The organism is Rhizobacter terrae (genome assembly GCF_003852895.1).
In the GTDB taxonomy this organism is placed as follows: domain Bacteria; phylum Pseudomonadota; class Gammaproteobacteria; order Burkholderiales; family Burkholderiaceae_C; genus Albitalea; species Albitalea terrae.
In genome coordinates this window covers 1-113,349 of sequence record NZ_QUSW01000005.1, presented here as the reverse complement: position 1 = coordinate 113,349, position 113,349 = coordinate 1, and the positions used below count along the sequence as shown (strand labels likewise).

The window sequence follows — 113,349 nt, the reverse complement described above, 5'->3', positions numbered from 1 at the left end:
ATGCTCGCCACGACAGCGGCGTTGTCCGGTCCGATGATGTCGATCTTGAACACGGTGCCCACCGGCGAGGCCGAGGTCCACTTCACGTCGTCATCGCCGACGGTGTAGGGAATGAACTCGCTGTTGTCCGTGTCCAGGAAGTCGTTGAGGTGCGTGCGCACGTACTCGAGCAGCGACACATCGGTGTGGCCGCTGGGCACGCTGGTGATGCGCACCTCGTAGCGGTCGAGGTTGAGCGCCCCCGCCGCATCGGCAATGCGCTGCACGCTCATGTCGCGTCCGGCGAGGTAGCCCGGGATCCAGTCGGGCACGCTCCAGTTGAAGAGGTCCGCCCATTGCGGCGCATAGCGTTGCGCCTGCTGCACATCCTCGGGGCCGATGATGAGTGCGCGTGCCTGCGTGGCCTTCGCCCGACCAGGCACGCGGGGCTGCGCCACGGCCAGCGCCTGCGAGCCCGGGCGGTTCAGGATCCACCCGATCTTGGCCTCCGTGAGCCGGCAGCCGGTGTTGAGTTCCTGCGTCGCCGCGATCTCGCCGCTGATGTGCACACCCACGACGTAGGCCTTCATCGTGCCGTCCTTGTCGCTCAGGTAGTACACCGGCGAGCCGCTGGCGCGGTGCAGCGTGAGGATGGGGTAGTCGAACACCTCGCCGCGCAGTTGCGCGATGTAGCCGGCATGCAAGTGCTGCATGCGGCCGTTCATGGCCTGCGTGAGCTCGGGCACGCGGTCGGACTTGCGCGAATAGCCGCACACCACCACGCCTTCGGGTCGCGACTGGTTGAGCTCTTCCAGTTCGTCGAACCAGCGGCCGCCCGGCGCGGCGGTTGGCACGTTGTCAATGACCGCGAGGTCGTAGTCGCCGCCGCCGTCGTAGCTGGCCGGGCTGCGCCAGCTCGACGAGGTGACGTTGAAGCGGCCATAGGGTTCGCTGGTGTCGTTGCAGGCGGGGATCACGTCCACGCTGGCCGCGCCGCTCAGGTTGTGCCCGCAGGTGAGGATGCGGTTGGCGCCGATGTAGAAGCCCGTGCCGTAGCCCGACACCGCGCCGGAGCTGTCCTTCATCTCCAGCAGGCAGATGGCCGAGTGCGGGAAGATGCGCGTGTTGGGCACGCCGGCAAACCATCCCTCGCGCGATCCGCTGAAGGCATTGGCCTGGCAGGTCAATGCAGAGCTGGGGTCCGCCGGGTCGTAGAAGGGCTGGATGATTTCCTGTGCACGTGAATAGGCCGAGCGGCCGAGGCTTTGCGCGGCCGCGGCCGGGGCGGATGTGGCCGGTGCAGGCTTGGGTGCCGACGCAGCGGGTTCGGGTTGGTGTGCCGGAAAGTCGCCGAAGCCGTCGTCATACGGCGTGTTCGCAGCCGGTGCGGCTGGCTTGCCGTTGGCCGCCACCGGGCTGCCTTTGCCGTTCACGGTCCGCGCGGCGACACCCGCCTTGGCCACGGGCGCTGCGTCCTGCACAGGCTGTGCTGATGGAGGCTGTGCATCGCCACCCCAATCCAGGCTGGGGTCATGGCCATTGGCAGCGCCATAGGCCCCACTGCCGCCAGGGCGGCCGGCCACGCGCCGCAGGCCACGCTCGGTGAGCCCGCTCAGGTCCACGTACATGTGGCCGTCGGTGGGCGACTGCACCCAGTCGGGCACGCCGCCGCTGTTCTCGCGGTAGGTGGCCATGCCGAAATAAAGCCGCTGCTGGCCCACGAAGTTGGCCAGCACGTCCGGCGGCACGAGGTAGACGGCTTCGCCGCGGCGAGCGCGCAAGGCGCCGGTGCTGCGGCTGGAGTAGAAGTTGCCGCGCGTGCGGCGTGCGCGGTTCTCGCTGCGGAACAGCGCCGGATCGGTCGCGATGCCCACTTCGAACAGCGGGCTTTCGGTGCGCACGGTGAAGCCCAGCACGCTGAAGCGGTCATCGACGGATTCGCGGTTCACTCGGATGAGGGGCATGGCCTTCTCCTGCACTCGTGGTTCAGCGCTTGCGTCTGCCGTTCCGCGCGGCCGGGGCCGGCACGGGCTCGGCGGCACGCGGCGGCGCGGCGTCGTCGGCCGCATCGAACAGCTCGGGCGTCATGAGGTCCCAGAAGCGCAGCGGCGCTTCAATGCCCAGTTGTTCGAGATGCGGTTTCATGAAACTGGCGATCGCACTCAGGTCCCTGAAGAATGACCGTCGGCCGGATTGCACGTGCTCGATGGAGCCTCGCCACTCCTGCGACACCGCCTGACCTTCGCCCCGCTCGCGCCAGATCCGCACGATGAACGAAGCGCTGTGGTCTTCCAGCAGTGACATGGAGCGCAACCCCCTGACGACGGTGGATGCAGGCCAGTCTGCGCGCGAGGCGTCACCCCGGCATCACGCATGCATCACATGGGCATCACACGAGCGCCTGGCCGTGTGATGCCCATGTGATGGGCGTGATGAAGCCGCGGTCATGCGGCAGCCGCCCGGCATGCGTTGCGCAAGGCCTTTGGGGGAACCGAGTGCTCAGAGCGGAGTGCTCAGAGCGGGGTGCTTAGAGAAATGGCAGGCTCAGCTGCAACTGCGCATCGGCACGCGCCAGATGCTGGCGCGCCGACTCGATGAGCTCGCGCGCCGACATGGCCGTGCGCGGCGCGGCAGGCTCCAGCAGCGCGGACAACGTCGGCACCATGCCCGCCCCCGGCAGCATGGGCAGGCCGGACTCCAGGCTGACGGCATCGTTGGCGATGCTCTGGTACAGCGCGAGCGTCTCCGCCATCGGCTGGATGGCCAGCTCCTGGCGCAGCGCTGCACGGCAGCGCTCGAATTGCCGCAGCGCCAGCGCACGCTGCCCGCTGCGCAGGAACAGGCGCATCAGCTCGCGGTGCACGTCCTCGCGCAAGACATCGCGGTCGAGGATGGCCTGCGCGTAGCGGATGGCCGAGCCGAAGTCGCCGGCCAGCGTGCAGACCTGCATCATCCGGCCCAGCGCATTGAGGTAGTGGCGGCGGTGCTTCTCGCGCTCGCGCAAGGCCCACTCGTCGCCCAGGTCGGTGAGGATGTCCGCGGTGTAGAGGTCGATGCCCTGGCGCAGCGCCTCCACGTCGGATTCACCCATCCGCTCCAGGGGTTTGGCCAGCACCGGCAGCACGCTCTGCGCGAAGGCATCCACGTCCAGCTGGATGGGCGCCTGCGGATGCAGACCCACCGCACCGCGCCGGTCGCAGGCGATGAGCGAGCCCGACGGCATGGGCGGGCGCTCGATCAGCTTGCGCAGCCGCCACAGCACGGTGTTGAAGGTGCCCATGCCCACGGTTTCGGCAGGGTCGGACCACAGCACCGACATCAGGTCGCTGCGGCTGAAATACCGGCCGCGGGCCAGCGCCAGGTAGGCCAGCAGGCACCCCGGACGCCCGCTCACGTGCGTGGGCAGGTCCGCGGTGCCGGTGTCGCCAGCATCCAGGCTGAACGACACCGCGCCGAACAAGTGCAGTCGCAGCATGGCGAACAGTGCGGCGAGAGGATGGACCGAAGCAGCGGCGATGCGCCGAAGGCTCCGGATCAGTGCGGCAGCTGGCGAAGGTGGTGGGTCATGGCCGTCTCCCTGGGTGTGTTTTCGACAATGAAGCACGGGAACTGCTGCCGCGAAGGTATCGCACAACGAGGGGGCATCGCAACGGCTGGCAGGTTGTATCTAGGGGATTGCACGCTGCCAGCAGGGTCTCCGTGATGTGGCCTGAAGGCCCTAGCGCTTCAGGCTCGCCAGCCGCAGGCGTGAGGACCCGTCCTCGATGAATTCCGTGACGCCCTGGTCCACCGACTTCTGGAAGAACTCGCGCGCCCGTGCGGTGTCACCTTCGGCCAGGTAGCGCTCGCCGATGTAGAAGTAGGCTTCGCACAAGCGTTCGGCCGCTGAGCCGCCTGCCTTCGCGGACGCGATGACCGCGTCCACGCTCGCCTTGCCGCGCGCCCAGTCCACCAGCGGGCGCGGCCATTCGGAAGGCAGCTGTTCGTCGGGAATGGCCTCGCTGCCCTTGGGCATCTCGATGCCGCCGCTGCGCGAGGCCAGTGCCAGCCACACCAGCGGATAGCCACGGCGGACCTGCGCGCGGTCCTTCAGCAGTTCGTCGAAGTCGTTCATGGCGGCCGCGTAGTCGCGGTTGAAGTAGGCCGCCACCGCGCGGGTGTTGCGTGCCTCGGTGTCGCTCGGGTTGCGTGCCAGTACCTTGCCGGTGAGTGTCATCACCACGGCGTAGTCCTTGAGCTGAAGTGCATTCACCGCCGCACCGTTGAGCGTCTCGGGCACGTCGGGCGCGAGTTCGAGCGCGAGCTTGAAGTCCTGCGCCGCCTCTGCGTAGCGGCCCAGGTTGTCGTACTGGATGCCGCGCGCCGTCAGCGCCTGTGCCTTGAGGTTGGGGGCCAGGCGGCCGGCATCGAGCTGGGCGCTGAGCACCCGGGCCTTGACCATCGATTGGAACTGCGTCTGGGTCTTGGGCTTGAGCTTCTGGCTGCGCACCTGCTCGTCGATGTCGCGCAGCTCGCGGCGCAGGTCTTCGACGGCCGCCAGCGGCAGCGCGGGCGACGACACGCTCACGCCCACGCGCGGCCCCATCTTGCCCACCAGCGTGGTGTAGGCCGGCCAGTCGCGCGGGTCGACCTGGTCGGCCATCACGCGCAGCTCGCTCGTGTATTCGCTGCGGCGCGCGCCGATCTCGGCGGTGTTGCGCAGGTTGAAGTGGCTGTCGCCATCGTTCATGGTCTGCGTGCTGGGCGTGGCGTAGACGTCATCGCCGAACTCCACCGTGCTCACGTGGGTGAAGCGGCCGGGAAACGCAATGGAGAACGGGTCGCGGCGCTGCGTGTCGTTCGGGAAGCGCAAGGCTTCGATCACGCTCCAGTGCACGATGTCGCCCACCAGCGCGCGCTGCTCCGGGAAGCGCCAGAACTCGGGGATGGCGAAGTGCAGCACGAAGGTCACGGCATCGTCGGTGTCCGAACGCAACACCTCCATGGGCGCCTCGGTGGCGAGCTTGGGGTAGGCCCGCGCGTAGGCCGTGCCCAGCTGCGTCTGGATCTCCGAGACGTTGCGCGTGGCCAGCGATTCGCGCATGGACTCGGCCAGGTCGCCGCGGTAGGTGATGCGTGCCTCCAGCGATGCGCCGTCGGCGAAGCGCTTCACGCGGAAGATGTCGTGCACCGACATGCGCTGCTGCTCCACCACGCTGGGCAGCGTGGTGATCGACTGCGTGCCGCTCGCAACGAGCAGGCCCTTCTCCAGGCCGGCCGACTGTCGCTTGTCCAGCGTGCCGCTCTGGTGGCCGCGCGTGGCGTCGAGGTAGTAGGTCCGGCCTTGCAGGTCCACGCGGGCGATGACGTGGTCGAAGGCCAGGGGGCTGGCGATCACCTCGTCCACGTGGCCGCGCATGAGGGTGGACACGAGCACGGGCTGGGCAGCGATGTCCAGCTTGCGCAGCAAGGCCACAAGCAGTGAGACCTTGTCCTTGCAGTCGCCGAAGCGCTGCTCGATGACCTTGTCGGGCAGCGCGGGCTTGTGGCTGTTCAGGCCGATCTCGGTGCCGAAGTAGCGCACGTCGGCCTGCACGAAGCGCAGCGCAGCCAGCAGCTGCTGCTGCGGGTCGCCGCTCGCGGCCTTGATCTCCGCGGCCTTGCGTTCGACCGCCGCGCCGCCTTCCAGCGAGGGCGTGAACAGCGCCAGGCCCCAGCGCGCCACGTCGGCCCAGTCGTCGAACTCGCTGAACTGGACTTCCTGTTTCAGCACCACGCCATAGGGCGAGCCGGGGTCGGCATGGAACTGCGGCACGGCCTCGCGGCGGAAAACCGTCTCGCGCATCCCGCGATCCACCTTGGACGAGACCTGGATCTCCGGCGACATCGTGCGGTGCTGGATCTTGCGCGACTCCGGCGCGAGCAGCCGGTACTGGTAGAGCGCGGCCGGCCCACGGTGCGAGATCATCCATTCCATGCTCACGAAGCGGCCACCGAACACCGGGTTCAGGCCGCGGATGGAATAGGCGAAGTCCACCTGGTCGCCCACGCGCACGTCGTCCAGCACCATCGAGGCGGTGACGCGGCCGTCGTAGATGCGGCGCTCCAGCTGTGTCTCGCGCTGCAGGAGCTGGATGCGCTTGCGGTCCAGCCGCGTGCTGCGCCTGCCCTCGCGCACGATGTCCACGTGGTGCAGCGCCAGCGTCTGGTAGCTGGGGTCGAACTCGATCTCGATCTGCGAGGCCTGGCTCAGGCCCGCGGTGTCGCCCACCACGCGCACGACGTGGCTGTACATGTGGGCAGTGCTGCCTTCGATGCGCGTCTGGTCGTCCACCACGCGGTAGCGCAGGGGCGCCGCGGTGACGGCCGCGTTGGGGTTCTCCTTGGCAGGCACCACCCATGCCGGCGCGGGCTCGACGCTGTAGCTGAAGGCGGTGGAGGTGGCCACGGAGCGGGCCGCTGGTTGGGCCGGCTTGGCCTTGTCCGCGGCGACCGTGGCGAAGCAGGTGGCGAGGCCAAGGACGGCAGCAAGAAGTCGGATGCGGCCGGCAGGAGAAACGTGGGTCATGGACAGCTCGACGAAGACCCCCGCGGCGACAGCGCGGCGGGCATGTCCCGACTATAGATGCGAGCGCCCCGCGGCAGCGCGCCGCCGCGTGAAGGATTCACCCTAGACGAGCCGCTCCAATCCCACGATCGCCGCATGCTGCAGCAGCATGATGGTCTTGCCGTCCTGGATCTCGCCGCTGGCGATCATCTGCAGCGCCTGCGCCAGCGGCACTTCCAGCACCTCGATGTCCTCGCCCTCGGCCACGTCCCCGCCACCTGCGCTCACGCGGTCGGCCTCGTCGTACTCGGCCACAAAGAAGTGCAGCTTCTCGGTGATGGAGCCGGGGCTCATGTACGCCTCGAACACCTTGCGTGGGGCGCGCACGGCGAAGCCCGTTTCCTCCTGGGCCTCGCGGCGGATGGCGGCGTGCGGGTCGTCATCGTCCAGAAGCCCGGCGCAGGCTTCCACCAGCATGCCGTCGGCGCAGCCGTTGGCGAAGGCCGGGAAGCGAAACTGGCGGATCAGCACCACCGTGCCGCGCGAGCGGTTGAACAGCAGCAGCGCGGCGCCGTTGCCGCGGTCGTAGGTCTCGCGATGCAGGAGCTGCCAGCGGCCGTCGTCGCGGCGGTAGTCGAAGCTCGTCTTCTTGAGCACGAACCAGTCGTCGGCCAGGGTGCGCTGCTCGACGATGCGCACGCGGTCGCTGGCGGGCAGTGGCTGTTCGCGGTGGTGAGGGCGTGGCATGGTGGTCAGGCGGTTTCGTTGAAAAACGTGCAGTTTCGTGCAATCATAAGATGCCGTCCGCCGATCACGCAAGACACCCTCCGCCCTTCATGCTCACCGCACAGCGCAAACAGCTGATCCTCAATCGCCTCGCCTCGCACGGCCAGATCGTGGCCAAGGACCTGGCCGACGAGCTCGGCACTTCGGAAGACACCATCCGCCGCGACCTGCGCGAGCTGGCCCAGCAGGGAAAGCTGCAGCGCGTGCATGGCGGCGCGCTGCCGGCCTCGGCGGCGGTGGGTGACCTGCAGGTGCGCGAGCAGGTGTCGTCGCAGGAAAAGCAGGCGCTCGGGCGCTTCGGCGCGGGGCTCATCCAGCCGGGGCAGGTGGTGATCCTCGACGGCGGCACGACGGCCTTGCAGGTCGCGCATCACCTGCCGGCCGACCTGCGCGCGACCGTGGTGACGCACAGCCCGAACGTGGCGGTGGCGCTGGCGGCGCACCGGCACATCGACATCCTCGTGCTGGGCGGCCGGCTGTTCCGGCATTCGATGGTGAACGTCGGCGCCTCGGTGATCGAGGCGGCCTCGCGCGTGCGGGCCGACCTGTTCTTCATGGGCGCCACCGGCGTGCATCCCAAGGCGGGCTTGAGCACGGGCGATGCGGAAGAGGCCGACGTGAAGCGTGCGCTGCACGAGCGCGCGGCCGAGACGGTGGTGCTGGCGTCCAGCGAGAAGCTGCTCAGTGCCTCGGCCTTCGTGATCGCGCCGATGAAGGCGGCATCGCTGGTGGTGGTACCGGCCGGTACACCGGCAAAGACCGTGACCGCCTTGCGCAGCGGCGGCGTGAAGGTTCAGAAGGCGGCTTGAATCAGGCGCCGAACAGGCGCTGTTCGTCCCAGCCCAGCGCCTGCATGTCTGCCGCGCGCAGATGCGCCTCGCTGGGCAGGAGGAACTCGTCGAGCTGCGGCGGGGGGATGGACGTGCCCGCCAGCATGGCATGCGCCTGCCCGCGGTGGTGAACCTGGTGGTTGACGAGGTGCGCGATGACGTGGCCGCGGCGCTCGCGCTGCACGTGCGAGCCGCGGTCCAGGTCGATGATTTCGTCCAGGTGTTCGGGCACGAGGCGGTCCAGCAGCGCGATGAACCGCTCATCCGCGCGCGCCTGCGCCGCTGCGAGCTGATCCACCGTGTCGCAAGGCAAGAAGGCCGCCCACTGCGCCTCCATGTCGGCCTCGCCGTGGAGTGCGGCGATGTAGTAGATGTCCACCGCCAGGATGTGGTTGAGCGTCGCGGCCAGGCTCGGGAAGAAGCTGGTGCGCGGCGCGTGGAATTCCTCGTGCGACAGCGGCGCCATGGCCGTGTGCAGCCGATGGTTGGCCAGGCGGTTCGCACGCACCTGCGTGCGCAGGAAGGGCAGCAGCTCCATGGGTCAGCCCGCGTCCGCCTTGGGCTTCTTCGCCGCCTTCTCCGCCACCGGTGCGCCGGACTCTTTCCAGGCGGTGAAGCCGCCTTCGATGTCGGCCACGCGCGGCACGCCCATGTCCTGCAGGGTCTTGGCCGCGAGCGCCGAGCGCCAGCCCAGGGCGCAGAAGAGCACGTATTCCTTGTCCTGCCCGAACTCGGGGCGGAAGTACGGCGACTCGGGGTCGAACCAGAACTCGATCATCCCGCGCGGCGCGTGGATGGCGCCGGGGATGACGCCCTCGCGCTCCAGTTCGCGCACGTCGCGCACATCGACGAACTGCACATCGGCGCGGCCGTGCAACTCACGCGCCCTGGCCACCGGGTGCGTGGTGATCTGCGCCTGCGCTTCCTCGACCAGTTGCCTGGCGGACTTCTTCATCAGAACGGTCCTTTCTCCAGCCAGCGCTCGATCTGCGCGCGGCGGTCGTTGCCCCAGAAGGGCTCGTTGTCGATCATGAAGAACGGCGCGCCGAACACGCCGGCGGCAATGGCAGCGTCGTTCGCGGCCTTCAGCCTCGCCTTCCATTCGGCGTCGCTCCACACGGCTTCGGCCTGCAGCGGGTCGAGGCCGAACTCGGCTGCCAATTCCTTCAGGCGATCAGGGTCGCTCAGGTCCACGCCGCGCGCGAAGTAGGCACGCAGGCAGTGGCGCGCCCAGTGGCTGGCGGTGGCATCGCGCTTGTCATGCAGCCACCAGAACACGCGCGCTGCGTTCTGCGTGGGAATGGGAAACTTCTCGGGGTTCTTCAGCGGCACGCCGGCAAAACGGGCCGAGCGCTCGAAGTCATGCAGCGAATACTCGCGCTTGAGCGGGTAGCTGACCGGCGACTTCAACTCGGCCGCCTGGAAGGTCGCGCCCAGCAGGATGGCCTTCCAGTTCACCGTGCGGCCATGGCGCGCGGCCAGCGCTTCGATCCACTCGGAGGCGATGTAGGAGTACGGCGAGGAGAAGTCGAAGTAGAAGTCGATGGCGGCGTTCATGGCGCCTAGGGTAGTCGCGCCGGGGCCGCATGCCAAGCGGCTCAGCCGGCGCCGGGGCGACCCACGAAAGCCACGGTGCGGTATCGGACGTTCACTTGGGCCCGCTGCTGGAAACGCTCGAAGATGCCGTCAATGTCGCGCTCCGCGGCCTGGCCTGCGTCGCTGTCGGACTGCGGCATGTAAGAGCGTGAGAACGCCAGGGCACGCAGGCCGGCCTGGTCGAGCAGGTGCTCGTGCGGCAGGTCGATCTCCCGCACCGCGGCGCCTGCGAAGAAGCGCGGCACATCGCTGCGGTCTTCATGCGCCAGCATGGCGCCGCGCTTGGCACCTCCGTAGGTGGCGAACACCTCGTCCATCGCAACGTGCAGCGGATCGGTGCGCACGCGGTCGTTCCACACCAGGGCCACCAGTCCGCCCGGTGTCAGCACCCGCAGGAATTCGCGGCGCGCGGCGTCCACGTCGAACCAGTGAAAGGCCTGCGCGGCCGTGATGAGGTCGACGCATCCGTCGGTCAGGCCGGTGTGTTCGGCGGTGCCGTTGAGGCTGCGGTAGCCGGCCTGCGCACGCAGGGCTTCATCGCAGGCGGCGCGCATCTCGTCGCTGGGCTCGATGGCGGTGACGGTCGCCGCGCGCAGCAGCAGGGCTTGCGTCAGCAGGCCCGTGCCCGCGCCGATGTCAGCAACGACGGTGGACCGGCCGAGCACGCCGAATGCTTCAAGCGCATCAAACAGCGCCGCCGGGTAGTCCGGGCGCGATGCCACGTAGGCGGCCACCTTCCGGGAGAAGACGGCGTGCGACCCGCCGTCGCCCACGTATTCGGCCCGCAGGCGGGCACCGGTGTCGTTGGTCATGGTGGTGTTCTCAGGACAAGGTGGACTGGAGATAGGCCGTGAGCATGTCGCGCAGCTCCTGCAGCGCGGCCTTGGCGGCCGCGGCGCTGTCGAAGGCCGGATCCGCATTCAGCGCCACGGCCGATTTCATCACCTGCTGCACCGCCGCCGCCACGGCCGCGAGCCGCGCCTTGCCCAGGCCCGGCGCATGCGGCGCGAGGATGCGCGCAAGCTGCAGGCGCATGGACTGCCGCACGCCGATGACCAGCTCGGCCGGCACGCCCGGCGTGTCGATCAGCCGCGCGAAGGACGGATGCCGGCCGCGGAACTCGATCAGCGCCTGCACCAGGCGCCGGCTCAGCTCGGGGACGTCCCAGCCCGGGCTGGCCTCGGCTATCGCATCGAGCTGCTGCGCGAGGTCCTGCGCCTGCTGCCCGATCACGGCCTGGGCGATCTTTTCCTTGGTCGGGAAGAACTGGTACAGCGAGCCGATGGACGACTGCGCTGCCGCCGCGATCTCGGTGGTGGTGGCAGCGTCGTAGCCCCTGTCGGCGAACACCTGGGCGGCGGCGGCGAGCAGCACCTCCACCCGTGCATGCCCGCGCTGGCGGCGCGGTGCCCGCTCGGCCGTCGGGGTTGATTCTGACTTTTGCGAGGGATTCCTCATAAAATGAGATTTGTGAGCCAATCCTCATGAAACCGGGAACATTGAATCGCCATGCTAAAGCCTGATCCCGCGCGCACTGCGCTTGTCCTCATCGATCTTCAACAAGGCATCCTCGGCTTCGGCCGGGCGCCGCATGATGCCTCGGCCGTGCTCGCCAATGCCGCCGCCCTGGCCGAACGCTTCCACGCGCTGAAGGCCTTGGTGGTGCGCGTCAAGGTCGGCTGGCATGGCGACTTCGCGGATGCGCTGAAGCAGAGCACCGACCAGGCAGCGCCGATGCCCCCTGCCCTGCCGCCGCACTGGTGGGACGATCCCGAAGGGCTGCCCACGCTCGACCAGGACTTGCGCATCACCAAGCGCCAGTGGAACGCCTTCTTCGGCACCGAGCTGGACCTGCAGCTGCGCCGTCGCGGCATCACCACGCTCGTCCTGGGCGGCATCGTCACGCACATCGGCGTGGAAGGCACGGCGCGCGCGGCATGGGAGCGGGGGTATCAGCTCTTCATTGCCGAGGACGTGTGCAGCGCGGCGATGGAAGAGCCGCACCGTGCATCGATGAGCCACGTGATGCCGCGGCTGGGACATGTGCGGTCGACGCAGGAGCTGCTGGCGCTGCTGCCGACCGCGTGATCACGCCAACGCGCGGCCGATCAGGATCTTCTGCACGTCGCTCGTGCCTTCATAGATCTGGCACACCCGCACATCGCGGTAGATGCGCTCGACCGGGAAGTCGGTGACGTAGCCATACCCGCCGTGGATCTGGATGGCCGCGCTGCACACCACCTCGGCCATCTCGCTGGCGAAGAGCTTGGCCATGGCGGCTTCCTTGAGGCACGGCAGGCCGGCATCCTTCAGGCTCGCCGCGTGGTGGATCAACTGCCGCGCCGCCTCGATCTTCATCGCCATCTCGCCCAGGCGGAACTGCACCGCCTGGTGCTCGAAGATGGGCTGGCCAAAGGCGACGCGTTCCTTGGCGTAGCGCAGCGCCGCCTCGAAGGCCGCGCGCGCCATGCCCACGCTCTGCGCGGCGATGCCGATGCGTCCACCCTCCAGGCCCGACAGCGCGATCTTCAGGCCCTGCCCTTCCTCGCCCAGCAGGTTGGCTGCGGGAATGCGGCAGTTCTCGAACAGGATCTGCGCCGTGTCGCTCGCATGCTGGCCCATCTTGTCTTCGAGTCGAGCCACGATGTAGCCGGGCGCCTTCGTCGGCACGATGAACGCGCTGATGCCCTTCTTGCCCGCGGCCTTGTCGGTCACCGCCATCACGATGGCCACGTCGCCGTTCTTGCCGCTGGTGATGAACTGCTTGACGCCATTGAGCACGTAGTGGTCGCCGTCCTTCACCGCGGTGGTCTTGAGGCCGTCGGCCTGCGAGCCCACGTGCGGCTCGGTGAGGCAGAAGGCGCCCAGCATCTCGCCGCGCGCCAGGGGCTTGAGCCACTGCTCCTTCTGCGCGTCGTTGGCCCAGGCCATGAGGATGCTGCACACCGGGCAGTTGTTGACGCTCACCACCGTGGACGTCGCGCCGTCGCCGGCCGCGATCTCTTCGAGGATGAGCGCGAGGCTCAGGTAGTCCAGCCCCGCACCGTCCCATTCGGTGGGCACGGCCACGCCGTAGCAGCCGAGCCCGGCGAGGCCGCTCAGCTCGTCCTTCGGGAAGTGGCAGTCGCGGTCCCATTGCGCCGCCTTCGGGGCGATGTTGTCCTGCACGTAGGCGCGGACGGCGTCCTGGACCGCGCGGTGGTCTTCGCTGAGCAGCATGGCTCGTCTCCTGTCTGTGGTGTCTCTACTTCTTCGCGGGCGGCTGGAAGCGCCGTTCGACCATGCCGTTCCAGGCATCGGCGTCGATGTCGATCGCGCGGGTGTCGCGCTGGATGGGGATCGCGAAGCTCGTCGGGTCGGCAAAGCGCAGCGGCGTGTGGCTCACGAGGTGCTGGTGCTTGTTGATGGTGGTGCTCAGCGCCACGGCATAGGGCAGCCGCAGTCGCTCCGGCTTCTTCGCGTCGCTCGGCCACTGCACCAGCAGGCGCTGGCGGCCGTCCACGTTCGCGGCCTGGACGCGCAATTCGTCGAGGGCGGGCTTGCCGAAGGCCGGGGTCACCGTGCCTTCGGGCGTGATGAGGATCTGCTTCACCTCCGACGCCAGCAGCACGCGGCCCCGGTCGTTGCTCTCGTCGATGCGCGCACCGCGGCCGGCACCGCGCGTCAGCGCATCGGCGCTCAGGATGCAATCGGCCGAGCCGTCATTGGGTTCGCCCCACCACCACAACTCGACGCGTGTGCCATCGGCCGCCTTGGCGCCTTCGATCTCGATCACCAGGCTGGTGAAGTCCACCCAGGCCATCCGCATCAGCAACGGCGAGCCGGCAGCGGTGGTGGAGGTGATCACCTCCGTGTGCCGCCGCGGACCGGGCGCGGCATCGGCGCGCACTTCGAGCCAGACAGGCATGGCCATGCGCTTCCAGTCGAAGCCTTTGGCCATGATGAGCGGTGCGTCGGCGAAGGACACATCGGTGGTGTCGGGCGATTCACCGTTCTCGCCCAGGGCCACCTGGAAGAGCTTCTTCCTGGGGTCGAGGCGGCAGGCGGTGTAGCTCGCGCCGCCGGTCACCACGTCGGTGGCCGCGGTCCATCCGTCGCTGCGGCCCCAGTTCAGGTTCAGCCGCCAGGCGGCACTGCTCTCATAGGCTTCCAGCGCGACCGCAGGCGCGAGGCGCCAGGTGTGGGCGTTGTCCCAGCGCCAGCTGCTGCCGCCGCTGATGGCGTGCTTGAGCAGCCCCGCCTTCGCATCGAGCTCGACCGATTCTTCTCCGCCACCCGCACCGTAACCGAGGATGCCGGCATTGCTGTCGGCCACGATGAAGCGCACGTCCTGCACCTTCGCGCCCTGGTGCTGCACGCGGAAGTAGCCGATGCCGCAGCCGCCGTCGGTGCGCATGTCTTCGTTCGCCGGCGGCAGGGGCTTGTCGTCAGCGTCCATCTCGCACAGCGGCCAGCTCACCACCGACACCTCGGGCTGCCCGGCGGCAGTGGGCACGCGGCCCACGTAGGCCAGCGCGCAGGCCCGGCGGCCGCAGATGGTCTTCTTGAGCGCCGCATCGTTGAGCGGAAACGGCGAGCCCGCGGCCAGCGCGGAAGTCGCCGCCAAGGCAGCAGGAATGGCCAGCCAGCGCATCACCAGGGAATGTCCGATCCGTCGTAGTTGAAGAAGCGACCGGTGTCGGCCGGCTTCAGGCCGGCGATGACGCGGCGCATGCCCGTCACGCTTTCGCCGACCTCGATGTCCGCACCGCTGCCGCCCATGTCGGTCTTCACCCAGCCGGGGTGGAAGCTGATGCAGGTGGCCTTGCCGTTCAAGGCGAGCGACGCGTCCTTGAGCACCGAGTTGACCGCTGCCTTCGAGGCGCGGTACAGCCAGCTCGCATTCGAGGTGCGCGCACCCATGGACCCCATGCGCGAGGACAGCACCGCCAGCTTCGCGCCCGGCGCGAGCGCATCCACCATCTGTGCAATGACGCGCATCGGGCCCAGCACGTTGGTGTGCATGACCTCGTTGAAATCCGCCTCGGTGGGTGGTTGCAGGCCGCTGGTGCGCGGGCCGGACACGCCGGCGTTCACGACCACCACGTCGAAGGCCGCACCTTCGATCTGCCAGCCCAGGCGCGAGGCGCTTTCCGTCTTCGCCACGTCCAGCGCGATGGCTGTCGCGCCCAGGGCCTTCAATGCAGCCAGGGCGTCGTCGCTGCGCGCCGTGGCCGTGACCGAATCACCCGCCGCGCGGTATTGCCGCACGAACTCCAGGCCGATGCCGCGCGATGCGCCGATGACCAGAACATTCATTCCACGATTTCCTTCACGAGGATGGTGCCGCGCCCCACGACCAGCGGCTTGTCTTCCACCACCGACACGCTGCCGTCCAGATGGGCCAGCACGCCTTGCAGCTTGCTGTTCCACTGCGAGCTCGCCACCTTCCAGCGCAGCGTCACCTCCTGGTCGGCGAACACCGGTCCCTTGAAGGCGAAGTTCATGTTCAGGCACAGCATCTCGCGCTTCACGCCATCGGTGTCACGCGAGTAGTGAGTGGCCAGCATGCCCATGAGGATGCCGGCCGACTGCTGGCCGCTGGCGATGATCTCGCCGAAACGCGCCCGCTGCGCGGCGCGCGTGTCGACGTGCAGCGGGTTGGTGTCGTGGCTCAGGCGCGCGAAGGCGAGGATGTCCTCGCGCGTGAAGCGCAACGTCTTTTCAATCGTCTCGCCGGGTGCGATCACCCGGTCGGTCGCTCGCGCATCCAAGTTCAGACCAGCTCCAACGACAGGGCTGTCGCTTCACCACCGCCGATGCACAGCGCCGCCACGCCCTTCTTCAGGCCGCGCTTCTTCAGCGCGCCCAGCAGCGTGACGACGATGCGCGCGCCGCTGGCGCCGATGGGGTGGCCCAGGGCGCAGGCGCCACCGTGCACGTTCACGATCTCGTGCGGCAGCTTGAACTCGGCCATGGCGGCCATGGTGACCGCGGCGAAGGCTTCATTGACTTCCCACAGGTCCACGTCCTTGGCGTTCCAGCCGGTCTTCTTGAGCACCTTGTCGATGGCGCCCACCGGCGCGGTGGTGAACCAGTTCGGGGCCTGCGCATGCACGGCGTGCGCGAGGATGCGCGCCACCGGCTTCACGCCCAGCTTCTTCGCGGTGGATTCGCGCATCAGCACCAGGGCCGCCGCGCCATCGGAGATGCTGGACGAGGTGGCGGCGGTGATGGCGCCGTCCTTCTTGAACGCGGGCTTGAGGCCGGGGATCTTGTCGAGCTTGGCCTTGAAGGGCTGCTCGTCGAACTTGACGACGGTGTCACCGCCCTTGCCGGCCAGCGTGACGGGTGCCATTTCCCAGTCGAAGCTGCCGTCTTCGTTGGCCTTCTTGGAGCGCTCGGTCGAGGCGATGGCGAACTGGTCCATGGCTTCGCGGGTGAAGCTGTACTTGGACACGCACTCTTCGGCGAACACGCCCATGGCCTTGCCGCCGCCGTTGGGCAGCTTCTCGTAGGCGTCCTCCAGGCCGTCCAGCGCCATGTGGTCGTACAGCGCGGTCATGCCGTACTTGATGCCCTTGCGCGCGAAGGTGAGGTGCGGCGCGTTGGTCATGCTCTCCATGCCGCCGGCGACGACGATGTCGGCGCTCTCGGCGCGCAGCATGTCGTGCCCGAACATCATGGCGCGCATGCCCGAGCCGCACATCTTGCTCATGGTGACGGCGCCGGCCGATTGCGGCAGGCCCGCGGCCAACGCGGCCTGGCGGGCAGGCGCCTGGCCCTGGCCGGCCATCAGGCAGTTGCCCAGCAGCACTTCGTTCACCGCGTCGCCGGTGATGCCGGCGCGCTCGACGGCGGCCTTCACCGCCACGGCGCCCAGCTGGTGCGCGGAAAGCGACGAGAAATCACCCAGCAGCCCGCCGATGGGCGTGCGGGCGGCGGAGACGATGACGATGGGATCGGATTGCGACATGGTGAACTCCTTCAGTGTGAGGGCGGTGTGTGTCAGTTGTTGGACGGCGCTTCTTGCGGCGCCTGGCGTTCTTGGACAAGCGAAGCTGCGGCAGCCTGCGCCTCGCGCAGCCGCCGCTGGTTCTTGAAGCGCTTGGACGCCTCATAGGGAAACACGTCATGCACGTGGCCGGCCAGGATGCGCTCCTTGTGGCCCTGCCAGAAGCCGGCGTCCAGCAGGTCGCCGTGGTGCTTCATGAACACTTCGCGCACGCTGGGGTTGCCCAGCAGGAAGGGGCCGAAGGTCTCGGGGAAGACGTCCTTCGGTCCCACGCGGTACCAGACCTCGCCGGACATTTCTTCTTCCTCGTTGCGGGCCTCGGGCACGCGGCGGAAGTTGCACTCGGTGAGGTATTCGATCTCGTCGTAGTCGTAGAACACGATCTTGCCGTTGCGTGTCACTCCGAAGTTCTTCCACAGCATGTCGCCGGGGAAGATGTTGGCGGCCACGAGGTCCTTGATCGCGTTGCCGTACTCGACCACCGCCCGCTCGATCTGCTCGCGCGTGGCGTCTTGCAGGTAGATGTTCAGTGGCACCATGCGCCGCTCGATGTACAGGTGCCTCAGCACGAAGCTGTCGCCGTCTTCCTCGATGAGGCTGGGGCAGAAGTGCTTGAGCTCTTCGATCAGCTCTTCCTCGAAGCGGGCGCGAGGAAAGGCCACGTTCGAATACTCCAGCGTGTCGGCCATGCGGCCCACGCGGTCGTGCTGCTTCACGAGCAGGTACTTGCTCTTGATCTGCTCGCGCGTGGTGTCCTTCTGCGGCGGGTAGAAGTCCTTGATGACCTTGAACACGAACGGGAAGGACGGCAGGTCGAACACCAGCATCACCATGCCCTTGATGCCGGGCGCGATGCGGAAGCGGTCGCTGCTGTGGCGCAGGTGGTAGAGGAAGTCGCGGTAGAAGAGGTTCTTGCCCTGCTTGTGCAGGCCGATGGCGCTGTAGATCTCCGAGCGCGGCTTGCGCGGCATCATCGAGCGCAGGAACTGCACGTAGGCCGAGGGCACCTCCATGTTGACCATGAAGTAGGCCCGCGCGAAGCTGAACAGCATCTGCAGCTCGTCTTCGCCGAAGAGCACGGCGTCGATGGTGAGCAGGCCCTGTGGCGTGTGCAGGATGGGCACGGCGAACGGCAGCTCGTAGAAGCCGTTGATCACCTTGCCGACGATGTACGCGCCCTTGTTGCGGTAGAACAGGCTGGACAGCACCTGCACCTGGAAGTTGGCGCGCGCCTTGAAATCGCCCAGCTGCGTGAGCACGGCCGACAGAAGATGGTCGACGTCGCGGTCCAGGTCCTCGAAGGGCCGTTGCAGCTGGAAGTTGTTGACGATGCGCACCCAGGTGTCGCGCAGCGAGTCGCGCACCGGGTAGTAGGCGCGGTAGGTGGGCAGCGAGGCGGGCTCGTCGTTCTCGATGTACTCGGTGGAGACCGCCGGCCGCACGAAGATGAAGTCGTTGTTGAAGTAGCTGCGGTGCAGGATCTTCGTCGTCACCGAGTTGAAGAAGGTCTCGGCGAGTTCGGGCTGGTGGTGGTTCACCAGCAGGCCGATGTAGTGCAGCTTGACCTGCTGCCAGGTGTCCATGGACAACTCGCCCGCGTTGAACTCGCGCTGCAGGCGCTCGGCGCCTTCATCCACCCGCATGTCGTAGAACTCGATGCGCTCGCGCTGCGCCCGCTGCTGCCCGTGCCAGTCGCCGGCCTCGAAGCGCGCCTTGGCGGCGGCGTTGGCTTCGGTGAAGAGCTGGTAGTGCCGGTTGAAGCCGTCGAGCATGGCCTGCGCGATGTCGAAGGCCCGGCTGTCGCTCAGGGCACGGGGGAACATCGTGGGGCGTTTCATGGCGGCGAATGGTGCAGTGCGGCGAAGGGGAAGTGTACGCAACACTCCCCGTTCGGGCTGAGCTTGTCGAAGCCTGGGCCTGCGCGACAAGGGCTTCGACAGGCTCAGCCCGAACGGGTGTCTCAGTGCCGGATCACATCGTCTCGGCGAACAACTCCCGGCCGATGAGCATGCGCCGGATCTCGCTCGTGCCTGCCCCAATCTCGTACAGCTTTGCATCACGCCAGAGACGGCCCAGCGGGTACTCGTTGATGTACCCATTCCCGCCGAACACCTGGATGCCTTCGCCCGCCATCCAAGTCGCCTTCTCCGCGCACCAGAGGATGACCGAGGCACAGTCCTTGCGCACCTGCCGCACATGCTCGGTGCCGAGCTGGTCCAGGTTCTTGCCCACGGTGTAGCAGAAGGCCCGCGCCGCCTGCAGCACGGTGTACATGTCGGCCACCTTGCCCTGGATGAGCTGGAACTCGCCGATGCTCTGGCCGAACTGCTTGCGGTCGTGGATGTAGGGCACCACGTTGTCCATCACCGCCTGCATGATGCCGATGGGGCCGGCGGCCAGCACCGCGCGCTCGTAGTCCAGTCCGCTCATCAGCACCTTGGCGCCACCGTTGAGCGTGCCCAGCACGTTCTCGGCCGGCACCTCCACGTTCTGGAACACCAGCTCGCCGGTGTGGCTGCCACGCATGCCCACCTTGTCCAGCTTCTGCGCAACGGAAAAGCCCTTCATGCCCTTCTCGATGAGGAAGGCGGTGACGCCGCGCGCACCCAGCTCCGGCTCGGTCTTGGCATAGACCACCAGCGTGTCGGCGTCGGGGCCGTTGGTGATCCACATCTTGCTGCCGTTGAGCACGTACACGCCGCCGCGCTCCTCGGCCTTGAGCTTCATGCTGATGACGTCCGAGCCTGCGCCCGGCTCGCTCATGGCCAGTGCGCCCACGTGCTCACCGCTGATCAGCTTGGGCAGGTACTTCTTCTTCTGTGCCTCGCTGCCGTTGCGCTTGATCTGGTTCACGCACAGGTTGCTGTGCGCGCCGTAGCTCAGGCCCACCGAGGCACTGGCACGGCTGATCTCTTCCATCGCGATCATGTGCGCCAGGTAGCCCATGTTCGCGCCGCCGTACTCCTCGGAGACGGTGACGCCCAGCACGCCGAGATCGCCCATCTTGCGCCACAGGTCCATCGGGAACTGGTCGCTGCGGTCGATCTCGGCCGCGCGTGGTGCGATCTCGGCCTGGGCGAACTCGCGCACCGCGTCGCGCAGGGAATTGATGTCGTCGCCGAGCTGGAAGTCGAGTCCGGGCAGGTTCATGGGCTTGAGTCTCCGTTGGATTCAATTCAATGGTGGACGCCGTCGCGGCCGGTCACCGTCATGACGGTGGCGGTCATGGTGGCAATGAGCTGTTCCTCGCCGCTGGCAGTGACCTGGCTCGCACGGCCGTCGACCACGCTGATGGTGCGGCCCGGCTTGGTCACGCGGCCATCGAAGCGGAATCGCGGCCCGCGCGCCGGGGCCAGCAGGTTGATCTTGAACTCGATGGTCAGCACGGCCGCATCGGCCGGCATCAGTGAAAACGCGGCATAGCCGCAGGCCGAATCCAGCGCCGCCGACAGCATGCCGGCATGGATGAAGCCATGTTGCTGGGTCAACTCCTCGCGGTGGCTCATGCGCAGCACGACCCGGCCGGGCTCCACCGACTCGACGGCGGCACCCAGGGTGCGCATGGCGGCTTGGCGCTCGAAGGACTGGCGAACACGCTGCTCGAAATCGGGATCGGCGGGATTCACGGACGGCCCCTCAAGTTGACGTTTACGTAAACGTCAATCATATCAAGAAGCACGAGCCCACCATGCCGTCCAATTCGACGGGACCAGCGACGCAAATGTGTGATGCCGGTCACGCGTTTGCGGGGAGGAGTCAAACAATCCCGTGTTCACGCCTGAGCCTCGGCCTGGAACAATCCCAGGCTCGCAAGGGGGGTTCCATCCATGATGACGTTTCGCTCGGCCGCCTTCGGCAGCCGCCGGCTTTTTGCGTGCCTTGTGGCACTTGGCCTGTCCGCCTGCGGCGGTGGTGGAGGCGGTGACAACGGGAGCGGCACACTGACCGTCAACGTTGCCAGCGTGTCCTTGCAGGTCGAGCAGGGCACGGAGATCGCCAACACGGAGATCAGCGGGTCCATCACCGGCGCCACGCAGCCCGTCTATCTATCCATTGTCTACACCAACAGCGGCATCAGCGTCGCCGACTTTCAACAGACCAGCAGCACGACTGGAAAGGTCATCATCTCGCCTCGCGATCCCCTGTCCGTGTCGCCTGGGGTCTACCACGACACCGTCACGGTGAGTGCCTGCTACGACCCCAGTTGCAATCGGCCGGTGGGCGGCAGCCCGAAGGTCGTGCCAGTCACCTACACCGTCAAGGCGCCCACACCGCCCGCGGCACTGGTGGCCTCCGATCGCGCAGTGGCCTTTTCCTCGACGCCCAGTGGCAACGTGCTGACCCGCACCTTGAGCGTGTCCGACAACACCGGCGCCACATCCACCTGGACATCGAGCAGCAGCGCCTCCTGGCTCAGCGCGACGTCAGGCGGTTCCAGCGGGGGTTCCCTGGTGCTGTCAGCCGATCCGTCGTCTCTGGACGAGGGCCTGCATCTGGCCACGGTCACGCTGACGTCGTCCAATCCGGCCATCAGCGGTGCGGAGACGGTTCGGGTCGGCCTGTACAAATCCTCGGCGGCCGCCTCGGCCATTGTGCTGTCGCCGCCGAGCGGTGTTGGCTCCCGCGCCGCGGCCGACCCGATCCGCCCTCTGCGCTATGCCGCCTCGGGCTCGACCATCGTGGCACACCACTTCTACACCGGAGAGCTCATAGGCACCATTGACATCGCAGGCGGATCAATCAGCTCGATCACCACCAGCGATGACGGCAGCAGGCTGTATGCATTGGACGCCGGCAACACCAAGCTCGTCACGGTGGACCTGGACAACTTCAGCGTCACGTCCAGCACCACTTTGCCAGACCTCACCCCTCCTGGCGGCAGTTTCTCGGGCACTCAGATCGTGCATGCCCGCGCATCGGGTCGCTCGGCCATTGTCCTGAGCGAGGCGACACGCCCATCGCCTGCCGGAGGGCTCGTCGCGGTGACCCCCGTGATCGACCCCACCGACGGTCGGTCGCTGGGACGTGTGTTCGGCTTCGATGCATTCATGATGTCGCACTTCTCGGGCACGCACGGCGCGGTCGCCTACACGGCGCCCACCTGCTGCACCGGTGGGCTCTCCGTACAACGCATCGAATTGAAAGCAACCTCCAATGGCGGCGTGTTCGGGCAAACCACCGCAGCGTCGATATTGGCATCCGCCTCATTGCAATCTGTGGCGGCCAGCCCCGACGGCGCCTCGGTACTCGTTGCCGAATACAGTCGGCCGACCTTGTACCAATTCCGCTACAACGGCACGACGTTGTCCGATGTCGGCGGCGCCCCCGGCGGCACCACCGGCTTCGCCAGTTGGTTCATGGCGTACTCACCCAACGGCCGGTTGGCCGTTTTGCGGCTGCTGGATCTGCTGGTCTACAACGCCGATGGCACGCTGGCTCACACCTACCCCAACCTGTTGGCCACCCTGAGCAGCACCAATGCCACCGGACAGGTCGTCGCGTCCAGCGACGGCCTTCGGCTGCTGATCAACGACAACCTGGTGGACCTCGGCCCATGACTCGAATGCGGTCTGCCGAGCACCATCAAGGAGCAACGATCTGGCAAAAGTCCAGGAACAGACCTTGCTCCTGTCACCACCCGTGACGCATGTCGCGCGAGTGGCGCACTGCGTCATGACCGTGCATCCAGTGCGCCACCTGGGCGACACAAACAGGTGCTATGGTTGTGGATCATCTTCGAAGGACGCCATGCCGAAAGCTTCTGCTCCCTTTGATGTCTACGTGCCGCCATCGCAGCGGTTCGCGGCGCTCCAGCTGGGGCGCCTGCGCGAGGAACTTCCCGCCACCGTCGCGCTGCTCAAGCAGCGCCGGGCCGATCTCATCGACGAACGCGTCATCGAACAGTACGTCGAACTGAACTGGCTCGAATGGCGTGGCGGCGGATTGAAACTGACGATCACCGGCGAGAACCTGTGCAAGCAGATGACGCCCCGCCCGGTGATCGAGGACGCTGACCAGGCGGCCTGAACCGCCCTCCCCCGGTCTGCCCTTCGTCAGAGCAGACCCCATGATGCTGTTCGATCCCGCCCGCCACGAAGCACTCACGCACCACGCCTGGGATGCCGGCCGGGCCGCCGAGGCGATCCAGGCCATCGTGCGCGATACCGAGCAGCACCGCATCAGCCAGGGACGCTGGCCGGTGCATCCGCTCGATGACGAAGGCGACACTCCCGCAACCGGCTTCAAAGGCATGTACCTCGGCAGTGCCGGCGTGCTGTGGGCCTTGTGGTACCTGCAGCGCGAAGGCGCGGCGGACCTGCTCAGCGATCCGGCCGATGCGATGCAGCAGGCCTGGGCCGACTACCAGGCGGACCCCGACGGCGGGACAGCCGTGCCGTCCTACTATCTCGGCGAAGTGGGCATCCTGCTTGTGCTGTGGTGCATGCACGAGTCACGCGAGGTCGCGGACCTGATCCACGCATCGGTCGCCTCGAACATCCGCAACCCCACGAACGAAGCGCTCTGGGCCGCACCCGGCACCATGGGCGCCGCCTGGCACCTGTGGCAGATGACTCAGGAAGAACGGTGGCGCAACCTCTTCCTGCGCAACGTCGACTACCTGTGGGAGACCTGGCACTTCGACGAACAGGCGCAATGCCATCTGTGGACGCAGGACCTGTACGGCAAGACGGTGCAGTACCTCGGGGCGGGGCATGGCTTCGCAGGCAACGTCTACCCGTTGCTCAAGGGGGCATCGCTGCTGGATGAAAGCCAGCGCGAGGCGCTCTACGACCGTTGCGTGACCACCCTGCGCGCGATGGCCAGGCGGGAAGACGACGCCGTCAACTGGCCACCCGGCACCTACACGCCGCGCCCGGGCAGCCCCAGCATGCTGATGCAGTGGTGCCATGGCGCGCCGGGCATCGTGACCGCACTGGCCGACTTCCCGGTGCATCGTTCCAGCGAGATGGACGCCATGCTGACCGCCGCGGGCCATGCCATCTGGCAGGCCGGCCCGCTGACGAAAGGCCCAGGCCTGTGCCACGGCACCGCGGGCAACGGCTACGCCTTCCTCAAGCTCCACCGCCGGACCGGCGATCCCCTGTGGCTCGAACGTGCACGCGCCTTCGCCGTCCATGCGATCGGCCAGTGTGAACGCATGCGGCAGCAGCATGGCCAGGGTCGTTACTCGCTGTGGACCGGCGACCCCGGCCTCGCGGTCTACCTGTGGCACTGCCTGCAGGAGGCTGCAGAGCTGCCGGCGCTGGACGTCCTGCGATGAGCCAACTGGCCTAGGCCAGTTCCCGGCGCCCGTCCAGCACCGCGTGCAGGCTGGCCGGATCCACCGGCTTGGTGAGATGGTGGTCGAAGCCCGCCTCCACCGCGCGGCGCTTGTCGTCTTCCTGGCCCCAGCCTGTCAGCGCCACGATGAAAGCGCGTCGCCCATGCTCGGTCTGGCGCAGCCGCTGCGCGACCTCGTAGCCGTTCATGCCGGGCATGCCGATGTCCAGCAGCACCACGTCGGGCAGGAAGCGCTCGGCCACGGCCAGCGCGGAGGGACCATCGTTGGCCGTGGCCACCTCGTGGCCGGTGAGCTCCAGCATCATCGCCAGGCTGTCGGCCGCATCGCGGTTGTCATCGACCACCAGCACCCGCATCGGAAGCACCTCGGACGGGGCGGCCCCGCCGTCGCTTGCCGGCGGGTGCACGAACACCGCCGTCGGCAGGCGCACGGTGAACACGCTGCCGCGGCCGGCCCCGGCGCTGCGCGCCTCGATGCGCCCGCCGTGCAGCTCGACCAGCCCGCGCGCCAGCGCAAGGCCGATGCCCAGGCCACCTTGCGAACGCTCCAGCGCCGGCGCCACCTGCGAGAACATCTCGAACACCGTCGGCAGGTGATCGGCCGGAATGCCGATGCCGTTGTCGCGCACCTCCACGACGGCATCGCTGCCCTCCAGCCGCGCCTCGATGGCGATGCGCCCGCCTCGCGGCGTGTACTTGGCGGCGTTGTTCAAGAGGTTCAGCAGCACCTGCGTGAGGCGCGTCGGGTCGGCATCGAGCCAGACCGGCTGTGCGGGCAGCTGCACATCGAGCTGGTGCCCGAACTGTTCGATGAGCGGCCGCGCCGCCTCGATCGCGCCTTGCACCACCGCGGCCAGCGCGATGCGTTCCATGCGCAGGTTGATCTTGCCGCGGGTGATGCGCGCCACGTCCAGCAGGTCGTCGACCAGCCGCGTCATCTGGCGCACCTGACGGTCGACGATGTCGCGGGCCCAGCGCGCGTCGCTGTCCACCGGATCGCGCAGCCGCATGATCTCGATGGCGTTGGTGATGGGCGCGAGCGGGTTGCGCAGTTCGTGCGCCAGGGTGGCGAGGAACTCGTCTTTGCGGCGGTGGGCGAGCGAGAGTTCCTCGTTCAGCCGGCGCAGTTCGTCCTCGATCTCCTTGCGCGCGCTGATGTCGATGCCCAGGCCGTAGAGCATGGTGGCCCGGCCATCCTCGTCGTACATGGCACGGCCGCGCCCCTCCATCCAGCGCCATTCGCCACTGGCATGGCGGAAGCGGAACTCGACCGAGTAGTCCTCGTGCTTGAGGATGGCGCGCGTCACCGCCGCCGAGAGCAGCGGCTCGTCGCGCGGATGCACCAGGTGGCGGAAGGTGTTGGTCTCGCCCGAGAAGCTGCCGGGCTCCAGCCCGAAGATCTCCTCCAGCTCGCGGCTCCACCACACATGGTCGGTGGCGATGTCGCGCGACCAGGCGCCCATCTTGCCGCTGCGCATCGCCAGCGAGAGCACGTCGCGGCTTTCTCGCAGGGCTGCTTCGGCAGCCACCGCGTCGACCGCGAACCAGGTGCGTTCGGCCACCTGTTCCAGCAGCGTGACCTCCTCGGCGGAGAAGGACCGAGGCGCGCGGTGGTTCAGCGCCACCATGGCGATGAGCCGGCCGTCGCGCACCAGCGGCACGCACAGCAGGGCGCGCGTCTCGAAGCGGTCCCAGGCGGCCATGGCCTGCGGCGTGTCCACGCGCGGGTCATGGTGCGAATCGACCATGACCACCGTCTCGCCGCGCTGCAGGGCAGCAACGATGTCGGGGCTGAAGTCCTTCAGGCGATGCAGTCCGGCGACGCTGTCCACGCCGTCCACGTAGTCGCGCGTCACCACCAGCGTTTCACTGGCGGGGTCGACCTCGGCATACATGCAGCGGCTCACGCCGAAGTAGCGCCCCACGCGGCAGACCACCTCCCATTGCACCTGCGCCGGATCACGCAGGCCGCGCGTGGCGTCGTTCAGGCGCACCAGCAGGCGCTGCGATTCCTCGGCGCGGCGCAGCTCGTCCAGCGCCTGCTGGCGCTCGGTGAGGTCCAGCGCAGCCTGCATCCCGGCCCGGCGCAAGGCACTGCCCACCGCGTCGGCCTCGGCCAGGCCGGTGGGCTCGATGTCGGGCACCTCGTCGCGTTCGAGCTGGCGGGCGGCGCGCTCCAGCGCCGCAATGGGCCGGCGGATGCCACGGGCTGCCCACACCGCCAGGCCCAGCGCGAACACCGCCAGCACGGCGGCGGCCGAACCGGCCTGCCAGGCGGCGCGGCGCGCACCACCGACGATGATGTCCTTGGGCACGGCGATCACGAAGGTCCAGCCGTGGCCGGGAGAGCGGCCGTAGAAGGCCAGCACCGGCACGCCGTCCAGCGAGGTGGACTCGACGAAGCCCTCGCCCGCGGCCTCGATGGCGCGCACGAGGTCGGGCTCGGCATGGCGGCCGATCCAGTGCTGCGGATCAGGCGTGCGCGCCACCACTGCGTGCTCGCGGTCCAGCACGGCGGAGATCCAGCCCCGCGGCATGCGCTGGTCGCTGAGGATGGCCTGCAGGGCGGCCGGCGTGAAGGCCACGCCCACGTTGTAGCGCGGCGGGTCCTGGGCGTGCTCGGCCACGAACACCGCCAGCACCGGCTGCTTCGACACCGGGCCGATGCGCAGGTTGCTCACCTCGACCTTGTCGCCACGGGCGATCTGCCGGTCGGGTGTCCAGGTGCGCCTGGGCAGGGGCGTCTCGAAGGGCACCGAGGTGTTGAGCAGCTGGTCATCGTGGTCCACCAGCACGATCCAGTTGCCCGTGCCTTCCACCGCGCCCTTGGCCTCCTCGTAGAAGGCCCGCAGGTCACCGCGGACGATGGCGGGCGACGCAGCCAGCGTGCGGCCGATGGCGGCGCGCTTGTCCAGCTCGCGGTCGACCACCAGCGACAGGGCCCGGGTGGTTTCGCGCAGGCGCTCATGGCCGGATTCGACTTCACGCAGGTACGTGGAGACGACGATCCAGACAAAGAGGCCCGCGGTCGGCAGGAGCACCGCGAGCACCATCCACAGGAGGCGGCCGCGAAGGGTCATGCGCGGGATGATGCCTGAGGGTGCGCTCTTGAGGCATCATGACTTTCGCGCTCTGGGGCTGTTGCCCCGAAAGGACCCACCCATGGACTTCCTGCCTCCCCTGCCCCTCTTGATCGCCTTCTGCGGCGCCAGTGTGCTGCTGGCCGTCACGCCGGGGCCCGCCGTCTTCTACATCATCACCCGCAGCCTGGCGCAGGGCCGCCGCGCGGGGCTGGCCTCGGTGGCCGGGGTGGCGCTCGGGAACCTGGGGAACGCCCTGGGAGCGGCGCTGGGGCTGGCCGCCTTGTTCGCCATCTCGTCGATCGCCTTCACGGTCGTGAAGTACGCGGGCGCCGCCTACCTGATCTACCTGGGGATCAAGGCATTGCGCCGGCCAGCCGAAGTGCGCGACGCCGCGCTGGGCACGGCCGACACCCGCCGCATCTTCCGCGACGGCTTCCTGGTGGCGCTGCTGAATCCGAAGACGGCCATCTTCTTCGCCGCCTTCCTGCCGCAGTTCATGAGCGCGCACGGCTCGGTGGTGGGCCAGAGCCTGCTGCTGGGCGCGACCTTCGTGGCCATCGCCGCGCTGACCGACACGATCTACGCAACGGCCGCCGGCACCATCGCGCCGCGCCTTCGCGGCAACAAGCGTGCGGGCGCCGCGGGCCGCTACGTGACGGCCTCGGCCTTCATCGGCCTGGGCCTGTTCACCGCCTTGTCGGGCTCGTCGCGGGCGAAGTAGTCAGGCCTTCTTCTTCGCGCTCTCGGCGAGCAGGCGGCGTGCTTCCTTCTCGTGGGCGCGCACCTCGTCGAGGTTGGCGTGCAGGTCGGCCAGTTGCTGCTCCAGCTGGGCCCGGTGCGCACCGAGCACCACCAGGAACTTGCGCAGCTGCGGCTGGGTGTCGCGTGGGGACTCGTACATGTCCACCAGTTCCTTCACCTCGGCCAGCGTCAAGCCCAGGCGCTTGCCGCGCAGGGTGAGCTTGAGCCGGGTCCGGTCGCGCGGGCTGTAGATGCGGTTGCGCCCGCTGCGCTGCGGCGACAGCAGGCCGCAGTCCTCGTAGAAGCGGATGGCTCGGGTGGTCAGGTCGAACTCGCGGGCGAGTTCGCTGATCGTGTAGGTCGCCGCCGGGGGCGGCGACGCCTGAGCGACAGCAGTGGCAGGCATGGGCGCGTAGACTGTTGCAATTGACGTATACGGAAAGTGTATCGGCTTCATGAACGCACTTGAACACCAGCTGAGCTACCCCCTGGGCGACACGATGCCCGAGACCGGCACGACGCTGGAGATCGCCCCGGGCGTGCGCTGGGTGCGCATGAAGCTGCCGTTCGCGCTGGACCACATCAACCTGTGGCTGCTGCGCGATGAGCTGGACGGGCGCGAGGGCTGGACCATCGTCGACTGCGGCATCACCAGCGACGAGACCCGCGCCGCCTGGGAGCGCATCTTCGACAGCGAGCTGGGCGGGCTGCCGGTGCTGCGGGTGATCGTGACGCACATGCACCCGGACCACATCGGGCTGGGCCACTGGCTCACCGAGCGCTGGAACTGCCGGCTCTGGATCAGCGCGACCGACTTCAACGCGGCGCGGCTCGCAAGCTCATCGACCACCGGCTTTGGCGGCGACAGCGCGGCGCGCTTCATGCAAAGCCACGGGCTGACGGACCCGTCCTCGCTGGACAAGATCCGCGCACGCAGCAACTACTACGCAAGCATGGTGCCCAAGGTGCCGGAGTCGTTCCGGCGCATCCTCGACGGCGACGTCATTCCCATCGGCCCCGCGGGCGCCAAGCACGACTGGACGTGCCACGTGGGCTACGGCCATGCACCCGAGCACATGTCGCTGCACAGCGCCGGCCTGGGCCTGCTGATCTCCGGCGACATGGTGCTGCCGCGCATCTCCACCAACGTCAGCGTGATCGACCTGGAACCCGAGGGCAACCCGCTGCCGCTGTACCTCGGCTCCATCGAGCGCATGCGCGCGCTGCCGGCCGACACGCTGGTGCTGCCGTCCCACGGCAAGCCCTTCCGCGGCCTGCACACCCGCATCGACCAGTTGAAGGCGCACCACGACGAGCGTTTCGCCGAGCTGATGCAGGCCTGCGCAGAACGGGCGCTGAGTTCCGCCGACGCGCTGAAGGTGCTGTTCAAGCGCGAGCTGGACCTGCACCAGACCACCTTCGCCATGGGCGAGTCCATCGCCCACATGAATGCGCTGTGGCATGCGGGGAAGCTGAGCCGAGCCGTCGGCGACGACGGCGTGATGCGCTTCTCGGCTACTTCATCAGGCCGTCGTACTGCGGATTGAATTCGTCGAACACCGGCAGCGCAGCCGCACCGAGGACGGCAGTGTCCGCACCCGCGCTTCCGATCATCACGCGCGGCGACGAGTGGCGGCGTGAGCGCGTGGAAACCGGCAGCGGCTCCAGGGCCGCCACCAGCCGTTCGAGCACCGGGGCCGGCAGGGGCCCGCCGATGACGACCGAAGCGACATCCAGCATGGACTCCACGATGTTGATCGCCTGCCGGAGGGCGGGGACGGCCGACTCGAACCATCGGTCCAGGTCCACGCCGGGCCGCAGCAACACGTTGGGCGAGCGCCTTTCGTCCTCGGGCACACCCAGCGTTTCGTAGGCCGCCAGCAGGGACACGTACCGTTCCAGGCAGCCGCGGTTGCCGCAGTAGCAGGGCCGTCCGTCGCGCTCGACGATCATGTGGCCCACTTCGCCCGCATTGCGCGCCTGGCCCTTGTACAGCTGGCCATCGAGGAACAGCCCCGCCCCCAGGCCCGTGCCCACGAACAGATAGGCGTAGTTGCGCAGCGTCTTGGCCACGCCGTACAACCGCTCGCCAATGGCTGCTGCGTTGGCATCGTTCTCGATGAGCACGGGCAGCCCGATGCGCTCGGAGAGGTCGGCGGCCACGTCGATGTCTTCCCAGCCGTGCAGCGTGGTCGGCCCCTTCGACGAAATGCCCTCCACCCCGAACGGCCCGGGCATCACCAGCCCGGCGCCGAGCATCCGGTCCCAGTCGATGTCGACCTGCCGGCGCAGGCTGTGGATGACGTCCGCCAGCAGAGGCAGCACCACGTCTGGCGATGGACGGCGCAAGGCCGTCTCCACCCGGCCGCAGGCCTTGCCGCTGAGGTCAACCACCAGGGCAATCAGCGACTGGTGGTCCACCTGGACGCCCAGCGAATAAGCGCCCGCCGGGTTGATCGACAGCGGTATGGCCGGCTGGCCGCGCCCGGCCTTGCGCGGACTGTGGGCCGTGAACATGCCGCTTTCCTGCAGCTCGGCCGTGATGTTGGAGACGGTCTGCGGCGTGAGCGCCGTCAGCCGGGCGATCTCGGCCCGGGTCAGGACGCCATGCAGGCGCACGGCCTCGATGACGACGCGGCGGTTGTGGAACTTGGCGTGTTCCAGGTTGGTACCGGACGGCGCGGCGTTCTCGCGGGCAGGGGAGGGCTTCATCAGGGGTGGACAGTGCTGGTTTCTATTTTTGAAATCAAATTGACTTAATAAAAGTCCTGTGCTTCAATTCCTGACATTCGAACAGTGACAACGGCCGTGTTCCGCCATGCGGATTCCGCAGCCGCTCCTAGACAGGTGGCAGCCCGTCCAGGAGCGCAAGGATGGTAACCACGGTCCAGGAGACTTCCTTGGCGAACGTGACTTTGCGTGGCATCCGCAAGACTTACGGCCGTGGGCCGACCGTCATTCATGGCGTGGACCTGGACATCCGGGACGGCGAATTCATGGTCTTCGTCGGACCGTCCGGCTGCGGCAAATCGACCTTGCTGCGAATGATCGCCGGATTGGAGGAAATCAGCGCCGGCGAACTGCGCATCGGCGATCGCCTGGTGAACGGGCTGGAACCTTCCGAGCGCGGCGTGTCGATGGTGTTCCAGAGCTATGCCCTGTACCCGCACATGACGGTGTACGACAACATGGCCTTCGGCCTGCGACAGGCCCGTCGCAAGCACGACGACATCGATCGCGCCGTGAGGCATGCGGCCGAGCTGCTGCAGGTCGGTCCCCTGCTTGAGCGCAAGCCGGCCGCACTCTCGGGCGGGCAGCGCCAGCGCGTGGCCATCGGCCGCTCCATCGTTCGCGAGTCCAGCGTGTCGCTGTTCGACGAGCCGCTGTCCAACCTCGACGCCTCGCTGCGCGTGCAGATGCGCATCGAGCTGTCGCGGCTGCACCGGCGGCTGGGCAACACGGTGGTCTACGTGACGCACGACCAGGTCGAGGCCATGACGCTGGGCGACCGCATCGTTGTGTTCAACGCCGGCCACATCGAGCAGGCGGGCACGCCGCTGGACCTGTACCACCGCCCCGCCAACCGTTTCGTGGCCGGCTTCCTGGGCTCGCCGCGCATGAACTTCCTGCCCTGTCTCGTGCAGTCTTTTTCGCAGGGCGTCGCCACGCTGAAGTGGGGCGCGGGCGGCTCGCTTCAAATGCCGGCGCACAGCACGCTGCTGGCGCCGGGCCTGGCGCTCACGCTGGGCGTGCGCCCCGAGCACCTGCGGCTGTCCAACGACCAGGGCCCGCCCGCACAGGTGGAGCTGGTGGAGCACCTGGGCGACTCCACGATGTGCCACGTGCGCATGGCCGGCGTCGACGAGCCGGTCGCCGTCCGCCTGGACGACGGCGCACCCGGACCGCAGGCCGGCGACATCGTTCGCCTGATGCCGCAGGTCCATGCCTGCCACCTGTTCGGCGCCGACGGCCGCTCGCTGCCGCGCCCACCCCTTTCCTGAACCGGCTGCCTTGCGGCCGCGGCACCCTGCGGCCGCAAGGCAGCCACGTCCCACACGACCCGAGGAGACAACGCGATGAAATGGATCCTGAAATCCGCCGTCCTGTGCACGGCATTCGCCAGCGCCGCAGCCGTGGCCGACACCACGCTCAACGCCCTGTTCATGACGCAGGCGGCCTACAGCGAGGACGACGTCAAGGCCATGACGGCGGAGTTCACGAAGAACAACCCGCAGGTCAAGGTGAACCTGGAGTTCGTGCCCTACGAAGCACTGCACGACAAGATCATCGCGGCCAGCGGCACCAGCAGCGGCTACGACGTCGTGCTCTTCGACGTGGTGTGGCCGGCCGAATTCAGCCGCCACAAGATCCTGCGCGACGTGACCGACCGCATCGCACCGGCCGAGGTCGAGCGCGTGGTGTCGGGCGCCTGGTCCACCGTGAGCCATGACGGCCACCGCTACGGCATGCCGTGGATCCTGGACACCAAGTACCTCTTCTACAACCGCGACATCCTCGCCAAGGCCGGCATCACCGCACCGCCTGCGACCTGGGACGAACTCTCGCGGCAGGCAAAGCTCATCAAGGACAAGGGCCTGGTGAAGTACCCCATGGTGTGGAGCTGGTCGCAGGCCGAAGCCATGGTGTGCGACTACACCACGCTCGCGCTCGCCCACCAGGGCAAGCTGCTGGACGGCGGCAAGCCCGGCTACGCGCAAGGCGGCGCACTGAAGGCCGCGAAGTACATGCAGGAGTCGCTCGCGCAGGGCCTGACCAATCCGAACTCGCGTGAATACGTCGAGGAAGACGTGCGCAAGGTCTTCTCCAACGGCGAGGCCGCGTTCGCGCTGAACTGGACCTACATGTACGCCCAGGCCAACGACCCGAAGGAAAGCAAGGTGGCCGGCAAGGTGGGCATCGCGCCGGCACCGGGCGTCGCCGGGCTGAGCAGCGTGTCGGCGGTGAACGGGTCCATGGGACTGGGCATCACCAGCGCCAGCAAACAGCCAGACCTCGCCTGGCACTACATCGTGCACATGACTTCGCGTCCGGTGCAGGAGAAGTACGCCCGCCTCAGCCTGCCGATCTGGAAGGCGTCCTATGACGATGCCGGCGTCGCCAAGGGCCAGGAGGAACTCATCGCCGCGGCGAAGAAGTCCCTCCCGGCCATGGCCGGACGACCCGCGGCCGCGAACTACACCGAGCTGTCCAACTCGCTGCAGAAGCACCTGCACGAAGCGCTGCTGGGCAAGCGAAGCGTGGAGGACGCGATGCAGGCCGCGACGGCGGACGCCACCCGGCTGGCCGCCAAGCCCTGAGCGAACGAGGAAGCGCACGGCATGTCATCCCTTGCGATCAAGCCATGGCGCGCCGCGGCCTTGCTGGTGCCGATGCTGGCCATCATGGCCGTCGTCACTGCCTGGCCCTTGCTGCGCACCTTGTGGCTGGGCTTCACCGACACGGGACTCGCCGCGTCGGGCGAAGCCGGCCACTGGGTCGGCCTGGACAACTACCGCCAGCTGTGGGAGTCGGCCGATTTCCGGTCGGCCCTCGGGCGCACCCTCTACTTCACGCTGGTGTCGGTGGGGGCCGAGGTCCTGCTGGGCGTGCCGGTGGCGCTGCTGCTGAACCAGCCCTTCCGCGGCCGCGTCCTGGCCCGTGCGCTGCTTGTCCTGCCCTGGGCGCTGCCCACCATCGTCAACGCCATGATGTGGCGGCTCATCTTCAATCCGGAGTACGGCAGCTTCAATGCGTTGCTCACGCAAATCGGGCTGCTGGCGGACTACCGCAGCTGGCTGGGCGATCCGGACGTGGCGATGAACATGGTCATCGCGGCGGACGTGTGGAAGAACTATCCGCTCATCGCCCTGATCAGCCTGGCGGCCATGCAGTCCATTCCCGCCGACCTGTACGAAGCGGCGCGCATGGACGGCGCCACTGCGTGGAGCCGCTTCTGGAACGTGACGCTGCCCGGCATCGCCGGCGCGCTGGTGGTGGCCGTGGTGCTGCGGCTCATCGAGGCCTTCAAGGTGTTCGACATCATCTACGTGATGACCCGCGGCGGCCCCGCTGACAGCACGAAGACGGTGAGCTTCTTCGTCTACCAGGAGTCCTTCAGCTACCTGCGCGCGGGCAGCGGCGCGGCGCATGCCGTGGTCGTGGCTGCCTTGAGCGCCGCACTCATCGGCGTGTACCTGGCCCTGCTGCGCACGAAGGCGAACAAGCCATGACCCGCCGTACTCCGCTCCAGCACGCCTTGCTGGCCATCGCCTTGCTGTTGTTCGCGCTCTTCACGCTGCTGCCCATGCTGTGGCTGTTCATGATGAGTGTCAGCAGCACCACCGACCTCACCACCGTGCCGCTGGCCTGGCTGCCCCGCCAGTGGGACTTCAGCCGCTACGAGAAGCTGCTGTCAGCAGGCGGCGGCGCGGGCCGCACGTTCCTCGGTGCCCTCGCCAACAGCTGCACCGTCGCGTTCAGCGCGACAGCGATCTCGATGCTCGCGGCCATCCCCGCGGCCTACAGTTTCTCGCGCGTGCCTGGACGGGCCGTGCTGCTGCACGCGAGCCTGGCGGTGTACATGATGCCGCCCGTCGCCTTCGTGCTGCCGCTGTACCTGGTGTTCAGCGCGCTGGGCCTGCTCAACACCACGCTCGCACTGGTCATCGTCTATTGCTCCATCCTGCTGCCCTTCTGCACCTGGCTGCTGAAGAACAACTTCGATGCACTGCCTGTGGAGATCGAGCAGGCGGCGCGCGTGGACGGCGCGGGCGTGCTGGGCGTCATCTGGCACGTGACGCTGCCGCTGGCCAAGCCGGCCCTGGGTGCCACGGCGCTGTTCGCGCTCATGCTGGCCTGGGATGAATTCTTCTACGCCCTCATCTACACGAGCGACCTGCGCGCAAAGACCCTTCCCGTGGCCATCGGCGACTTCGCCGCGGGCCGCGCGACCGATCACGGCCTGATCTCGGCCGCCGGCGTGCTGTCGGCCCTGCCCGCCGTGCTGACGGCCGCGCTGCTGCAGCGCTGGCTCGTCTCAGGGCTCACTGCCGGAGGAACCAAGGGATGAGTTCCTCCGGCTAGGCACCCCACCACTCCCGCGCAGCCTGTCACCGACGTTCGATCCGGTCCACGAGACCGGAGGGACCCGGCTTGCCTGCGCCCTGCGGCCCCAGGCGTCCGGGACACCGCAACAGCACCTCGAGGACGCCACCCCCACACATCGACACATCACAGGAGACACACCATGCACCTTCCGAAGAACCTTCACATGCCGCTGTTCATCGCGGCCCTTGCGCTCGCCGCCGCCTGGGCCACGCCCGAGGCCCAGGCGGTCGACATGGACGGCTACATGCGCGCCGGGCCCGGCGCGGCGAAGAAGGACGCGGCCCGCGCCTGCTATGGACTGCAAGGGCCCGGACTGAAGTACCGCCTGGGCAACGAATGCGACATCTACGGCGAGTTCGGCCTGAGCCAGGTCGTGAAGACCGAGGGCGTGAGCTACAAGGTCAAGGTCATGCCCAACCTGTGGAACCCGTCCACGGATTCCACAGGCGCTTCCGTGGGCCTGGCACAGATGTTCGTCGAAGGCTCCGGCTTCGACTTCGCGCCCGACACGCTGTTCTGGGCCGGCAAGCGCTTCCTCGGCCGCGCGGACGTGCACATCGTCGACACCTATTTCGTGACGCTCGACGGCGTGGGCGCCGGCGCAGAGTTCAAGCTCGGTGATGACAAGAAGCTGGGCCTGTCGTACTTCCACACCGATGCATCCGCCACCGAATCTGGCGACCGGCTGCATGCGGACCTCACCGGCCTCAACGTGAACCCCGGCGGCAAGCTGCGCGTGCTGGGCACGCTTGCCCGCAGCAACTTCACCGGTGGGCATGGCGGCGTGGGGCTCGTCCTCCAGCATGACCAGGACAACTTCCTCGGCCTGGGTGGCGGCAACACCGCATGGCTGGCCTACACGCGCGGCAGTGCCGGGCTGGACGGGAACTTTGGCAACCTGCACGCCGATTCCGGCGACCACAGCCTGCGCCTGGTCGAGAGCATCACGTGGCAGCAAGGCCCCTTGGGCGGGCAGGCGCTGGCGCTGTGGCAGAACGACCAGAGCACGGCCTCGGGCAAGGTGGTGTCCACGTCGCTGGGCGGACGCGTCTCGTATGCGATGACCAAGCATCTGAAGCTGCTGGCCGAAGCCGGCTACTCGACCAAGAAGCCCGAGGGCGGTGAGCGCCAGAAGCTGGCCAAGTTCACGGTCGGACCGGCGGTGAGCATCGGCCCGGACTTCTGGAACCGGCCCGAGCTGCGCCTGTATGTGACGACCGCGCGCTGGAACGACGCGGCGAATGCGGCAGCCGGTGCGGGCGGCGTGACCGGCCTGGGCGACGGCAAGACCAGCGGCACGAGCTACGGCGCGCAATTCGAGATCTGGTTCTGAAGACACGGCGGCGCGCGGCCCTGCCCGCGCGCCGCTCCTCACCTCTTCTGGAAGAAGCCACTTGACTCCACACATCCTCCTCGAGGCGCGCAGTTCGGCCGACGTCGTGCGGCGCCAGCTTCGGTGCGCGCATGACGACCATGCAGCAACGGCCGGCCACCTGCGGGCACAACCGCCCTCGCACGTGCACACGCTGGCGCGTGGCAGCTCCGGCTGCGCCGCCGCCTTCCTGTCCTACCTTCTTGCAGCCCGGCACGGCGTGCCGGCCGGGGCCTTGCAGCTGTCAGCCCTGACGCTTCACGACGCGCCGCTTCAGGTGCGCGGCAGCCTGGCCGTGGCCATCTCGCAGTCCGGACAGAGTCCCGACCTGGTGACGTCCATGCAGCGGCTGTCGGCAAGGGGCGCCAGCACGCTGGCCCTGGTGAACCAGATGGAATCTCCCCTGGCACAGGCCTGCCTCTGGCGCGCGGACCTGCGCGCCGGCCCCGAGCTGAGCGTGGCCGCCACCAAGAGCTTTGTCGCGAGCCTGGTGGCCAGCGCGCTGCTGGTGTCGCATTGGCGCATGGATGCCGCCATGCTCAAGGCACTGGATGCCTTGCCGCACCAACTGGACACGACCGTGGCGGACCACGAGATCGATGCCACCGTGCGGGCCCTCGCGCCCGTTGAACACCTGCTCGTCATCGGCCGCGGCTTCGGGTTGCCGCTGGCCCAGGAAGCCGCGCTCAAGCTGAAGGAAGCCTGCGGCATGCATGCGCAGGCCTTGTCCGGCGCCGAGGCCATGCATGGTCCGGTGTCCCTCGCCGGCCGGGGACGCACCGCGCTGGTCTTCGCCACCGGCGGCCCCGAACTTCCCGGGCTCATCGCCTTCGCCGACCACCTGCGCCGTCTCGGCACGAACGTGGTCCTTGCCGCGCCACCGCAGATCCGCGAACGCACGATGACGCTCACGCCCGCCGACATGCCCGAGCTCGACGCCGTGCCGGCCATTCGTTCGTTCTACGAGGTGGTGGCGGCGCTCGCCACCGCGCGCGGGTTCGATGCCGACCAGCCTCCACACCTGCGCAAGGTCACGCTGACCCTGTGAACCACACCATGAAAGCTCCCTCCCTCATCGCGCTGGACATCGGCGGCACGCACGTGAAGTACGGCCTGGTCGGCATGCAAGGCCAGGTCACGCAGGCCGGCGTGATCGACACGCTCGGCCGCGATGGCATCGTCTCGCTGCTGTCGCGCCTCGATGACGTCGTGCATGCACTGCGCGAGTCCCGGCCCGTCGGCGTGGCGGTGTCCACGCTGGGCATCGTCGGGCTCGGAACCGGTCGCATCCGAGGCGCCGCGGACGCAGTGGCCGGCTACGCAGGCACCGACCTGGCGGCTCATTTCGAGCATCGCTTCGGACTGCCCACCACCGTGGAGAACGACGTCAATTGCGTGGCGCTGGCCGAGGGCTGGTGCGGGGCTGCCGTCGGGCTGGACCACTACATCGCGCTGACCTTGGGCACAGGCATCGGCGGCGGCATCGTCATCAACGGCCGCCTGTACCGGGGAAGTTCATGCGCAGCCGGAGAGTGGGGCAACGCCGTGGTGGAAGGCGAGGTGTGGGAGAAGGTCGCATCGCTGCGCGGGCTGGGCCTGCTCGGCGAACAGGCGTTCGGCCGCGCGCCGTGCAGCGCCCACCACGTGTTCGAGGCCGGGGATGCCGGCGACCCGGTGGCGCTTGCGGTTCTTCAGCGCTGGTACCAGCGCCTGGCCACCGGCATCACCGCCTTGATGTACGCGTTCGATCCACAGGCCGTCATCATCGGCGGTGGCATCTGCGGCCGCGGCGAGCGCTTCCTGGATGAACTGCGCGAAGCCATGTCACCCTTCCTGCGGACGGACTTCAGCGGTGACGCCAAGGTGGCGCTGGCAGCCACCGGCAACAACGCGGGCATGCTGGGCGCGGCCAAGCATTGGGCCCAGCTGCACGGGCACCTCGCAGCCTGGACCGGTTGACGCGCAGGCCTTGAGGCCTCACGGCTTGCGGCCGCTGGCCAGGTCCAGCAGCGCACCATGCGACACCACGGCAGTGCCGTCGCGCAACGTGCGCGTGGCCTGCATCGCGTGGGCCGACAGCAGGCCCACGCACTGGCGCAGGTAGCGATGGGCAGCGTCCGCATGGACGCGCGGATGCCAGGCCTGCACCACCTCTTCCGCCGGCACGCCCACGGGCAGGTCGACGATCTGCAATCCCAGGCCAGGGGCCACGCTGCGCGCCAGTTGCTCGGGCGCGCAGGCGACGAGGTCGGCAGAGCGGGCGGCCGCCATCAGCGCACCGTAGGCACTGGGCACGGTGAGCACCACGCGCCGCGCCAGGCCCAGCTCGGACAAGGCCAGGTCGATGGGATCGCGCCCGTTGCCGCGGCGCGCAATGGCCACGTGAGGCTGGTCGGCGAATGTGGCCGGCGTGATGTGCGAGCGCAGCAGTTCATGCCCGGCCTTGACTGCACACACGGTGCGTTGCTCGTGAAGCATCAAGGTGTGGATGTCGGTCCCGCAGTCGGCGATGGTGCCGATGTCCAGGTCGATGCGCCCGTCGCGCAAGGCATGCAAGTCTCCATCGGTGTCGGGCACGAAGCGCAGCGTGGCCAGGGGCATGCCCCGGTTCAACGCTTCCAGCAGCATGGCCCCGCGGATGATGGCGATGCCATCGGGCGCGCGCACGACGAAGTCGCGCCGCAGCTGCGTCAGTGATGCACTGTCGTCGACGGGTGAGATCAGCGCACGGGCTTGATCGATGAGCCGGCGCACAGGCTCGCGCAGTTCGAGTGCGCGCGGCGTGGGCACGAGGCGCCGACCCGCGCGAACAAGGATGGGGTCGCCCAGTGCCTTGCGAATTCTTGCGAGCGTGTGGCTCATCGCCGGTGTGCTCAAGTGCATGCGGTGAGCGGCGCCGCTCACGCTGCCGGCGGTGAGCAAAGCATCGAGAGCGATGAGCAGATTGAGATCGAGGGATTTCATTTCGTGCACGCATCACTTTCGAACTTCGCACTGTACAGAGCAGGCCCTGGACCGGACACTGCACCGGCCCGGACCTGCGGTTTCGGGACGCAGTTCGGATGCAACCATTTGTGAGGACTCCACCATGGAACGAGGCGCCGTGATCATGATTGCGACGTCGCAAGCTTTCATCCCGCTGACAGCCGAGCCGACAGGGGTCTGGCTGGAAGATCTGGCAGCGGCGTACATGGCCTTCGATGCCGCGGGCCTGCACATCTCGATGGCGTCGCCAGACGGCGGGCCGGTGTGCTTCGAACCGGCCAGCCTGTCCGATGGATTGATCAGCACACGAGGCCGGCGTTTTCTGGCGTCAGCCCAGGCGCGTTCGCTGCTGGCCGAGAGCCTGCCGTTGTCGCAGGTCCGCGTCGATGACTCCGTGCAGGCCGTCTGGTTCGCGGGCGGGAGAGGTGCGCTCTGGGACTTCGCCAACAACGCGGCCATCAGTCGCTGCCTTCGCTCTTCGCTCGATGCAGGCGTCGTCATCGCGACCATCGGATGCGGCGTGGCCGCGCTGCTCAACGATGCGAAGCCGCACTGGCTCAACGGACGCCGCCTCACCGGTTGCGCTCCCGAGGAAGACGTGCGGGCCGGCACCGATGCATACGCACCAGTGGCACTGAGCGCGGCGCTGCTGGACCAGGGCGCGCATTTCGTGTGCGCCCCGGCCTTCACGCCGCATGTGGTTTCCGACCGTGGCCTCATCACCGCGCAGAACTCCGCATCGGCTGCGCTCGCGGCCGATGCGGTGCTGGCGTTGAAGCGGCATCAGGTCATCGAGGCGGCCTGAGTGCCCGCATGGTCCGGCGGCTTCTGCGGCCGCCAGACCACGGCCAGCGCTTCAGGGGAACCAGACGAGGCCAGCGACGGTGAGCATCGAGAACAACGTGAGGGAGTCCTTGAAGTAGCCATCCTTCTCGGAGCCATCAGGGTTCTGGCCCGGTCCGGTGAATGCACCGTTCATGTAATCCCAGCCCTTGTTCAATGCCGCTTGCGCCGCTTGCTCCTCAGGCTGACCCTTGAGCGTGACCAGGGGAACGATCAGCATGGACGCGAAGTGCTGGGCATGGCCGAAGGTCTTGGTCACGGTCTTGTTCAGCGCCTTGTCGAAGTACGTGAAGCTATTGATGCGGGTGCCATTCAGGTCATACGTCGACCCGATACGCCCGGTGGGGCTCCAGTTGTATTCGTTGATGGATTCCGGGACATGCGCCTGGTCCAGGCCGAACCGCGCGATGCGCTGAGCCCATTCCCTGGTGGTGTCATCGTACTTGTCCACCATCAACTCCCAGGTCAGGCGCCAGGGCACCCGCACGGCATTCTCCGACCACTTGCTTGTGGGAAACGGCTCGTCAATGAAGGCGTCAGGTGCGCGCCGGACGTTCTCCTTGCTCCAGGCAGCATTGCTCAAAGTCCCGCCGGGAGGCGTCTGGGGGACCACGAAGTCGGAGATGAGGCCCTTAGTCCAGGTCGTCGGCACACCTGGGCTTCCGGCCTTGAAGAAGTCGTTGTACAGGCCCTGGATTTCAAAGCGAGTCAGGTTTCCGACCTCGTTGTAGCTCATCGGGTGCGTCGTGCAATCCCTGACGCACTCGGAATTGAATCGGCGGGCGAAGACGCCGAAGTGCCCCATCATCCAGTCGCTCGGGCGGGTGGCGTAGGGATACAGACCCTTGAACGTCTTGGTCTTCGCGCCGTCGCCGTCGAGGTCGAAGTCTTCCCCGTCGGCCTTGTTTTCGATGAAGTCGCCGCCGCTTTGCAGTGACCAATCCCCCAGATTCACTCGCAGTCTGAATTCCGCCTTGTTCGGAATCTGATGTTCGGTGAGGTTGTACTTTGCGATCGCTTTGTACTCGTCCTTGGCCATCTGCAGATAGTTGTACGTGCCTGCAGAGCCCCACTGGTTGTGCGCCATGAGCAATGCCAGCGCAATGTCCAGGTCGCCATCGGGAGCGTTGTCGCTGATGTTCTTGGGATTGAAATCCGAGGGAATCGCCCACGACATCAACTTGCAGCCACTCCCGCATAAGTAGCTCTTGAATCGCTGATACGTTGCAACCAGTCCGTCGAAATCGGGCTTTTCCGAGACAACTTTCCCGGAAGCATCCTTCGCCTGCCCCTCCATCAGGACCGTCAAAAGCATTCCATAGCCGGTGTGCTCGGACCCACTGATGATCTTGGTCCCCATGGGCCAGAAGTCTTCTGGCTGACCCGTGGAGGGGCCGTCGACATATCTGAAACCGGACAGCCCAGCTCCGGTAGGTGTCTTCAGGTAAGCCGCCTTCCACTTCCTGTAATACGCCGCGATGGCGTCTCTGCGCTTGGCCAAGGTCGACGCCGCAGTGTGGTTGGGCTTGAGCAGGTCGTAATTTGTTTCATGCGGGAATAGGAAATCGGCCTGCGCCGTTCCCGCGATCGCCGCGCACGCCAAGGCTGCCGCGGTCAATGCTGTCTTCATGGGTTCTCCTTCAGGGGCACCGGCCGGCTGGCCGGGAAGTCTTGTCGTGGATGTGTGCACAAGCGCCGGAAGCGGAGCCCTGGCGCAACGGGCACGAGACCAGTCTATGGGTGCCTCCCAATTAAAGCAAATCGTTTTACTTATTGATTTCTGGATAAATGCGGCGCTTTACCCTAGATTTGCCGCGCTTTTTGCTAACGGCAACCGGCGTCACTGGTGAATTTGCAGCTTATCCAGTAAACATTAATAGTCAAATGTGTTTACTTAATAGCGCCGAAGGTGTTTCAATCCGGCCAGCCGCCTCCCCATGTCCTGGGCGCGCTGATCCCCTCACCCGGAGACCTCCACATGAGCAAGACCTTCTGGACCACCATCGCACTGGCTGCGGCCATGCATGCCGCGACCGCCGCCAACCGTGCATTCCCGTTCGAGACCAATTACGGGCTGAACCGGCCCAATCACGCCGCGGCCGACACCACGGCCGAGCGCGCCGCGGACATCCGCGCCTACTACCAGCAATGGGTCAGCGACTACCTCAAGAAGGTGACCATCGGCGGCAAGGACCACTACTACGTCCTCGGGCCGGTCACCGGCCCCACCGGCGACGATCTACCGCCGGGCTTTTCCGGCAACCCCATCAGCGCCTCCGAACACACTGGCTACGGCATGCTGCTGACCGTCCTGATGGAAGGCCAGGACTCCGCCCATTCGGAGCGTCCGAGGTTCGACGGCCTGGTGCGCACCTACCAGCGCTTTCGCAGCAGCGGCTGCGGCCAAGCGGGCTGCACGACCAGTCTCATGTCATCCGCCCTCCCCCCTGAAGCGGATTGGACAAAAAACCCCGTCCCAGTGGACGACAGCGCCACCGATGGGGACATGGACATCGCGCTGGCCTTGCTGATGGCCGACGCCCAGTGGGGATCCACCGGTGCGGGGGCGACGTTCAACTACAAGGCGATGGCCAAGACGCTGATCGACGACATCATCAAGTGGAACCTGCAGTGGAGCTCCAGCGAGGGCGCCGGCCTGTTTCGCATGAACATGGGCGACTGGGTCCATGGCTACCCCGACTTGCATGAAGAGGACTGGGCGGGGGGAATGCACGTCAATGGCGACGCCGACAGCACCGACGTGTTCCCCAAGTTTCTCCTTTCCACCACGCGCCCCAGCGACTGGATGATGGGCCACTGGCAGGTCTTTCAAACCAAGTTCTCCGGTCCGGTGCCCACCCTTCCAGCGGCGTCCAACGGTGCGCAGTGGACTTACGCAAACGTGAGCAGTGCGGTCCGCACCGAGATTCGCCGCATGCACTCGAAATACTTCGATGGCAACTACTCGGGTGGGGTGTACGGCACCCCCATGGCCGACCCAAGCTGGACAAAGGGGCTGGTCCCGGACTTCGTGAGCCCCAAGGTGACGGGTTCGAGCAGTTCCACGACCTACAGCACCACGGACGTGGTGCGCTCTCCTAACGGCATGATTGACGAACCGTTTCCTTCCGGCCAGTTTTCCGAGAACGCATGCCGCGTTCCCTGGCGCGTGACCTGGGACATCATGGCTTCCGGCCATGGAGACAGCAGGCTGTGGGCACGGGACATCGCCAAGTTCGCCATCGGCGCCACCGCCAGCGGCGGCACGTACGACTGGACGCGCATCGGCTCCACCTACGACCTCAATGGCACCCGCATCAACAGCTTCACGTACTTCGACACGGCGCTGAACAAGACCGTGACCAAGACCTTTGGCCATGGCCCGCACTTCGCTGCGATGCTGGCCACCACGCTGGGCACCATCAACTCGGGCAGCGGCGACAGCCAGGACATGCAGGCCAAGGCACAGGCTGCGCTCAACGAAGCGTGGAAGTACATGAGAGTGCGCCATACCGGACCCACGCCGGCCACGAACGACGGCTACTTCAAGGACACCCTGACGCTGTTCTCACTGCTGACGATTGCCAACCTGGTCTGGTTCCCCGAATAGCCCCGGGGGCTGGTGCCGGATGTTCAGTCGAACACCGGCACCACGTCTTCCTTGAGGCTGCCGCGCACCTGCTCGTAGTCGGGGATGACCGAGCGCACCACGTCCCAGAAGCGCGGGCTGTGGTCCATGTGGCGCAGGTGCGCCAGCTCGTGGGCGACCACGTAGTCGATGGCGGACATCGTGAAGTGGATGAGCCGCCAGTTCAGCCGGATGGATCCGTCGGCGCTGGCGCTGCCCCAGCGCGTCTGCGCCGATGACAGCGACAGCCGGGTGTAGCGCACGTTGAGCTGCTGCGCGAAGTGCCGGCAGCGCTCCTCGAAGATGCGCTTGGCCTGGCGCTGCAGCCAGGACTGGACGGCATCGCGGATCTGCTCGGCCGAGGCCGATTGCGACAGGCCCACGTGCAGCGTCAATCGCGGCACGCCAGGCAAGGTTTCGGCATCGGTGTGGAGGATGGCGCCGGTGGCTCGCGGATCGATCACCACGATCACCGTCTCGCCGAGGAAGGGAATGCTCGTGCCGTCCTTCCACTCGATGCGCGCTTCCTGCTGCTTGCGCTGGCGCTCGCCCTGCTCCTGCAGCTTGCGCAGGATCCACTTGCCCTTTTCGCGGATGCCCGCCTCGATGTCGCCCACGGTCACCCACTTGGGTGCGTTCACGCTCAGGCCCTCGGGCCCGACGATGAAGCCGATGGTCTTGCGGCGCACGCGCTTGAGCAGGTAGGCCACGAGGTGGTCGTCCAGCCGGATCTCGCGGTTGTGCTGCGGGTGGCGGAAGATCTCGGGGCTCAGCACGCTGGCGATGGGCACCGCAGGTGCCGACGGCACCGGTTCGTGTGCAGGAAGCGGTGCCGGCTCGACCACGCCCGGCAGCCCAGGCAACCCACCAAAGGCCGCCACGCCAGGAAAGACCGGAGCGACCGGCTCGGTTGCCGGCGGCTGTTCGTCGAACAGCGAAAACTGCGTGGGATCGGGGGCCGTGGGCTTTCTCGCCATGGGCCCGGATTGTCCTATGAAACCTCAGGCCTTCGCGTAGGCCTCGGCGTCGATGCGGCGCATTTCGCCTTCGATCCAGGTCTCGACTTCACGCATCAGCTCGTCCGGGTCGCGGCCGGTGGAGGGAATCGGCTTGCCGATGGAGATGTCGATCAGCCCAGGCCGGAGCATGAACGACTTGCGCGGCCAGCACTTGGCCGAGGACACCGCGATGGGCAGCACCGACGCGCCGGTGGCCTGTGCCAGCCGCGTGCCGCCGGTCTTGTACTGGCCCTGCGAGCCGCGCGGCGTGCGCGTGCCCTCGGGAAACATGATGACCCAGTTGCCCTGCGCCATGAATTTCCGGCCCTGCTCGGCCACCTTGCTCCAGGCCTCGGTGCGCTTGCTGCGGTCGATGTGGACCATGTCCAGCCGGCCCATGGCCCAGCCGAAGAAGGGAATCATCAGGAGTTCGCGCTTGAACACGTAGGCCAGCGGATGCGGCATGAGCTGCGGGAAGGCGAAGGTCTCCCAGGTCGACTGGTGCTTGGGCAGCACGATCATCGGGCCGGCCTTGTCGGCGATGGCCAGGTTGTCCGCGCCCTGGATGCGCCAGCGCACGCCGCAGATGAATCGCGCGCCGTAGATGGCGAAACGCAGCCAGTAGGTCGTCAGCCAGTACAGCGGCGTGCCGCGCATGAAGATGGAGGCGACCAGCGAGATGATGGCCCACGGAATCACCGTGACGGCCATCCACAGCACGAACAGGGCCGATCGGATCGACCAGAAGATCTTTTGCATGTCGGAAGGATTCAGTTCAGGCGGCCGAAGCCGGAATCGGATTCGCCGGTGAGGCCGCGGGCCGCGCGTTCCTGCTGGATGATGGCGTCGGCAAACGCACTCAGGTCGGCATGCACCTGCGTGCCCGGCACCTGCTCGAGGATGCCCGTCACCTGCGCATCGGTGAGCGAGGCGGCCTTGCCGGTGCGCACGAAGTGGGTGGGGCAGCCGGCTGCGGCGCCCGCCTGCAGGTCGCGCAGCGAATCGCCGACGAAAGGCACCACGGTCAGGTCCACGCCGTAGCGTTCGCCGATCTGCAGCATCAGCCCCGGCAGCGGCTTGCGGCAGTCGCACTGGTCTTCAGGCACGTGCGGGCAGAAGAACACGGCGTCGATGCGCCCGCCCTGCTTGGTCAGCAGCGAATTCATGCGCACGTGCATGGCGTTGAGCGAGGCCATGTCGAACAGGCCCCGGCCCAGGCCCGACTGGTTGGTCGCCAGCACCGTGTGCCAACCCGCATGGTTCAGCCGCGCAATGGCCTCCAGCGCACCGGGCAGCGGCACCCATTCCTCGGGCGACTTCACGAAGTCGTCGCGGTCTTCGTTGATCGTGCCGTCGCGGTCGAGGATGATGAGTTTCATGGGGTCAGCTGGCCAGCCTGGACAGGTCGGCCACCTTGTTCATCGCCGCATGCAGCTGCGCGAGCAGCCCCAGGCGGTTGGCACGCAGGGCCGGGTCTTCGGCGTTGACCATCACCTTGTCGAAGAAGGCATCGACCGGCGCCTTGAGCGCGGCCAGGGCCTGCAGCGAGCCGGTGTAGTCGCCGCGGGCGAAGGCGGCCTCGGCCTTGGGCGCCACGGCCTGCAGCGCCTCATGCAGCGCCTGTTCGGCGGGCTCCTTCAACAAGGCGGCGCTGACGGTGTCCGACACGGGCGCGTCGCTCTTCTTGAGGATGTTGCCCACGCGCTTGTTGGCCGCGGCCAGCGACTCGGATTCGGGCAGGGCCTTGAAGGCACGCACGGCGGCGAGGCGCTTGGGAAACTCCGCCCACAGCGCGGGCCTGGCTTCGACCACGGCCTCGACTTCCTGTGCGCTGTAGCCCGCTTCGCGCAGGTAGCCCACGAGGCGTTCGCGCAGGAAGAAGGCCAGCTCGGCCTGGGCCTGGCCGTGCGTCGCCGGGAAGGCCTTGAAAGCTTGCGACACCAGCTCCGCCAGCGGCAGGTTCAGCTCGCGTTCGATGAGCATGCGGATCAAGCCCAATGCATGGCGGCGCAATGCGAACGGGTCCTTGTCGCCGGTGGGAATCTGGCCGATACCGAACAGGCCCGCCAGCGTCTCCAGCTTGTCGGCCAGCGCCACCGCAATGCCCACGGCGTTGCGCGGCAGCTCATCGCCCGCGAAGCGCGGCTTGTAGTGGTCTTCCAGCGCAAAGGCGATGTCGTCGCTCAGGCCATCATGCTTGGCGTAGTACGCGCCCATGATGCCTTGCAGCTCGGGGAACTCGCCCACCATGTCGGTCAGCAGGTCGGCCTTGGCCAGGCGCGCGGCCTGGTCGGCCTGGGCTGCCAACGCCTCGCCGCCCAGCTGCTGGCCGATGCCGCGGGCAATGGCACGCACCCGCTCCACACGCTCGCCCTGCGAGCCCAGCTTGTTGTGATAGACCACCTTCGCCAGCCCGCCCACGCGCGACTCCAGCGTCTTCTTGCGGTCCTGGTCGAAGAAGAACTTCGCGTCCGACAGGCGCGGGCGCACCACGCGCTCGTTGCCTTCGATCACGCGGCTCGCATCGGCCGGGCGGATGTTGCTCACCACCAGGAACTGGTGGGTCAACTTGCCCTTGGCGTTTAGCAGCGGAAAGTACTTCTGGTTGGCCTTCATCGTGAGGATGAGGCACTCCTGCGGCACGTCGAGGAATTCCTTCTCGAACTGGCACAGCAGCACGTTGGGCCGCTCCACCAGCGCCGTCACTTCGTCGAGCAGGGCTTCGTCGTCGATGGGCTTGAGGCCTTGCTTGGCCGCAGCCGCGTCGAGCTGGCGCACGATGTCGGCGCGGCGGTCGGCGAAGCTCGCGATCACGCTGCCTTCATCGAGCAACTGCGAGGCGTAGTGGTCGGCATCGCGCAGCTCCACCACCGGCTTGGCGGCTTCGAAGCGGTGGCCTTGCGTGCTGCGGCCGGACTTCAGGCCCAGTGTGCTGACGTTCACCACGTCGGCGCCATGCAAGGCGACCAGGCCATGGGCGGGCCGCACGAAGTCGACGCTGGTCCAGCCATCGGCCAGCTGGTACTTCATGACCTTGGGGATGGGCAGCTTGGCGATGGCTTCATCCACCGCCTTCTGCAGGCCTTCGGCCAGGGTCGCACCCTTGACCATGCTGTCGAAGAACAGCGCCTCGGCCTTGCCGTCCATCTGGCGCTTGAGCGAGGAGACGGCGCTCGCATCGGCACCGACCGCGGCCAGCTTCTTCAGCAGCGCGGGGGTGGCCTGGCCGTCGGCAGTGAGGCCAACGCTCACAGGCATGAGCTTCTGCGAAACGGCCTTGTCGGCCGCGGCGGACGCGACGTCCGCCACATGCACGGCCAGCCGGCGCGGTGATGCGAAGGACGTGACCGCAGCCGACGCCCCCGCCAGGCCCTGCGCCTTCAGGCTGTCGGCCAGCGTGGATGCAAATGCCTCGCCCAGCTTCTTCAATGCCTTGGGCGGCAGCTCTTCAACGAACAGCTCGACGAGCAGATTCTTGGACGTCATGGTGCTTACTCCGCCTTCTTCTCGATCTGGGCGACGACTTCGTCGGCCCAGGCCTTGGGCGCCATCGGGAAGCCCAGGCGGGCGCGGCTTTCCAGGTAGCTTTGCGCGACGCTGCGCGCGAGGTTGCGGATGCGGCCGATGTAGGCCGCGCGTTCGGTCACGCTGATGGCGCCGCGCGCATCCAGCAGGTTGAAGGTGTGGCCGGCCTTGAGCAGTTGCTCGTAGGCGGGCAGCGCGAGCTTGCTCTCCATCAGGTGCTTGGATTGCTTCTCGTGCGCGCCGAAGGCCTGCAGCAGGAACTCCACGTCGGAGTGCTCGAAGTTGTAGGTGCTCTGCTCCACCTCGTTCTGGTGGTAGACGTCGCCGTAGCTGAGCGTGTCGGTCCACTTGAGGTTGTAGACGCTGTCCACGCCCTGCAGGTACATGGCCAGCCGCTCCAGGCCATAGGTGATCTCGCCGGTGATGGGCTTGCAGTCGATGCCGCCCACTTGCTGGAAGTAGGTGAACTGCGTCACCTCCATACCGTTCAACCACACCTCCCAGCCCAGGCCCCAGCAGCCGAGCGTGGGGTTCTCCCAGTCGTCCTCGACGAAGCGGATGTCATTGGCCTTGAGGTCGAAGCCCAGGGCCTGCAGCGACCCGAGGTAGAGCTCGAGGATGTTGGCCGGCGCGGGCTTGAGCACCACCTGGTACTGGTAGTAGTGCTGCAGGCGGTTCGGGTTCTGGCCGTAGCGGCCGTCCTTGGGGCGGCGGCTGGGCTGCACGTAGGCGGCCTTCCAGGGCTCCGGGCCGATGGCGCGCAGGAAGGTCGCCGTGTGGCTGGTGCCAGCGCCGACTTCCATGTCGTAGGGTTGCAGCAGGGCGCAGCCTTGCTGGTCCCAATAGTCTTGCAGGCGCAGGATGATTTGCTGGAAGGTCAGCATGGCGGGTCAGGGAGCACGGAAACCCGCAAGTTTACTGGGCCGGGGTGACAAGCCCCGGTGCGCCGGCCGATGCCCTCAGCGGCGCGCGGCCTCGATCACCCGCATCGCCGCCAGCACCTGGTGCTCGGCCCAGGGCCGCCCGGCCACGTGCACGCCCAGCGGCAGGCCCGCACTGCCGGCCTCCACCTTCGCGGCGGCCTTCTCCGCCATGTCGCTGGATGCCGCCCGGTCGCTCTCTTCGCCGGGCTTCACCTGAGTCACCGGCACCACGCCGGCCGGATGGCCCAGCACGTTGTAGAGCGAGGTGTAGATCCCCGGCAGCCCCAGGTCCTTGGTTGCACCATGCGAGAAGGCGGGCGTGGCCACCGGCGGGCCGATCAGCAGGTCCAGCGGGCCGGCATCGCTCGTGTCCATGGCCTGGAGGAAGCGCTGGCGGTAGTCGATCTGGCGTTCAGCGAGCTGCCACATCGCGTCGACCGAGCGGTTGCCGGCGACGGCCAGCAGGGCTGACAGGTGCTTTTGTCCGTGTGCGCCGACGAGGCCGCCCACCATCCGGCGCAGCGGCCCGGGCAGGCCGAGGCTCGCCACGAGCTGGAAGACCCGAGGGTCTTTCCGGCTGCCGCGCAGCAGGCGCTTCATGCCGGCCGCACCGTCGCCGGTGAGTGATCCGAAGAAGATGGCCTGCGCTTCGCGCGGGTCGGGCACGGTGAAGTCCACGATGGTGGCGCCGGCCGCCTTGAGCGCCGCGGCCGCTTCGCGCACGGCGCGCCGCACACCCGGGCTGGGCGCGAAGATGCCATCGCGCTCGTAGACGCCCACGCGCAGGCGGCTCACGTCCACGGTGTCGGACAGGGGCAGCACGAGATGCCCCGGGTTCAGCACCCGCAGCGCGAGTTCCACGTCGGCCACACGCCGCGCCATGGGCCCGAGCTGGCTTTGCACGCCCAGCTGGCCGATGGGCACGGACAGGCGGCCTGTGTCCGGCAGCCGCCCCGCCGTGGGCTTGATGCTCGCGATGCCGCAGAACGCCGCCGGCACGCGCACGCTGCCGCCGATGTCGGTGCCCAGCCCCAGCGCCGAACAGCCTGCCGCCAGCAGCGCGGCCTCGCCACCGCTGGAGCCGCCGGGCGAACGCGCCGCGTCCGACGGATGGTTGCAGCGCCCATGCAGCGGGTTGTCCGTCTCCACGAAGATCAGGACCTGCGCCACATTGGACTTGCCCAGCACCACGGCGCCGGCCTGTTTCAGCTGCGCCACCGCATGCTCGTCGTGCGCGGCGCGGTGGTCGCGGCGCGTGGGCAGGCCGCCGGTGGAAGGCAGCCCTTCAACGTCGATCACGTCCTTGATGGTCGTCGGCACGCCGGCCAGCGGCGGCAGCGTCTCGCCTTTCGCACGCCGGGCATCGATGTGCATCGCCTCGCGGCGTGCCGCATCGAAACGCTCGGCCACCAGCGCATTGAGCTGCGGGTTGCGCTGCTGGATCACGCCGATCTTGGCATCCGTCACCTCCTTGGCCGACAGCTCGCCGCGGGCGATCAGCGCGGCGATGTCGGTGGCGCCCAGGCTCATGAGGTCGTTGGCGATCATGGTGGTCTCCGTCGTGTGCATGGGGAGACAGCGTAGACAGGGGCGCGCGGCGCGGCGTCGGGAAGATTCCCGATGGCCGGATCAATGCAGGGCCGACGTGAAGCCCTGCTCCATCGCATACAGCGTGGCCCCGGCCCGCGTGCTCACCCCCACCTTCGAGTAGATGCGCTGGAGGTGGTGGTCCACCGTCTTCGGCGCGATGCCCAGCTCGCGGGCGATGGCCTTCATCGAATGGCCGCGGGCGAGCGTGCGCAGCACCTCGATCTCGCGCTCGGTGAGCGAGGAGCCGCGAGGCTTGGGCGCAGCCGCATGGCCCGCCGCGTCCAGCACCGCTTCGCAGGCACGCGGGTCCAGTCGTCCGGCGCCCGCCTCGGCCAACAGGTCGCGGGCCGCATCGGCGCGCGTGAACGCCGGCCGATGTGGACGAACCTCGATCAGCGCGTGGTAGTGGTCCGCCGCGGCAAGGATGCGTGCCGCCACGGGCAGCCCCGACGCCGGCGGCCGGCGGAAGTACCCGCTGCCGTCCAGCCGGTCGTGCGTCAGGCTGGCCACCTCGGCCAGCGGCGCGAAGGCCGGCGAACTCGAAAGAATGCGTTCGGTGTAGTAGGCATGCAGCCGCACCTGCTCGCGCTCGGGCGGCGACAGGCCTGCGGGCTTGCACCACACCGCGGCCGAGACGCCCACCTTGCCCAGGTCGTGCAGCAAGGCGGCGCGGCGAAGCAGCGTGGCTTCTTGCGCAGGCAGGCCCAGCGAGCGCGCCGCACCGTGGGCCAGCGTCGCCACGCCGCTGGAATGCGAGAGCGTCCATGGCGTCTTGATGTCGACGAAATCGGCCATGGCTTCGCAGATGGCATCGAAGCGCGCCTCATCCAGTGGTTCGTCGCCGCCGGGCACGTCCACCAGCACGCCCTCGGGCAGCGCATCGATGCCGCAGAGCACCGACGCCGCATGCCCAAGGAACGCATCGGCCATGGCCGGCGAAAAGGCCTTGCCGCGCCGCTGCCTGACCATGGCCACGGCCGCCTCCACACCGCCTGCGTCGTGGTGCACGACGACGTCCTGCGACAGGCTGACCAGCAAGGCCGCCGGCGACACCTGCTCGCCGCGCACACGTCCGGGCTGGCCACGGCCATCCCAGCGCTCATAGAGCTGGCCGATGGCCTGCACCGTGTCGCCGTCGAAGCCGATGCGCGTGGCCAGCCGCTGGCCCACTTCGCAGTGGCCGCTGAAGATGCCGGCCATGGTCTTCTCGGCGGTGAGCAGCGTGCCCACCAGCTTGCCGGCGAGGCGCCAGGCCGGCAGGTTGGCGTAGGTTTCGCGCAGCCGCCGCACCACCAGCGCGCCGACGGCGTGGCGGTCGGCAGTGTCCATGCCGGCGAAGTCGCGCCGCATCGCCATCTCGTCGCCCACCACGGAGGCGATGACCTCGCTCTCCGGATTGCAGCCGATGTAGCGCAACAGTGCCTGGAAATATGCCTGCCGCTGTTGCTGCACGGGCCAGCCCATGATGTCGGCCAGGCGCACCGCCAGAGCGCAGGAGCGCATGCCGAAGTGGGCCGACTGGGCCATCGCGAAATCGGTGGCCACCGACAGCGCGGCCATCGCGCCGCCGAGGGTGGGCAGCGCGGCTCGCGTCATAACCTGCGCCGCAGGACGATGAAGCCCGCCGTGACGGCCGCACCCAGCAGCGCCAGCGGCCACAGGCTCCAGCGCGAGGCCCACCAGGCGAAGGGCGTGGTGCCCTGGCGGCCCTGGACGGGCCCTTCGAGCACGCCGCGGGTGAAGGGCTTGAGCGAATTCGTCACGTGGCCGCGATGGTCGATGATCACGGTGGCGCCGGTGTTGGTGGCGCGCAGCATGGCCCGCTCGAATTCCAGCGAGCGCATGCGCGAGATGTTCAGGTGCTGTTCCACCGCGATGGTCTCGCCGAACCAGCCGATGTTGCTGATGTTGGCCATCATCGTGGGCGCCCCGGCCGGGTCGGCAAAACGCGCGGCCAGCTCCTCGCCGAACAAGTCCTCGTAGCAGATGTTGGGCGCGACCCGCTCGGTCTTCACCACGAACGATGGCGCGTTCAGCGCCCCGCGGTTGAAGTCACCCAGGGGGATGTTCATCATCTGGGTGAACCAGCGAAACCCCTTGGGAATGAACTCGCCGAAGGGCACGAGGTGGTGCTTGGCGTAGGTGTATGGCTCCTTCGCACCAGGCGCGAGGCCGACGGCGGAGTTGGTGTAGCCGGCCTGTTCGTCGCCCAGCGGCACGCCGAACAAGGCATGGGTCGGGCCGGTGGCGTAGCGCTGGCGCAGTTGGTCCCAGAAGCCGTCGGGCAGTTGCTGCGGCAGGAAGGGCACCGCGGTTTCAGGCGCGATGACGAGGTCGCCCTGGGCGGCAGCCATGGTCTCCACATGCCACCGCAACGCCTCGCCCTGGTGCTCGGTGGCGAACTTCTCGTCCTGCGGGATGTCGCCTTGCAGCAGCGTCACCGACAGCGTGCCCGTGGGCTGGGTGAAGGTGAGGGCCGGCTGCACGAGCGCGCACAGCACCAGCGCCGCGGCCGCACCGGCCAGCCCGAGGTAGCGTAGCCGCGTGCGGGTGAAGGCCAGCGCCGTCCAGGCCGCCAGGGCCGCACCCACCGCACCCAGGCCATACACGCCGACGAAAGGCGCCAGCGCCGCCAGCGGCCCGTCGACGTGGGCATAGCCGGAGGCCAGCCAGGGAAAGCCGGTGAAGATCACCCCTCGCGCCAGCTCCGCCAACAGCCACACCGCCCCGAACAGCAGGCTGTTGCAGGCCGGACCGCCCATGCGCCAGCGCGAGAACGCCGCCATCGCCGCGGCCAGGTAGAGGGAGACGAAGCCGGCCAGCGCGAGCACCGCCAGCGCGGCCATCCAGGCCGGCAGGCCGCCGTAGCGGTTCATGCTGATGAAGAGCCAGAAGGTGCCAGTGGCCATCCAGGCCGTGCCGTACAGCCAGCCGACCAGACCTGCACGTCCGGGCGAAGTGACCGACCCGCGCCAGGCCAGCCAGGCCGCACCCAGCAGTTGCAGCCACCAGGCCTCGGTGTAGACGAAGGCGAGCGTCTGCAGCGCCCCGAAGGCCGCCGCGGCGATGACGTCGAAGGGCAGCGTGAGCGGCCGCAGGGGCAGCCGGGGCGGTCGGGGGCCTGCCATCAGGCGCCGTCGCTGCCCAGGGCTTCCTCGGGCGCTCGGATCACCTTGAACCAGCGCACCGCGCCGCCGCGGGTCAGCATCACCGTGAACAGCAGGCCGCCCAGCGTGAGGGCCTCGTCGCGCCGGGGCACGCGGCCCATCTCGTGCGCGACCAGTCCGCCGATGGTGTCGAAGTCGGCCTCGGGCAGCGAGGCGGCAAAGGCCTCGTTCACCGAGGCAATGGGCGCGTCGCCGGCCACGCGGTGGCTGCCGTCGGCCAGTGTGTAGACGCTGCTGGTGTCGCCGCCCTTCTCGTCGAACTCGTCCTCGATCTCGCCGACGATCTCCTCCAGCACGTCCTCGATGGTGATGAGGCCGGCGGTGGAGCCGAACTCGTCGATGACCAGGGCCAGGTGGTTGCGGTTGGAGCGGAAGTCGCGCAGGAGTTCGTTCAGGCCCTTGGATTCGGGCACGAACACCGTGGGGCGCAAAAGCGTGCGCAGGTTCAGGTCAGGCGAGCGCTGCAGCTTGAGCAGGTCCTTCGCCATCAGGATGCCGATGATGTTGTCGCGCTGGCCTTCATAGACCGGGAAGCGCGAGTGGCCGGTGCCGATCACCAGGTGCAGCACGTCTTCGTAGGGCGCCTCGATGTCCAGCAGGTCCATGCGCGGGGCGGCCACCATCACGTCGCCGGCCGTCATGCCGGCCATGCGGATCACGCCTTCGAGCATCATGCGCGACTCGGGGGCGATGAGCTCGCGGTCCTCCGCGTCCGCCAGTGTCTCGATCAGCTCGTCGGTGGAGTCGGGGCCGGGGTGGACGAACTCGACGAGCCGCTGGAAGAGATTGCGCTTGTCGGCGTGGGCAGGCGGCTTTTCGCCATGTCGGGCGCGGCCGCCGTGACCGGAATGGGGATCGGACATCGCACCAGGGCGAGCAGTGAGGGGAGCGCCAGCTTAACCCAACAGGATTTCCCAAGTGTGCTAGCTTGGCGGGTTGTTTCCCGTGCCTGCGCCCATATCTGGGCTGGCACCCCTGATCAGGACACGAACCATGGCCCTCATTCCTGCCACCATCCTCACCGGCTTCCTCGGCTCGGGCAAGACCACGCTGCTGAAGCGGGTGCTCACCGAGGCCCACGGCCAGAAGATTGCCGTCATCGAGAACGAATTCGGCGACGAGAACATCGACAACGAGATCCTGGTGCAGGACACCAAGGAGCAGATCATCCAGCTCAACAACGGCTGCGTGTGCTGCACCATCCGCGAAGACCTGCGCACCACGCTGACCGACCTGGCCGAGAAGCGCCGCAAGGGCGAGCTGGACTTCGACCGCGTGGTGATCGAGACCACCGGCCTGGCCGACCCCGGCCCCGTCGCCCAGACCTTCTTCATGGATGACGAGGTGGCCGAGAGCTACTTGCTGGACAGCATCCTGACGCTGGTGGACGCCAAGCACGGACAGGGCCAGCTCGACGAGCGTCAGGAAGCGCGCCGCCAGGTGGGCTTCGCCGACCAGATCTTCATCAGCAAGGCCGACCTCGTGAACGACGAGGAGGTCGAGGACCTGGCCCACCGCGTCAAGCACATGAACCCGCGCGCGCCGCAGCGCCGGGTGAACTTCGGCGAGGTGGCCATCTCCGAGGTGTTCGACCTGCGCGGCTTCAACCTGAACGCCAAGCTGGAGATCGACCCGGACTTCCTGAACGCCGACGACCACGGCCACCACCATGGGCATGCCCACGATCACGACCATGACCACGATCACGGCGAGCATTGCGACCACCCGCACCACCACGCCCACGACGACGACGTGAAGAGCTTCGTCTTCCGCTCCGACCGGCCGTTCAACCCGGCCAAGCTGGAAGACTTCCTGGGCGCCATCGTGCAGGTTTACGGCCCGAAGCTGCTGCGCTACAAAGGCGTGCTGAACATGAAGGGCACCGACAAGAAGGTGATCTTCCAGGGCGTGCACCAGCTGATGGGCAGCGACCTGGGCCCGAAGTGGGCGCCCGGCGAGAAGAAGACCAGCAAGATGGTGTTCATTGGTATCGATTTGCCCAAGGATGTGTTCCTGCAGGGCCTGGAGCAATGCCTGGCCTGAGCCGGACCCCTCTGTATCGAGACGGATTGCCGGTGTTTCAACTGACAGGGTTTCCCAGCGGAAAAAGGCCCCAGCGGCCTCAAAACAACGTGGCTACAATCCGCGGCGCCCAAATTCGCCCCGGTGCTGAAAACATCGTGGACAGAGCGGGTATAACCGCCGTAGCGAGGAGACTCCTGTGAGCAAGACACCGGCAGCAAAGCAAGCAAGCGCCAAGAAGCCAGCGGCGAAAACGCCGGCGGCCAAGGCGACCAAGCCTGCAGCGAAAACGGCGCCGGCAAAAGCGGCCCCGAAGGCAGCCCCTGCAGCCCCGGCCAAGCCGGCGCCCAAGGCAGCGAAACCGGCGGCACACCACGAACCGGCCAAGGCCGCCAAGCCCGTAGCGGCGGCCAAGCCGGCGCCCATGCCACCGCCTCCCCCCAAACCGGCGCCCGCACACAAACACGCGGAACCCGAACTGGCCAGCGTCACCGCCGCGGCAGCACCGAAAAGATCCTCCAAAGCGGCAGCAGAACCTCCGGCAACAGCCCCTCTCCCTCCCCCGACCTCCCGATTCGCCGACCGGTTCGCTCCGCCCAGGCCCCCAACCCGACAGATGAACAACCTCGCAGTGGACATCCCCAAGCAAGCACACAAGGCCGACCCGAAGCTGGCCAACGCATGGAAGACAAAGGCAGGCCGTGACCTGACCGAGGCCGAACTCCTCGCCATGCCTGACAGCGAATACATGAACGAAAAGCAGCTGGACTTCTTCCGGGCCAAGCTGCAGGTCCTGAAGGACGACCTCCTGTCCAACGCCGGCGAGACCACCGAGCACCTGCGCGAAGACACCTCCATCGTCCCGGACCCGGCCGACCGCGCCACGATCGAGGAAGAACACGCGCTCGAACTTCGCACACGCGATCGGGAGCGCAAGCTGCTCAAGAAGATCTCGCAGTCCCTGGCACGCATCGACGCCGGCGACTACGGTTTCTGTGACGAAACCGGCGAACCGATCGGACTGGGCCGTCTGATCGCCCGCCCCACCGCTACACTGTCACTGGAAGCACAGCAGCGCCGAGAGCTCAAGCAGAAGATGTTCGGCGACTGAGTAGTCGCCCACATCGAAGCCGCAGTACCCTGACATGGCGGACCCCAAAGACACGACGAGTTTCTTCCGCAAAGTCGTGAAGTTCGTGGCCAACCCGGCCACCGAATGGAGCGACCTGGAACCGCCTTCGGCCGAAGCGCGGGAGACCGAGTTCGCCAAGTCGGAACTCAAGGCGATGATCGAGCGCAAGCGGCGCAACGACTTCGTGCGCAAGCGCGAGTTCGACATGCTGCGCAAGGTGCGCCGCGAAGGCCTGTCCAGCGAGCAGCTCGCCGCCCTGGGCGGCTCCTCGAAGATCGACGACTCCGAAGCCCGCATCGACAGCGGCGCCAAGCAGGACGTGGGCGTCAAGGCCAAGATCGACGAGATCGAGCAGCAGATGGTGGGCGACGGCGGCTACCACGGCTCGCAGCGCCGCTCCCCCGAGTTCTACAACGCCCGCACCCAGCCGGTGCCCATGGAGCCGACGCCGGCCGCCCGCCAGAGCGCCCACGCGCCGTTCAATGCGGCGCCCGACGGTGGCCGGGTGGTCGACACCGGCGTGCCCAGCGAGCGCGGCAAGCTGGCGGCTGCGCCGGCCGCAGCAGTGATGAGTCCGGGCATGTCCCCGCTCTCGCCGCTGAACCTGGACACCAATTCCGCCGACTTTGCCAACCCGTTTGCCGTCGAGGTGAGCGAGGTGGCCCACGATCCGGAGCTGGACGAAGCCGTCATCGCCTTCGCCAACGCCGATTTCGAGCTGTGCGAGCAGTCCCTGTCGAGCCTCACCTCGCCGGGCGGCAGCCGCGCGCAGCACGCCGAGACCTGGCTGGTGCTGTTCGACCTGTACCGCGCCATCGGCCAGCACAACAAGTTCGAGGCCCTGGCGGTCGACTACGCCCAGCAGTTCGGCTGGTCGGCGCCGCAGTGGTTCTCCATGCCGCAGCTGGTGGCCGAAGCCGCCCTGGCGGAAGAGAACAAGCCGCGTGCGTCCAATGCGCCGCCAGTGCCCCGGCCCGATGGTCAGGTGGGCTGGATCTGCCCCGAGGTGGTCGACGCAGAAACCGTCGCCAAGCTGCGCTCGCAGACCCTGCAGATGCCCCTGCCCTGGGTGTTCGACTGGGGCAACATGCGCCTCATCGACCCTGAGGCCTGTGCGCGGATGAGCGAGCTGTTCCGCACCTGGATCGGCCAGAAGCTGGACATGCGCTGGCTCAACGGCGAGCGGCTGCTGGCGGTGCTGGTCGACAGCGCGCCCACCGGCGTGCGCGACGCCGACCCCGCCTACTGGCAGCTGCGCCTGGACGCGCTGCGCATGACCAACCGGCCCGATGCCTTCGACGAGGCCGCCATCGACTACTGCGTGACCTACGAGGTCTCGCCGCCGTCGTGGGAGCCCGCCAAATGCCAGGTGCGCATCAGCGGGCCTGAGCACAGCACGCATTCGCCGGGCCTGTCGGTGGTGAGCGAGGTGTCCACGAGCTTCGTGGAATCGCAGCTCATCGAAGAGCCCAACATGGTGCAGGTGGCCAGCGTGGAGCTGTCCGGCCAGCTGGTGGGCGACATCGGCCCGACGCTGAAGAAGCTCAACGACCAGCTCGGTGGCGCGGCCATCGTCAACGTGTCGTGCTCCAAGCTGATCCGCGTGGACTTCATCGCCGCGGGCGACCTGCTGAACTGGGTGCTGGCACGCCGCACCGAGAACCGCACGGTGGGCTTCGTGGAAGCGCAGCGGCTCGTGGCGCTGTTCTTCGGGGCCATGGGCATCACCGAGCACGCCAAGGTCAAGGTCCGCACAGTCTGACCCTCCACGCCCCTCGGGCGTGGTGACATCCCCGTGCGAACAGGGCCTATGCTGTGGGCATCGCGGCCTTGAAATGCCGCTCCTCCACTGCAGATAGCTCCCATGGAAAACTACCACGGCACGACCATCCTGAGCGTGCGTCGCGGCAACATCGTCGCGTTGGGTGGTGACGGACAAGTCACCCTCGGCAACGTCGTCGTCAAGGCCTCCGCCCGCAAGGTGCGCAAGCTGTACCGCGACCAGGTGCTGGCCGGCTTCGCAGGCGCCACCGCCGACGCCTTCACCCTCTTCGAGCGCTTCGAGGCCAAGCTGGAAAAGCACCAGGGCCACCTCGTGCGCGCGGCCATCGAGCTCACCAAGGACTGGCGCACCGACCGCGTGCTGCGCCGGCTGGAAGCCATGCTGGCCGTGGCCGACAAGGACGCCTCGCTCATCATCACCGGCAACGGCGACGTGCTCGAACCCGAGCACGGCATCGTGGCCATCGGTTCGGGCGGCTCGTATGCACAGGCCGCGGCCCGTGCGCTGTACGAGCACACCGCCCTGGCACCGGCGGACATCGTCAAGAAGTCCCTGGAGATCGCTGGCGACCTGTGCATCTATACCAACCAGAACCACACCATCGAGACCCTGGGGTCCTGACATGAAATCGAGCATGACCCCGCAAGAGATCGTCTCCGAACTCGACCGCCACATCGTGGGCCAGCGCGACGCCAAGCGCGCGGTGGCCATTGCCTTGCGCAACCGCTGGCGCCGCCAGCAGGTGGACGACAAGCTGCGCGGCGAGATCACGCCCAAGAACATCCTGATGATCGGCCCCACCGGCGTGGGCAAGACCGAGATCGCGCGGCGCCTGGCCAAGCTGGCCGACGCGCCCTTCATCAAGGTGGAAGCCACCAAGTTCACCGAGGTGGGCTACGTCGGCAAGGACGTGGACTCCATCGTGCGCGACCTGCTGGACATGGCCGTCAAGCAGGAGCGCGAGAGCGCGATGCGGCGCCAGCGCACGCGCGCTGAAGACGCGGCCGAAGACCGCATCCTCGACATCCTCGTGCCGCCCGCGCGCAGCGAGTTCGGCATGACCACGCAGTCGCCGGACAACACCGCGCGGCAGGTGATGCGCAAGCGGCTTCGAGAAGGCGTGCTGGACGACAAGGACGTCGAGATCGAGGTGGCCGACACCAAGCCTGCCCTGGAGATCATGGGCCCGGCCGGCATGGAAGACATGGCCGAGCAGTTGCGCGGCATGTTCGCCAACATGGGCGGCGGCAAGCGCAAGCTGCGCAAGATGAAGATCGCCGAGGCCTTCAAGGTGCTGATCGAAGAGGAAGCCGCCAAGCTGGTGAACGAGGAAGAGATCCGGACTGCGGCACTCGCCAACGCCGAGCAGAACGGCATCGTGTTCATCGACGAGATCGACAAGGTGACCTCGCGCTCCGAAGGCAGCGGCGCCGAGGTCTCGCGCCAGGGCGTGCAGCGCGACCTGCTGCCGCTGGTGGAAGGCACGGCGGTGAACACCAAGTACGGCATCGTGAAGACGGACCACATCCTCTTCATCGCGTCAGGTGCGTTCCACCTGAGCAAGCCGAGCGACCTGATTCCCGAGCTGCAGGGGCGCTTTCCGATCCGCGTCGAGCTGGGCTCGCTGAGCGTGGACGACTTCGAGGCCATCCTCACGCAGACGCATGCGAGCCTGGTGAAGCAATACCAGGCGCTGCTGGCCACCGAAGGGGTCACGCTGGAGCTCAAGCCAGACGGCATCCGCCGCATCGCGCAGATCGCCTGCGACGTGAACGAGCGCACCGAGAACATCGGTGCGCGGAGGCTGTCGACGGTGATGGAGCGGCTGCTGGATGAGGTGAGCTTCGACGCGCCCAACCTGGGTGGGCAGACGGTGGCGCTGGGTGCGGCAGAAGTGGACGCCAAGCTGGGCGAACTGTCCAAGGACGAGGACTTGTCGCGCTACATCCTGTAAGTCAAAGCGCCAGGCGATGCGATTGCAGCGCCAGCAGTCCTTCGAAGATCAGCGTATCCACCGTCTCGAACGGCAGATCGGTGATCGGCGCGAGCTTCACCGCCGCGCCGCCGCTCATCAGCAGCACCGGCTCCTGGCCGGTCTTCTTCAGCAGGCGCCGGTGCATGCGCTCCACCGCGCCGGCAATCGAATGCGCGCCGCCGCTCATCAGCGCATCGCTGGTGTTGGTCGGAAAGTCGCGCACGTCGCCGGTCGGGGCCTTCAGCCCGGCCGTGCCCATCTCCAGCGCCCGCAGCATCAGGCCGAAGCCCGGGATGATGAGGCCCCCCAGGAACTTGCCGGTCTCGTCCAGCGCATCCACCGTCACGGCGGTACCGACCATGACCACCAGCGCAGGCCGCGGTTTGCCGGTGGCCAGCACCCGGTGCCAGGCGCCGATCAGCGCCACCCAGCGGTCGGTGCCCAGCCGGTTGGGGTGGTCATAGCCGTTGGTGACGCCCGCGGCATGCGGCGACGACACCACCCAGCGCGGGGCGATGTCCCAGATCTCCAGTTGTTCCTCGACGCGACGCTTCACGCCTTCGCCGGCGACGATGCTGCCCAGCATGCTGCTGGGTGGGCCCAGCTGTTTCCAGTCCTGCTCGGCCAGGTCGTCGATGGTTTCCAGGAACACCGCACCGTGCGCCAGCAACGCGGCGCCGGGCTGCGGCGACGCGTACTGCGCCCACTTCAGACGGGTGTTGCCGACGTCGATCGCGAGAAAGCTCATCGGCCGCGATTGTGCCTGTCAGCTCGCGGCGAGGGGATTGGTGCGGGCATCTAGAAGGTAGCGGGCGCGGCGCAGCACCTGTTGTGCGGCAAGCGACCGGTACGGCTTGATGATGCGCGACTCGACCTCGTCGATGAGTTCCGCCAGCTCAGTGCGAGTGCGGGCCCGGCGCAGGCGCATCATGGTGAGCGAGCCGGTGAGCGGCGCCTCGGCCTTCACCGCGCGCATCAGGATGCCGCGCGCTTCCTCCAGCGACGAATCGCCGCTGCGGGCGGCTTCGAAGTCATCGAAATCGGAATCGGGAATGCGCTGCTGGCTCAGCACCGAGTCGGTCATGATCGATTCCGGGTGCAGGGTGCGTGCCGCCGGCAAGATGGATTCGGTCTCGTCGTGCAGATGGATCTGCTCGGGCAGGGCCGACGCCTTCTTGTCCGCCGGCTTGGGCGGCTCCAGCGGAATGTCCACGTGCACGCTGTCGTCCTCCGGCGCGGGCTCCGGCCGGGGGATGGGAATGGTCGCCATGTGGTCCGGATTGGGCTGGGCCGGCGGCACGGGCGCTGCCGGCGGCTGGCCGGGCAACGCCGACACGGCCGGCACCGCAATGAGCCCCATGTCCATCAGCTCGCCGAAGCAGCTCTCGGTGGCGCCGGCCTTCACGGCCATGGACCGCACTTCGGCCTCGCTGCGTCGGCCATCGACCAGCAGCAGCACGGTGCGCTGGCGTTGCGTCAAACGGCGCTGGCGGCTCGTGAGCTCGCTCTGGCCTTCGGCGGTCTTGACAGGGATGGGTGGGGTCGCCACGGAAGCCTCCTAGATTCGCAGCCGTCCATGGACGGGTTGGCCACCGCGGCTGCTCCCAACGTGGGGATTTTGACGCGAAAACGCTTCCAGAACACAAGCCGCCACCAGCAGCATGGCGCCGGATTTCGTGCATTCCGTGGCAGACCGCACTGGATGCAGGACAGGCGGGATACACTGCGCCAATTGACGTATACGTCAATTAAACTCCGCCCCATCAAGGAGTCCTCTTGGCACGCACCGCACGATCTCCCGACCTCGGCGCCTACCAGCACCGCACCGCGCTCAAGCGTGGTGCGAAGCGTTTCTCTTTGTCTGATTTCGACCCGGGGGACAAGCCGTTTTCGTCCGGGGACAAGACACGCGACAAGGCCGTGGTGGCCAAGCTGGCCCAGGACCTGGACGGCCTGCAGGACCTCTTCTACGCCGACCGCCGCTTCAAGCTGCTCGTGGTATTGCAAGGTACCGACACCAGCGGCAAGGACGGCACCATCCGCGGCGTGTTCGGCCAGATGAGCGCTTTGGGCGTCCAGACGGTGGGCTGGAAGGCGCCCAACGACGAGGCCCGCGCCCGCGACTACCTCTGGCGCATCCACCAGCGCATTCCCGCCTGCGGCGAGGTGGTCATCTTCAACCGCAGCCACTACGAAGACGTGCTGGTGCCGGTGGTCAAGGGCCAGATCGGCAAGACGGAAACGCTGCAGCGCTACGCCCAGATCAACGACTTCGAGCGCATGCTGACCGAAACCGGCACGGTCATCCTGAAGTTCATGCTGCACATCTCCAAGGACGAGCAGCGCGCTCGCCTGCAGGAGCGCCTGCGCGACCCGAACAAGCACTGGAAGTTCGAAGGCGGCGACCTCGATGCCCGCAAGCAGTGGGACTCCTACCAGCAGGCCTACTCCTACGCCATCGCCGCCACGGGCACGCCCTGGGCGCCGTGGACCATCGTGCCCGCCGACTCCAAGACCCATCGCAACCTGATGATCGCCACCGTGGTCAAGCAGGCCCTCGAAGGACTGAACCTCCGCTACCCGCCGGGCGATCCGTCCCTCGCTCACATCGTCGTCGAATAAGCAGGAGACCCCCGCATGACCGACCTGTCCGCCGAATTCAAGGCGCTCGCTGAATACCGTCCCACGCAGAAGGTGCGCTTCGTCACCGCGGCCTCGCTGTTCGACGGGCACGACGCGGCCATCAACATCATGCGGCGCATCCTGCAGAGCATGGGCGCGGAGGTGATCCACCTCGGGCACAACCGCTCGGTCGACGAGGTGGTGACGGCTGCGCTGCAGGAGGACGTGCAGGGCATCGCGATCAGCTCCTACCAGGGCGGGCACGTCGAGTATTTCAAGTACATGGTGGACTTGCTGAAGGCACGCGGCGGCGAGCACATCCAGGTGTTCGGCGGCGGCGGCGGCGTGATCGTGCCGGCGGAGATCTCCGAGCTGCAGGGCTACGGCGTGGCGCGCATCTACAGCCCAGAAGACGGGCAGCGCATGGGCCTGCAGGGCATGATCGGCGAGATGGTCATGCGCTGCGACCATGACCTCTCGGCGCACTCGCCGAAGGACCTCGCTGCAGTGCGCGGCCAGTCGGAAGCCAACTGGCGCGCGCTGGCGCAGCTCATCACCGCGCTGGAGAACGGCAAGGCCTCCGACGCGCTGAAGGCGACGCTGCATGCCGAGGCGAAGAAGGTGAAAACGCCGGTCGTCGGCATCACCGGCACGGGCGGCGCGGGCAAGTCCTCGCTGACCGACGAGCTGATCCGCCGCATCCGGCTGGACCAGGACGATGCGCTGCGCATCGCCGTCATCAGCATCGATCCGTCGCGGCGCAAGAGCGGGGGCGCGCTGCTGGGCGACCGAATCCGCATGAACGCCATCGCACCGTGGAGCCAGGGCCAGCGCGTGTTCATGCGCAGCCTGGCCACGCGCGACTTCGGCAGCGAGATCAGCCAGGCCCTGCCCGACGTGCTCGCGGCCTGCAAGGTGGCGGGCTTCGACCTCATCGTGGTGGAGACCTCGGGCATCGGCCAGGGCGACGCGGCCATCGTGCCGCTGGTGGACGTGCCCATGTACGTGATGACGCCCGAGTACGGCGCGGCCAGCCAGCTCGAGAAGATCGACATGCTGGACTTCGCCGAGTTCGTGGCCATCAACAAGTTCGACCGCAAGGGCGCGATGGACGCGCTGCGCGACGTGGCCAAGCAGGTGCAGCGCAACAAGGAAGCCTGGAAGAAAAAGCCCGACGAGATGCCGGTGTTCGGCACCATGGCCAGCCGGTTCAACGACGACGGCGTGACGGCCTTGTACCAGTCCCTGCTGCCGCGCCTGCGCGAGCTGGGCCTGCACACGCGCGAGAGCCGGCTGCCGGCCGTGGCCACGCGCCACAGCACGCACCAGGTGCCCATCGTGCCCGGTGCGCGGGTGCGCTACCTGGCCGAGATTGCCGACACCGTGCGCGGCTACAAGCAGCACTCGCGCGAGCAGGCCCGCGTGGCGCGGCAGGCGCAGCAGTTGCGCGAGAGCGCGCGCATGCTCAAGGCCAGCGGCAAGCCCGCCGATGCGCTGGCGTCGCTCGATGAACTTGCCCGCGAACGCGAGTCGCAGCTCGATGCGCATGCGAAGAAGCTGCTCGCCATGTGGCCGCAGATGCAGAAGTCGTACGCGGGCGACGAGTACGTGGTGAAGATCCGCGACAAGGAGATCCGCACGGCGCTCACGCACACCACGCTGTCGGGCAACAAGATCCGCAAGGTCGCGCTGCCGCAGTACGAGGACGACGGTGAGGTACTCAAGTGGCTGCTGCTGGACAACGTGCCCGGCAGCTTCCCCTACACCGCCGGCACCTTCGCCTTCAAGCGCGAGGGCGAGGACCCGACCCGCATGTTCGCCGGCGAAGGCGATGCCTTCCGCACCAACCGCCGCTTCAAGCTGCTCAGCGAAGGCATGCCGGCCAAGCGCCTGTCCACCGCCTTCGACAGCGTCACGCTGTACGGCAACGACCCCGCCATCCGCCCCGACATCTACGGCAAGGTGGGCAACTCCGGCGTGAGCATCGCCACGCTGGACGACATGAAGGTGCTGTACGGCGGCTTCGACCTGTGCAACCCCAGCACCTCGGTGTCGATGACCATCAACGGCCCGGCACCCACCATCCTCGCGATGTTCATGAACACCGCGATCGACCAGCAGGTGGACAAGTTCAAGGCCGACAACGGCCGCGAGCCGACGGATGACGAAACGCAGAAGATCGCCGCGTGGGTGAAGCAGAACGTGCGCGGCACGGTGCAGGCGGACATCCTCAAGGAAGACCAGGGCCAGAACACCTGCATCTTCTCCACCGAGTTCTCGCTGAAGGTGATGGGCGACATCGCCGAGTACTTCGTGCACCACCAGGTGCGCAACTTCTACTCGGTGAGCATCAGCGGCTATCACATCGCCGAAGCGGGTGCGAACCCGATCTCGCAACTGGCCTTCACGCTGAGCAACGGCTTCACCTTCGTGGAGGCCTATCTCGCGCGCGGCATGCACATCGACGACTTCGCGCCCAACCTGAGCTTCTTCTTCAGCAACGGCATGGACCCGGAGTACACCGTGCTGGGCCGCGTGGCACGCCGCATCTGGGCGGTGGCCATGCGCGACAAGTACGGCGCGAACGAACGCTCGCAAAAGCTCAAGTACCACGTGCAGACGAGCGGCCGTTCACTGCATGCGCAGGAGATCCAGTTCAACGACATCCGCACCACGCTGCAGGCGCTGATCGCGATCTACGACAACTGCAACTCGCTGCACACCAACGCCTTCGACGAAGCCATCACCACGCCCACCGAAGACAGCGTGCGCCGCGCGATGGCCATCCAGCTCATCATCAACCGCGAGTGGGGCCTGGCGAAGAACGAGAACCCCAACCAGGGCGCGTTCATCATCGATGAGCTGACCGAACTGGTGGAAGAAGCCGTGCTCAAGGAGTTCGAGAAGATCGCCGAGCGCGGCGGCGTGCTGGGCGCGATGGAGACCGGCTACCAGCGCGGGCAGATCCAGGAAGAGAGCATGCACTACGAGATGCTCAAGCACACCGGCGAGTACCCCATCATCGGCGTGAACACCTTCCGCAACCCGCATGGCGACCCGGTGCCGGAGCACATCGAGCTGGCGCGATCAACCGACGACGAGAAGCAGTCGCAGCTCAAGCGCCTGGCCGACTTCCAGCAGCGCAACGCCGGCCAGGCGAGCGCCATGCTCAAGAAACTTCAGCAGGCGGTGATCGACAACCGCAACGTGTTCGAGGTGCTGGTGGAAGCGGTGCGGGTGTGCTCGCTCGGGCAGATCACGTCGGCGCTGTTCGAGGTGGGCGGGCAGTATCGGCGCAGCATGTAGTCAATCGCCCGGCCATTCGAACGTGCCATTGAGCACCGGCTGCGCCCGCAGCCGGTCCACCGCAAAGTCCACGAAGGCCTTGACCTTCGCCGCCGCCTTGCGTCCATCCACATAGACCACCTGCACCGGGATCGGCAGCGGCTCGTGGTCTTCCATGACGATGCGCAGCCGGCCGGCCTTCACATGGTCGGCGATCTGGTAGGACAAGGCCCGCGTCAGGCCACGTCCGGCCAGCGCGGCGGCGATGCCGATCTCGCCCATGTTGACCGTGAGCTGCATGCGCGGCTGCGCGATCAGCCGTTCGCGTTTGTGCTTGCTGCCCGGTGGGTACAAGGTCCAGGGCGCGACACCGCCGCCGTTCATCACGAAGCCGATGCCCTCGTGCCGCTGCAGGTCCGCCGGCGTGCGCGGCACGCCACGTTCGGCCAGGTATTGCGGCGACGCCACCATCACCCGCCGCACGTGCCCCACGCCCACGGCGGTCAGCCCCGAATCGGGCAGATGGGCGATGCGCACCGCCGCGTCGTAGCCTTCCTCGAACAGGTGCACGATGTGGTCGGCGAAGTGGCTGCGGATGTTCACCTGCGGGTGCGCGGCGAGGAAGTCCAGCACCAGCGGCGCCACATGCATGCGGCCGAACTGCTGGGGCGCGGTGATCGACAGCTGTCCCTGCGGCAGGGTGTGCGCACCGCCGGCCGAGGCTTCCGCGTCCTGAACCTCCGACAGGATGCGCTTGCAATCCGCGTGATACCGCTCGCCCACGTCGGTGAGCGCCACGTTGCGTGTCGTGCGCCGCAGCAGCTGCGCGCCCACGTGCTCCTCCAACGCCACGATGGCGCGGCTCACGGCGGGCGCCGACAGGCCCAGTTGCCGTGCTGCCGGCGCGAAGCCCTTCGCGTCGGCCACGGCAACGAAGATGCGCATGGCGTCGAATCGGTCCATTCCTTGTCATTCCACCTGGCGTAAGAGTGAAGTGTCGGTCATGACGCTTCTGTTGCGCGCCGCCCGCCGCTATGTTTGCGCCTGGCCCTTCAACGCACGACAAGACCGCCATGACAAGACCGACCCAACCGATCCGCCTGTACACCTTCAGCCTGTCCGGCCATGCCCACCGCGCCGAGCTGTTCCTCTCGCTGCTGGGCCTGCCCTTCGAGAAGATCGAGGTCGACCTGGCGCAAGGCGAGCAGCGGACGCCCGAGTACCTCCAGCGCAACCTCTTCGCGCAAGTACCGGTGATCGAGGACGGCGATGTCACCATCCCCGACAGCAACGCCATCCTCACCTACCTCGCGCTGCGCTATGACGACAGCGGCCGCTGGCTGCCGCGCGACCCGGTGCTGGCCGCGCAGATCCAGCGCTGGCTCTCGGTGGCTGCAGGCCAGCTCGTGCTCGGCCCGGCCCGAGCCCGCGCCGCGGTCATCTTCAACGCGCCGGCCGATCCGCGCGGGCCGGAGATCACCAAGGCGCTGTTCTCGCGCATGGAAGCGCACCTGCGGGACCGGCCATTCTTCGTGGGCAACCACCCCACCATCGCCGACATCGCGCTGTACAGCTACACCTCGCACGCCCCCGAAGGCGGCAACTCGCTGGAGCCCTACCCCACGCTGCGCGCCTGGCTCGCGCGCATCGAGGCCCTGCCCGGCTACGTGAGCATGCAGCGCCGGCCCGCCCTGCAAGCGACACCGGCCTGACGCATGGACGCGCCCTTCCATGCCGGAGAAATCGCGGTGCAGATGCGCGTGGGGGTCCACGAACGCATGGCGGAGGTGGGCTCGCGGGTGATGCGCACCGCCATGCCCGAGCAGCACCGCGAGCTGTTCCAGAAGCTGCCCATGATGCTGGTGGGCAGCCTGGATGCGCACGGCCGGCCGTGGGCGTCGATGGTGGTCGGTGCGCCGGGCTTCATCCATGCACCGGACGACCGCCACCTGCGCTTGAACACCACGCCGCTGCCCGGTGATCCGCTGGCCGATCATCTGGCGGTGGACGTGCCGCTGGGCCTGCTGGGCATCGAACCGCACACGCGGCGACGCAACCGCATGAACGGCACGGTCGAGCAGATGGATGCGTCCGGCTTCACGGTGGTGGTGGACCAGAGCTTCGGCAACTGCCCGCAGTACATCCAGGCCCGCCAACCGAGTTGGGTGGATGCCGAAGGCCCCCCGCCGGTGAGGCTCAGCCCTGCCTTGCACCAGGAAGCGCTGGCACTGATCCGCCACAGCGACACCCTCTTCATCGCCACCGCATCGGCCCGGCCCCAAGGGCATGCCGGCGCGCAGGGCGTGGACGTCTCGCACCGCGGCGGACCGCCCGGCTTCGTGCGCATCGATGTCAACCCGGCGACATCGCGCACCACGCTGACGCTGCCCGACTACCGCGGCAACTTCATGTTCAACACGCTGGGCAACATCGCTGCGAATCCGCGCGCGGGCCTGTTCTTCTTCGACCCGTCCACTGGCGATGTGCTGCAGGCCACGGGCAGCGCCGCCATCGTGTGGGACGAGGCGCAAATCGCGGCATTCCCCGGTGCGCAGCGCCTGCTGCAGGTGCACATCGACGAGGCACTGTGGCGCGCAGGCACGCTGCCCCTTCGCTGGACCGCGGCGCAGTACGCGCCCCAGTTCGAAGCCATGGGGATTTCCACCGAACTTGGCGCCTAGGCGACTGTCGCACCACGCTGCCTTCGATAGCCTCCGGCATCTGCCTCGATCCGGAGACTTGAATGAACGAGCTGTTTTCCATCCAGGGCCGCACCGCCCTCATCACCGGTGGATCGCGCGGCATCGGCCGCATGATCGCCGCCGGCTTCGTGGCCGCCGGCGCGCGCGTCTACATCTCGGCGCGCAAGGCCGACGCCTGCAACCAGACCGCCAAGGAGCTGTCGGAGTTCGGCCACTGCGTGTCGCTGCCCGCGGATGTGTCCACCCTGGACGGCGTGAAGTCGCTGGTCGCGGCTTATGAAAAGCACGAGGGCTCGCTGGACATCCTCGTCAACAACGCCGGCGCCGCCTGGGGCGCACCGTATGACGAGTTCCCCGAAAGCGGCTGGGACAAGGTGGTGGACCTCAACCTGAAGACGCCCTTCTTCCTCACGCAGGCGCTGAGCGGCGTGCTGCGCCGCGCGGCCGAATTCCGGCCGGCCAAGGTCATCAACATCGCCTCCATCGACGGCGTGTCGGTGAACCCGATGGAGACCTATTCCTACGCGGCCAGCAAGGCCGGCCTCATCCACCTCACGCGCCGCATGGCGCTGCGGCTGGTGCAGGACAACATCATCGTCAACGCCATCGCCCCGGGCGCCTTCGCGTCGGAGATGAACCGCGCCGCGCGCGACCATGCGGGCGAGGTGTCGGCACACATCCCCGCGGGCCGCATCGGGCAGGACGACGACATGGCGGGCGCGGCGATCTACCTCGCCTCGCGTGCCGGTGACTACGTGGTGGGAACGACTCTGGTGGTGGACGGCGGCGTCACGCACTCGCGCGGCTGACCGCCGCCTCTTGAGGGCCGGTGGCGATGACTCGCCACCGGCCGTTTTCTTCCACCGCGCGGCCTTCGCCGCGCAGCTTGTACAGATGCGCCAGCAGCGAGCGCATGGCGATCGCATGCAGCCTGGGCGTGACGTCGTCGTAGACCTGGGCAAGCAGTTGATCCGCATCGGCCGGGCCGCCGGCCTGCAAGGCTTCCAGCACCTTGGCCTCGCGCTGCAGGCGATGCCGCACGATCCATTCGAAGGCGCGGCGTGGCTGCTCCATCAGGAAGCCGTGGCCCGGCGCGAGCCAGTCGATGCCGTCCATCTGCGCGAGCGAGCGCAGCGAAGCCACGTAGGCCGCCATGTCGCCGTCCGGCGGGTTGATGACCACGGTGCTGCTTTGCATCACATGGTCGCCGGTGAAGAGGGTGTTCTCCTCTTCCAGCAAATAGCACAGGTGGTTGGAGGCATGGCCGGGCGTGTGGATCACGCGCAGCGTCGTGCCGTCGTCGATCACGATGCGCTCGTCGCCTTGCAGCGGCTGGTCGGGCACGAAGGTCTTGTCCTGGCGGTCGGCGAAATCGGCGATGCGGCCGAGCGTGATCGCGCCCGTCGCGGCCTTCAGGGCCACGCAGGCCGGGGAATGGTCCGAATGCGTGTGCGTCACGAGGATGCGGGTGATCGGCCCCGGCGCGGCAGCGACCAATGCCTGCACATGGGCTTCGTCCACCGGGCCGGGATCGATCACCGACCACTCGTTGCGCGGTCCGCCACCCACGAGATAGCTGTTGGTGCCCGGCCCCGTCATCACGCTCGCATTGCCGGCCGTGACCCGGATGATGCGCGGTGACAGTCGCACTGCACGATCCGCCACGATGTCGTACCAGGCGGTGCCCAGCCCCTGCGGATCGAGCCGGCCCAGTTCGGCCCAGGCATGCTCGTCGGGCATCACCGGCCGCTGGCCCTGCGCGCCCTCGCCGATGCGCGGGAAGATGCGCGGCACCTCGCGCGGTGAGCGCGCCCAGGCCATCACCTCGGCCACCGTCTTGAAGTGCGCGAGCGACATCAAGGTGGCGCGCGTCGGGCCCATCAGCTTGAGCGCGTCGCCTTCGGCCAGGGCATCGGGGATGCGCATCCAGCGGTGCGCGGTCATCTCCGTGCCGTCGTGGCGGGCCACCTGCCCGTGCGGTGCGGCGGCAATGAAGAAACGCGTGTCAAAGCGCTTGGCCCGGCCCAGCGGCGTGAGCCAGTGGCTGAGGTAGGCAACCTCGCGCAGGTCCAGCCGCACGCCGGTCTCGCGGTGCAGGTCCAGCAGCGTCTTCTCGCCGCGGTGGATGGGGCCGCGCCAGGGCTCCAGCGAGGCAGCCGTCTCGGCGTCCACGCCGAACAGCAGGCCGCATTCCTCGAAGCATTCGCGCATGGCGGCGATGGCGTAGTCCAGCGCGCCCTCGGCCAGCTTCAACTGGTCCGCCGCCTGCGCGGGCGTGAGCCCGTCCACCAAGCCATGCAGCAGCGCATCCGCCTTGTCCACCAGCCCGCCGGGAAACACCCAGGCACCGCTGTTGTGGTCGCCGCGCTCGGCACGTTGCAGCAGCAGCACCTGCACGCCATCCGCACCGTCGCGAAGCAGCACCAGCGTGGCGGCGGGGCGCGGCGGTCTCGCCGTGAGATCGGCGGCGGCAGGCAAGGGCAGGTCTGGCGTCATGTCTGGAGCTTCGTCTTCCGAGGCGGCCGATGATGCACCGGGCGGCCCGCCCCCGGTGTCGCGCAGGCGAATCCGCCCTGCGGGCGGCGTGCTCGTTTTCACGGTGGACGCACGGCGCACGCTGCCTACGATGCGACGGTCCCCAGGGCCTTCCGTCCAGGGGAACCCACAACAAGGACACCCTCATGAAGACCCTGCACAAAGCCTCCCTCGCCGTCATCGGCCTCGCGCTCGCGGGCACCGCCACCGTGCTGTACGCCCAGGCCAGCGGCCTCAGCCGCACGCTGGTGCTCAAGGCGGACACCTCCATCGAAGGCCGCGAGGCGGTGGTGGCCCGCGTCGAGGTCGCGCCCGGCGCCAAGGCCGGCCGCCACACCCACCCGGGCGACGAGATCAGCTACGTGATGGAAGGTGAAGCCCTGCTGCTCATCGACGGCCAGCCGCCGCGCACGGTGAAGGCCGGCGAGTCCTTCCTCATCCCCGCCGGGGTGGTGCACGACGCGCACAACGTGAGCAACGCGCCGATCAAGCTGGTGGGCGTGTACGTGGTGGAGAAGGGCAAGCCGCTGGCCTCGCCCGCGCCCTGAGCACCTTCACAGCACATCGACGAGCTGGCGCAGCCGCAGGGCGTATTGCCGCATGGCCGCGCACAGCTGCTCGGTGCTGGCGGCACGCCCTGCACCGCCCGGCGGCATCACGTCGATGCCCTCGTCGATGAGGTCTGCCAGTTGATCGAGGCCGGCGGGGCGCAGCAGGTGCCGAAGGGTCGCCTTGTCCTCGCTGTCCGCGCCGCGGACCATCTCCATCGCCTTGTGGGCCTCGAGCTTGCAGTTCTCCAGCATCTGCAAGGTCGCCTCGGGGTCGAAGTCCCGCTGGTCCAGGCTTTCGACGCAGGAGCAGATCCGCTCCGCGCCGCGCAGCACGCCGTCGGCCGCGCGGTACAGCAGGTGGTCATCGGGCAGCACCGCCTCGGCCTGGCTCTGGGAGTCGATGCGGCTGGCCAGCAAGGTGGCGCGCACCCGCGCCGCACGGCTCTGGATCACCCACCGGTGGATCTTGCTTTCGCGCTCGCCGGCGAGCTGGTTCATGAGCGTACGGATCTCGTCGCGGGCATCGGTCGCCGTCTTGGTGGCCAGCAAGGTGGTCACGGCGAGCACCACGGCCAGCACGGCCGCGATCGCATTGCCGGCGTCGAACGCAGAGCCTTCCTTGCCTGCATCGGCAACCGGTGCGGATGCCGCAGCGGCCGCCGCCCCGGCATGGGACGCTGCCGCCCGCGCCGCCTCGCCCCGGCCATGCTGCCAGGTGCCCACCAGCAAGGCAGTGGCCAGTGCCAGGGTCAAGGCCGCGGACATCGCCCGCAAGGCGCGCGGCCATTCCACCACGTTGCCGAACAGGGCGAACAGGCCCAGGATGAGGCACCCCACCGCGATGCCGGCCATCGCCGCCGTGCCGTCCGTCCCGGCGGCGAAGGCCACCACGGCAAACAGCATCAACGGCAGCACGAAACCCACGCCCAGGCTGGCCAACGACTCGAGAGGGCCGGGACCACGCCGGCGCACGGCGTCATGCCAGACCTGCTTCATTGCAGCCATTGCCGTGTCCTCCAGATGTCGACCAGGCGCTGGCAATGTCCGGGCAGGGCCGAGACCTTGCGCAAGGCATTGCGATCGAGCACCAGTTGCTTGCGCTCGGCCTCGCTCATGCCTGCGAACTCCGTGTCGTCATCGACCTTGAGATTGCGCAGCCATTTCTCGGGGTGGCTGCTGACATAGCCGTACGGCACCTTCAGGCTTGACCGGCGGGCCCACAGGTACAGGCCGAAGACCTGGCCGGACGCCATCTCCGCCTGGCCCGCATTGCGGTAGCCCGCCTGCACGATGTCCGCCTCGCGCTGCATCACCGCCGGGGCGGGCAGGATCATCAGGTCGATCAGCACCAGATCCACACGATCGAGCTTGCCCAGCGCCACGTCGACATGCTGGACGGCGATGGCCTCGTGGCCGGCGCGGTCCAGCACGCGCTTGTAGAGCAGCGTGGACTCTCCCTGGTCATCCAAGAGCAGAATGTTCATGGGCATGCCTCTTCCTTTTGTGCAACCACGGACAACCCCCTCGAGAACACCGGCCACCGCAACTGCACCGCGAAGATGGCCTTGCCTGCAGCTTCATCCTGCACCTTGATCCGTGTATTGATCGTGCCGCCTGCGTCGCGCGCGAGCCGGTAGGCGTTCTCCAGGCCCAGCGTGCGCCTGACATGGGTGGGCTTGACCTGCGCGGCGTAGGTGTGCAGCCCCGACGGCGCGGTGCGGGCGTCTTCCAGCCTGCACGAGTTCACGACCAGCAGCACGAACAGGCGGCGCTCGCCCAAGGTCTTCCATCGCCCGCTGATGCGCACCTGCCCCGCGCCGTGGCGGAAGGCGTTGTGCAGCAGAACCCGCAGGACGCGACGGAACTGCGGCGCCTGGACCAGGTGCGCCTCGGGCCACCACGTCGGCGCCGGCATGCGCTCTGTGTCCACGTCGTCCGGACTGATGGGCTGCCAGGCCAGCTTCACCGCGTGGCGGCGGTAGAACGCCAGCCACGGCCACAGGGCTTCGCGGAAGACTTCATTCAGCTCCGACGACCGGTCGTCGTCCGAGGGCACGACCTGCTCGTGCATGACGGCCAAGTAGTCCTGCGCGAGGGCGGCCAGCCCTTCAGCCAGGTGCTGGATCAGGCGCAGGTCCTCGTCACGCTTGACCACCGCTCCATGACGTTCCTTGAATTCCTCCTGGTAGCCCAGCAATGCCAGCGAGTCGGTCTTCAGCTCGTGGACGACGGCCGAGGTCCAGTTCTCGCGGCGGAACTCCTCGCTGAGGGCCACCAGCAGCGGCGGCAGCAGGCGCTTGGCCGCATGCGCCACGAGATCGAGCTTCACGCTGTGCATCGCGTGGGTCCCGTCGAAGTGCAGGACCATCAGCGCACTGGCGCCACCATCGAACACCATGGGGACCGCCACCCAGGTCCGCGTCGCATCCAGCATGGCAGCGATCCGCGTGACACTGCTGCGCGGCAGGGCGCGCTTGAGCTCATCGACCAGCCGGCCATCGATGTCCTGGTAGACCGTCGGCTCCGGCACCTGGGGCGAGCCGTCCGCGGACACGCGCTGCAGGGCCTGGCGGGCCTTGGCCACGGCATGTGCGTGGGGCCCGGCCAGCTCCAGCGGACCGGCTTCGCGGAACACCGTGTAGGCCTGGCCGGACCCGGCCACCGCCTGCCACTGGTCGTCGTTGACCAGGGTGACGAGGTACCAGTCGGTGGGCGCCTGGCCATCGGCTCCCCAGAGCTCGGCCCACCGGCCGCGCAGGCGTTCGCAGATGTCCGACAGCGCGCTGAAGGCCGTGAGGGAGCTGCCCACGCGCCGCGAGCCGACGTTCTGGCCCACCTTCGAGATGATCTCGGCCGTCAGCACGTCATTCCAGCGCGACTTCCTGGCTTCGCGCTCCATGCGGATCCACGCGCGGACATGCGAGGCCGAAGCCCGCAGCAGCCCATGGGCCAGCCCCCCACCCTCCTCGCGCGTCAGCGGCATGGCGCGCGTGCGGCCGGCGGTTTCGTTCACCAGCTCGCGCAGGTCGTCGCCGGACAGGTTCTCGTCCTCGCGGTTCAGGTGATCGGTGCGGCGGTCCAGGGCCAGCAGGGCCAGCGGTGGCCCGTGCTCCCTGGATGACGGCTGGCCCGCCTCGTTCGGCGCCGGCGCCCAGACGACGAACTGCATCAGCGTCTCCGCATTGCCCCACCGGACCTGCACGCACGCCTGGCCGGCCTCGCCATGCCTGCCCGGCTCCCGGTGGTGCTGCCGCGCGTCGGACACCTCCACCAGGTTCCATCCCGACTCGTTGGTGCTGGTGTCCTCGTCGAGGATGAACGACTGCTCCAGCCACGCCGCCGCCGTTCCGGCAAAGCCGCCGCCGCGCTGGACCCGGGGGATGGTCCAGGTGTCGGGCTCGCCGCCCACCGCGTCGTCGGGCAGTTGCGCGAGTTCGTAGAAGCGCACCCGCGTGATGCCGCGCCGCTGCTGCAGCAGGTGCGCCAGCCTGAGGACCCGGTCGGACAGGGCGCCTTCCTCGGCCAGCGTGGCCATGGCCATTTCCTCGGCCTGCAGCGGATCGTCCAGCGCGTCGCGGGTCAGCCAGAAATAGGAGCCGGCGCGGTACAGGCGCAGGTGCACCCAGCGGTTCGACGACGGATCCCAGTCGACGAAGTCGGCGCGGGTCCGGCGCGGCGCGTCCGATTGCGCCGACACCGGCGTATCGATCATGGCCTTGAGCTGGAAGAAGTCCTGCTTGGCCTGGAGGTCGAGCTTCTCGTCATTGCCATGCGTGGAGAACGCGCGCACCACATCGCCCTCCGGCGTCAGGATGGAGATGCTCGGCGTGAGCTCGTGCGCGAGCGCGTCCAGGCTGACCTGCGCCGGTGGCGACGCTGGCTCGGCACAGGGCGGCGCCGCCGGAGCGGGTGCCTTGTGTCCGATCAGGCTGGGCAAGTCCCTGAGCGCCAGCGGCTTGAGCCAGGCGCCGGCAAAGGCCAGCTCGGTGGCCGTCTTCTGGACGATGTCAGGGAAGTGGGCTCCGCTGATCAGCAGGGTCCGGTCATTCCAGCCCTTCTCGCGCAGCCACTTCGCGATGTCGTGCAGGGTTTTCGTCGAGTAGTCGAGCAGCACGGCATCGGGCTCGAAGGCCCGGGTCCGCACCACGTCCCTCAGCTGCGGCCAGGTGGATTGCAGGGCCAGGGTGTCCCAGCCGTTCACGTGGCCATACAGCTCCAGCGCCTTGCGCAAGGAGTCGTTGTCGTCGATGGCGAGGACCTTGAATCCGGAAGTGCCCATGACACGCCGCCTTGCCCGAGTTCAACCCATGGTCAGCGGAAGCTCGACCCGGAACACCGTGCCCAGCCCGCGCGCCTGCGCCATGCAGCGCAGGTCCCCGCCCAGCTCCCTCATGAGCCGGCGTGAGAGCCACAGGCCCATGCCGTGCCGCTGGGAGGCATCGGCCGCATGAGATACGCCCGCGCGGAACAGCTGCGACGCAACGCTCGCCGCCACGCCCGGGCCGTTGTCCTCCACGTCGATGCACAGCCGGCAGGAGTCCGCCCGCTCCCAGAAGGCGGCCGACACCTGCACGCGCGCGGCGGTGATCCGGTGGTGATGCTTGATGGCGTTGAAGATGAGGTTGCTGACCGCGGCGATCACATAGCCCGAGGGCAGGCCCAGCGTGATGTCAGGCGGCGCGGAGAAGGCCAGCTGCACATGCTCCTCGGCCGCCAGCTTGCGGTGCACGCGCTCCAGGTGCGCGAACAGCTCGCGCATCGTGAACCTGGCGTCACGCTCCCGAAGGCCGCGCAACAGCAGTTGCGCCAGCGACTGCTGTGCATGAAAGACTTCCTCGATCTGTTCCAGCGCCTGCACCACCCAGGGCATGTTGTTCGCCCCGACGGCCTGGTAGGCGATCTCGAAGTTGGTGTGCAGGGCCATCTCGTCGTTGTGCAGCTCATGCGCAAGGCTGGACATCAGCCGCCCGAGCATCACGAAGCTGGACTGGTTCAGCGCCCAGCGGCGCCAGGCTGCCAGGCTGGCCGACTGGCCCACGAGCGTCAGCAGCAAGGGCCAGTCGTCGTCCACCTGGCGCACGTCCAGCCCGCCCACGCCAAGAATGCGCTGGGGAGCACCATCGCGTCCATCGCCCATCGCCTGCCAGCGCGTGGCGACGATGGACCCCTTGCGGAAGGGATGGTTGCGCCTGACGTCGGTTTCGAACGAGTTCAATCGGCCTTGGGCCAGGGCGCGCAGGCCGGTTCCTTCCAGCATGGAGTCCAGGTCCTGCGGCTCGAAGGGCGGTGTGCCCGCGCAGGCGAGCCAGCCCAGCTTGTGGGGTGACAGGACCTCCAGCACGATGGCAAAGCGCAGGGCCGGATAGCGCGCCAGGATCTTCGACAGCACCGTGTCCACCGACGGGTCGTCGACGTTGAACTGCATGTCCTGCCGGCGGGACCACTGCCAGATGCCTTCGGACTTCGCGTCCAGCAGCGCTGCCACGTTGTCCAGGTGCAAGGGGCGGGCCAACGCACCGATCATGCCGATGGCCCTGAGTTCCTTCCAGTCATCCGGCTCGCAAGGCAGCGCCGTCGACAGCAGCGCCCACCTCGGATAGTGGATGCCTGCAGCCTCGCAGTGCACCTGCACCTTGCGCATCAGGCTGATGCCCAGGCCCGGCTTGGGCAGCGAATGGTCCACCAGCACGAGGCAGCGGCTGCTCTCGCTCGTCGCGACCAGGCGCACCACCTCGCCGGCCAGGTTGTCCAGCCCCTTGCCATGGCCCGCTTGCACCGAATCGACCTGCACGCCGTTGGCCCTCAGCAAGGTCTCGACGGAGGCGAGGATGGCCGGGTCGTCATCCACGAGGACCACGTGCGCACCGTCGGGCAGCGGTGGCCTGTCCACCGGGAAGCGCCCGGGTGTCGTGGGCGTTCCGGTCACCACGTCCGCCGGCACGGGATCGCCCGCATCCGCAACCACCAGGCTCAGCAGCGACACCGGTTGCGAGACGCCGCCATGGCCGCGCCGTTCGACGGCCAAGGCGCAGCTGTCCAGCCAGGACTGCAGCCGCGCGAGGCTCACCCGCGGTTCGGCAGGCGGCCTGTCCAGCCTGTACAGCTGCACGCAGACCAGGTCGTTCACTTCCAGGCCCAGCGGCGGATGGTGCCCGGGGTCGCCCAGGCGCTCGTCGGGCGGGACTTCCTCGATGGGCAGAAAGACTTCGATGTCGGGCTGCTTCACATCGACCACCCTGCCGTCCACGTCGAGAACGTCGTAGCGCTGGTTCAGCTGGATGCGGTAGCCCTGGATCTCGCCTTCACGGCGCGCGACGGTGACGATTTCTCCGACGAGGATGTCGCCATCGGACAAGCCCAGCTCGGGCCACGGGTTGCGCCCCTCCTGCGCCCAGCGTTCGTGGGCGTAGTAGATCGTTTCCTTCGGAGAGATCTGGCGACTGCCGCGGATGAACACACGCAACAGCCCTTCGCGGCGGTAGCGGTCGATGTTCACCATGGCCGCAGGGTCCGAGGCCGCCCAGCTGTCTCTTTGCAGCAGGCGCGCCCTCAGCACCTGGTCGGTACCGGCCGCCGTGTCCCGCGACGGCGGGCGAGGGACTTCGAACGAGAGGTAGCAGTGGTCCTCGTGGAGCTCAATGACGCGCGCATCGACGATGAGGCCGATGACCGGGTCCTTCGATGCTGCACGCCCAGGACGCTCTGGCATGTGCTTCCCCCTGCACCTGCCGTGGCACGGCATGTTGTGTGCGAGGGCACATGCTGATCCTTTTTGATGCGCCAGGCAATCGCCAGCAGCCCCTAGAACGCACCCGTCTCCCCAGGAAAGACGACAGGGGATTCACTACCGTCAGCGCCGATCGCCGAGATGCCGAAGAACCAGTCATCCACATTGATGTTGCGCAAGGTGGCGCTTTGTGAGGCGCCGGTTGCGGCTTGCACAGTGCGGCTGTGCGTCCATTGCACATCGGTGGTGTCGCGCCACCACACGCGGTAGGCCGCGGCGCCCGCCACCGTCTTCCAGCGCAAGGTGGTGTGCGGCGTGACCGCGCCTTCGACGACCACGCCCGACGGCGGCGCCGGAGCCTGCACCATCGCGGCCATGCTCACCACGTTCAACCGCGTGACCTGCGCGAGGTAGTCGAAGTCGATGCCGTCGATGGTGTCGCCGTAGGCCACGCCGCCTTCGGTGCGCAGGTCCTGGTGCTGGCGGGTGTAGTCCTCGTGGCCTTCGGTCAGCCGCACCGCCGGGTAGCCGGCTTCGAGGAAGCTCACCTGGTCGCCGCCGCGGCCGAAGCGGTCGGTGCGGTAGACCATGCGCACGTGGAAGTTGGTGAGCACCCGTTCGGACAGCGAGGCGATGTAACGCGCCAGGTTGCGCGACGGTGAATCCACCTCGCCGCCGTTGTAGCGGCGGCGGTTGGCCTGCTGGGGCGTCTCGGTGGCCTTGGTGCCTTCGGAGAACACGCGCACGGTGGTCGTGTCATGCACGCCGTCGCCACCACGCGAGTTGCCGATGATGTCGTTGTTGAGGTCGGCCTGCACCTGCCAGCCCTGCTGCTTCGCATGGTCCGCCAGCACCTTGCCGCCGTGCAGGCCCTGCTCCTCGCCGGACAGCGCGGCATAGACCAGCGTCGCACGGAACTTGTGCTTCGACAGCACGCGTGCCGCCTCGATCACGGCCGCCACGCCCGACGCATCGTCGTTCGCGCCGGGCGCATCGCTGGTGGCGTTCATCACGTCGCTCACCCGCGAATCGAGGTGGCCGGTGATGAGGATGACGCGCTCCGGGTCGCTGGTGCCGCGCTGGATGGCCACCACGTCCATGACCTCGGTGGGCGTGGGAATGCGCGGGCCGGTCACGACCTGCGAAGGCGTCGCCACCTGCAGGCAGCCGCCGCAGTCCCGGCCTATGGCGTTGAAACGCGATTGCACCCAGCGCCTGGCCGCGCCGATGCCGCGCGTCTCGGACACGGTGTCAGACATCGTGTGCCGCGTGCCGAAGCCCACCAGCGTCTGGATGGTGGCGCGCAGCTCGCGCGCATCGACGGCATCGGCCATCGCACGAAGGCCCGGCGGTTCGGCCATTGGCGCCTGTGCCCATGCCGCGCCCGCTGCGAACAGCAGCGCCATTGCCGCACCCAGGAATCGCACAGCCATGTCATCTCCTCTCAGCGTGTTGCAAAGGCAAGCACACGCTCATGGCGTGACATGCCGTTACCTGCAGGCACCGCCGTGGGGTTCTGTCCGACGCGGCGCCACGGTCTTGGCCGATGGAGACATCGCGACCGCGTCCGTATTCTCCCTGCACACCATCCTGCAAGGAGAACCACATGACTTCACGCCAACCTCTATCCGCACTGCTGGCCGCGCTGGTGGCTTCGCTGGCCCTGGGCGCCTGCAGCCGCCATGACGAGCGCAGCGTGCAGGAACGCGTGGACGCGACCGAGGCGCGCGCGCAGCAGCAGACGGCACAGGCCCGCACCGAGGCCAACCGTGCACTGGACAACGCCCGGCAGGCCACCGACGAGGCCGGCGCCAAGGTGGCCCACGCGGTCAGCGACACCGCCATCACCGCGGCCATCAACGCGCAGCTGGCCCGCGACCCGGCGCTGGACGCGAGCAAGATCGACGTGGACACCGCGCAGGGCCGCGTCGTGCTGCGCGGGTCCGCACCCGACCTCGATGCCAAGGACCGCGCCAAGCGCATCGCGCTGGCCGTCAACGGCGTGACCGCGGTCGACAACTACCTGACCGTGCCGAAGTCCTGAGGGTGCGGACACGCGGCGGGCCGCCAATGTAGGCACGCTCCTACAGCAAGTCCGCCGCTCACCTGATGGATCACCCACTGCCCGATGGGCACCATGGCTGCACCGAGTGGACAACGGGCCCGCAAGGGCTGGGAGAAGGCGATGAGCATCGACGCGACCGAGACGAATCCGGATGACTTCGCAGCGCGCGAGCCGGCCTTGCACATGGCCGGACCGGACGATGACGGCAGCATCGGCTACGAATGCGCCGATCCGGCGCTGTGCGCGCCCGAGTGGGCGGGCCAAGGCGACGCCTCCCGACCCGGCTGGACCCTGCGATGAACGCGCGCGCCTGGCCTGGTGAGCGCGAGTTGCGGCGCTGGTGGCACGGCCTGCCCGCCGCCCCGCGCTCGCCCACCTGGCCGCTGACGCTGGCCGTCCTCACCATCCTGGCCTTGCTGCTGGGATTTCATTCGGTGGTGGCGTCGGCCGTGCAGCAAGGCGAGGCGCTGCGCAGCACCGCGCTCAGCCGCTCGCAGGCCCAGTGGCGCTGCCACGCGCTGAACAATGACCACCAGCGCGCCCGCTGCCTGGCCGACCTGGAGCAGGCGCCCGCCAGCCCGATCGAGATCGCCGGGCGCTGAGTGTTTGCCGCGGCTTGCCGCACCCACGGCTGCATGCTGCAATCGGTCCCGCCATGGGGACCACCGATCCACGCATCGACGCCTACATCGCGAAGTCGGCCGACTTCGCGCAGCCCATCCTCACGCACCTGCGGCAGGTCGTGCACGCCGCCTGTCCCAGCGTGGAAGAGACCATCAAGTGGGGCATGCCGAACTTCATGTACGGCGGAAAGATCCTGGCCAACATGGCGGCTTTCAAGGCCCATTGCGCCTTCGGCTTCTGGCAGCGCGACGCCGTGGCCGGCACCGGCAAGAACAACGACGCCATGGGGCAGTTCGGCCGCATCGAATCGCTGAAGGACTTGCCGGGCAAGGCCGAATTGTCCAGGCTGGTGAAGAAGGCCGCGGCGCTGATCGATTCCGGCGAGAAGCCGCGCCGGGTGCCGAAGTCTGCACCCAAGCCCACCCCCGAAACGCCGGACGACCTGCTGGCCGCCTTGAAGCGCAACGCCGCCGCGCGCAAGACCTTCGAAGCCTTCGCGCCCAGCCACCGGCGCGAATACATTGAATGGATCACCGAGGCCAAGCGGCCCGAGACGCGTGAGAAGAGACTGGCGCAAACCCTGGAATGGCTGGCCGAGGGCAAGTCGCGCAACTGGAAATACGAACGCTGATGAGTCAGCCCAGCTGCTTGATCAAGGCCATGGCCGCAGCCGGCGCCCGCTCCTTCGCGCCGCTGATGAAGAACATGAACACGTCGCGCGCCTTTTCGCCGGCGGGCTTGTCCGACACATGCGGCAGGTCCGAGGGATCCTTGCCCTCGCGCCACTGCTGGCCGATGCCCGCCCACTGCTCCAGCGCCTTCGGGCCGATGCCGGTCTTGAGCTTGGACTCCGTGCGCATCAGCCGCGCGTAGACGAAGTCGCCGGTGATGTCGGCGAAGGACGGGTACTCGTCCGAATCGGTGAACACCGTGCCGACCTTGTACTTGCGAGCAAGCTTCAGGTAGGCCTCGGTCATGAAGGTCTCATGGCGCACATCCATCACGTGGCGCAGCTTGATGCCGTCCACGTCCTTGGGCAGCAGGTTGAGGAAGGCCTCGAAGTCCTCGGGGTCGAACTGCTTGGTGGGCATGAACTGCCACACGATGGGCCCGAGCTTCCTGCCCAGTTCGCTGATGCCGCTGTCGATGAACTTGTCCACCGAGTCGCCGGCCTCGGCCAGCACGCGGCGGTTGGTGGCGAAGCGGTTGGCCTTCATCGAGAAGACGAAGTCGTCAGGTGTCTCGTCGCGCCACTTCGCGAAGCTCTCGGGCTTCTGCGTGCCGTAGTAGGTGCCGTTGATCTCGATGGCCGTGAGCTGCCGGCTCGCGTACTCCAGCTCCTTGCTCTGCGCCAGGCCCTTGGGATAGAAGTTGTCGCGCCAGGGCTCGTAGGTCCAGCCGCCGATGCCCACCCGGATTTGCGTCGCGCTCTTGGCCAAGGAAAGTCTCCCCGAATGTCGAGGCGCGATGATGCCGTCAAATCAAAAACCCGGAAAAACAAAGGCGCCACACGGCGCCTTTGCGAAGGACAGAACCCAGCGTCAGGTGCGCACCATCGGTGCGGCGTGCGACCGCTGACGCTGGGTCCTCTCCGATCGTTCGCCCGCCAGGGTCGTCACGCTCGCGTCGCGCGCCGCCGGGGCCGCGCGGCTGAACACCGCTTGCACATCCGGGGGATCGCCGGGCGCAGAGTCGGCCGGGCCGAAGGCGGCGAGCACACCAGCGGCCGCAATGGTGGCCGCTGCAATCGCTGCGTAGTTCGACACGGAACGCGTGACCATGGGGGTCTCCTTCTGGACAGCCGGGGTGCGGTTGGTGTGTTGCACCCATGGCCGTAAGGATGGCCCAACCGGCGCGTGCGCCGTGCAAGCCGGGCGCGGATCAGCCGGTCGGCCGGCAGCGCTCGTGCTTGTAGGACGATGCCTGATCCCCGAAGGGTCTTACCAGGCGTCGATGAACCCGGCCGGCTTCGGGCCGATGTGTGCGGACACCAGGCCGTGCGCCAGCCAGGCGCGGGTCTCGGCCGGGTCGATCACCGCGTCGATCTCCAGCGTGGTGGCCATGTGGATCGCGCCCCCGTTGGCGATCTGCTGGTCCAGCAGCTTCTGGAAAAGCGCCTCGCGCTGCGGTCCCTCGGGCAGGGCCTCCAGTTCCTTGCGGTAGCCCAGGCGGACGGCGCCTTCCAGGCCCATCGCGCCGAATTCGCCGGTGGGCCAGGCCACCGTGAACATCGGCGAGTGGAAACCGCCGCCGGCCATCGCCATCGCACCCAGGCCGTAGCCCTTGCGCAGCACGATGGCGAAGAAGGGCACGCGCAGGTGCGCCTCGACGAGGAACATGCGGCTCACGTGCCGCACCTGCGCCTGGACCTCGATCTCCGGGCCCACCATGAAACCCGGCGTGTCGACCAGTGAGACGATGGGCAGGCCATACGAATCGCACAGGCGCATGAAGCGGGCGGCCTTGTCGGCGGCGTCGGCATCGATGGCACCGCCCAGGTGCGCGGGGTTGTTCGCCATGAGGCCAACCGGGCGGCCCTCGATGCGGGCGAAGGCGGTGAAGATGCCCGCGCCGAAACCGGCGCGCAGCTCCAGCATCGAATCGGTGTCGGCGACGAGTTGCATCACCTGGCGCATGTCGTAGCTGCGCACGCGGTTGTCAGGCAAGGCCTGGCGCAGGCGGATGGCATCGGCCGCGGACCACGCGGCCGTGCGGCCTTGCGTGAAGGCCAGGTACTTCTTTGCGGCGGCCACCGCTTGCACCTCATCATCCACGAGAACGTCGATCACGCCGTTGGCATGCTGCACGTGGCTGGGCCCGATCTCCTCGGGCTTGAACACGCCCAGCCCGCCGCCCTCCACCATCGCCGGGCCGCCCATGCCGATGTTGCTGCGCTTCGTCGCGATGATCACGTCGCAGCAGCCCAGCAGCGCGGCATTGCCCGCGAAGCAGCGCCCGGATGCAATGCCCACCACCGGCACCTGACCGCTCAGCCGCGCATGGCTGGCGAAGGTGGTGACATGCAGGCCCGCGACGATGGGCATGTCGGTGTCGCCCGGCCGCCCGCCGCCGCCTTCGGCGAAGAGCACCACCGGCAGCCGCTGCCGCAAGGCGATGCCCAGCATGCGGTCGGTCTTCTGGTGGTTGCGCATGCCCTGCGTGCCGGCCAGCACGGTGGCGTCGTAGGACATGACCACGCAGCGCGAGGATTCCTCGCCGAACATCGCGCCGTTGATGCTGCCGATGCCGGTGACCATGCCGTCCGCCGGCGTGTTCCGCACGAGGTCTTCGGGCGTGCGGCGGCTGCGCTGGGCAGCCACCGCGAGCGCACCGTATTCGATGAAGCTGGCTGCGTCGCACAAGTCGGCGATGTTCTCGCGGGCCGTGCGCTGGCCCTGGGCGTGGCGCTTGGCGACGGCGTCTGGGCGGGACGCATCCAGCGTGAAGGCCACGCGTTCGTTGAGGGCGACCAGGTCAGCACGAAGATCGCTCGCAGGCATGGCTGCTTCGGTGGTGGATGCAGGTTCCACAGCCACCGGCGCGGCAGACCTGGCGCCAAGGTGCATCAACACATCCCCTTCGTTCACCAGCTCGCCGGCCTGCACCAGCAGCGAGCGCACCTCGCCATCGCGTTCGGCGCGCAGTTCGTGCTCCATCTTCATGGCTTCGAGAATCACCAGCGTCTGGCCGGCCTGCACAGCCTGGCCGGCGGCCACCGCCACCTGCACGACGGTGGCGGACATGGGAGCGCGAAGGGTGTCTTGGGACATGGTTTCTCCTCGGCGGGCACTGTAGCGTCCAGCCGCGCCTGACGCTGACACCTTGCGGACAGCGTGGCTCAGCCGGCGTGGAACTGCCGCCGGTAGGCCGAGGGCGAGGTGCCCAGCGCGGAGGCGAAATGCTGCCGCAGCGACACCGCGCTGCCGAAGCCGCTGCGCTCGGCCACGTCGTCGATGGAGCGGGTGGTGGTTTCCAGCAGGCGCCGCGCCATGGTCAACCGCTGCTGCTGCAGCCACTGGCCCACGGTGGTGCCGGTGGCCTGGCGGAAGTGACGGGTGAAGGTGCGCCGGCTCATGGCCGCGCGGTCGGCCAGCGAGTCCAGGCTGTGCGGCTGGGCCAGGTGCTTGAGCGCCCAGGCCATGACGCCACCCAACCGGTCGTCCGCACGGGAGGCAGGCACCGGCTGCTCGATGTACTGGGCCTGTCCGCCCTCGCGGTGCGGCGCCACCACCATGCGGCGCGCCACGTGGGCGGCCACGTCGGCGCCGTGGTCGCGGCGCACCATGTGCAGGCAGCAGTCGATGCTGGCGGCCGTGCCGGCTGAGGTCAGCACCTGGCCGTTGTCGACGTAGAGCACGTCGGGCCGCAGGTCGACCGTGGGGTAGCGCTCGGCGAATGCCCTCGCGAGCGCCCAATGGGTGGTGGCGGGCTGGCCATCGAGCAGGCCCGCCTCGGCCAGCACGAAGGCGCCCAGGCACAGCCCGACGATGCGCGCCCCGCGCCTGTGCGCCGAGCGCAGCGTGCGCAGCAGGGCCTCGGGCGGCGCTCGCTGGTCGTCATGCCAGGACGGGACGATGATGGTGTCGGCCCGCGCCGCGGCCGCCAGGCTGTAGGGCGCCTCGATGGCGAAGCCCGCGGTGGTGCGCAGGCTGCCGCGGTCAACCGAGCACACCAGCAGCCGGTAGCGCGGCACGCCGTGGCCGGCCATGTCCGGACCGAACACCATGCAGGGCACCGAGAGGTGGAAGGGGCTGATGCCGTCGAAGGCCACGACGGCGATGGTGCGGGCGGGCTTGTCGGCTGGCATGGCCCGATTCTATCGATTGTTGTCATTCGGGCCACTGTGCCGGAACGCCTGCGGCGCCAACAATGAACCCATCGTCAACACCCCGGAGAGAACACCATGGCCACACCCCGCCGCGCCCTCGTCGTCATCGACGTGCAGAAGGAATACTTCATCGGCAACCTGCCGGTCGAATACCCGCCCGTCGAGCAGACCCTGCCCAACATCGCCCGGGCCATGGATGCGGCGCATGCCGCAGGCATCCCGGTGCTGGTGGTGCAGCACAGCACGCCGCCGGGCACGCCCGTCTTCGCCAAGGGAACGACCACCTGGGCGCTGCATGACGAGATCGGACGCCGGCATCGCGACCATCACATCGAGAAGGGCTGGCCCAGCGTCTTCACGCAGACCGACTTCGCCGACTGGCTGAAGGCCAACGAGATCGACACCATCGCAGTCACCGGCTACATGACGCAGAACTGCGTGGCGTCGACGCTGTTCGAGGCTTTCCACCGCGGCTACGCGGCCGAGGTGCTCAAGGATGCGACCGGTGCCGTGCCCTATGCCAACGCCGCCGGTAGCGCCACTGCCGAGGAGGTGCATCGCGTGCTCAACGTGATCTTCCACTCGCGCTTCGCGTCGGTGACGGCCACGGACGACTGGATCGCCGCGGTGCAGGCGGAACGGGCGATCCCGATGGACAACATCCCCGCGTCGAACCTGCGGGCCCGGCAATTGGCAAGGTCAGCAGGGACAGCAGCCACGAAGGCCGCGTGATCAGCCGTAGGCGTGCGGGTAGCGCTCGACGGTGAGCCCGTCCATGTCGATCTCCGGCTCGCGTCCGCCGATCAGGTCGGCCATGACGCAGCCGGTGCCCGCCGCCATCGTCCAGCCGAGCGTGCCGTGGCCGGTCGCGATGAAGAGCTTCTTCAATCGCGTGCCGCCCACCACCGGCGTGCCGTCGGGCGTCATCGGCCGCAGCCCGCACCAGAAGGTGGCCTTGGACACGTCGCCGCCCTGGGGGAAGAGGTCGGTCACCACATGCTCCAGCGTGCGGCGGCGCGAGTCGTGCAGCTGCAGGGTGTAGCCCGCCAGCTCGGCCGTGCCGCCGGCGCGGATGCGGTCGCCCAGCCGCGTCACCGCCACCTTGTGCGTCTCGTCCATCACCGTCGATTCCGGCGCGCCGCGCGCGTCGGTGATGGGCACGGTGATCGAGTAGCCCTTCACCGGATACACCGGAATGCGGATGCCGATCTCGCGCAGCGCCAGCGGCGAATAGCTGCCCATGGCGACGAGGTAGGCATCGGCCTGCAGCGTGCCCTGGTCCGTCTCGACGCCGGTGAGCTGCGTGCCGTCGGAGAGCAGCCGCCGCAGCGTGACCTGGTGGCGGAACTGCACGCCCCGCTCCTGTGCCAGCGCGGCCAGCCGCTGCGTGAACTGGAAGCAGTCGCCGGTCTCGTCGCCCGGCAGCAGCAGGCCGCCGACGAACTTCTCGCGCACCGATGCCAGCGCCGGCTCATGCTTGATGCAGCCGGCCGGGTCGAGCACCTCGAAGCGCACGCCATAGCGGCGCAGGATGGCGATGTCCGCCGCGGTGCCGTCGAGCTGCTTCTGGGTGCGAAACAGCTGCAGGGTGCCCTGCATGCGCTCGTCGTAGCGGATGCCCGTCTGCTCGCGCAGCTCCCGCAGGCAGTCGCGGCTGTACTCGGCCAGCCGCACCATGCGGCTCTTGTTGAGTTCGTAGCGCGCCGTGGTGCAGTTGCGCAGCATGGACAGGCCCCAGCGGATCAGGCCCATGTCCAGATGCGGGCGAATCACCAGCGGCCGGTGCTGCATGAGCAGCCACTTGATGGCCTTGACCGGCACGCCCGGCCCGGCCCAGGGCGCCGAATAGCCCGGCGACACCTCGCCCGCATTGGCGAAACTGGTTTCCAGCCCCGGCCCCGCCTGTCGGTCGACCACCGTCACCTCGTGGCCTGCCAGGGCCAGCTGGTAGGCGCTGGCCACGCCGATCACGCCACTGCCAAGAATCAACACCCGCATGCCTGATCCTCGAATTGTGTGAACGGGCAGTCTAGGGCCTGTTCACACCAAATGCATGCCCGCGCCATGCCTTGCGACATGCGCGGGACATGGCGGCGGGTACAGAATAGATGCCAGCCCACAAGGAGCCCCATGGCCTCGCTTCCGAACTTCATCGCCCCCGCCCGATTCGATGACCCCGCTGCCGCCTTGGCCCAGGTGCGCAGCATCTACGACACCAGCGTGGCGCACCTGCGCGATGCCTTGCAGCGCTACGTGGCCGGCGAGACACTCAGCCAGCATGTGCGGGCCTGCTACCCCTTCGTGCGCGTGCACACCGACACCGTCGCCCGCGCCGACTCGCGCCTGAGCTACGGCTTCGTCGCCGGCCCCGGCACCTACGAAACCACCCTCAGCCGGCCCGACCTCTTCGGCGACTACTACCTCGAACAGTTCAGACTCCTGCTGAAGAACCACCACGTCTCGCTGGAGGTGGGCACCAGCAACCAGCCGATTCCCATCCACTTCTCGCTGGCCGAGAACGACCACCTCGAAGGTTCGCTGGATGCCGCCCGGCGCCTGCTGATGCGCGACATGTTCGACCTGCCCGACCTGGCTGCGATGGACGATGGCATCGCCAACGGCACGCACGAGTCCAGCCCCGGCGAGGCGCAGCCGCTGTCGCTGTTCACCGCGCCGCGCGTGGACTACTCGCTGCACCGCCTGCGCCACTACACCGGCACCGTGCCCCAGCACTTCCAGAACTTCGTGCTGTTCACGAACTACCAGTTCTACATCGACGAGTTCGTGCGGCTGGGCCACGAGACCATGGCTTCGGGCGACAGCGACTACGTGGCCTTCGTCGAGCCCGGCAACGTGGTCACGCGCCGCGCAGGCCTGCCCATGCGCCCGGGCGACGACCTGGGCGCCGTGCCGCCGCGCCTGCCGCAAATGCCCGCCTATCACCTCGTGCGCGAGGACCGGGCCGGCATCACCATGGTGAACATCGGTGTGGGCCCGGCCAATGCCAAGACCATCACCGACCACATCGCCGTGCTGCGACCGCACGCGTGGATCATGCTCGGCCACTGCGCCGGCCTGCACAACACGCAGCAGCTGGGCGACTACGTGCTGGCCCACGGCTACGTGCGCGAAGACCACGTGCTGGACGAAGACCTGCCGCTGTGGGTGCCGCTGCCGCCGCTGGCCGAAGTGCAGATGGCCCTCGAAGCCGCGGTGGCCGACATCACGCAGCTCAAGGGCCGCGAGCTCAAGCGCATCATGCGAACGGGCACGGTGGCCAGCACCGACAACCGCAACTGGGAGCTGCTGCCGCAGCGCACGCCCGAGCGCCGCTTCAGCCAGAGCCGCGCGATCGCGCTGGACATGGAGTCGGCCACCATTGCTGCCAACGGGTTCCGCTTCCGCGTGCCCTACGGGACGCTGCTGTGCGTGTCGGACAAGCCGCTGCACGGCGAAATCAAGCTGCCGGGCATGGCCAACCACTTCTACCGCGAACGGGTGGACCAGCACCTGCGCATCGGCATCCGCGCGATCGAGCTGCTGCGGCAGGCGGGCGTGGACCAGTTGCACAGCCGCAAGCTGCGCAGCTTCGCCGAGGTGGCCTTCCAGTGAAGCGGCTGGTCCTGGCTGCCGCCGTGGCGCTGGCGGTGTCGTCGGCGCAGGGCGCCTCGCTGGTCGAGACCTACAAGGATCTGGTGAGCACGGCGGCGAGCGGGAGCAATTCCGTCCTGTCACCTGAACAGCAAAAGCTCCTGGAAGATCCCGCGCAGCTGCTGGCCTCGCTGGAGAAGCAGTTCTACGACAAGCCATCCATCGAAAGCCTCGCCTGGTACGGCTCGGTGGCGGAAGACCTCGCCTACATCAGCATGTCGCGGCGTGCGACCTCGCCGGTGTCCACCGCCTGGGTCAAGCCGGCGCGTGCCACCTGGCGAAAAATGCTGGCCCACATGGAGCACGGCTGGGCGGCCGGCAGCCCGTGGCCGCGCTTCGGCGAGCTGCACTTCGAGAGCTTCGTGCCCACGGCCCTCGCCGATTCGCTACCCTGGCCCGACCAGGCCTTCGCGTCGGTTCTGGTGCAATGGTTTCCGCGCGCCGTGCCGTCCTTCTTCCAGCGCGACACCGACGCCTACTTCGCCGGCGGCGAGCCCTTGACCAAGCGGCAGATGCTGCGCGGCGGCGCGGCGGGCCAGGTGTTCTACGTGGCCGAGATCAGCCACCTCGGCATGTCTGACGAGGCCAGCCGGCCGACCTCGCTGGCCGGCGGCTTCCGCAGCGCGCACAGCTGGCTGGAGTTCCTGAAGGGACAGGGCGATGCGCCAGCCATCAAGTTCGTCAACGCTTCGCAGTACGGCATCGACGGGCTGCTGGGCACGATCGGCGTGGACGTGAATGCACCACCGTCGGTGCCGGTGATGGCCATCACGCGCGAAGGCGGTGTGTCGGCCAGCGGCATGCGGGTCACGTCCCGGCACATCAACTGCGGCACGACTGAAGGCGTGCGTGTGAGCTTCAGCGCGCCGCTGAAATCCTCGCCGCTGGCGTATTTCGCCACGCTCAAGCCGGTGACCACATCCAAAGTGAGAGTCAAGCGCGTCGGCGAGTTCGACAGCCGCGACCCTCATGCAGCGCCTGATTCACGGCCGTTCCACTACACCGGCTACCGCGTCGACCTCGATGGCGATGGCCAGACCGACCTGGTGATCATCCAGGGCCAGGGCCCGGCCGACCTGCCCACCGGCGGCTACCACCCCGAGGACAGCCTGCAATCCATCGTCTACGCCAACATCGGCGGCGTGTGGAAGCGCGTGGCGCTCGCGGCGGAAGGCGGCTGCACCTAGGGCCTGTGCGCCCACACCGCCTGCGCATGCCGCAGCAAGGCGCAGGCGAAGAGCGTTTCGGCCAGCAGCTCGAAGCCCTCTTCGAAGACCTGAACGAAGAGGTCGTTGCTGGCCAGGTCCAGGCCCAGGGCAACGAAGCCGGCGAGCACCGCAGCCACCATCCAGCGCATGCCCGCGAAGCGCGGCGCGGCCGGCGACCGCAGCAGCCACGCCAGCACCAGCACACCACCCAATCCGTACACGAGGATGGGCAGGTCGCCCACGCGACCCATCGCCTCCACGTTGCCGCCGTAGAAGCGGAACAGGATCCAATCCTTCAGGCGCTCATGCCCCATGAAGCGCTCGTCGAGCGCCGCGCCGGCCAGCCCCACGGCAACGAGAGACCACCCGGGCGGGCGCGAGCGCTCCACCGTAGCGAGCAGCAAGGCCAGGCTCGCACAAGACCACAGCATCGACGACTGCAGCCAGGCCGTGGGTGCCTCTTCCACCGCCACCGCCTGCTCCAGCCACGGCCAGTTCAGCCAGATGATGGCCACGAAGATGCCCACCACCGCCAGCACGGCGGCGATGAGCGGCATCGGAGAAAGACGGGGGCTGTCGCGATCCATGCCGCGACTCTACGCGGCGGCTACTTCTTGTCGTCCTTGCGCAGCTCGTGGTAGGTGCGGTCCGCCACCGGTCCGCGGTCGGTGTCCTCGCGGCCGCTTTCCACGTCGTCGTGCGCGCGGCGCATCAGGTCGCGGCTCTTGTCGTTGCTGCTCTCGCCATGGGTCGACTGCGCGCCCGTGCCTTCGTCGCGTTCATGCGGCATCAGCGGATCGCGGCTCTTGTCTCGCGGCGTGATCATTGCCAACTCCTTGGAGTGTCAGAACTTGCCGCGCAGGTACAAGCCCAGCCCGCCGTGGCTGGGCTTGAGCGCCAGCCTGTAGCCCGAGTCGAGTTGCATGCCCAGGGCGCCATGCTCGAAGCCCAGCGTGCGCTGCGCCGGTTTCCATTCCATGCCGACCTTGGTGTTGACGTAGTTGCCGGACGCTTCCGCGCCCAGCCCGCGCACGCCTGACGCATCGGCGTAGACGGTGGACTCCTTGGTCACGTGATAGCGCAGGCCGACGGAGACGGAGGGCGCGGCGCCAGACAGCGCCACGGGCCCGTCCACTCGGCCATCGGGTCGGGGCGTGACATAGCCCAGGGTGCCGACACCGACACCCACGCCGACGCGGCCATGAGAGGTCCACAGCTTGTAGTCCACACCGGCAAGCTCGGACAAGGTGCGGCTGCCATCGCTGCTCAGCGCCGTCGGGCCGTTGGAAGGCAGGCGGCTTCGCACGGCGCTCACCTCGGGGGTCATCCTGAATCCTTCCGCGGGCGGCTGCTGCACCGCGGCAATCTTCGCGCCAGCCAGTTCCGCAACACCGCCATCGGCACACCACCCCGTCTGCACCAGGGCAGCCAGCGCGATAGCCGACACGAGAGGATGGACTAGCTTCATGGCAGTGCAGGATGAACGGCTGTTGGGTATTTCAAGTTTCGTTGGCCGGCCCCGCTGCGTCTGTCAGCAGCGACTGGGACGCGGTGTAGGACGACAAGCGAGTTCTACCTTCATTGGACGCCTCACGCCCTCCCTCATTCCAGTGAATTCAATGGGCCTTTCTCGGCCAATTCATCTTGGAGCAAGGGAAAACCAGATGAACGCAGCGCAGCAATCGACGCGCCTGCGGCCTCGTCCGCAGGCAGCGCGCCACCAGCGGCGCGGCAAGGGTCAAGTGACTTGCCCGCTCACTTGCAAACTCGTACGCTCGAAGCCTATCGACCGCGGTCCAGGAACTTCCAGGAGACAAGCGCCATGTCGACCACCAATGCGGAGATTGCCGGCATCCGAACGATCGCCCTCGTCGGACAGACGACGGCGGGCAAGACGAGTCTGGTCGAATCCTTGTTGTGGAAGGCAGGTGCCATCGGCGCACCGGGCAGCCTGGAACGAGGCACCACGGTGTGCGACTTCGATCCGCTGGAGCGGCGGGCACAGCACTCCATCAATGCGGCGGTGGTGCACTTCACGCACCGCGAGACGCGCATCCACCTGATCGACACGCCGGGGTATCCGGATTTCGTCGGGCAATCGATGACGGCGCTGGAGGCGGTGGACACCGCGGCCATCGTCATCAACGCGCAGACGGGCATCGAGATGATGGCCACGCGCATGATGGACTGGGCGGCCAGGCGCAATCTTTGTCGCATGATCATCGTCAACAAGATCGACGGCCAGGGCCTGGACCTGCCGGGGCTGGTCGAGCAAATTCAGGCGGCGTTCGGCAAGGAATGCCTGCCGCTGAACCTGCCCGCCGCCAACGGCACGGAAGTGGTGGACTGCTTCTTCAATCCGGCGGCCTCGCCCGGCCACGAGGCGGATTTCTCGTCGGTCGAGAAGGCGCATCGCGCGCTGGTGGAACAGGTGGTCGAAGTCGATGCCGCCTTCGTCGACCGCTACCTCAACGACGGCGACGTCGACCCGCGCGAGCTGCACGCGCCGCTGGAACAGGCGCTGCGTGAGGGCCACCTCATTCCGATCTGCTTCGTCTCTTCGCGCAACGGCGCCGGCGTGGCCGAGTTGCTGGACGTGATCGACAAGCTGCTGCCCAACCCCAGCGAAGGCAATCCGCCCCAGTTCTACAAAGGCGAAGGCGACGACGCAAAGGAATTGCACGCCGACACGGATGCCGGCAAGCACGTCATCGCCCACGTGTTCAAGGTCACGGTGGATCCGTATGTCGGCAAGATGGGCATCTTCCGCATTCACCAGGGCACGGTCACCAAGGACAGCCAGCTCTACATCGGCGACGGCCGCAAGCCATTCAAGGTCGGCCACCTGTTCATGCTCAAGGGCAAGGACCATGTGGAGGTGGTGCGCGGCGTGCCGGGCGACATCTGCGCCGTGGCCAAGGTCGACGAGATGCACTTTGACGCCGTGCTGCATGACGCCGCGGAGGACGACCACCTGCACCTCAAGCCGCTGGATTTTCCGGTGCCCGTGCATGGCGTGGCCATCGAACCCAAGCGCCGCGGCGACGAGCAGCGCATGTGGGAAATCCTGCAGAAGCTGGTGGACGAAGACCCCTGCCTGAAGGTCGAGCACGTGGCCACCACCAACGAGACCGTGGTCTACGGCTTGGGCGAGCTGCACCTGCGCACGCTGCTGGAGCGCATGAGCGAGACCTACAAGTGCGAGGTCAACACGCGGCCGCCGCGCATTGCGTATCGCGAGACCATCACCGCGAATGCCGAAGGCCATCATCGCCACAAGAAGCAAAGCGGCGGCGCCGGGCAGTTTGGCGAGGTGTACCTGAAGGTGGAGCCGCTGCCGCGCGGGGCGGGCTTCGAGTTCCTGGACCAGGTCAAGGGCGGCACCATTCCCACGCAGTTCATTCCCGCGGTCGAGAAAGGCATCCGCCAGGCGCTGGACAACGGCGTGATCGCCGGCTTCCCGGTGAAGGACGTGCGCGTCATCGTCTACGACGGCAAGTCGCACTCGGTGGACAGCAAGGACATCGCCTTTGCCACCGCCGGCCGCAAGGCCTTCATCGACGCGATGCTCAAGGCCCGGCCCATCGTGCTGGAACCGATCGTGAAGGTGGAGATCACCGGGCCCGAGAGCGCCATGGGCGACATCACCGGCGACCTCTCGTCCAAGCGGGGCCAGGTGAACGGCACGCATGCGCTGCAGGCCGGCAGCATGACGGTGAGCGGGCAGGTGCCGCTGTCCGAGCTCAACGGCTACCAGGCCCGGCTCAACGGCATGACCGGCGGCCAGGGCCGCTACACGCTGGAGCTGAGCCACTACGAGGCGGTGCCGCCGACCATCCAGACGCAGCTCACGAGCCAGTACAAGATCAAGGACGAGGACTGAACCCCTCTGCCGTGGTCGCCGCTGCTGTAGGACAGGGCGGACACCAGGTCCCTTCCACGTCCGACTGACGCCGGACACTCTTTCGCCGATCCTTGGGACACCGAAGAGGCGGATGTCCGAACGAGACGCCGCCATGTGGCCCACCCGCTGCTCGGGCAGGCACCCGTTGGGGAACGCATCTCGTCGAGCAGTTTCAGAGGAGAAGCGGAAATGTTGATCTCTGTACGTACCGTGTCTGTGAGCGCGCTGGTCCTGGCCCTGGCATCGGGTCTGGGCGCCTGCTCGAACATGTCTCGCCAGGACAAGGCGACCGCCATTGGCGCCGGTCTGGGCGCCGTGGGCGGTTCCGTGTTGACCGGCGGCAGCACCGCGGGCGCCGTCGGCGGTGCCGTCGTGGGCGGCGTGATCGGTCACGAGACCGAAAAGAAGAAGTGAGAGATCGCCCCCGGTCTGGGGGCGACAGCGGCCGCGGCGCGACAAGCTGACTGTCGGCATGCGACCCAAGGCGGGCCCTGCGGGGCCCGCCTTTCATTCTGGCCGGACGGCGCCATCTCCTGGTGATCGAAGCTTTATCATCACGCCTCATGCAATCCGGCCACCGTGACGTTGCCCAGATCCGCCTAGACAACGCGCTGGCCCTGTTCGACGAATTTGTCCACCACACCGTGAAGCACCCTGATGCGGCGACGCTCAGGGGGCTCGAACGCCGCTTTGCGGAGCGGCTGCAGATCCAGCCCAGCTACTGGAGCCAGATCAAGGGCCGGTCGCGGCAGATCGGCGAGCGCCTGGCTAGGCAGTTCGAGCAGCTGTGCCACAAGCCCTATGGCTGGATGGACCAGCCGCACGATGAGTTCTCGGCCGCGACGGCACAGTCTCCCGCCGCACAGCCCGCCCGAACCGACGACGACGCCACCCGCATCGTCCCGCAGGACGACGACGAGCGATTCATCATCGGCCTGGTGCTCACCTACTACCGGCGGCACCCTCAGCGGGCCAAGACGCGCCTGCTGGACCTGCTGGGCGAGGTGCTGACCCCACCTCCGCAACCACCCCAGCCGCCCTCGCCCCCCAAGGCCCCTCAGCAGGACATCAGCATGGACCTGTGGTCGCGCACGCAGGCCGGCGTGGCACCGCTCAAGCGCAAAAAATGACACGCCCCTTGAATTAGGGGGAACTTTTTTGAGCAAGGGGGCTTGCGCAAGATAATCAATTGTTTATCATCTGCGCAAGTTGTGATCGGAAGCCCCTTCCATCCAGCGACACCCCCGTTCCACCCATCTCCCGGAGTCCCATGTCCCGTTTCCTCGTTCTGAATCCGTCCAAAGCTGGTCGCACTGCGCGACGAGCGCTGGCGTTGATTCAGTGCCCAGCGGACATGGAGGCACCACCCGGCAAACCGCCACGTTGAGCGTTCCTCACACGGAACACTCCACCTAACGGCCCGGGAGCATCACAGCCCCGGGCCGTTTCGCTTTTCGCATCGGAGAGTCCCATGAAGATCACGCTCAAGTCCCGCAAACCCCGCAACCCGCTGGTCATCGCCGCCCATTTCCGGCGCGCCGGTTCGCACCGCCCAGGCGGATCCGCCCTGCGACAGCAGGCCGCCCGCACCCTGCGCCGCGAACTCGACCAGCTCAGTCGTCCGAAGTACAGCCCATGAACAGCCCCCGGCGCCCCTGATCTTCCAGCGCGGCGCCAAGAGACACCGAAGGAATGAATCATGACGAGCATGAAGCCCTTGTCCCTCGGAGCCCAGAGCGCCTCGCCTTGGTCTCACCCCGCGCGCAGCGTCGCTGCTGCGAGCCTGAAAAGCGCAAGCGCCGCCCTGGCGCGCCTCGCGCAACGCCTGGCGGTCCCCGCCCCGGTGGCAGCCCCGCCGCTGCCCCAGGTGCTGGAGTTCTACGCCGACGCCGGTGCGCCCGAAGGCGCGCTCTACCTCGACGGCCAGCTGGTCGGATGGGTTCCCGGCGTGAAGCGCCTGTGATGCGGCGCTTCCTCGGCCCGGCCTGCTTCGCAGCCGGGCCTTTTCTTTGCGCCTCGTGCCTGGTGGTGGGGCTGTGGAGTTGCACCTGCCGCGACGCACGGTGTCTCCCGCGTGATAGCGTGCCGAAAGCGCAATGCGCACGCTCGCTGCTTCGCATCGGAGACATTGCATGAGCACTTCCCGTGAGTTCATTGTCCAGCGCAACGACCTGCGCGAGGTTCGCGTGGTTGAATCGATCGAGCATCCGCCGCTGCCCGATGGCACCGTGCGGATGCGTGTCGATTGCTTCGCGCTGACGTCGAACAACATCACCTATGGCGCCTTCGGGGACGCCATGCATTACTGGGATTTCTTCCCCTGCGAGGTGCCGGGCTTTGGTCGCATTCCCGTGTGGGGCTTTGCTGAGGTGGAAGCCTCGAACGTGGAAGGCATTGCCGTCGGCGAGCGCTTCTATGGCTACTACCCGATGAGCACACACGCCGTGCTGCAACCGGAGCAGGTCGGCAAGGGCGGCTTCGTGGACGGCGCGCCGCATCGCCGCGAGCTGCACGCGCTGTACAACCGCTACATGCGCTGCTCGGCAGACCCAGGCTACCGGCGCGAGCAGGAGGCACAGACCGCCTTGCTCAAACCCCTGTTCACCACGTCGTTCCTGATCGACGACTTCCTCGCCGACAACGGGTTCTTCGAGTCGCAGGCCGTGATCCTGTCCAGCGCATCGAGCAAGACGGCCTACGGCACGGCGTTCTGTATGCGGCAGCGGCTGGGGTCCGGCGGCGGCGTGAAGATCATCGGGCTGACATCGCCCTCCAACCTCGAATTCACCCGCGCGCTGGGCTGCTATGACGAGGTCATCGCCTATGACCAGGTCAGTGGCCTGCCAGCGCACACGCCTTCGGTCTATGTCGACATGAGCGGCAGCGCCCAGGTTCGGCACGACATCCATCATCACTTCGGTGATGCGCTTCGCTACAGCTGCTCGGTGGGCGGCACGCACTGGACGGAGCTGGGCGGCGGCAAGGGCCTGCCCGGACCTCGTCCCACCTTGTTCTTCGCGCCGGCGCAGGCCGCCAAGCGAATGAAGGATTGGGGACCCGGCGAACTGCCTGGACGGATCGCCGTGGCTTGGCAGGCCTTCATGAAGCCGGTCAACGATGCGCAGTCGCCCTGGCTCATCGTCGAGCGCGGCACCGGCCCGCAGGCGGTGGAGAAGGTCTACCGCGAGCTGATCGACGGACGCACCGATCCGCGTCTCGGCCACGTGCTCAGCCTGTAACCGGCCCTTCGGGCTTGGTGCACACTCCGTGCCCATGCCCGCGCTGATCTCCCTGAAAGACGTCCACAAGCAGTTCGCCACCGGCGTGGTGGCGCTGCAGCAGGTCAGCATCGAGGTCGCCGAGCAGGAGTTCGTCTCGCTGCTCGGGCCCTCGGGCTGCGGCAAGAGCACCATTCTTCGTCTCGTGGCGGGACTGGACCGCCCAAGCAGCGGGCAGATCATGTCCCCTGCGATGACGTCCGCGGCCGACACCGCCTTCGTGTTCCAGGATGCCACGCTGATGCCCTGGGCCAGCGTGTTCGACAACGTCTGGCTGCCGCTGCGGCTGGACGGCGAATCACGATCGGCCAGCGAGGCCCGCGTGCTTGACGCCCTGGCCCGCGTCGGCCTCAAGGGCTTCGAGAAGGCCTTCCCGGCGGAGCTGTCCGGTGGCATGCGCATGCGCGCCTCCATCGCCCGGGCCCTGGTCACCCGGCCCCGAGTGATGCTGATGGACGAGCCCTTCGCAGCGCTCGACGAATTCACCCGGCACAAGCTCAACGACGACCTGCTCGCCTGCTGGCAGGCCCAGCGCTTCGCCACACTCTTCGTGACGCACAGCGTGCTGGAGTCGGTATTTTTGAGCCAGCGCGTGCTGGTGATGGGGCCGCGGCCGGGACGTGTGGTCGCAGAGGTCGTGATCGATGAGCCGTATCCGCGCAGCGCGAGCTTTCGCGAATCGCCGCGCTACCACGCGGCGTGCGCTCAGCTCAACCTTGCACTGGCATCCCTGCATGCGCCGGTGGACCAGGTGGTGCGCTGATGCGATCGTCCCTGCTCTACAGCGCCGCCCCGGCACTGACGCTGATCGCCCTGCTCTTTGCATGGGAAGCGCTGGTCAGGCTGGCTCACATCCCGCATTACACGCTTCCCGCACCAAGCCTGGTCCTGCAAACACTGGCCGACAACTTCGCATCGCTGGCTGCGAGCTGGTGGTTCACCATCGAGATCACCTTCGGCGCGCTCGCGTTGGCCGTCATCGGCGGCGTGCTGATCGCGTCGGCTTTCACGCTCTCGCGAGGCTTGGAACATGCGTTGTTCCCCGTGGCCGTCGTGCTGCAGGTGACGCCCGTGGTCGCCATCGCACCGCTCATCCTCATCTACGTCGAGAGCACCACCGCCGCGCTCTTGCTGTGCGCCTGGATCGTCGCCTTCTTCCCGATCCTGTCGAACACCGTGCTGGGCTTGCGTGCCGCGGATCCGAACCTGCGCGACCTCTTCCGCCTGTACCGCGCCACGCCCTGGCAGCGCCTGCGGCTGCTGCTGGTGCCGTCGGCCCTGCCCTACTTCATCGCCGGCCTGAAAATCTCCGGCGGATTGAGTCTGATCGGAGCCGTCACCGCCGAAATGGTCGCGGGTGCGGCAGGACGCAACACCGGGCTGGCATCGAGAATCCTCGAAGCGAGCTTTCGCACCGAGACGCCGAAAATGTTCGCTGCGCTGTTCCTGCTGGTCGTCACGGGCGTGGCGATCTTCTGGTCCTTCAACGCGTTGTCGCGGCTCCTGCTGGGCCGCTGGCACGCGTCGGAAAAACAATGACGTTCTTCAGGAGAGAGAAACGATGAAACGCATCACCATCCTGGCCATGGCCGCGCTCGCTGCATCGCTGGTCCACGCCGAAGACAAGGTCACCTTCGCCACCAACTGGAAGGCCCAGGCCGCGCACGGCGGCTTCTACCAGGCCGTGGCCGACGGCACCTACAAGAAGTACGGGCTGGACGTCACCATCCAGCAAGGCGGCCCGCAGGTGAACAACCGGCCGCTGCTGCCAGCCGGCCGCATCGACTTCCTGATGACGGGCAACCTGCTGCACAGCTTCGACAACGTCAAGAACGGCGTACCCACGGTGGTCGTGGCGGCGATGTTCCAGAAGGATCCGCAGGCCCTCATCGCCCATCCGGGCCAGGGGTATGAAAGCTTCGACAAGCTCAAGAGCGCGCCGGTGGCCCTCATCGCCAAGGATGGCCAGTTCAGCTGGTGGCAGTGGCTGAAGGTCACGCACGGCTTCAAGGACGAGGTGCTCAAGCCCTACAACTACAACCTCGGCCCCTTCCTGGCCAACGACAAGGCCATCCAGCAGGGCTACTCGGTGGCCGAGCCGATCTACGTGGAGACCCAGGGCAAGTTCAAGCCGGTGGTGCACCTGCTGGCCGACCATGGCTTCTCGACCTACTCCACCGTCATCGAGGCGCGGACCGACACGGTGAAGAACAAGCCGGAACTGGTGCAGCGCTTCGTGGACGCATCCATCCTCGGCTGGGTCAACTACCTCTACGGGGACCGTCGCGCCGCCAACGCGATGATGATGAAGGACAACCCCGAGATGACGGCCGACGAGATCGAGGCCTCGGTCGCCTTGATGAAACAGCAGGGCATCGTCGATTCCGGTGAGGCGCTGAAGAATGGCATCGGCGCGATGAGCGATGCACGCATCAAAGACTTCTACGACCAGATGGTCAAGGCCGGCCTGTACAAGGCCGGCGAGGTGGACCTGTCCAAGGTCGCAGCCCTGCAGTTCGTGAACAAGCGCGTGGGCATGGACCTGAAGGCCAAGCTCGCGAAGTAAGGCGGTTCAAGTTCGCGCGACAGCGGCCGACAACACCGGTACGATCACCCGACGAAGCTCTACAAGAGCGCCCGTATGGAAACGAACCGACTGACCCGGCCGCTGCGCGATCTCGCCGCCTGGACAGCCTTCTTCCGCAATGCCGAGATCCCCGTGCTCGCCCAATCGGCGGGCGCCCTCGAAGACCTGCGCGCCATCGAGGACGATGTCGACGCGAACCTGATCGGCGAGACCTTCTCCAGCGATCCGCTGATGACACTGCGGATCCTTGCCCACTTGTCCAAGCATCGGCCGGCGCGCGTCGTCACGCAGCCCGAGACCGTCACCGCCAGCGTGGTGATGATGGGCATCACGCCCTTCTTCAAGGCCTTCGGCCAATTGGCCTCTGTCGAGGAGACGCTGCAGGACATGCCTGAGGCGCTCGAGGGCCTGCGCGAAGTGCTGCGTCGCGCCCATCGCGCGGCGGACTTCGCGCTCGGTTTTGCCGTGCACCGGCTGGACCATGACGCCGCCGTCATCCACCACGCCGCGCTGCTGCACGACTTCGCGGAGATGCTGCTGTGGCTGCACGCACCCGAGCTGGCGCTGCGCATCCGCGGTGCCCAGCAGGCGGATCCGACCTTGCGCTCGAACATGATCCAGAAGGACGTGCTCAACGTCACCCTGCCTGAGCTGGCCCATTCGCTGATGCTGGCATGGCGCCTGCCGGAGCTGCTGATGCGCATCACCGACGACCAGCATGCGGAGCATCCGAGCGCGCGCAGCGTGCTGCTGGCGATCCGCCTGGCGCGGCACACGGCGAAAGGCTGGGACAACGCGGCCTTGCCCGACGACATCCGCGACATCGCGACGCTGCTGAACATCTCAGAGTCCGCGACCACCGCGCTGGTCCACGAACTCGACAGCTGAAGCTCACACCGGAACGGCCGTGGTGTTCTTCACCCGGTCCAGCACGAAGCTGGTCTTGCAGTCCTGCACGCTGGGATGCTTGAGCAGCGTGTCCATGATGAAGCGCGAGTAGTGCGCCATGTCTTGGACCACCACACGCAGCAGATAGTCCATCTCGCCGGTGAGCGCGGCGCATTCCACCACTTCCGGCCAGGTAAGCACGGCCGCACGGAACAAGTCCATCGGGTTGCGCTTGTGCACCTCGGAATGCTTCTCCAGCCGCACGTTGAGGTAGGCCGTGAGGCCCAACCCCACCCGCTCGGGCGGAATGAGCGCCACGTAGCCCGCGATGACCTTGTTCTCCTCCAGCCGCTTCACCCGGCGCAAGGTGGCGGACGCGGACAGGCTGACCTGCGCGGCCAGCTCGTCGTAGGTGATGCGTCCATCGGCCTGAAGCGCCCGAAGAATGCGTCTATCAATAGCATCAAGCTCTGTTTCGGCTTCCATTCTTTTAATTTTGCATCTTTCCAGCGTTTTGATCCAGATCAAAGCAGCAACTTGCAGGAATGCTGCGGGTCGAAGAACCTACAGTCTGGCAACCCTCAAACGCCAGCCAAGGAGCGCCGCCATGCAGTTCACCCCCTGGGACAACCCGATGGGAACCGACGGTTTCGAATTCGTCGAATACGCGGCGCCGGACCCGGTTGCCCTGGGCCAGTTGTTCGAATCCATGGGCTTCTCGGCCATCGCCCGCCACCGCCACAAGAACGTGACGCTGTACCGCCAGGGCGAGGTGAACTTCATCATCAATGCGGAGCCCAATTCCTTCGCCCAGCGCTTCGCCCGCCTGCACGGGCCCAGCGTATGCGCCATGGCCTTCCGCGTGAAGGATGCGGCCAAGGCCTACGAGCGCGCTCTCGAACTCGGCGCCTGGGGCTTCGACAACCAGACCGGCCCGATGGAGCTGAACATCCCGGCCATCAAGGGCATCGGCGACAGCCTCATCTACTTCGTCGACCGCTGGCACGGCAAGGATGGCGCCAAGCCCGGCGCCATCGGCAACATCAGCATCTACGACGTGGACTTCGTGCCCATCGAAGGCGCGGACCCGAACCCCAAGGGCAACGGCCTCACCTACATCGACCATCTCACGCACAACGTGCATCGCGGACGGATGAAGGAATGGGCCGACTTCTATGAGCGCCTGTTCAGCTTCCGCGAGATCCGCTACTTCGACATCGAGGGCAAGCTCACGGGTCTCAAGAGCAAGGCGATGACGAGCCCCTGCGGCAAGATCCGCATCCCCATCAACGAGAGCTCGGACGACAAGAGCCAGATCGCGGAGTACCTGGACCTGTACCACGGCGAAGGCATCCAGCACATTGCGCTGGGCACCGACGACATCTATTCGACGGTGGACGGCATGAAGACGCAGGGCGTGGCCTTCCAGGACACCATCGCCACCTACTACGATCTGGTGAACAAGCGCCTGCCAGAGCACGGTGAGGACCTGGAGGAGCTGAAGCGCCTTCGCATCCTCATCGACGGCGCCACCCACCAGGGCGCGCCCAACGAACTGCTGCTGCAGATCTTCACGCAGACGGTCATCGGGCCGATCTTCTTCGAGATCATCCAGCGCAAGGGCGACCAGGGCTTCGGCGAGGGCAACTTCCGCGCGCTGTTCGAGAGCATCGAGCTCGACCAGATCAAGCGCGGCGTGCTCAAGGACGACAAGGCCACTGCCTGAGGTGATGAACATGCTCGCGAACGACAAAGGCGTGAACCACGGCGTGGCGCCGGTCACCTACGGCCAGGGCGACCGGCCTCCGCGCGGCGACTATGCGACGGCGCGCGAGGACTACACCTGCGAGCAGAACTGGTCGGCCTACACGCCGGCAGAGCATGACCTGTACCGGCGCCTGTACGAGCGCCAGGCCTCGCAGCTCGACGGCCTGGCGTGCGACGAGTTCATCGACGCGGTGCGCCACCTCGGTGCGCCCGACCGCATCCCTCGCTTCGATGAACTGTCGGAATCGCTCTACCAACGGACGAAGTGGGAAGTGGTGGCCGTGCCCGGCCTCATCCCCGAAGAGGCCTTCTTCAGCCTGCTCGCGCGGCGCAAGTTCCCGGTGACGGGCTGGCTGCGCAAGCCGGAGGAGTTCGACTACATCGTCGAGCCCGACGTGTTCCACGACCTCTTCGGCCATGTGCCGCTGCTGTTCAACCCGGTCTTCGCCGACTACATGCAGGCCTACGGCGCCGGCGGCATGAAGGCCAGCCGGCTCGATGCCTGCGAGTTGCTGGCGCGTCTGTACTGGTACACGGTGGAGTTCGGGCTCATCCACACGCCCAAGGGCATCCGCGCCTATGGGGCGGGCATCCTCTCGTCGGCGGGTGAGCTGCGCTACAGCGTGCGCAGCCCGGAACCCAGCCGCGTGGGCTTTGACCTGCAGCGCATGATGCGATCACGCTACAAGATCGACACCTACCAGGCGACGTACTTCGTCATCGAGTCCTTCCAGCAGCTTTTCGACGCGACGGCGCCCGACTTCACGCCGATCTACCAGGCCGTCCGCCAGAAGGAAGAGATCGAGGCCGGCGCCGTGCTGCCGGGCGAGAAGCTGTACAGCGCCGACAGCGGCACCAACTGAGCCTGCCACCCCCATGAGGGGGCCACCTCACGGGCGATTGTTCACGCCCGGTCGCGCGACCACACTGGATCCCCATCACAGGGAGCCGTTTGTCGTCGAGAGCGCGAGACATGTCACCACGGATGTCGCAGGGGTGTGCACTGGTGCTGCTGCTGGCCATGACCTTGGCCATGGCGGCAGGACTGGGTGCGTGGGGCCCCATCCTCCTGACGCCTGCCGACCACGTGTTCGCTGACCAGCGCAGCTGGGTCGGCATCCCGTCCACCCTCAACACTCTTTCGTGCCTGCCGCTGCTGATCGTGGGCCTGTGGGGCATCGCGTCTGCGTGGCGCAGCAGCTGGCAGGAGACCGTGCGGCAGCCGTGGATCGGCTTTTTCATCATGTGCGTGCTGATGTCGTTGTCGGCACTGCTCCACCACCTGGAGCTGAGTGACGGCGCCTTCGCATTGGCCCATGCCTTCGCGGCCGCGTCGTTCATCATGCTGGGCCTGGCCTTCATGGCCGAGCGCATCGATGAACTCTTCGGCTCTCGCCCTGCCATCGCGGCCGGACTGAGCGTAGCCGCCTGCTGCGCGGCCTGGTGGTTCCTCGGCCAGTGGAACTCGGGCCGCGGCGACCTGCGGCCCATGCTCTTCTTCGAAGCACTGCCGCTGCTGTTGATACCCGCCGGCGCGCTGAGCCTGCGCGGTGAGCACACGACCGGCATCGACTGGCTGGCCAGCCTGAGCCTGTACATCGCCGCCCGCGTGCTGGGCATGGCGGACGGCATCGTCTTCGGATGGACAGGCGGCCTGAGCGGCCACACCCTCATGCATCTCCTGCTGGCTGGCTCCGCGGCCTGCCTCGCCTATCGCGCGAGCGTTGCCCCGGCTTCGGTGCCAGCAGCACCGGCGCTGCTGGAGCCCACCCACCGCAGGGCCTCCTTGAACACCTCGTCGTGATGCGCCATGTGCACGTGCGCGATGCCGGCCAGATGCCGGTTGTCGGCGCCAGGCAAAGTCGCGGTGGTGGCAGGGAACACGATGTTGTCGCAGTGGCCGTAGAAGCAGGTGAAGCGCCCATAGCGCGTCGCCGGTTCGCGTGACGCCAGCCGCTTCTGCCAGTCGCTGCCTAGCTTCATCTGCTTCGCGTTGGGTGCCATGGCCCACTGGCCGAGGTAGGTGCCGTGGTGCGGCGTGCCGATGGTGATGACGCGATGGACGCGGGTGTCGGCCTGGAAGGCATCGAGCCAGGCGCGCGAGGCAAGTCCGCCCATGCTGTGCGCGACGATCACGGGCGCCAGGCCGGTGGCCAATTCCAGCTGCTTCACGGCACTGTCGATGATCGGCGGATAGGCGTCGATGGAACCGAAGACTGGCTCCAGGCTGACCGACACGAAAGGCACGCCCAGCTCACGCAGGCGCCGCATGTGCGGGTTCCACAAACCTCGGTTGCAAACGAATCCATGGACGAACAGGATGCCTCGTCGGCGCGTGCCGGCCGGCAGTGAATCAGGCACGGCTTGTGAACGGAACGGCTGCCGCCAGCAGAACACGCGCGGCGCCATCATCACCTCGCCCCACCAGGCGACCACGTGCTGCCAGACGCTCGCCCGGGGCGTGGGGTCGCTGCGGTTCACGCGCCACAGCATCACGAACTCGGCGGCGAGGAAGAGTGCGTAGCCGAAGACGATCACCAAGGCGCCGATCGCTGCCAGGCGAGGTGATCCGTTCCGGATGAAGAACGTCGCCCATCCCAGCGCCAGCGCGAGGAGCCCGAGGGTGGTGAACTGCTGGAGTCGCGCGAGCATGATGCGATGTTAGCCCTCGGTGCCAGCGCCTCTTGTATTCAGTCGTTCATGCCAGCGCCACCGCATGGCCATTCAGGCGCTGGGCCAGCTGGGTGGCCAATTTGTTGACCAAGCCGTAGATGGACAGCTGCGGGTTGGCGCCAATGCTCGTCGGAAAGAGCGACCCGTCATGAACCGACAGGTTTTCCACTTGCCAATGCGACCCGTCGGCCCGCACCACGCCGTGGCGCTCGTCGGCAGCCATGCCGCAGCCGCCCATCACGTGGGCACTGACCACCCGCGTCAGCAGGGGCTTCATCGGCAGCGCATTGATGGCGTCGCGGGCCTGTGCCCAGCTCGTGTAGGGCGTGGAGAGTTCATGCACGGGATGCACGGCGAGCGCGCCAGCGGCGAACTGGATCTCCGCCATCGACAGGAAGGAGCGCCGGGCACCATCCATCACGTAGGCAGTCAGTGGGTAGTCCAGGACTGGCGTGCCGTCGCTGCGCAGCTTCACCGTCCCTCCCGCCGATTGTTCATGGAAGCCATCACGCAACAGCGACAGCAGGGTGTGCGTGTTGGGAAATTGGCTGAGCAGCTCGGCCTGCTGCTGACCGTAGCCCGGCAGTGTCGAGGAGAAGATGACGGGATGAAGCGGCGGCGCTTCGAGCTTGTACCCGATGGGCCCGTCAATGGCCTGGGTCTCGAGGAAGTGGTCGGTGTAGATGGTCTGGGGCGCACCGCTCCATCCTTCCACCTTGTGGTCGAAAGTGGCCGCGGAAATCACCACCGGATGCAAGAAGGTGCGCGCACCCAGCACCCCGTGCGGGTCGGGGATGTTCGAACGCTTGAGCAGCGCGGGGGAATTGATGGCACCGCCGGCGACCACGTAGTGCCTCGCCTTGATGCGAACGGATGTCGCATGCGACGCAGAACCGGCCGGCCCCGCCGGAACGCACGACAGCGCAGTGATGTGGCCATTGGCATGCTCGAACTCTTGCGCGCGGGTCTGCACGAGCAGGCGTGCGCCCTTGTCCAGGGCGGCCGGAATCGTCGTGACCAGCATCGACTGCTTGGCATTCGTCGGGCAGCCCATGCCGCAGGACCCGAGGTTCCAGCAGCCCTTTACATTGCGCTTGATGGAGGCGGCCGGAATGCCCAGCTTCTGCGCGCCTCGTCGCAGCAGATCGTTGTTCTCGTTCGGCGAGGTCAGCCAGGGCGCGATGTTCAACCGCTCTTCCGCCTGCGCGAACCACGGCGCCATCGCGGCCTCGGTGAACTCCGCCAGGCCGAAGTGCTCGCGCCAGTACTTCAGCGTCGATGCCGGTGTGCGAAAGGAGCTGGTCCAGTTGACCGTGGTGGATCCGCCCACGCACCGGCCCTGCAGGATGTTGATGGCCTTGTCAGCAGTCTTTCGTGCGGCGCTTTCCTGGTAGAGGCTCGGGTAGGCATCGCTCTCGCGCTGGCGGAAGTCGCTGCTGGATTTGAGTGGCCCCTCCTCGATGAGCACCACGTCCAGGCCGGCCTTGGTCAGCAGCTCGGCAGTCACGCCGGCACCGGCGCCGGTCCCCACGATGGCCACATCGCAGGTGAGGCTGGCGGGCGTGGCCTGATGCGGTCCACCAAAGACTTTCCAGCCTCGGGCCAGGCCGTCGCGGATGGGGTCGGGAAGTTGGCTCATGGCGTCAGATGATGAGCGGCCCGGGGTAGCCCAGCGCGGACCATCCCTGCGGATCGGCGAAGTAGGCCGCGTTGGTCAGGTCGCGCAGGGCGTGATAGGCCTGCTGACGCATCGCAAGCGAGGACGTGCGCATGCCTTGCAGGGCTTGCTGGATCTCGGGCGCCGTGGCGGCCTCCCAATCGGTGTGCAGGCCCACGAGGGTGGATCGCCCTGGTGCGGCCGAGATGAGTGCCAGGAGCTGCGACAGCTCGGATTGCGTGGCACGTGGGAAGGCGGCCAGCGTGTCATCGAGCCGCTTCAGGTGGGCCTCCAAGGCGGCTTCACGGGCCACCTCGTCCTTCGGCAAGGTACCGTCCAGTACCCCGCGGGCGACGGCCTTGAACACCACCTTCGCCGATGCGGTCATGCGCCCGCCTTCCAGACCCGGACGCAACAATGCCAGTCCACCACCGGCCACCGCCAGGACGGCGGTCGCACCGAGTCCGAGTTTGAGCAAAGTTCGCCGTTGCATGTGCCGCCACCGAGTTCGAAAAGTCGCCGCAGTGTTGCACCATTCGTTTGGCGAGCCTTAGGGGCCCATGACTAACCAAGCCCCAGGGAAACCCGCGCCGAGGACCTACAGTGGCCGATTCAGCTCGCAGCCGATGAATTCAGACGCACAGACCATTCTTGGCCACCTGGAAACCGTGGGCGAGGAACGCGCGCGGCGCGACAGGGATCCAGGCCTCGACGCGCGCGTCATCGCGTTGAAGACCTATCAGCAGCGCCGCTTCGCGAAGACCTACGCCGACCTGCTACCCACCGACCGATACGGCCCCGCCTCGCGCTTCTTCATCGAAGAGCTGTACGGGCCACGAGATTTCGCGGATCGGGACGCGCAGTTCGCGCGCGTCGTCCCCGCGCTGGTGCGGCTGTTTCCTCGCGAGATCATCGCCACGGTGAGTGCGCTCGCGCAGCTGCATGCGCTGTCCGAGCAACTGGACACGGAGACTGCCACCCACCTCGAATCCGCCGACGCGCTGAATGCCTTCACCTACACCCGCGCCTGGCAAGCAGCGGGGCGCCGTGACGATCGGGAGAAACAGATCGAGCTGACATTGCAGGTGGGCCGCTCGCTCGACCGGCTGACCCGCAACCCGCTGTTGCGGCACAGCCTTCGGATGATGCGCGGACCCGCCAAGGGCGCAGGCTTGTCGGACTTGCAACGGTTTCTCGAAACCGGCTTCGACAACTTCAAGACGATGCACGGCGCCAATGAGTTCCTGGGCACGATCGAGGCCAGGGAACGCCGGTTGGCCCGTGACTTGTTCGAGGCACCTCTCTACCCGGAAGGACGCCTAGGCGACACAGCGTCAGGGCAACTACCGTAGCCACCGGACAGCACCGGCCGCGACCATCGGTCGACGTGGAAATGACTGGAGATACCGTGCTGAAAGCCGTCGCGAAACCCTGGTTGAAAAGCTATCCCGCCGAGGTCGCGGCTGAGATTGATCCCTCTCGCTACGGCTCGGTGGTGGAGGTGCTGGAAGAGGCCTTTCGCAACTTCGCCGGCCGCGAGGCAGCGGTGTGCATGGACACGTCCATCACCTTCCGGCAGATCGACCAGTTGTCGCAGGCGCTGGGCGCCTGGCTGCAGGGCAAAGGCTTGGCCAAGGGTGCGCGTGTCGCGCTGATGATGCCCAACCTGCCGCAGTACATGGTCGCCATCGCGGCCGTGCTGCGGGCTGGCTACATCGTGGTGAACGTGAATCCGCTGTACACGGCGCGCGAGCTGGAGCATCAGCTCAACGACGCCGGGGCCGAGGCCATCATCGTCCTTGAGAACTTTGCCAGGACGCTGGAGGAGGTCATCGGCAAGACCCAGGTCAAGCATGTGGTGCTGGCTTCAATGGGCGACATGCTCGGTTTCTGGAAAGGCCTGCTCGTCAATTTCGCCGTTCGGCATGTGAAGAAGATGGTGCCGGCCTTCGAGCTGTCGCTGGATGCAGGGCGCACGGTCACGCGCTTCAACATGGCCATCGCGGAAGGCACGCGCATGACGCTGCGTCGCGTGGATCTCAGGCCGGATGACGTCGCCTTCCTGCAGTACACCGGCGGCACCACGGGTGTCTCGAAGGGAGCGACGCTGCTGCATCGCAATGTGGTGGCGAACATCTTGCAGGCTGAGGAATGGTTCAAGCCGACGCTTGCCAAGGTGGGCGACAAACAGCTCGTGATCGTCTGCGCCTTGCCGCTGTATCACATCTTCGCGCTGACGGCCTGCTACCTCTTCGGCGCGCGCCGCGGGATGAAAAATCTCCTCATCCCGAACCCGCGCGACATTCCCGGGTTGATCAAGAGCCTGCAGCCGCACAAGATCAACATGTTCCCTGCGGTGAACACCTTGTTCAATGCGCTGGCCAATGATGCGGACTTTGCGCGGCTTGATTTCTCGGAGCTCGTGATCTCCAACGGCGGTGGCATGGCGGTGCAGAAGGCGACCGCTGAGAAGTGGCTGAAGATCACAGGCTGTCCGGTGGTCGAAGGCTATGGGTTGTCGGAGACATCACCGATCGCGACGATCAACAGGTCGGACCTGGCGGACTTCACCGGGACGATTGGTCTGCCTGTGCCGTCGACCGAGCTCAGCATCCGCGACGACGATGGCCGTGAGGTGTCCATGGGCGAGCCTGGCGAGATCTGCATTCGCGGACCGCAGGTGATGGCCGGGTACTGGAACCGGCCTGATGAAACAGCCAAGGTCATGACCGCCGATGGCTTCTTCAAATCGGGCGACGTGGGTGTGATGGATGAAGGCGGCTACTTCCGCATCGTCGATCGCAAGAAGGACATGATCCTGGTGTCGGGCTTCAACGTGTATCCGACGGAGCTGGAGCAGGTGGTCAACCTGCATCCTGGCGTCCTGGAGTGCGCAGCAGTGGGTGTGGCCGACGCGAAGTCAGGGGAGGCCGTGAAGCTGTTCGTGGTGAAGAAGGACCCGTCACTGGCCGAAGAAGACCTGACGGAGTTCTGCCGCGAGAACTTCACGGCCTACAAGCGCCCGAAGTACATCGAGTTCCGCGATGATCTGCCCAAGTCCAACGTGGGCAAGATTCTTCGCCGGGAGCTTCGCAGCTGAGTGAGTGACGTGCACCAGACATTGGACCGCGCTGGCATTACTGTCTTCGAGCGGGGCTGGCTGTCTTCCAACAATGTGCTGATCCGAGGCGACAGGGACGGGGCAGTCCTTGTCGACTCCGGCTATTGGACACACGGGGCCCAAACGGTCGAGTTGGTTCGCCACGCTTTGCAGGGCCAACCTCTGGCCCGGGTGGTCAACACCCACTTGCATTCGGATCATTGCGGCGGGAACGCCGCGTTGCAAGCGGCATTCCGTTGCGTGGTGGACGTGCCTGTGGGCTTGGCTGAAGCCGTGGATGCATGGGACGAGGAAAGACTCACCTATGCGGCGACCGGGCAGCATTGCCCTAGGTTTGTGCGCGATGAAGTCATCGACTCGCCATCAACGGTCACATTGGGACGATGGGCTTGGCAGGCGTTGGCAGCGCCTGGCCATGACCCCACGTCCCTGGCGTTCTACCAGCCAGATCTGCAGGTGTTGATCTCAGCGGATGCGTTGTGGGAGAACGGATTCGGCGTCGTCTTCCCTGAGCTTGAAGGTGAGGCTGCGTTTGACGAGGTCGCCGCAACCTTGGATGCGTTCGAGGCCCTGGACGTTCGAATGGTCATCCCCGGGCACGGCCCGCCGTTCACGGACATGCCTGGCGCTATTGCACGTGCCCGCTCTCGCTTGGAGAGCTTTGTCTCGGATCCACCTCGCCATGCGATGCATGCTGCGAAGGTCCTCGTCAAATTCCATCTCCTGGAAGTCAAGTGTGAGTATCTCGATGGTTTCTGGCGTTGGCTTGACGGAACTCGCTATTTCGAGGCCGTGCATTCCCGTCATTTTCCAGACGTGCCCTGGCGAGATTGGAGTCGCGAGATTGTCTCGGAAATGAATAGGCGTGGAAGCCTGCAGATTCTCGATGGACGAATCATGGACAGCGGCGGATAGCTCTTGACGGTCAAAACGCTTCGGACAAAGCCCACTCGCCCACCCACTGGTGATGTGTTTGGCCCTCGTGGCTCAAGATGAGCGCGAACCGCGTCGCCTTCCATTCGATGCCCTCGATGGGGTGCATCGCGATGTGCTCCTTGTCGTAGAGCATGGTCATGTGCGCAGTGCGTGAAGCTTGAGGATGGAGGCTCACCTTGCGCAGCGCGATGGCCAGCAATTGCCGCAAGCGAGCAATGGCTGCGTCACTCTTCGCATCGGGAATGAGAACGAATGCGTTGCTCGGCGGAAATGACTGAACGTGGTCGAAGACGACAGTGAATTGGGGACAGTCAACCCTGGCAGCCGCGGCCATGGCCGCATCGACAACCAACCTTGGAACCATGTCGATGAACTTGCCCACTGAATGCAAGGACACGTGAAGCCGATCAACGGTGATCAGCCGGCCCTCGAAATGGTGTTCAGCACGCAGTGCTTGGGACGCTAGCGCAAGGCGTTTAGCGTGTTCATGCTCGGGGAAGATCGCGAAGAAAAGCGTGAACGGCTGGGGCTTGTTGACTCGACGGTCGAGGTTGTCGATACCGAAAGCCGACTTGTCCCACTCAAAGCCAAGCAGGCTTTGTTGAACGCATATCTCGCTGAACTGACGGAGTGGCATTTGCGGGCTGTGCCCCCAGTTTAATTCCGCCATCTTGACAGATTCAATCTGTCATGGAGCGCACTTCCACCACAGTCGAATTCTCACTTCGCCAAAAGCAAAACCCCCAACCAGGAATCTGGAAGGGGGTTTTAAATTAATAGCCTGACGATGTCCTACTTTCACACGGGAATCCGCACTATCATCGGCGCTGAGGCGTTTCACTGTCCTGTTCGG

The 113,349-nt window shown here is 67.4% G+C and carries 104 protein-coding genes (1 of these 104 only partly in view); 50 read left to right on the top strand and 54 right to left on the bottom strand.

Going from position 1 to position 113,349, the window contains the following annotated elements:
* The 5 genes from DZC73_RS18120 to DZC73_RS18100 all read right to left on the bottom strand — a co-directional run.
* On the bottom strand, positions 1–1,943 hold the beginning of the coding sequence (locus DZC73_RS18120; RefSeq protein WP_124541778.1) for a papain-like cysteine protease family protein. It extends 2,134 nt beyond the left edge of the window; 1,943 of the gene's 4,077 nt are visible here — the first part of the coding sequence; its start codon is at positions 1,941–1,943; the stop codon falls past the left edge of the window.
* Between the two features lie 22 nt (positions 1,944–1,965).
* Positions 1,966–2,283 (bottom strand): hypothetical protein, encoded by a 318-nt coding sequence (locus DZC73_RS18115; protein ID WP_124541777.1) that lies wholly within the window; start codon positions 2,281–2,283, stop codon positions 1,966–1,968.
* 223 nt (positions 2,284–2,506) lie between these two features.
* On the bottom strand, positions 2,507–3,454 hold the full coding sequence (locus DZC73_RS18110) for an AfsR/SARP family transcriptional regulator (RefSeq protein WP_124541776.1): 948 nt from the start codon (positions 3,452–3,454) through the stop codon (positions 2,507–2,509).
* Between the two features lie 243 nt (positions 3,455–3,697).
* Positions 3,698–6,526 (bottom strand): DUF3857 domain-containing protein, encoded by a 2,829-nt coding sequence (locus DZC73_RS18105; protein WP_124541775.1) that lies wholly within the window; start codon positions 6,524–6,526, stop codon positions 3,698–3,700.
* A gap of 102 nt (positions 6,527–6,628) precedes the next feature.
* Positions 6,629–7,252, bottom strand: coding sequence for an NUDIX domain-containing protein (locus DZC73_RS18100; RefSeq protein WP_124541774.1), 624 nt, complete (start codon positions 7,250–7,252; stop codon positions 6,629–6,631).
* 89 nt (positions 7,253–7,341) lie between these two features.
* On the opposite strand from DZC73_RS18100, the gene DZC73_RS18095 reads away from it, so the two are divergent.
* Positions 7,342–8,100, top strand: a complete 759-nt coding sequence (locus tag DZC73_RS18095; protein WP_124541773.1) for a DeoR/GlpR family DNA-binding transcription regulator — start codon at positions 7,342–7,344, stop codon at positions 8,098–8,100.
* A 1-nt stretch (position 8,101) separates the two neighbouring features.
* Here the strand turns inward: DZC73_RS18095 and DZC73_RS18090 are convergent, their stop codons facing one another.
* From DZC73_RS18090 to DZC73_RS29755, 5 genes are read right to left on the bottom strand one after another with little or no spacing between them, the layout of a single operon-like run.
* Complete coding sequence (locus DZC73_RS18090) at positions 8,102–8,659, bottom strand: DinB family protein (protein ID WP_124541772.1); 558 nt, start codon at positions 8,657–8,659, stop codon at positions 8,102–8,104.
* 3 nt (positions 8,660–8,662) lie between these two features.
* Positions 8,663–9,076, bottom strand: coding sequence for a rhodanese-like domain-containing protein (locus DZC73_RS18085; protein ID WP_124541771.1), 414 nt, complete (start codon positions 9,074–9,076; stop codon positions 8,663–8,665).
* On the bottom strand, positions 9,076–9,678 hold the full coding sequence (locus tag DZC73_RS18080; protein WP_124541770.1) for a 2-hydroxychromene-2-carboxylate isomerase: 603 nt from the start codon (positions 9,676–9,678) through the stop codon (positions 9,076–9,078). Before DZC73_RS18080 ends, DZC73_RS18085 begins: the two co-directional genes overlap by 1 nt.
* A gap of 41 nt (positions 9,679–9,719) precedes the next feature.
* A complete protein-coding gene (locus tag DZC73_RS18075; protein WP_161974635.1) occupies positions 9,720–10,529 on the bottom strand; it encodes a class I SAM-dependent methyltransferase in 810 nt (269 codons plus the stop codon).
* Positions 10,530–10,539: 10 nt separating this feature from the next.
* On the bottom strand, positions 10,540–11,097 hold the full coding sequence (locus DZC73_RS29755) for a TetR/AcrR family transcriptional regulator (protein WP_198414889.1): 558 nt from the start codon (positions 11,095–11,097) through the stop codon (positions 10,540–10,542).
* A 129-nt stretch (positions 11,098–11,226) separates the two neighbouring features.
* Between DZC73_RS29755 and DZC73_RS18065 the strand changes: the two genes are divergently transcribed.
* Complete coding sequence (locus DZC73_RS18065; RefSeq protein ID WP_124541768.1) at positions 11,227–11,805, top strand: hydrolase; 579 nt, start codon at positions 11,227–11,229, stop codon at positions 11,803–11,805.
* Here DZC73_RS18065 and DZC73_RS18060 read toward each other — a convergent pair whose 3' ends face one another.
* From DZC73_RS18060 to DZC73_RS18025, 8 genes are all read right to left on the bottom strand, one after another.
* Positions 11,806–12,936: an acyl-CoA dehydrogenase family protein gene (locus DZC73_RS18060; RefSeq protein ID WP_124541767.1), complete on the bottom strand. Its 1,131-nt coding sequence runs from the start codon at positions 12,934–12,936 to the stop codon at positions 11,806–11,808. It abuts the gene before it with no gap.
* Between the two features lie 25 nt (positions 12,937–12,961).
* On the bottom strand, positions 12,962–14,353 hold the full coding sequence (locus DZC73_RS18055) for a hypothetical protein (protein ID WP_124541766.1): 1,392 nt from the start codon (positions 14,351–14,353) through the stop codon (positions 12,962–12,964).
* Positions 14,350–15,015, bottom strand: coding sequence for an SDR family oxidoreductase (locus DZC73_RS18050; RefSeq protein WP_124541765.1), 666 nt, complete (start codon positions 15,013–15,015; stop codon positions 14,350–14,352). Before DZC73_RS18050 ends, DZC73_RS18055 begins: the two co-directional genes overlap by 4 nt.
* Positions 15,012–15,470, bottom strand: a complete 459-nt coding sequence (locus tag DZC73_RS18045) for a MaoC family dehydratase (protein WP_161974633.1) — start codon at positions 15,468–15,470, stop codon at positions 15,012–15,014. The genes DZC73_RS18050 and DZC73_RS18045 overlap by 4 nt, the downstream gene beginning before the upstream one ends.
* Before the next feature lie 2 nt (positions 15,471–15,472).
* Positions 15,473–16,672: an acetyl-CoA C-acyltransferase gene (locus DZC73_RS18040; RefSeq protein WP_124541763.1), complete on the bottom strand. Its 1,200-nt coding sequence runs from the start codon at positions 16,670–16,672 to the stop codon at positions 15,473–15,475.
* Between the two features lie 32 nt (positions 16,673–16,704).
* Positions 16,705–18,534 carry a bifunctional isocitrate dehydrogenase kinase/phosphatase gene (aceK, locus tag DZC73_RS18035; protein WP_124542161.1) on the bottom strand — a complete coding sequence of 610 codons (1,830 nt, stop codon included), beginning with the start codon at positions 18,532–18,534 and terminating at the stop codon, positions 16,705–16,707.
* Between the two features lie 148 nt (positions 18,535–18,682).
* Positions 18,683–19,861 (bottom strand): isovaleryl-CoA dehydrogenase, encoded by a 1,179-nt coding sequence (locus DZC73_RS18030; RefSeq protein WP_124541762.1) that lies wholly within the window; start codon positions 19,859–19,861, stop codon positions 18,683–18,685.
* A gap of 26 nt (positions 19,862–19,887) precedes the next feature.
* A complete protein-coding gene (locus DZC73_RS18025; protein WP_124542160.1) occupies positions 19,888–20,274 on the bottom strand; it encodes a PaaI family thioesterase in 387 nt (128 codons plus the stop codon).
* Between the two features lie 264 nt (positions 20,275–20,538).
* Between DZC73_RS18025 and DZC73_RS18020 the strand changes: the two genes are divergently transcribed.
* The 3 genes from DZC73_RS18020 (at position 20,539) to DZC73_RS18010 (ending at position 23,993) form a co-directional block, all read left to right on the top strand.
* Positions 20,539–22,269, top strand: a complete 1,731-nt coding sequence (locus DZC73_RS18020) for a hypothetical protein (RefSeq protein WP_124541761.1) — start codon at positions 20,539–20,541, stop codon at positions 22,267–22,269.
* Positions 22,270–22,459: 190 nt separating this feature from the next.
* A complete protein-coding gene (locus DZC73_RS18015; protein WP_124541760.1) occupies positions 22,460–22,738 on the top strand; it encodes a hypothetical protein in 279 nt (92 codons plus the stop codon).
* Between the two features lie 40 nt (positions 22,739–22,778).
* A complete protein-coding gene (locus DZC73_RS18010; protein WP_124541759.1) occupies positions 22,779–23,993 on the top strand; it encodes a lanthionine synthetase C family protein in 1,215 nt (404 codons plus the stop codon).
* A gap of 10 nt (positions 23,994–24,003) precedes the next feature.
* Here the strand turns inward: DZC73_RS18010 and DZC73_RS18005 are convergent, their stop codons facing one another.
* Complete coding sequence (locus tag DZC73_RS18005; protein ID WP_124541758.1) at positions 24,004–27,093, bottom strand: ATP-binding protein; 3,090 nt, start codon at positions 27,091–27,093, stop codon at positions 24,004–24,006.
* Between the two features lie 82 nt (positions 27,094–27,175).
* On the opposite strand from DZC73_RS18005, the gene DZC73_RS18000 reads away from it, so the two are divergent.
* Positions 27,176–27,817, top strand: coding sequence for a LysE family translocator (locus DZC73_RS18000; RefSeq protein WP_124541757.1), 642 nt, complete (start codon positions 27,176–27,178; stop codon positions 27,815–27,817).
* Here the strand turns inward: DZC73_RS18000 and DZC73_RS17995 are convergent, their stop codons facing one another.
* Entirely contained in the window at positions 27,818–28,243 is a 426-nt protein-coding gene (locus DZC73_RS17995; RefSeq protein WP_124541756.1) for a MerR family transcriptional regulator, read from the bottom strand.
* Between the two features lie 49 nt (positions 28,244–28,292).
* Between DZC73_RS17995 and DZC73_RS17990 the strand changes: the two genes are divergently transcribed.
* Positions 28,293–29,384, top strand: a complete 1,092-nt coding sequence (locus DZC73_RS17990; RefSeq protein WP_124541755.1) for an MBL fold metallo-hydrolase — start codon at positions 28,293–28,295, stop codon at positions 29,382–29,384.
* On the opposite strand, the gene DZC73_RS17985 is transcribed toward DZC73_RS17990, so the two are convergent.
* On the bottom strand, positions 29,353–30,549 hold the full coding sequence (locus tag DZC73_RS17985; RefSeq protein WP_124541754.1) for an ROK family transcriptional regulator: 1,197 nt from the start codon (positions 30,547–30,549) through the stop codon (positions 29,353–29,355). The genes DZC73_RS17990 and DZC73_RS17985 overlap by 32 nt on opposite strands.
* 188 nt (positions 30,550–30,737) lie before the next feature.
* Between DZC73_RS17985 and DZC73_RS17980 the strand changes: the two genes are divergently transcribed.
* The 7 genes from DZC73_RS17980 (at position 30,738) to DZC73_RS17950 (ending at position 38,275) form a co-directional block, all read left to right on the top strand.
* Positions 30,738–31,838, top strand: coding sequence for an ABC transporter ATP-binding protein (locus tag DZC73_RS17980; protein ID WP_124541753.1), 1,101 nt, complete (start codon positions 30,738–30,740; stop codon positions 31,836–31,838).
* A gap of 75 nt (positions 31,839–31,913) precedes the next feature.
* The gene (locus tag DZC73_RS17975; protein WP_124541752.1) at positions 31,914–33,155 is read left to right on the top strand and encodes an extracellular solute-binding protein; all 1,242 of its coding nucleotides are present in this window, start codon (positions 31,914–31,916) and stop codon (positions 33,153–33,155) included.
* A gap of 21 nt (positions 33,156–33,176) precedes the next feature.
* On the top strand, positions 33,177–34,067 hold the full coding sequence (locus tag DZC73_RS17970; protein ID WP_124541751.1) for a carbohydrate ABC transporter permease: 891 nt from the start codon (positions 33,177–33,179) through the stop codon (positions 34,065–34,067).
* A complete protein-coding gene (locus tag DZC73_RS17965) occupies positions 34,064–34,906 on the top strand; it encodes a carbohydrate ABC transporter permease (RefSeq protein ID WP_124541750.1) in 843 nt (280 codons plus the stop codon). Before DZC73_RS17970 ends, DZC73_RS17965 begins: the two co-directional genes overlap by 4 nt.
* Before the next feature lie 177 nt (positions 34,907–35,083).
* A complete protein-coding gene (locus DZC73_RS17960; RefSeq protein WP_124541749.1) occupies positions 35,084–36,277 on the top strand; it encodes a maltoporin in 1,194 nt (397 codons plus the stop codon).
* Between the two features lie 61 nt (positions 36,278–36,338).
* A complete protein-coding gene (locus DZC73_RS17955) occupies positions 36,339–37,364 on the top strand; it encodes an SIS domain-containing protein (protein WP_235835186.1) in 1,026 nt (341 codons plus the stop codon).
* Between the two features lie 8 nt (positions 37,365–37,372).
* Positions 37,373–38,275, top strand: a complete 903-nt coding sequence (locus DZC73_RS17950) for an ROK family protein (protein ID WP_124541748.1) — start codon at positions 37,373–37,375, stop codon at positions 38,273–38,275.
* A gap of 18 nt (positions 38,276–38,293) precedes the next feature.
* Here the strand turns inward: DZC73_RS17950 and DZC73_RS17945 are convergent, their stop codons facing one another.
* Complete coding sequence (locus tag DZC73_RS17945) at positions 38,294–39,280, bottom strand: LysR family transcriptional regulator (RefSeq protein WP_124541747.1); 987 nt, start codon at positions 39,278–39,280, stop codon at positions 38,294–38,296.
* A 124-nt stretch (positions 39,281–39,404) separates the two neighbouring features.
* On the opposite strand from DZC73_RS17945, the gene DZC73_RS17940 reads away from it, so the two are divergent.
* Positions 39,405–40,106: a type 1 glutamine amidotransferase family protein gene (locus DZC73_RS17940; protein WP_161974631.1), complete on the top strand. Its 702-nt coding sequence runs from the start codon at positions 39,405–39,407 to the stop codon at positions 40,104–40,106.
* A 51-nt stretch (positions 40,107–40,157) separates the two neighbouring features.
* On the opposite strand, the gene DZC73_RS17935 is transcribed toward DZC73_RS17940, so the two are convergent.
* On the bottom strand, positions 40,158–41,774 hold the full coding sequence (locus tag DZC73_RS17935; RefSeq protein WP_124541745.1) for a glycosyl hydrolase family 8: 1,617 nt from the start codon (positions 41,772–41,774) through the stop codon (positions 40,158–40,160).
* 348 nt (positions 41,775–42,122) lie between these two features.
* Between DZC73_RS17935 and DZC73_RS17930 the strand changes: the two genes are divergently transcribed.
* The gene (locus DZC73_RS17930; protein ID WP_124541744.1) at positions 42,123–43,754 is read left to right on the top strand and encodes a glycosyl hydrolase family 8; all 1,632 of its coding nucleotides are present in this window, start codon (positions 42,123–42,125) and stop codon (positions 43,752–43,754) included.
* A gap of 23 nt (positions 43,755–43,777) precedes the next feature.
* Here DZC73_RS17930 and DZC73_RS17925 read toward each other — a convergent pair whose 3' ends face one another.
* The 9 genes from DZC73_RS17925 to DZC73_RS17885 all read right to left on the bottom strand — a co-directional run bounded on the left by DZC73_RS17925 (position 43,778) and on the right by DZC73_RS17885 (position 54,838).
* Entirely contained in the window at positions 43,778–44,749 is a 972-nt protein-coding gene (locus tag DZC73_RS17925; protein ID WP_124541743.1) for a M48 family metallopeptidase, read from the bottom strand.
* Between the two features lie 24 nt (positions 44,750–44,773).
* Positions 44,774–45,529, bottom strand: coding sequence for a lysophospholipid acyltransferase family protein (locus DZC73_RS17920; RefSeq protein ID WP_124541742.1), 756 nt, complete (start codon positions 45,527–45,529; stop codon positions 44,774–44,776).
* A gap of 11 nt (positions 45,530–45,540) precedes the next feature.
* Positions 45,541–46,149 carry a D-glycero-beta-D-manno-heptose 1,7-bisphosphate 7-phosphatase gene (gene gmhB, locus DZC73_RS17915; RefSeq protein WP_124541741.1) on the bottom strand — a complete coding sequence of 203 codons (609 nt, stop codon included), beginning with the start codon at positions 46,147–46,149 and terminating at the stop codon, positions 45,541–45,543.
* A gap of 4 nt (positions 46,150–46,153) precedes the next feature.
* Positions 46,154–48,256, bottom strand: a complete 2,103-nt coding sequence (gene glyS, locus DZC73_RS17910; RefSeq protein WP_124541740.1) for a glycine--tRNA ligase subunit beta — start codon at positions 48,254–48,256, stop codon at positions 46,154–46,156.
* 5 nt (positions 48,257–48,261) lie between these two features.
* A complete protein-coding gene (glyQ, locus tag DZC73_RS17905) occupies positions 48,262–49,179 on the bottom strand; it encodes a glycine--tRNA ligase subunit alpha (protein WP_124541739.1) in 918 nt (305 codons plus the stop codon).
* Between the two features lie 75 nt (positions 49,180–49,254).
* Positions 49,255–50,766, bottom strand: coding sequence for an amidase (locus DZC73_RS17900; RefSeq protein WP_161974630.1), 1,512 nt, complete (start codon positions 50,764–50,766; stop codon positions 49,255–49,257).
* 81 nt (positions 50,767–50,847) lie between these two features.
* Positions 50,848–52,404, bottom strand: a complete 1,557-nt coding sequence (locus tag DZC73_RS17895; protein WP_124541737.1) for an HD domain-containing phosphohydrolase — start codon at positions 52,402–52,404, stop codon at positions 50,848–50,850.
* Entirely contained in the window at positions 52,401–53,936 is a 1,536-nt protein-coding gene (gene lnt / locus DZC73_RS17890) for an apolipoprotein N-acyltransferase (protein ID WP_124541736.1), read from the bottom strand. Before lnt ends, DZC73_RS17895 begins: the two co-directional genes overlap by 4 nt.
* On the bottom strand, positions 53,936–54,838 hold the full coding sequence (locus DZC73_RS17885) for an HlyC/CorC family transporter (RefSeq protein ID WP_124541735.1): 903 nt from the start codon (positions 54,836–54,838) through the stop codon (positions 53,936–53,938). Before DZC73_RS17885 ends, lnt begins: the two co-directional genes overlap by 1 nt.
* Positions 54,839–54,968: 130 nt before the next feature.
* On the opposite strand from DZC73_RS17885, the gene DZC73_RS17880 reads away from it, so the two are divergent.
* From DZC73_RS17880 to hslU, 5 genes are all read left to right on the top strand, one after another.
* Positions 54,969–56,018: a CobW family GTP-binding protein gene (locus DZC73_RS17880; protein ID WP_124541734.1), complete on the top strand. Its 1,050-nt coding sequence runs from the start codon at positions 54,969–54,971 to the stop codon at positions 56,016–56,018.
* Between the two features lie 178 nt (positions 56,019–56,196).
* Positions 56,197–57,108, top strand: a complete 912-nt coding sequence (gene dksA / locus DZC73_RS17875) for an RNA polymerase-binding protein DksA (protein ID WP_124541733.1) — start codon at positions 56,197–56,199, stop codon at positions 57,106–57,108.
* A gap of 34 nt (positions 57,109–57,142) precedes the next feature.
* Positions 57,143–58,891 (top strand): hypothetical protein, encoded by a 1,749-nt coding sequence (locus DZC73_RS17870; protein ID WP_124541732.1) that lies wholly within the window; start codon positions 57,143–57,145, stop codon positions 58,889–58,891.
* 102 nt (positions 58,892–58,993) lie between these two features.
* Positions 58,994–59,533: an ATP-dependent protease subunit HslV gene (gene hslV / locus DZC73_RS17865; RefSeq protein ID WP_124541731.1), complete on the top strand. Its 540-nt coding sequence runs from the start codon at positions 58,994–58,996 to the stop codon at positions 59,531–59,533.
* Between the two features lie 13 nt (positions 59,534–59,546).
* Positions 59,547–60,866, top strand: coding sequence for an ATP-dependent protease ATPase subunit HslU (gene hslU, locus DZC73_RS17860; protein WP_198414888.1), 1,320 nt, complete (start codon positions 59,547–59,549; stop codon positions 60,864–60,866).
* Between the two features lies 1 nt (position 60,867).
* On the opposite strand, the gene DZC73_RS17855 is transcribed toward hslU, so the two are convergent.
* Positions 60,868–61,635 carry a type III pantothenate kinase gene (locus tag DZC73_RS17855; RefSeq protein WP_124541729.1) on the bottom strand — a complete coding sequence of 256 codons (768 nt, stop codon included), beginning with the start codon at positions 61,633–61,635 and terminating at the stop codon, positions 60,868–60,870.
* An 18-nt stretch (positions 61,636–61,653) separates the two neighbouring features.
* Positions 61,654–62,436: a hypothetical protein gene (locus tag DZC73_RS17850; protein ID WP_124541728.1), complete on the bottom strand. Its 783-nt coding sequence runs from the start codon at positions 62,434–62,436 to the stop codon at positions 61,654–61,656.
* A 227-nt stretch (positions 62,437–62,663) separates the two neighbouring features.
* Here DZC73_RS17850 and DZC73_RS17845 point away from each other — a divergent pair, with 227 nt between their 5' ends.
* Positions 62,664–63,509, top strand: coding sequence for a PPK2 family polyphosphate kinase (locus DZC73_RS17845; RefSeq protein ID WP_124541727.1), 846 nt, complete (start codon positions 62,664–62,666; stop codon positions 63,507–63,509).
* A 15-nt stretch (positions 63,510–63,524) separates the two neighbouring features.
* Entirely contained in the window at positions 63,525–66,815 is a 3,291-nt protein-coding gene (gene icmF / locus DZC73_RS17840) for a fused isobutyryl-CoA mutase/GTPase IcmF (protein WP_124541726.1), read from the top strand.
* Here the strand turns inward: icmF and DZC73_RS17835 are convergent, their stop codons facing one another.
* On the bottom strand, positions 66,816–67,757 hold the full coding sequence (locus tag DZC73_RS17835; protein WP_124541725.1) for a LysR family transcriptional regulator: 942 nt from the start codon (positions 67,755–67,757) through the stop codon (positions 66,816–66,818).
* A gap of 110 nt (positions 67,758–67,867) precedes the next feature.
* Between DZC73_RS17835 and DZC73_RS17830 the strand changes: the two genes are divergently transcribed.
* From DZC73_RS17830 to DZC73_RS17820, 3 genes are all read left to right on the top strand, one after another.
* Positions 67,868–68,506: a glutathione S-transferase family protein gene (locus DZC73_RS17830; RefSeq protein WP_124541724.1), complete on the top strand. Its 639-nt coding sequence runs from the start codon at positions 67,868–67,870 to the stop codon at positions 68,504–68,506.
* Positions 68,507–68,509: 3 nt separating this feature from the next.
* Entirely contained in the window at positions 68,510–69,475 is a 966-nt protein-coding gene (locus DZC73_RS17825; protein ID WP_124541723.1) for a pyridoxamine 5'-phosphate oxidase family protein, read from the top strand.
* 62 nt (positions 69,476–69,537) lie between these two features.
* Positions 69,538–70,305 (top strand): SDR family oxidoreductase, encoded by a 768-nt coding sequence (locus tag DZC73_RS17820; RefSeq protein ID WP_124541722.1) that lies wholly within the window; start codon positions 69,538–69,540, stop codon positions 70,303–70,305.
* Here the strand turns inward: DZC73_RS17820 and DZC73_RS17815 are convergent.
* Complete coding sequence (locus DZC73_RS17815) at positions 70,286–71,992, bottom strand: MBL fold metallo-hydrolase (RefSeq protein ID WP_124541721.1); 1,707 nt, start codon at positions 71,990–71,992, stop codon at positions 70,286–70,288. The genes DZC73_RS17820 and DZC73_RS17815 overlap by 20 nt on opposite strands.
* A 185-nt stretch (positions 71,993–72,177) precedes the next feature.
* Between DZC73_RS17815 and DZC73_RS17810 the strand changes: the two genes are divergently transcribed.
* Positions 72,178–72,579, top strand: a complete 402-nt coding sequence (locus DZC73_RS17810) for a cupin domain-containing protein (RefSeq protein ID WP_124541720.1) — start codon at positions 72,178–72,180, stop codon at positions 72,577–72,579.
* Between the two features lie 6 nt (positions 72,580–72,585).
* On the opposite strand, the gene DZC73_RS17805 is transcribed toward DZC73_RS17810, so the two are convergent.
* From DZC73_RS17805 to DZC73_RS17785, 5 genes are all read right to left on the bottom strand, one after another.
* Positions 72,586–73,587, bottom strand: coding sequence for a hypothetical protein (locus tag DZC73_RS17805; RefSeq protein WP_124541719.1), 1,002 nt, complete (start codon positions 73,585–73,587; stop codon positions 72,586–72,588).
* Positions 73,575–74,066 (bottom strand): response regulator, encoded by a 492-nt coding sequence (locus tag DZC73_RS17800; protein WP_124541718.1) that lies wholly within the window; start codon positions 74,064–74,066, stop codon positions 73,575–73,577. Before DZC73_RS17800 ends, DZC73_RS17805 begins: the two co-directional genes overlap by 13 nt.
* Complete coding sequence (locus DZC73_RS17795) at positions 74,063–76,861, bottom strand: ATP-binding protein (protein ID WP_124541717.1); 2,799 nt, start codon at positions 76,859–76,861, stop codon at positions 74,063–74,065. Before DZC73_RS17795 ends, DZC73_RS17800 begins: the two co-directional genes overlap by 4 nt.
* A 21-nt stretch (positions 76,862–76,882) precedes the next feature.
* Positions 76,883–79,291 carry an ATP-binding protein gene (locus tag DZC73_RS17790; protein ID WP_161974629.1) on the bottom strand — a complete coding sequence of 803 codons (2,409 nt, stop codon included), beginning with the start codon at positions 79,289–79,291 and terminating at the stop codon, positions 76,883–76,885.
* 92 nt (positions 79,292–79,383) lie between these two features.
* Positions 79,384–80,742: a M20/M25/M40 family metallo-hydrolase gene (locus tag DZC73_RS17785; protein ID WP_124541715.1), complete on the bottom strand. Its 1,359-nt coding sequence runs from the start codon at positions 80,740–80,742 to the stop codon at positions 79,384–79,386.
* Between the two features lie 173 nt (positions 80,743–80,915).
* Between DZC73_RS17785 and DZC73_RS17780 the strand changes: the two genes are divergently transcribed.
* The 4 genes from DZC73_RS17780 (at position 80,916) to DZC73_RS17765 (ending at position 82,629) form a co-directional block, all read left to right on the top strand.
* Complete coding sequence (locus DZC73_RS17780; protein WP_124541714.1) at positions 80,916–81,353, top strand: BON domain-containing protein; 438 nt, start codon at positions 80,916–80,918, stop codon at positions 81,351–81,353.
* Positions 81,354–81,446: 93 nt separating this feature from the next.
* The gene (locus DZC73_RS17775; protein ID WP_124541713.1) at positions 81,447–81,674 is read left to right on the top strand and encodes a hypothetical protein; all 228 of its coding nucleotides are present in this window, start codon (positions 81,447–81,449) and stop codon (positions 81,672–81,674) included.
* Entirely contained in the window at positions 81,671–81,976 is a 306-nt protein-coding gene (locus tag DZC73_RS17770; protein WP_124541712.1) for a hypothetical protein, read from the top strand. The genes DZC73_RS17775 and DZC73_RS17770 overlap by 4 nt, the downstream gene beginning before the upstream one ends.
* Before the next feature lie 53 nt (positions 81,977–82,029).
* Complete coding sequence (locus DZC73_RS17765; protein WP_124541711.1) at positions 82,030–82,629, top strand: YdeI/OmpD-associated family protein; 600 nt, start codon at positions 82,030–82,032, stop codon at positions 82,627–82,629.
* Between the two features lie 4 nt (positions 82,630–82,633).
* On the opposite strand, the gene DZC73_RS17760 is transcribed toward DZC73_RS17765, so the two are convergent.
* From DZC73_RS17760 to DZC73_RS17745, 4 genes are all read right to left on the bottom strand, one after another.
* The gene (locus tag DZC73_RS17760; RefSeq protein WP_407924115.1) at positions 82,634–83,437 is read right to left on the bottom strand and encodes a DUF72 domain-containing protein; all 804 of its coding nucleotides are present in this window, start codon (positions 83,435–83,437) and stop codon (positions 82,634–82,636) included.
* A 102-nt stretch (positions 83,438–83,539) separates the two neighbouring features.
* The gene (locus DZC73_RS17755; protein ID WP_124541709.1) at positions 83,540–83,779 is read right to left on the bottom strand and encodes a hypothetical protein; all 240 of its coding nucleotides are present in this window, start codon (positions 83,777–83,779) and stop codon (positions 83,540–83,542) included.
* Between the two features lie 159 nt (positions 83,780–83,938).
* A complete protein-coding gene (locus tag DZC73_RS17750) occupies positions 83,939–85,768 on the bottom strand; it encodes a carboxyl transferase domain-containing protein (protein ID WP_124541708.1) in 1,830 nt (609 codons plus the stop codon).
* A gap of 68 nt (positions 85,769–85,836) precedes the next feature.
* Positions 85,837–86,805 (bottom strand): GlxA family transcriptional regulator, encoded by a 969-nt coding sequence (locus DZC73_RS17745; protein ID WP_124541707.1) that lies wholly within the window; start codon positions 86,803–86,805, stop codon positions 85,837–85,839.
* A gap of 96 nt (positions 86,806–86,901) precedes the next feature.
* On the opposite strand from DZC73_RS17745, the gene DZC73_RS17740 reads away from it, so the two are divergent.
* Positions 86,902–87,558 carry an isochorismatase family protein gene (locus DZC73_RS17740; RefSeq protein ID WP_124541706.1) on the top strand — a complete coding sequence of 219 codons (657 nt, stop codon included), beginning with the start codon at positions 86,902–86,904 and terminating at the stop codon, positions 87,556–87,558.
* On the opposite strand, the gene DZC73_RS17735 is transcribed toward DZC73_RS17740, so the two are convergent.
* Positions 87,559–88,824 (bottom strand): D-amino acid dehydrogenase, encoded by a 1,266-nt coding sequence (locus DZC73_RS17735; RefSeq protein WP_124541705.1) that lies wholly within the window; start codon positions 88,822–88,824, stop codon positions 87,559–87,561.
* A 132-nt stretch (positions 88,825–88,956) separates the two neighbouring features.
* Here DZC73_RS17735 and DZC73_RS17730 point away from each other — a divergent pair, with 132 nt between their 5' ends.
* Positions 88,957–90,438 carry an AMP nucleosidase gene (locus DZC73_RS17730; protein ID WP_124541704.1) on the top strand — a complete coding sequence of 494 codons (1,482 nt, stop codon included), beginning with the start codon at positions 88,957–88,959 and terminating at the stop codon, positions 90,436–90,438.
* Positions 90,435–91,664, top strand: coding sequence for a hypothetical protein (locus DZC73_RS17725; protein WP_124541703.1), 1,230 nt, complete (start codon positions 90,435–90,437; stop codon positions 91,662–91,664). The genes DZC73_RS17730 and DZC73_RS17725 overlap by 4 nt, the downstream gene beginning before the upstream one ends.
* On the opposite strand, the gene DZC73_RS17720 is transcribed toward DZC73_RS17725, so the two are convergent.
* The 3 genes from DZC73_RS17720 to DZC73_RS17710 are packed head-to-tail and all read right to left on the bottom strand — an operon-like array spanning position 91,661 to position 93,153.
* Positions 91,661–92,272 carry a hypothetical protein gene (locus DZC73_RS17720; RefSeq protein ID WP_124541702.1) on the bottom strand — a complete coding sequence of 204 codons (612 nt, stop codon included), beginning with the start codon at positions 92,270–92,272 and terminating at the stop codon, positions 91,661–91,663. The genes DZC73_RS17725 and DZC73_RS17720 overlap by 4 nt on opposite strands.
* A gap of 20 nt (positions 92,273–92,292) precedes the next feature.
* Positions 92,293–92,511 carry a hypothetical protein gene (locus DZC73_RS17715; protein WP_124541701.1) on the bottom strand — a complete coding sequence of 73 codons (219 nt, stop codon included), beginning with the start codon at positions 92,509–92,511 and terminating at the stop codon, positions 92,293–92,295.
* Positions 92,512–92,529: 18 nt separating this feature from the next.
* Positions 92,530–93,153 (bottom strand): hypothetical protein, encoded by a 624-nt coding sequence (locus DZC73_RS17710; protein WP_124541700.1) that lies wholly within the window; start codon positions 93,151–93,153, stop codon positions 92,530–92,532.
* A gap of 354 nt (positions 93,154–93,507) precedes the next feature.
* Between DZC73_RS17710 and fusA the strand changes: the two genes are divergently transcribed.
* The 10 genes from fusA (at position 93,508) to DZC73_RS17665 (ending at position 102,342) form a co-directional block, all read left to right on the top strand.
* Positions 93,508–95,568: an elongation factor G gene (gene fusA, locus DZC73_RS17705; protein ID WP_124541699.1), complete on the top strand. Its 2,061-nt coding sequence runs from the start codon at positions 93,508–93,510 to the stop codon at positions 95,566–95,568.
* A 210-nt stretch (positions 95,569–95,778) separates the two neighbouring features.
* Positions 95,779–96,003, top strand: coding sequence for an osmotically-inducible lipoprotein OsmB (locus tag DZC73_RS17700; protein ID WP_124541698.1), 225 nt, complete (start codon positions 95,779–95,781; stop codon positions 96,001–96,003).
* A 149-nt stretch (positions 96,004–96,152) separates the two neighbouring features.
* Positions 96,153–96,719 carry a hypothetical protein gene (locus DZC73_RS17695; protein WP_124541697.1) on the top strand — a complete coding sequence of 189 codons (567 nt, stop codon included), beginning with the start codon at positions 96,153–96,155 and terminating at the stop codon, positions 96,717–96,719.
* A gap of 341 nt (positions 96,720–97,060) precedes the next feature.
* Positions 97,061–97,228, top strand: a complete 168-nt coding sequence (locus DZC73_RS30035; RefSeq protein WP_198414886.1) for a hypothetical protein — start codon at positions 97,061–97,063, stop codon at positions 97,226–97,228.
* A gap of 60 nt (positions 97,229–97,288) precedes the next feature.
* The gene (locus tag DZC73_RS17690) at positions 97,289–97,552 is read left to right on the top strand and encodes a hypothetical protein (RefSeq protein WP_235835185.1); all 264 of its coding nucleotides are present in this window, start codon (positions 97,289–97,291) and stop codon (positions 97,550–97,552) included.
* Between the two features lie 169 nt (positions 97,553–97,721).
* Entirely contained in the window at positions 97,722–98,828 is a 1,107-nt protein-coding gene (locus DZC73_RS17685) for a DUF2855 family protein (protein ID WP_124541696.1), read from the top strand.
* 34 nt (positions 98,829–98,862) lie between these two features.
* Entirely contained in the window at positions 98,863–99,630 is a 768-nt protein-coding gene (locus tag DZC73_RS17680; RefSeq protein WP_124541695.1) for an ABC transporter ATP-binding protein, read from the top strand.
* Positions 99,630–100,406 (top strand): ABC transporter permease, encoded by a 777-nt coding sequence (locus DZC73_RS17675; RefSeq protein WP_124541694.1) that lies wholly within the window; start codon positions 99,630–99,632, stop codon positions 100,404–100,406. Before DZC73_RS17680 ends, DZC73_RS17675 begins: the two co-directional genes overlap by 1 nt.
* Positions 100,407–100,428: 22 nt before the next feature.
* Positions 100,429–101,433: an ABC transporter substrate-binding protein gene (locus tag DZC73_RS17670; protein ID WP_124541693.1), complete on the top strand. Its 1,005-nt coding sequence runs from the start codon at positions 100,429–100,431 to the stop codon at positions 101,431–101,433.
* Between the two features lie 75 nt (positions 101,434–101,508).
* Positions 101,509–102,342, top strand: a complete 834-nt coding sequence (locus DZC73_RS17665) for an HDOD domain-containing protein (protein WP_124541692.1) — start codon at positions 101,509–101,511, stop codon at positions 102,340–102,342.
* 3 nt (positions 102,343–102,345) lie between these two features.
* Here the strand turns inward: DZC73_RS17665 and DZC73_RS17660 are convergent, their stop codons facing one another.
* Complete coding sequence (locus tag DZC73_RS17660) at positions 102,346–102,828, bottom strand: Lrp/AsnC family transcriptional regulator (RefSeq protein WP_124541691.1); 483 nt, start codon at positions 102,826–102,828, stop codon at positions 102,346–102,348.
* A 121-nt stretch (positions 102,829–102,949) separates the two neighbouring features.
* On the opposite strand from DZC73_RS17660, the gene hppD reads away from it, so the two are divergent.
* From hppD to DZC73_RS17645, 3 genes are all read left to right on the top strand, one after another.
* The gene (hppD, locus tag DZC73_RS17655; protein ID WP_124541690.1) at positions 102,950–104,068 is read left to right on the top strand and encodes a 4-hydroxyphenylpyruvate dioxygenase; all 1,119 of its coding nucleotides are present in this window, start codon (positions 102,950–102,952) and stop codon (positions 104,066–104,068) included.
* A gap of 10 nt (positions 104,069–104,078) precedes the next feature.
* Entirely contained in the window at positions 104,079–104,972 is an 894-nt protein-coding gene (phhA, locus tag DZC73_RS17650; protein ID WP_198414885.1) for a phenylalanine 4-monooxygenase, read from the top strand.
* 110 nt (positions 104,973–105,082) lie between these two features.
* Positions 105,083–105,913, top strand: a complete 831-nt coding sequence (locus DZC73_RS17645) for a hypothetical protein (protein ID WP_124541688.1) — start codon at positions 105,083–105,085, stop codon at positions 105,911–105,913.
* Here DZC73_RS17645 and DZC73_RS17640 read toward each other — a convergent pair.
* From DZC73_RS17640 to DZC73_RS17630, 3 genes are read right to left on the bottom strand one after another with little or no spacing between them, the layout of a single operon-like run.
* Positions 105,820–106,761, bottom strand: a complete 942-nt coding sequence (locus tag DZC73_RS17640) for an esterase/lipase family protein (RefSeq protein WP_124541687.1) — start codon at positions 106,759–106,761, stop codon at positions 105,820–105,822. The genes DZC73_RS17645 and DZC73_RS17640 overlap by 94 nt on opposite strands.
* Before the next feature lie 46 nt (positions 106,762–106,807).
* On the bottom strand, positions 106,808–108,421 hold the full coding sequence (locus tag DZC73_RS17635) for a GMC family oxidoreductase (RefSeq protein WP_124541686.1): 1,614 nt from the start codon (positions 108,419–108,421) through the stop codon (positions 106,808–106,810).
* Positions 108,422–108,425: 4 nt separating this feature from the next.
* Complete coding sequence (locus tag DZC73_RS17630; protein WP_124541685.1) at positions 108,426–108,932, bottom strand: hypothetical protein; 507 nt, start codon at positions 108,930–108,932, stop codon at positions 108,426–108,428.
* A gap of 175 nt (positions 108,933–109,107) precedes the next feature.
* On the opposite strand from DZC73_RS17630, the gene DZC73_RS17625 reads away from it, so the two are divergent.
* From DZC73_RS17625 to DZC73_RS17615, 3 genes are read left to right on the top strand one after another with little or no spacing between them, the layout of a single operon-like run.
* Positions 109,108–109,791, top strand: coding sequence for an FFLEELY motif protein (locus DZC73_RS17625; RefSeq protein WP_235835184.1), 684 nt, complete (start codon positions 109,108–109,110; stop codon positions 109,789–109,791).
* Positions 109,792–109,847: 56 nt separating this feature from the next.
* On the top strand, positions 109,848–111,539 hold the full coding sequence (locus tag DZC73_RS17620; RefSeq protein WP_235835183.1) for a long-chain-fatty-acid--CoA ligase: 1,692 nt from the start codon (positions 109,848–109,850) through the stop codon (positions 111,537–111,539).
* A complete protein-coding gene (locus tag DZC73_RS17615) occupies positions 111,540–112,475 on the top strand; it encodes an MBL fold metallo-hydrolase (RefSeq protein WP_124541682.1) in 936 nt (311 codons plus the stop codon).
* A 10-nt stretch (positions 112,476–112,485) separates the two neighbouring features.
* On the opposite strand, the gene DZC73_RS17610 is transcribed toward DZC73_RS17615, so the two are convergent.
* On the bottom strand, positions 112,486–113,166 hold the full coding sequence (locus DZC73_RS17610) for a 2'-5' RNA ligase family protein (RefSeq protein WP_161974628.1): 681 nt from the start codon (positions 113,164–113,166) through the stop codon (positions 112,486–112,488).
* Positions 113,167–113,349: the final 183 nt, after the last annotated feature.

What these genes read in the sequence shown, in the direction of transcription:
- DZC73_RS18115 (WP_124541777.1), bottom strand. Translation starts at nt 2,283, where the DNA reads ATGTCACTGCTGGAAGACCACAGCGCTTCGTTCATCGTGCGGATCTGG.
- DZC73_RS18110 (WP_124541776.1), bottom strand. Translation starts at nt 3,454, where the DNA reads ATGCTGCGACTGCACTTGTTCGGCGCGGTGTCGTTCAGCCTGGATGCT.
- DZC73_RS18105 (WP_124541775.1), bottom strand. Translation starts at nt 6,526, where the DNA reads ATGACCCACGTTTCTCCTGCCGGCCGCATCCGACTTCTTGCTGCCGTC.
- DZC73_RS18100 (WP_124541774.1), bottom strand. Translation starts at nt 7,252, where the DNA reads ATGCCACGCCCTCACCACCGCGAACAGCCACTGCCCGCCAGCGACCGC.
- DZC73_RS18095 (WP_124541773.1), top strand. Translation starts at nt 7,342, where the DNA reads ATGCTCACCGCACAGCGCAAACAGCTGATCCTCAATCGCCTCGCCTCG.
- DZC73_RS18090 (WP_124541772.1), bottom strand. Translation starts at nt 8,659, where the DNA reads ATGGAGCTGCTGCCCTTCCTGCGCACGCAGGTGCGTGCGAACCGCCTG.
- DZC73_RS18085 (WP_124541771.1), bottom strand. Translation starts at nt 9,076, where the DNA reads ATGAAGAAGTCCGCCAGGCAACTGGTCGAGGAAGCGCAGGCGCAGATC.
- DZC73_RS18080 (WP_124541770.1), bottom strand. Translation starts at nt 9,678, where the DNA reads ATGAACGCCGCCATCGACTTCTACTTCGACTTCTCCTCGCCGTACTCC.
- DZC73_RS18075 (WP_161974635.1), bottom strand. Translation starts at nt 10,529, where the DNA reads ATGACCAACGACACCGGTGCCCGCCTGCGGGCCGAATACGTGGGCGAC.
- DZC73_RS18065 (WP_124541768.1), top strand. Translation starts at nt 11,227, where the DNA reads ATGCTAAAGCCTGATCCCGCGCGCACTGCGCTTGTCCTCATCGATCTT.
- DZC73_RS18060 (WP_124541767.1), bottom strand. Translation starts at nt 12,936, where the DNA reads ATGCTGCTCAGCGAAGACCACCGCGCGGTCCAGGACGCCGTCCGCGCC.
- DZC73_RS18050 (WP_124541765.1), bottom strand. Translation starts at nt 15,015, where the DNA reads ATGAATGTTCTGGTCATCGGCGCATCGCGCGGCATCGGCCTGGAGTTC.
- DZC73_RS18040 (WP_124541763.1), bottom strand. Translation starts at nt 16,672, where the DNA reads ATGTCGCAATCCGATCCCATCGTCATCGTCTCCGCCGCCCGCACGCCC.
- aceK (WP_124542161.1), bottom strand. Translation starts at nt 18,534, where the DNA reads ATGTTCCCCCGTGCCCTGAGCGACAGCCGGGCCTTCGACATCGCGCAG.
- DZC73_RS18030 (WP_124541762.1), bottom strand. Translation starts at nt 19,861, where the DNA reads ATGAACCTGCCCGGACTCGACTTCCAGCTCGGCGACGACATCAATTCC.
- DZC73_RS18025 (WP_124542160.1), bottom strand. Translation starts at nt 20,274, where the DNA reads ATGCGCACCCTGGGTGCCGCCGTCGAGTCGGTGGAGCCCGGCCGGGTC.
- DZC73_RS18020 (WP_124541761.1), top strand. Translation starts at nt 20,539, where the DNA reads ATGATGACGTTTCGCTCGGCCGCCTTCGGCAGCCGCCGGCTTTTTGCG.
- DZC73_RS18015 (WP_124541760.1), top strand. Translation starts at nt 22,460, where the DNA reads ATGCCGAAAGCTTCTGCTCCCTTTGATGTCTACGTGCCGCCATCGCAG.
- DZC73_RS18010 (WP_124541759.1), top strand. Translation starts at nt 22,779, where the DNA reads ATGATGCTGTTCGATCCCGCCCGCCACGAAGCACTCACGCACCACGCC.
- DZC73_RS18005 (WP_124541758.1), bottom strand. Translation starts at nt 27,093, where the DNA reads ATGACCCTTCGCGGCCGCCTCCTGTGGATGGTGCTCGCGGTGCTCCTG.
- DZC73_RS18000 (WP_124541757.1), top strand. Translation starts at nt 27,176, where the DNA reads ATGGACTTCCTGCCTCCCCTGCCCCTCTTGATCGCCTTCTGCGGCGCC.
- DZC73_RS17995 (WP_124541756.1), bottom strand. Translation starts at nt 28,243, where the DNA reads ATGCCTGCCACTGCTGTCGCTCAGGCGTCGCCGCCCCCGGCGGCGACC.
- DZC73_RS17990 (WP_124541755.1), top strand. Translation starts at nt 28,293, where the DNA reads ATGAACGCACTTGAACACCAGCTGAGCTACCCCCTGGGCGACACGATG.
- DZC73_RS17985 (WP_124541754.1), bottom strand. Translation starts at nt 30,549, where the DNA reads ATGAAGCCCTCCCCTGCCCGCGAGAACGCCGCGCCGTCCGGTACCAAC.
- DZC73_RS17975 (WP_124541752.1), top strand. Translation starts at nt 31,914, where the DNA reads ATGAAATGGATCCTGAAATCCGCCGTCCTGTGCACGGCATTCGCCAGC.
- DZC73_RS17970 (WP_124541751.1), top strand. Translation starts at nt 33,177, where the DNA reads ATGTCATCCCTTGCGATCAAGCCATGGCGCGCCGCGGCCTTGCTGGTG.
- DZC73_RS17965 (WP_124541750.1), top strand. Translation starts at nt 34,064, where the DNA reads ATGACCCGCCGTACTCCGCTCCAGCACGCCTTGCTGGCCATCGCCTTG.
- DZC73_RS17960 (WP_124541749.1), top strand. Translation starts at nt 35,084, where the DNA reads ATGCACCTTCCGAAGAACCTTCACATGCCGCTGTTCATCGCGGCCCTT.
- DZC73_RS17950 (WP_124541748.1), top strand. Translation starts at nt 37,373, where the DNA reads ATGAAAGCTCCCTCCCTCATCGCGCTGGACATCGGCGGCACGCACGTG.
- DZC73_RS17945 (WP_124541747.1), bottom strand. Translation starts at nt 39,280, where the DNA reads ATGAAATCCCTCGATCTCAATCTGCTCATCGCTCTCGATGCTTTGCTC.
- DZC73_RS17940 (WP_161974631.1), top strand. Translation starts at nt 39,405, where the DNA reads ATGGAACGAGGCGCCGTGATCATGATTGCGACGTCGCAAGCTTTCATC.
- DZC73_RS17935 (WP_124541745.1), bottom strand. Translation starts at nt 41,774, where the DNA reads ATGAAGACAGCATTGACCGCGGCAGCCTTGGCGTGCGCGGCGATCGCG.
- DZC73_RS17930 (WP_124541744.1), top strand. Translation starts at nt 42,123, where the DNA reads ATGAGCAAGACCTTCTGGACCACCATCGCACTGGCTGCGGCCATGCAT.
- DZC73_RS17925 (WP_124541743.1), bottom strand. Translation starts at nt 44,749, where the DNA reads ATGGCGAGAAAGCCCACGGCCCCCGATCCCACGCAGTTTTCGCTGTTC.
- DZC73_RS17920 (WP_124541742.1), bottom strand. Translation starts at nt 45,529, where the DNA reads ATGCAAAAGATCTTCTGGTCGATCCGATCGGCCCTGTTCGTGCTGTGG.
- gmhB (WP_124541741.1), bottom strand. Translation starts at nt 46,149, where the DNA reads ATGAAACTCATCATCCTCGACCGCGACGGCACGATCAACGAAGACCGC.
- glyS (WP_124541740.1), bottom strand. Translation starts at nt 48,256, where the DNA reads ATGACGTCCAAGAATCTGCTCGTCGAGCTGTTCGTTGAAGAGCTGCCG.
- glyQ (WP_124541739.1), bottom strand. Translation starts at nt 49,179, where the DNA reads ATGCTGACCTTCCAGCAAATCATCCTGCGCCTGCAAGACTATTGGGAC.
- DZC73_RS17900 (WP_161974630.1), bottom strand. Translation starts at nt 50,766, where the DNA reads ATGATCGCCAACGACCTCATGAGCCTGGGCGCCACCGACATCGCCGCG.
- DZC73_RS17895 (WP_124541737.1), bottom strand. Translation starts at nt 52,404, where the DNA reads ATGACGCGAGCCGCGCTGCCCACCCTCGGCGGCGCGATGGCCGCGCTG.
- lnt (WP_124541736.1), bottom strand. Translation starts at nt 53,936, where the DNA reads ATGGCAGGCCCCCGACCGCCCCGGCTGCCCCTGCGGCCGCTCACGCTG.
- DZC73_RS17885 (WP_124541735.1), bottom strand. Translation starts at nt 54,838, where the DNA reads ATGTCCGATCCCCATTCCGGTCACGGCGGCCGCGCCCGACATGGCGAA.
- DZC73_RS17880 (WP_124541734.1), top strand. Translation starts at nt 54,969, where the DNA reads ATGGCCCTCATTCCTGCCACCATCCTCACCGGCTTCCTCGGCTCGGGC.
- DZC73_RS17870 (WP_124541732.1), top strand. Translation starts at nt 57,143, where the DNA reads ATGGCGGACCCCAAAGACACGACGAGTTTCTTCCGCAAAGTCGTGAAG.
- hslV (WP_124541731.1), top strand. Translation starts at nt 58,994, where the DNA reads ATGGAAAACTACCACGGCACGACCATCCTGAGCGTGCGTCGCGGCAAC.
- hslU (WP_198414888.1), top strand. Translation starts at nt 59,547, where the DNA reads ATGACCCCGCAAGAGATCGTCTCCGAACTCGACCGCCACATCGTGGGC.
- DZC73_RS17855 (WP_124541729.1), bottom strand. Translation starts at nt 61,635, where the DNA reads ATGAGCTTTCTCGCGATCGACGTCGGCAACACCCGTCTGAAGTGGGCG.
- icmF (WP_124541726.1), top strand. Translation starts at nt 63,525, where the DNA reads ATGACCGACCTGTCCGCCGAATTCAAGGCGCTCGCTGAATACCGTCCC.
- DZC73_RS17835 (WP_124541725.1), bottom strand. Translation starts at nt 67,757, where the DNA reads ATGGACCGATTCGACGCCATGCGCATCTTCGTTGCCGTGGCCGACGCG.
- DZC73_RS17830 (WP_124541724.1), top strand. Translation starts at nt 67,868, where the DNA reads ATGACAAGACCGACCCAACCGATCCGCCTGTACACCTTCAGCCTGTCC.
- DZC73_RS17825 (WP_124541723.1), top strand. Translation starts at nt 68,510, where the DNA reads ATGGACGCGCCCTTCCATGCCGGAGAAATCGCGGTGCAGATGCGCGTG.
- DZC73_RS17820 (WP_124541722.1), top strand. Translation starts at nt 69,538, where the DNA reads ATGAACGAGCTGTTTTCCATCCAGGGCCGCACCGCCCTCATCACCGGT.
- DZC73_RS17815 (WP_124541721.1), bottom strand. Translation starts at nt 71,992, where the DNA reads ATGACGCCAGACCTGCCCTTGCCTGCCGCCGCCGATCTCACGGCGAGA.
- DZC73_RS17810 (WP_124541720.1), top strand. Translation starts at nt 72,178, where the DNA reads ATGAAGACCCTGCACAAAGCCTCCCTCGCCGTCATCGGCCTCGCGCTC.
- DZC73_RS17805 (WP_124541719.1), bottom strand. Translation starts at nt 73,587, where the DNA reads ATGGCTGCAATGAAGCAGGTCTGGCATGACGCCGTGCGCCGGCGTGGT.
- DZC73_RS17800 (WP_124541718.1), bottom strand. Translation starts at nt 74,066, where the DNA reads ATGAACATTCTGCTCTTGGATGACCAGGGAGAGTCCACGCTGCTCTAC.
- DZC73_RS17795 (WP_124541717.1), bottom strand. Translation starts at nt 76,861, where the DNA reads ATGGGCACTTCCGGATTCAAGGTCCTCGCCATCGACGACAACGACTCC.
- DZC73_RS17790 (WP_161974629.1), bottom strand. Translation starts at nt 79,291, where the DNA reads ATGCCAGAGCGTCCTGGGCGTGCAGCATCGAAGGACCCGGTCATCGGC.
- DZC73_RS17785 (WP_124541715.1), bottom strand. Translation starts at nt 80,742, where the DNA reads ATGGCTGTGCGATTCCTGGGTGCGGCAATGGCGCTGCTGTTCGCAGCG.
- DZC73_RS17780 (WP_124541714.1), top strand. Translation starts at nt 80,916, where the DNA reads ATGACTTCACGCCAACCTCTATCCGCACTGCTGGCCGCGCTGGTGGCT.
- DZC73_RS17775 (WP_124541713.1), top strand. Translation starts at nt 81,447, where the DNA reads ATGGCTGCACCGAGTGGACAACGGGCCCGCAAGGGCTGGGAGAAGGCG.
- DZC73_RS17770 (WP_124541712.1), top strand. Translation starts at nt 81,671, where the DNA reads ATGAACGCGCGCGCCTGGCCTGGTGAGCGCGAGTTGCGGCGCTGGTGG.
- DZC73_RS17765 (WP_124541711.1), top strand. Translation starts at nt 82,030, where the DNA reads ATGGGGACCACCGATCCACGCATCGACGCCTACATCGCGAAGTCGGCC.
- DZC73_RS17755 (WP_124541709.1), bottom strand. Translation starts at nt 83,779, where the DNA reads ATGGTCACGCGTTCCGTGTCGAACTACGCAGCGATTGCAGCGGCCACC.
- DZC73_RS17750 (WP_124541708.1), bottom strand. Translation starts at nt 85,768, where the DNA reads ATGTCCCAAGACACCCTTCGCGCTCCCATGTCCGCCACCGTCGTGCAG.
- DZC73_RS17745 (WP_124541707.1), bottom strand. Translation starts at nt 86,805, where the DNA reads ATGCCAGCCGACAAGCCCGCCCGCACCATCGCCGTCGTGGCCTTCGAC.
- DZC73_RS17740 (WP_124541706.1), top strand. Translation starts at nt 86,902, where the DNA reads ATGGCCACACCCCGCCGCGCCCTCGTCGTCATCGACGTGCAGAAGGAA.
- DZC73_RS17735 (WP_124541705.1), bottom strand. Translation starts at nt 88,824, where the DNA reads ATGCGGGTGTTGATTCTTGGCAGTGGCGTGATCGGCGTGGCCAGCGCC.
- DZC73_RS17730 (WP_124541704.1), top strand. Translation starts at nt 88,957, where the DNA reads ATGGCCTCGCTTCCGAACTTCATCGCCCCCGCCCGATTCGATGACCCC.
- DZC73_RS17720 (WP_124541702.1), bottom strand. Translation starts at nt 92,272, where the DNA reads ATGGATCGCGACAGCCCCCGTCTTTCTCCGATGCCGCTCATCGCCGCC.
- DZC73_RS17715 (WP_124541701.1), bottom strand. Translation starts at nt 92,511, where the DNA reads ATGATCACGCCGCGAGACAAGAGCCGCGATCCGCTGATGCCGCATGAA.
- DZC73_RS17710 (WP_124541700.1), bottom strand. Translation starts at nt 93,153, where the DNA reads ATGAAGCTAGTCCATCCTCTCGTGTCGGCTATCGCGCTGGCTGCCCTG.
- fusA (WP_124541699.1), top strand. Translation starts at nt 93,508, where the DNA reads ATGTCGACCACCAATGCGGAGATTGCCGGCATCCGAACGATCGCCCTC.
- DZC73_RS17700 (WP_124541698.1), top strand. Translation starts at nt 95,779, where the DNA reads ATGTTGATCTCTGTACGTACCGTGTCTGTGAGCGCGCTGGTCCTGGCC.
- DZC73_RS17695 (WP_124541697.1), top strand. Translation starts at nt 96,153, where the DNA reads ATGCAATCCGGCCACCGTGACGTTGCCCAGATCCGCCTAGACAACGCG.
- DZC73_RS30035 (WP_198414886.1), top strand. Translation starts at nt 97,061, where the DNA reads ATGAAGATCACGCTCAAGTCCCGCAAACCCCGCAACCCGCTGGTCATC.
- DZC73_RS17690 (WP_235835185.1), top strand. Translation starts at nt 97,289, where the DNA reads ATGACGAGCATGAAGCCCTTGTCCCTCGGAGCCCAGAGCGCCTCGCCT.
- DZC73_RS17685 (WP_124541696.1), top strand. Translation starts at nt 97,722, where the DNA reads ATGAGCACTTCCCGTGAGTTCATTGTCCAGCGCAACGACCTGCGCGAG.
- DZC73_RS17680 (WP_124541695.1), top strand. Translation starts at nt 98,863, where the DNA reads ATGCCCGCGCTGATCTCCCTGAAAGACGTCCACAAGCAGTTCGCCACC.
- DZC73_RS17675 (WP_124541694.1), top strand. Translation starts at nt 99,630, where the DNA reads ATGCGATCGTCCCTGCTCTACAGCGCCGCCCCGGCACTGACGCTGATC.
- DZC73_RS17670 (WP_124541693.1), top strand. Translation starts at nt 100,429, where the DNA reads ATGAAACGCATCACCATCCTGGCCATGGCCGCGCTCGCTGCATCGCTG.
- DZC73_RS17665 (WP_124541692.1), top strand. Translation starts at nt 101,509, where the DNA reads ATGGAAACGAACCGACTGACCCGGCCGCTGCGCGATCTCGCCGCCTGG.
- DZC73_RS17660 (WP_124541691.1), bottom strand. Translation starts at nt 102,828, where the DNA reads ATGGAAGCCGAAACAGAGCTTGATGCTATTGATAGACGCATTCTTCGG.
- hppD (WP_124541690.1), top strand. Translation starts at nt 102,950, where the DNA reads ATGCAGTTCACCCCCTGGGACAACCCGATGGGAACCGACGGTTTCGAA.
- phhA (WP_198414885.1), top strand. Translation starts at nt 104,079, where the DNA reads ATGCTCGCGAACGACAAAGGCGTGAACCACGGCGTGGCGCCGGTCACC.
- DZC73_RS17645 (WP_124541688.1), top strand. Translation starts at nt 105,083, where the DNA reads ATGTCACCACGGATGTCGCAGGGGTGTGCACTGGTGCTGCTGCTGGCC.
- DZC73_RS17640 (WP_124541687.1), bottom strand. Translation starts at nt 106,761, where the DNA reads ATGCTCGCGCGACTCCAGCAGTTCACCACCCTCGGGCTCCTCGCGCTG.
- DZC73_RS17635 (WP_124541686.1), bottom strand. Translation starts at nt 108,421, where the DNA reads ATGAGCCAACTTCCCGACCCCATCCGCGACGGCCTGGCCCGAGGCTGG.
- DZC73_RS17630 (WP_124541685.1), bottom strand. Translation starts at nt 108,932, where the DNA reads ATGCAACGGCGAACTTTGCTCAAACTCGGACTCGGTGCGACCGCCGTC.
- DZC73_RS17610 (WP_161974628.1), bottom strand. Translation starts at nt 113,166, where the DNA reads ATGGCGGAATTAAACTGGGGGCACAGCCCGCAAATGCCACTCCGTCAG.